This is a genomic window from Pseudomonas sp. RL_5y_Pfl2_73, from assembly GCF_963970515.1.
Lineage (GTDB): Bacteria > Pseudomonadota > Gammaproteobacteria > Pseudomonadales > Pseudomonadaceae > Aquipseudomonas.
Genome location: NZ_CAXAPD010000005.1, coordinates 113,080 through 228,422, shown reverse-complemented (window position 1 = coordinate 228,422; position 115,343 = coordinate 113,080). Strand labels below are relative to the sequence as shown.

Genomic DNA, 115,343 nt, shown 5'->3' with positions numbered 1-115,343 from the left:
AAGTCGTCGACGAAGCGATAAAGCAGCTCGTAGGCGGTATGGAAATCCAGTTGCTGCCCATCACTGGGCGCCGTTTCCTGGAACAACGCCCGCAGCCTTCGCACCTGGGCCGGCAGCTCGGCCTTGTACTCGGCCAGCGCCGCCGCCAGACGGGCCGCATCGGCGTCGATCAGGGTGCGACCACTGAAACCGTCCAGCAGTTCGGCCAACGTCTGCAAACCCGGCTTGATGGCATTGACCACATGATCCGCCGCACTGCTGCGCAAGCGCTCAAGCAACTGGTGCAAAGCGTTAAAGCGGGTGGTGATGCCCATGAACTCGCTGTTCAAGCGACTGAGCCGACCGTTGCGCCGACGCATGTGCGGGTCTTCGAACACGGTTACGCTGCGCAGGCTTTCCAGGCCCACCGCCTCGGCGATGAAGCCCACGTTGCGCGCTTCGAATGCCTCCCGCTGGCTGCGCCCACGCAGGCCATCAGTGACAAACAGGGCAAATACCCCAAAGCGCTGGTACAACGCATTGCGCATGGCTGCACTGGCGGTTTGCGGCAGGATCGCGGCGCTGACCAGGGTGGCGCAGAGGATCCCCAGGGAAATCTCCAGCACCCGCCAGACCGCCGCCATGAACGCGCCTTCCGGATGGGCCAGGGCCGGCAGGCCGATCATCGCCGCGGTGTAGCCGGCCAGCACAAAACCATAGGCCCGGAAGTTGCGATAACGCGCCGCCCCTGCTGAACAGAGACCAACCCAGACCGCCAGGCAAGCGAGGAACGGCTCGGTGTTCTGGGCAAACAAGGCGATCAACGCCACCATCACCGCCGAGCCGGCCAGAGTGCCAACAAAGCGGTAGAAACTCTTGGCGAACACCTGGCCGCTCTGGGGCTGCATGACGATGAACACGGTGATCATGGCCGTGCGTGGTTGCGGCAACTCCAGGCGCATTGCCAGCCACAAGGTCAGGAATGCGGCAAACAGAACCTTGAAGATGTAGACCCAGGTCACCCCGTCGCTGCGGGCCCAGTCGAAGAAACCACGGCGCCATTGGAGACGGTACAGCCAAAGTAAAGACGTCAAGGAAGGCATACCCCGCATCGTGGTGAGGGAACTTGCTCCCGCTTGGGTTGTGCCTTGTCGCAGCTGTGTAGGCGCTGCCAAAGGCTGCGATCTTTTGATCTTTTCGCTTGGGACTCAGGTGCCTGAGGAAAGATCGCAGCCTCGTTGCACTCGGCAGCTCCTACAGGGTCCAACCCGCCACCCAGCGCCGTCACCAGGTCGGCATGGGCACTCAAGCGCGCCGCCTGCACTTGCTGTTGCACCTGTTGTTGCTTGAACAACAGGCTTTGGGCGTTGAGCACGTTGAGGTAATCGGTGAGCCCGCGCTGGAACGCTACCATTGCAATGTCGTAGGTCCGCTGGGCGACGGCCACCGATTCGGCGGCGAAGACCTGCTGCTTGTCCATGGATTGACGGCGGATCAACTGATCGGAAATCCCCTTGAGGGCGTTCACCAGTGTCTGATTGTAGTGCGCCACAGCGATGTCATAACCGGCCGCCACCTCGCCCAACTGCGAACGCAAGCGCCCGCCATCGAAGATCGGCAACGTGATCGCCGGCCCGACGTTGTAGGTGAGCTTCTTACCCGTCAAGAACTCCAGCGCCCCACCGCCGGTGGCCATGTAGCCGAGGCTCCCCACCAGGTCGACGTTGGGATAAAAACCGGCCCGGGCCACCTCGATGCTCCGGGCCTGGGCCGCCACCTGCCAACGCCCGGCAACCACATCCGGACGCTGGCCGAGCAGTTCGGCGGGCAAGGCCGACGGCAGCTTCAAGGGCGCGCCGAGGGCCAGGGTCGGGCGTTGCAATTGCGCCCCCACCCCCGGCCCCTTGCCGGCCAGGGCCGCCAACTGATTGCGGCTCAAGGCGATGGCTTCGTCCAGAGCGTCGAATTGACGATGGGTCTCGGGCAGCGGTGCCTGGGCCTGGCTGACGTCGAAATGAGTGCCGATGCCGCCGTCCAGGCGCCTCTGCGCAAGGTCGAGAATCTGCTCTTGTTGGTGGAGGGTCGCGGCGACGATATCGCGCTGGGCGTAGTGCAATGAAAACTGGATGTAGGCGCGCACAATGTTGCTTTGCAGTTCCAGTTGCGCCTGACGCGCCTCAGCGACACTGACATGGGCCAGGTCAACCGCCCGTTCGCTGGCATTGCGCTCGCGGCCCCACAGGTCCAGGGCGTAGCTCAAGCCCAGGGCGGCGTTGTTGTCCCAGGTTGTGGTGTCGGCCAACTCACCCGGACCATAGAACTGATCGGTGGGCCAGTGATGGCGCTTAAGGGTCGCCTCGCCATTGATCTGCAGCGACTCGGCGGCCTCGGCAATACCGGCCATGGCCTTGGCCTGGCGCACCCGCGCGGCGGCCATGGCCAGGCTCGGGCTGTCCTGCATGGCCAGGTCGACCCAGCGATCCAACTGCCGATCGCCGTAGGCTTGCCACCACTGGCGGGTGGGCCAGTGGGCGTCGCGAACCGCCTCGCGGATGGCTGCATCGGTAGCCAGTTGGTTGGCTGGCAATACCTGGTTTTGCGGCCCTATCCCGCCGGTCCCGATGCAACCGCTAATGGTTAATGTCAGAACCCAAACACTGAGAGTCTTCAGCTCTCTGCTGATGCAACGCGGCACTTGCGCAAAATTCCTGAGATGGGGGGCATGAAGCGATCATGAGAATGCATGCCTGGTAACACACCTGTGGGAGCAAGCTCGGCTCCCACAAAGGCTCGCTCCCACAGGAATCAGTGACCCAGGATTGGCGGCAATTCTAGGCATCGCCCTCCCCGGCGATAAGCCGACCTTTCTGTGAATCTTTGTTACCGTTAACGCGATAATCCATTAGTCGGGTCCCGCTGCTCTGTAACTTCGTGTCACAATTTGCCACCTCCCAAGAGAGCCCTCCATGGACACCTTGCAAAACATGCGCGCGTTCAGTTGTGTTGCCGAAGCGGGCAGTTTCACCGCCGCCGCCGCGCAACTGGACACCACGACGGCCAACGTGTCGCGTGCGGTTTCCAACCTGGAAGCCCATCTGCAAACCCGCTTGCTCAACCGCACCACTCGCCGCATTGCCCTGACCGAAGCGGGTAAACGCTATTTGTTGCGTTGCGAGCAGATCCTGGCTTATGTCGAAGAAGCGGAAGCCGAGGCCAGCGACGCCCATGCGCGACCGGCCGGGCAGTTGAAGGTCCATACGATGACCGGCATCGGCCAACATTTCGTGATCGACGCCATCGCCCGTTACCGCAAGACGCATCCGGATGTGACCTTCGACCTGACCCTGGCCAACCGGGTGCCGGACATCCTGAACGAGGGCTACGACGTCTCCATCGTGCTCGCCAGCGAGTTACCGGATTCGGGCTTCGTCTCCCAGCGCCTGGGGATCACCTACAGCATCGTCTGCGCCTCGCCCGCCTACGTGAAAACCAGCGGCTGCCCACAACAACCCGGCGACCTGCTCAACCACGCCTGCCTGCGCCTGGTCAGCCCGGTCATTGCGCTGGAAAAATGGGTGTTCGACGGCCCGGAAGGCCAGGAGATGGTCACCATCAACAGTTCGCCGTTCCTGGTGAATTCCGCCGATGCGATGAAAACCGCGATCACCAGCGGCATGGGCGTGGGGATATTGCCGGTGTACGCGGCCATCGAAGGCTTACGCAACGGCACGCTGGTACGGGTCATGCCCAGCTACCGCTCCCAGGAACTGAACCTCTATGCCATCTACCCGTCGCGCCAATACCTGGATGCGAAGATCAAGACCTGGGTCGAGTACCTGCGAGGCTCGTTGCCGGAAATCCTCGCAGCACAGCAGTCTGAGCTGGCGGCTTACGAATTGAGTGGAAGCCTGGCGGGCGCACGGGTCGCGAACTGAAGTCGCCCCCGTGCGTGAAGGATGATTTCAGCGCTTACCCATCGAACGACGCGTGCCGGGAGGCGCGGCGCCCGGGGTTTTGGTGTGGCCATTCTTCGCGCCGTTCTTGTACCACGGCTGCTGGCTGGCGCCCTTGGCCGCAGCCAGTTCACCGGGTTTGAACGGGAATTTGAAGGCAGGGATCGCCGCTTTGACGTCCTCGTTGCTGGAAACATCGCTGTCGGACAAGTCGGCCTGTTCGCCGCCAGGGAATTCGTCTGCAGGCGAAGGTGTCGGGGAAGTCATGTAAGGCTCCGGGTCATGCATGCAAGTCGGGCCCGAAGGGCGAGCCGCGAAAGGCGGCAGTATACCTGCCCGATATCACCGCGCGCAGGGCAGTTTCATCTGGCACAACCATTCATCTGACAGCAAGCCAGGACAAAACTGACAAGCCTGTCAGTTAGCCGTCCCCCACCCTGGCAAACCGATTGCCGGCGAACACCTGCCGCGACTATTCGAGTGCATCTATCGCGTCGAGACCTTGCGCAGCAACAGTGGCGCCAACACGTTCGGGATCCGCTTGCCAGCCTGAGGCAGCCACAAGGTGGCGTCTTTTCCTGCATTGAATGCCGGGCGAAAGCCAACCGGATCAAAATCAACAGATCGCAGCCTTCACCAGCCCCTCCCAGTTATTGCGCAAACACTGATTGCCCACCCTCACCGATCCAAGCACAATCAGCAAAAGGCCAGCATCTGCTTCATTGCCGGTTTGCAATCCTTTGGGAAGGATCCCAGCCACATGACAACGTAGACATCGGCCCCATGAGCGCGCGCAGTGCAACACCCGGCAACACCCCGCCTTCGATACATTCAGAACGGGTACTCGTACTGGCCAGTTCGCTGGTTGTCATCGCCATCCTGAGCATCGTGACCTTCCTACTGATTCGCGAACATGGCGCCGCACAACAGGCAGCGACACGTGCGGCGACCAATATCGTGCAACTGATTAACACCGATGTGCTGCGTAACGTGGAGCTCTACGATCTGTCGCTGCAAGGTTTGGTCGGCGCCGCCAAACGCGAAGACCTGAAAGACGTATCGCCGGCGATTCGCCATCTGGCGCTGTTCGACCGCGCCACCACCGCCCCCTACAAAGGCGACATCCTGCTGCTGGACAAAGGCGGCGATGTGATCGCTGATTCCGCCTCGATCACGCCGCGTAAAGACAACTATGCCGATCGGGAGTATTTCCAGTCCCATATCCAAGATACAAACCCGGGCATGATGGTCAGCCGCCCGTTCCGCTCCAGAAGTCACGCGCAGGACTGGCGCATCAGTTTCAGCTATCGATTGAGCAACGAACGGGGTGAGTTCATGGGCGTGGCCGAGGCCGCAATGCGCCTCAACTACTTCAACCAACTGTTCAAGAGTCTGAACATCGGTCATGACGGTACGGTCAACCTGGTCAGCCGAGACGGTATTCTCCTGGCTCAAGAGCCCCCTTTGGCCGAAGACATGACAGGCAAGGACTTCAGTCACCGACCGAATTTCATGCGGATCCTGCGCGAAGGCAATGGCAGTTTTACCAGCGTTTCTGGCCAGGATCAGACGCCGCGCCTGTACACTTTTTCCCAGGTGGGCAACTTGCCCTTGATCGTCGTGGTGGCGCTCTCCTCTCAAGAGGTGTTCGCCTCATGGCAACGCACGGCATTGCTGGTCAGCGGTGCCACCGGTGCGCTGTGCATCGGTTTGCTCTGGCTCACCTGGCTGCTGCGCTGCGAATTGCGACGCCGCTACAGAGCTGAACGGAAATTGGCCCAACTGGCGTCGGTCGACGCCCTCACCGGCCTGGCCAATCGACGAACGCTGGACGAAACGTTGCAACAGGAATGGCTGCGCGCCCAACGTTCGGGCCAACCCTTGTCTGTGTTGATGATCGATGCCGATCATTTCAAGGCGTTCAATGATCGCCATGGTCATCAACAGGGTGACGAGGCCCTGAGGGCCTTGGCGCAGTTGATCGGCCAGCATGTGCGACGCCCCGCCGACCTGGCAGCGCGCTATGGCGGTGAAGAGTTCTCGGTGGTGCTGCCGGAGACCACCACCGCCGGTGCGTTCGCCATGGCCCAGAACATTCGTGACGCGGTTGAACAACTGCCACCGATGATCAAGGGGGGAGCCCCCATGACGGTGAGTATTGGCATCGCTACTTGGCTGAACGGGCCGTATGGCGAACTCCCGCAACTTTTACTCGCCGCGGACAAGGCCCTGTACCAGGCTAAGGCCAGTGGGCGAAATCGTGTGGTTTGCGCGATGTGACGCTCCCCTGTGGCTGTAGGGCGCTTAATTGGGGTGTATATCCGTTCTTTGGTAACGGCCACTTAGGGTTCCGCCCTGACGGCGGGTCACTTTCGAAAAGCCGGAATGCCGGCCCAGGCGAAAGTAACCAAAACGCCTCTGCCCCACCACCCGGTGCCTCGCCTAGGCTCGGCATGCCTGACGCTCCAGATCAAAAGCTTAACCGAGGCGCCGTAAGGGCGGAACCCTAAGCCGTCGCTACCGAATTAACGGATATACACAAGAAAGCACCCATAAAAAAAGGCCACCCAAAGGCAGCCTTCAAAAACTAGAGAGGTTTTTTGCTTACACGGCCGCAACAGGGCGCATGTAAGAGATTGGTGCGGTGCTGGCGTCTTCGAACGTCACGACTTCCCAAGCATCTTTCTGCTCAATCAACTTGCGCAGCAGCTGGTTGTTCAGTGCATGGCCGGACTTGAAGCCCTTGAACTCACCAATCAGGCTATTGCCCAGCAGGTAGAGGTCACCGATTGCATCAAGGATCTTGTGTTTGACGAATTCGTCTTCATAGCGAAGGCCGTCTTCGTTCAATACACCATCGGAATCGACCACGATCGCGTTTTCAACGCTGCCGCCGAGTGCGAGGTTGTGCTTGCGCAGGTACTCGATGTCACTCATGAAACCAAAGGTACGGGCGCGGCTGACTTCTTTTACGAACGAAGTGCTGGAAAAATCCACGCTTGCACTCTGGGTGCGGTCACGGAAAACCGGGTGATCGAAGTCGATCTCGAAGCTCACCTTGAATCCTTCGAAAGGGACGAAAGTGGCGCGCTTATCGCCGTCTTCCACTGTCACTTCCCGCAAGATACGGATGAACTTCTTGGCTGCGTCCTGCTCTTCCAGGCCAGCCGATTGAATCAGGAATACGAAGGGTCCGGCACTGCCATCCATGATTGGGACTTCGGACGCGGAGAGCTCGACGTAGGCGTTATCGATGCCCAGGCCAGCCATGGCCGAGAGCAAATGCTCCACCGTGTCCACTTTGGTGTCACCGTTGACCAGAGTGGTCGACATAGTGGTTTCACCAACGTTTTCCGCGCGAGCAGGAATCTGCACCACAGGGTCGAGGTCGGCACGACAAAACACGATGCCGGTATCGACAGGCGCGGGCTTGAGGGTCAGGTAGACCTTCTCGCCGGAGTGCAAACCGACACCTGTGGCACGGATAATATTCTTCAGGGTGCGTTGTTTAATCATGGCATGGGCCGCTTCAGCGCAAATTGCGAACTGGTATCAACAAAGGCTGGCGATGATAGCAGACCAGACCTTTGCTGAACACCAATCACCCGTATCCCCCTGATACATTTCATCAATCGGCCTGACGACGCAGGAATGCCGGGATGTCCAGGTAATCCAGATCGTCTTGCGGATTCATCTTCGCGGCAGCCGCAGCACCGGCCTGGGCCTGGTTGCGCATGACGGTCGGACGGTCCAGGTCACGGTAGTTCACCGCAGGCTGCTCCTGACGAACGGGGGCTTGCTGCTGTGGCTGGGAGGCCATGGCGGTCTGGACGGTGTTATCGATCACCTTCATCGGTTTCTCGATTTTCGCGCCCAGGCCAGTGGCAACCACGGTCACGTGCAGCTCGTCACGCATGTCCGGATCGATCACGGTGCCGACCTTGACCATCGCGTGGTCGGAAGCGAACGCCTCGATGATGCTACCCACGTCGGAGTACTCGCCCAGGGACAAGTCGGGACCGGCGGTGATGTTCACCAGGATACCGCGGGCACCCTGCAGGTTGACGTCTTCGAGCAACGGGTTGCGGATAGCCGCTTCGGTGGCTTCGCGCGCACGGTTCGGACCGCTGGCGCAGCCAGTGCCCATCATCGCCATGCCCATTTCGGACATCACAGTGCGTACGTCGGCGAAGTCGACGTTGATCATGCCTGGACGCTTGATGATGTCGGAGATACCGCGAACGGCACCGGCCAGTACGTCATCGGCCTTGGCGAAAGCCGACAGCAGGCTTGCGTCTTTACCCAGGATGGTCAGCAGCTTCTCGTTAGGAATGGTGATCAACGAGTCGACGCTTTCGCTCAGCGCGCGGATGCCTTCGTCGGCGATCTGCATGCGCTTGCGGCCTTCAAACGGGAACGGACGGGTCACCACCGCAACGGTGAGGATGCCCATTTCCTTGGCCACTTCGGCAATGATCGGGGCGGCACCGGTACCGGTACCACCGCCCATGCCAGTGGTGATGAACACCATGTTGGTGCCGGCCAGGACTTCGGCGATGCGCTCGCGGTCTTCCAGGGCAGCCTGACGGCCAACCTCAGGATTCGCGCCGGCACCCAGGCCCTTGGTCACGCCGGTACCCAGTTGCAGGATGGTCCGCGCGCCGATGTTTTTCAGCGCTTGAGCATCAGTGTTGGCGCAAATGAATTCGACGCCTTCGATGTTGCTCTTGACCATGTGGTTGACAGCGTTGCCGCCGCCACCGCCGACACCGATTACTTTGATAACCGGGCTAGCGGGGATGTTGTCTACGAGTTCGAACATTTTCCCTCTCCTTTCATTCTCTAGTTTTTTCGCCTACTGCGTTTGCTGCGTCTTCCTGCGCCAAGCCTGAAACCTGCCGCTTGAAGCTTTGAAACTGTTTAAAAGTTGCCTTTGACCCAAGCCTTGAGCTGCTCGAACAGCGGAGCCTTCGGCTCGTCGCTGCTGTAGCTGTCGCGGCTGCCGATGCCCGAAAACGAAATCCCGTCGGACTGTTTCTGCAAGCCGTACATCAACAGGCCCACGCCAGTGGAATAGATCGGGTTGCGGACCACGTCATCCAGGCCCTTGACGCCATGGGGCACGCCCAGGCGCACCGGCATGTGGAAAATTTCTTCGGCCAGCTCGACCGCGCCTTCCATCTTCGACGTACCGCCGGTCAGCACAATGCCGGCCGGGATCAGGTCTTCGTAGCCACTGCGACGCAGTTCGGCCTGGATCAGCGTGAACAGCTCGTCATAACGCGGCTCGACCACTTCGGCCAGGGCCTGGCGCGACAGTTCGCGCGGTGGACGGTCGCCGACGCTTGGCACCTTGATGGTTTCGCCGGCACCGGCCAGCTTCGCCAGGGCGCAGGCGTAACGGATCTTGATTTCCTCGGCGTACTGGGTCGGGGTGCGCAACGCCATGGCGATGTCGTTGGTCACCTGGTCGCCGGCAATCGGAATCACCGCCGTGTGGCGAATGGCGCCTTCGGTGAAGATCGCGATGTCTGTAGTGCCGCCGCCGATGTCCACCAGGCACACGCCCAGTTCTTTCTCGTCGTCGGTCAGCACCGAGTAGGCCGAGGCCAGTTGCTCGAGGATGATGTCGTCGATTTCCAGGCCGCAGCGACGTACGCATTTCTCGATGTTCTGCGCAGCGTTCACCGCACAGGTCACCACGTGGACCTTGGCTTCCAGACGCACGCCGGACATGCCCAGGGGCTCACGCACGCCTTCCTGGTTATCGATCACGTAATCCTGCGGCAGGGTGTGCAGTACACGCTGGTCCGCCGGGATCGCCACGGCCTGGGCCGCGTCGAGTACGCGCTCAAGGTCGGCGGAACTGACCTCGCGATCACGAATTGCCACGATGCCGTGGGAGTTCAGGCTGCGGATGTGATTGCCCGCCACGCCGACGAACGCCGAGTGGATCCGGCAACCGGCCATCAGTTGCGCCTCTTCGATGGCGCGCTGGATCGATTGCACGGTGGACTCGATGTTCACCACCACGCCTTTTTTCAAGCCGCGGGACGGGTGTGTACCGATCCCGACGATGACCAGCGTGCCGTCGTCCGCGACTTCGCCTACCAGCGCCACCACCTTGGAAGTGCCGATATCAAGACCGACGATCATTTTCCCGCTTTGCACGTTTGCCATGGGTCCTGCCTCTTCTTAATTCTTCGCGACGGCGGGTTCGGCCGTCGTGGGCGCTACAGGTTCCCGCCAGCCAACAGCCAGGCCGTTGGCGTAGCGCAGATCGATGCGCGCAATGTTCGTAATCTGTTCTTTGAGCGTCTTGTCATAAATGGCGATAAAACGGCGCATCTTTTCCACCTGGTTCCCGCGCCCGAGCAACAGCTCGATGCCCGGCCCCGAGCTGCCCGCGCCAGTGGTCAGGAACCAACTGCCGCGCTCACGCAACTCCAGGCGTGCGATGGAGAAGCCCAGTGGCCGCAACATCTGGCTCAACACCTGGTATTGCTGCATCACTTGCTGCTGGGCCCGCTGTGGGCCGAACAGTTGTGGCAAATGTTCGTAGTTGGCCAGTTCCCGCGGCGTAAACGCCTGGCCCTGGTTGTTCAACAACGATTCGTCGCCCCAACGGGCCACCGGCAATTGTTCTTCCAGGCGGATCGACACCTGGTCAGGCCACACCCGCCGAACTTCGGCGTGGGCGATCCAAGGCATCTGCTCCAGTTCCTTGCGCATGCCCGCCAGGTCGATGGTGAAGAAACTCGACGCGACGAAGGGAGCGATCCGCTGCTGCACGGCCTGCTGGCTGATGTAGCTCAGGTCGCCCTGGACGTTGATCCGGGCGATTGGGCGGTCGGCATAAGGCAGCAACCGTTGCGCGCCTTCATACGTACCGAACCCCAACGCCACCAGCAGCACCGGCCAGAACAAGCTCTTGAGAAAGCCAAAATTGGCTTTCGGCAAGCGCGCCGACATCGGCTCTTTGGCCACCATTCGGCTGGCACCCCGCGGCACCGGCTTGCGACCGGGTGCGGATGGCTGATGACGAAGCGATGCGCCTTGCATGGCTTAACCTCTTGGCTCTTGATGGCCAACACTGGCGGCCAGGATCGACAGCACCAGTTGCTGGAAATCCAGACCGGCGGCGCGAGCCGCCATCGGCACCAGGCTGTGGTCGGTCATGCCAGGCGCGGTGTTGACTTCCAGGAACCAGAACTGCCCATCGGCGTCCTGCATCACGTCCGCCCTGCCCCAACCGGCGATACCCAGCGCCTCACAGGCCTTGCCCGTGAGTTCCATCAGTTCTTTTTCCTTGGCGGCGTCCAGCCCGCAGGGAATGCGGTACTGGGTATCGTTGGCGACGTACTTGGCGTCGTAGTCGTAGAACGTGTGGGGCGTACCCAGCGCAATCGGAGGCAACACCTGGTCACGCAGGGTGGCGATGGTGAACTCGGGACCGGTGATCCATTGCTCGACCAACACTTGCGAATCGTAGGAGCTGGCGTCTTTCCATGCCGTGGTCAACTCAGGCAGCGAATTCACTTTCGCCATGCCGATACTTGAACCTTCATGGGCCGGTTTGACGATCAAAGGGAAGCCCAGTTCCGTGGCCGCCGAAATACAATCGGCCTCGGACGCCAGCACGGCGTGACGCGGCGTCGGAATGCCGAGGCTGTGCCAGACCTGCTTGGTGCGCAGCTTGTCCATCGCCAGGGCGCAAGCCAGGATGCCGCTGCCGGTGTAGGGAATGCCCAGGCACTCGAGCAGGCCTTGCATGCTGCCGTCTTCGCCGCCACGACCGTGAAGAATGATGAACGCGCGATCGATCTTTTCGCTCAGCAGGCGCTGCAGGAAGTCGTCGCCCACGTCGATGCCGAATGCGTCGACACCGGCGCCTTGCAGGGCTTGCAGCACGGCGTTGCCGGACTTGAGGGACACCTCGCGCTCGGCGCTCTTGCCGCCGAACAGCACGGCAACGCGGCCGAAGGCTTTCGGATCAAGGGTCGAGACCAGGTTGGCGTAGGCAGCAATCATTTCAGTTTCCCCTCGCTGGCAGCCACGATTGCCCCGGCGAATAACGGACTGTTCAACAGTTTCGGGGCCAGGCCACCGATGTCACCGGCACCCTGGCACAGCAGGATGTCGCCGGCGCGCAGCAGCGGCTTGACCAGCGGCGCGAGGTCCACGCCGCGTTCGATGTAGATCGGGTCCAACTGCCCGCGCTGGCGAATGCTGTGGCACAGCTGGCGGCTGTCGGCCCCCGGGATCGGCTCTTCACCGGCCGGGTAGACTTCCATCAACAGCAACACATTGGCGTCGGCCAATACTTGGACGAAATCGTCGTACAGGTCGCGGGTGCGGCTGTAGCGGTGCGGCTGGTAGACCATCACCAGGCGGCGCTCAGGCCAGCCACCGCGCACGGCCTTGATCACCGCCGCGACTTCGGTCGGGTGGTGACCGTAGTCATCCACCAGCATCACGTTGCCGCCGTCCACCGGCAGTTCGCCGTAGACCTGGAAACGTCGGCCCACGCCCTGGAACCCGGACAGGCCTTGGACGATGGCTTCGTCGCTGACGCCTTCGTCAGTGGCGATGCAGATGGTGGCCAAGGCGTTCAGCACGTTGTGGTTGCCGGGCATGTTCACCGACACATCCAACGGCTCGCGATCAGGGCGCAGCACGGTGAAGAACGTCTGCATGCCCTGCTGGCGCACATTGATGGCGCGCACGTCGGCCTCTTCGCCAAACCCGTAGGTCACCGTCGGGCGCTTGATCAGTGGCAGGATCTCGCGCACCACTGGGTCGTCCAGGCACACCACCGCCAAACCGTAGAACGGCAGGTTGTGCAGGAACTCGACGAAGGTTTTCTTCAGTTTGTTGAAGTCACCGTCGTAGGTCGCCATGTGGTCGGCGTCGATGTTGGTAACCACGGCCACCAGCGGTTGCAGGTGCAGGAAACTCGCATCGCTTTCGTCGGCTTCGGCGATCAGGTAGCGGCTGGTGCCCAGTTGGGCATTGGTGCCCGCGGCATTCAGCCGACCGCCGATCACGAAGGTCGGGTCCAGGCCACCGGCCGCGAACACCGAGGCGATCAGGCTGGTGGTGGTGGTCTTGCCGTGGGTACCGGCGACGGCGATGCCGTGGCGATAGCGCATCAGCTCGGCCAGCATCTCGGCCCGTGGTACCACGGGGATGCGGCGTTCCAGGGCGGTGGCGACTTCCGGGTTGGAGGTGTTCACGGCGCTGGAAACCACCAGCACGTCGGCATTGGCGGCGTTCTCGGCACGGTGGCCAATAAATATCTGCGCGCCGAAGGACTCCAGGCGCTCGGTGACCGGGGAGGCCTTCAGGTCGGAACCCGAAACCTGGTACCCCAGGTTCAGCAGCACCTCGGCGATCCCGCACATGCCCACGCCGCCGATACCGACGAAGTGGATGCGGCGGATACGGCGCATTTCCGGTTGCGGCATGGCTTTGCGATTCTCAACCATGGGCCACCTCCAGGCAGGTATCGACCACTTGGGTCGTGGCATCGGGTTTGGCCAGGCGGCGTGCGGCACGGGCCATGTCTTCAAGTCGTTGCGGCTGCATCAAAACCTCTGTCAGGCGGGCGGCAAGATCCGCGGCGCCAGTCGTTCTTTGCGGCATCAGGAAGGCAGCGCCTTCACGGGCCAAATAGTCGGCGTTACGGGTCTGGTGATCGTCGATGGCGTGGGGCAAAGGCACCAGCATCGAGGGCAGACCGGCGGCAGCCAGTTCACTGATGGTCAGCGCGCCTGCGCGGCAGACCACCAGGTCGGCCCAGCCATAGGCTTGGGCCATGTCTTTGATGAAAGGCTGCACTTGCGCCTCGACGCCGACGGCGCGGTAGCGCTCGGCGGTCACTTCATCGTGGTTTTTGCCGGCTTGGTGAAACACTTCCGGGCGCAGTTCGGGGGCGACCTGCGACAGGGCGTCGGGCAGCAATTTGTTCAACGGTTCTGCCCCCAGGCTTCCGCCCAGGACCAGCAAACGTGCCTTGCGTCCAGCCAGGGCTGGGCGCGGCGTATCGAAAAACAGCTCGGTACGCACCGGATTACCGGTGGTGCGGCGGCTGCCCGACAGGGTAAAGGTGTCGGGAAAGGCTTCACAGACCCGGGCGGCCAACGGCACCAGTAACCGATTGGCGGTACCGGCCACGGCGTTCTGCTCATGGACGATCACCGGCACACCGGCCAGTTTTGCCGCAACGCCGCCAGGACCGGTCACATAACCGCCAAACCCCACTACGCACACCGGCCGCAACCGACGGATGATCGCCCGCGCCTGCCAGACCGACTTGAGCAGCATCAACGGCGCCTTGAGCAACGACAACTTGCCCTTGCCCCGCAGGCCGCTGGCGTCGATTCGGTGCAGTTCGAGGCCGGCGCCGGGCACCAGTTCGTTCTCGATACCCCGAGGCGTTCCCAGCCAGTGCACGGTGTAGCCGCGCGCCTGGAACTCCCGGGCACAGGCCAACGCCGGGAATACGTGCCCGCCGGTACCGCCCGCCATGATCAGTACGTTAGCGCCCATGAGTCGGCTCCTCGGCAAAGTCGCTCTCTTGAAACTCCATCTCTTCGCTGCCCAGGTGGGTTCGACTCTCCCATTCGATGCGCAGCAACAGGCCCAGACAGGCACAGCAGATCACCAGGGAGCTGCCGCCATAACTGAGGAACGGCAGCGTCAGGCCTTTGGTCGGCAGCAGGCCGACGTTCACGCCGATGTTGATCAGGAACTGGCCGATCCACAGGAATGACAGGCCATACGCCACATACGCGGCAAAAAACTGCTTGGCCTTCTCGGCCCACAAGCCGATGTACATGCCGCGCACGCAGACGAACACGAACAGGGCAAGGGTGCACAAGGAACCCACCACACCCAGCTCTTCGGCCAGGACCGAGAACACGAAGTCGGTGTGGGCTTCCGGCAGGTAGAACTGTTTCTGCACGCTGTTGCCCAGGCCCACGCCCAGCCATTCGCCGCGACCGAAGGCGATCAGCGCCTGGGTCAATTGATAGCCGGAACCGAACTGGTCGGCCCACGGATCGGTAAAGGTGATCAGGCGCGCCATCCGATACGGTTGCGCCTGTACCAGCACCGTCACGGCCCCCACCGCTAGCGCGACCATCAGGGTGAAACGGAACAGCCCGACGCCCCCCAGGAACAACATGGCCGCCGCCGCCCCCATCATCACCACCGTGGCGCCGAAGTCCGGCTCCATCAGCAGCAGGCCCGCCATCGGCAGCAACACGATGAACGGCTTGAAGAACCCCATCCAGCTCTCGCGCACTTCTTTCTGGCGACGCACCAGGTAACCGGCAAGGTAGATCACCACGAAGACCTTGGCGATCTCCGAAGGCTGTACGTTGAAGAAGCTGAAGCCGATCCAGCGCATCGAGCCGTTGACCTCGCGGCCAATCCCCGGCAACAGCACCATCACCAACAGGCCAAAGGCACCGAGCAGCATCAGCCAGCCCAGGCGTTGCCAGGTGGCGATGGGCACCATCATGGTGACGATGCACGCGCCCACGCCAATCACCAGGTAAATCAGGTGGCGAATCATGTGATAAAGCGTGTTGCCCGACTGCACCGCCGCCACTTCCGACGACGCGGACGTGATCATCACCAGGCCCAGGCCCAGCAAGGCCAGGCAACCGACGAGCATCGGAAAGTCCAGGTCGATGCCACGCCCAGTGATCAACGGCGACGGGTACGGCTTGATGATGCTCAGCAGGTTCATGCCAAGTCCTCCGCAGCCTGGGCGAACAACTGCCCACGCTCTTCGTAGTTCTTGAACATGTCGAAACTGGCGCAGGCCGGTGACAACAGCACCGCATCGCCCGGGTGCGCGAGGGCGCGGCATTGCTGCACCGCTTCGTCCAGCGAGCCGACGCGAACCTGCGGCACGGCGTCGCCGAGCGCCTGGGCGATCAATTCGCGGTCGCGGCCCATCAGCACCACGGCACGGCAGTTGGCCGCCACCGGGTCGCGCAGGTCCTTGAAGTCGGCGCCCTTGCCGTCGCCGCCGGCGATCAGCACGAGCTTGCCGTCGATGTCCGCGCCCAGCCCTTCGATGGCCGCCAGTGCGGCACCGACGTTGGTGGCCTTGGAGTCGTTGTACCAAGCCACACCGTTCAGGTCGCGCACCCACTGGCAGCGGTGCTCAAGACCGGCGAAGGCGCGCAGGGCCGAGAGCATGGCGTCGAACGGCAGGCCGACCCCATGCCCCAAGGCCAACGCGGCCAGGGCATTGGCCTGGTTGTGAGCGCCACGAATCTTCAGCTCGCGCACCGGCATCAGGTTCTGGAACTCGAAGGCCAGGTATTTCTCGCCATTCTCTTCGCGCAACCCGAAACCTTTGAAATCCGGAACGCCCAGGCCGAAGGACCAGCACGGCATACCGTCGCCCAACAATGGACGGGTCAGGGCGTCCTGGCGGTTGAACACCACTTGCCGAGCGCCACGGAAGATCCGGTGCTTGGCCAGGTGATAAGCCGGCAGGCCGCTGTAGCGGTCCATGTGGTCTTCGCTGATGTTGAGCACGGTCGCCACTTCGGCACCCAGGTGGTCGGTGGTTTCCAGCTGGAAACTCGACAGCTCCATCACGTACAGCTCGACGTCGTCACTGAGCAGGTCCAGCGCCGGGGTGCCGAGGTTGCCGCCCACGGCGACGCGCTTGCCGGCCGCCGCGGCCATTTCGCCGACCAGGGTGGTGACGGTGCTCTTGGCATTGGAACCGCTGATGGCGACGATCGGCGCCTTGGCATTACGCGCGAACAGCTCGATGTCGCCGGACAATTTCACGCCACGGGCAGCGGCCGCCTGCAGGGCCGGAGTCGCCAGGGCCAGGCCGGGGCTCACGTAGAGCTCGTCGGCGCGGCACAGGAATTCGACGTCCAGCTCGCCACAACGCACGTCCACCTGCGGATAGTCACGGCGCAGCGTGGCCAGCTCAGGTGGATTTTCCCGCGTATCAGCCACGGCAAACGACACACCCCGGTTCGCCAGGAAGCGAACCAGGGACATGCCGCTCTTGCCGAGGCCGACAACGATGCGGAAGTGGTCAGAAGCGATCAGGGACACTCGTTCTACCTCAGCTTCAGGGTGGCAAGGCCGACCAGGACCAGAATCACGGTGATGATCCAGAAACGGACGATCACTCGTGGCTCGGGCCAGCCCTTGAGTTCAAAGTGGTGATGGATCGGCGCCATGCGAAATACCCGGCGGCCGGTCAATTTAAAGGACGCAACCTGAATGACGACCGACAGGGTCTCCATCACGAACACACCGCCCATGATGAACAGGACGATTTCCTGACGAACGATGACGGCGATGGTGCCCAGGGCCGCGCCCAGCGCCAGCGCGCCAACGTCGCCCATGAAGACTTGCGCCGGGTAGGTGTTGAACCACAGGAAGCCCAGGCCGGCACCGATCAGCGCACCGCAGAACACGATCAACTCGCCCGCCCCCGGCACATAGGGGATCAGCAGGTATTCGGCGAACTTCACGTTACCCGACAGGTAGCAGAAGATCCCCAGGGCACCGCCGACCATGACCGTGGGCATGATCGCCAGGCCATCGAGACCGTCGGTGAGGTTGACCGCGTTGCTCGAACCGACGATCACCAGGTAGGTCAGCACGATGAAACCTGCGCCCAGCGGGATGCTGTAGTCCTTGAGCATCGGCAGGATCAGGGTGGTCTCCACCGGAGAAGCAGCGGTCATATAGAGGAAGATCGCCGCGCCGAGGCCGAACACCGACTGCCAGAAATACTTCCAGCGGCTTGGCAGCCCACGGGAGTTCTTCTCGATGACCTTGCGGTAGTCGTCGACCCAGCCGATGGCGCCGAAGAACAAGGTTACCAGCAGCACGACCCAGACATACCGGTTCGCCAGGTCGGCCCAGAGCAAAGTGCTGATGCCGATGGACGAGAGGATCAGCGCGCCGCCCATGGTCGGGGTGCCGGATTTGGACAGGTGCGATTGCGGGCCGTCGTTACGGACCGACTGGCCGATTTGCAGGCTCTGCAGGGTGCGGATCATCCACGGGCCCAGGAACAGCGACAACGACAGCGCGGTCAGCACCCCCAGGATCCCGCGCAGGGTCAGGTACTGGAAGACCGCGAAGCCTTTGTGGAACTGTTGCAGGTACTCCGCTAGCAGCAGCAGCATCAATGTTTCTCCGTGGAGGCGCCGCACAGCGCCGCGACGATGTTTTCCATCGCTGCGCTGCGTGAGCCCTTGATCAATAAGGTGGTGTTCGGGTCCTGCTCGGCGCCCAAGGCCTGGATCAGTTCAGCCTGAGTGGTGAAATGCCGTGCGTGTTCGCCAAACGCGGCGACCGCATGGGCCATCATCGGACCGACCGCATACAGCGCGTCGACCTTGCCGCGCGCATAGGCACCGACGTCGTGATGCCCCTGTTGCGCCCAATCGCCCAGTTCACCGATGTCCCCCAGCACCAATACGGTGCGACCGGTGAAACCGGTGAGGATATCCACGGCCGCGCACATGGACGACGGGTTGGCGTTATAGGTGTCGTCGATCACGCGCATGCCGTTGCTGGCCAGTTGCGCGACGGAGCGCCCCTTGACCGGCTGCACGGCGTTCAACCCGGCGACAATGCCCGGCAGCGACACGCCCAGCGCATGGGCGGCAGCCGCTGCGGCCAGGGCGTTGGCAACGTTATGAATGCCGAGCAGGTTCAATTGCACCCGCTCAGCGCCATCCGGGCTGTGCAGGTTGAAGGCCGGGCAACCGCGAGCATCGCGGCCCAGGTCGCTGGCGTAGAAATTCGCGGCGAGGTTGTTCAGGGCAAAGGTCAGCACCTTGCGCCCACCCGCCCGGGTCTTCCAGATTTCGAAAGCCTTGTCGTCGAGGTTCAGCACGGCGACGCCATCGGCATCCAGCCCCTCGATGATTTCGCCTTTGGCCTCGACGATTTTTTCCGGTCCGCCGAACTCGCCGACGTGGGCGGTCCCGGCATTATTAAGCACCGCCACGTGGGGCTTGGTCATGCCCACGGTATAGGCAATCTCGCCGAGCCGCGAAGCGCCCAGCTCGATCACGGCGCCACTGTGCTCCGGCGCCAGTTCCAGCAAGGTCAGTGGCACGCCGAGGTCGTTGTTCAGGTTGCCACGGGTCGCCAACACGGGACCGCGGGTGCGCAGGATGCTGGCAAGCATTTCCTTGACCGTGGTCTTGCCGCTGGAGCCGGTGATGGCCGCGACCGGGTTGCCATACGCCGCGCGGTTCAGCGCACCGAGCTGGCCCAGAGCCTGGCGGGTATCGTTGACGAGCAATTGCGGCAGCGTACTGTTGGTCACTTCGCGCTCGACCAGTGCCGCGACCGCACCTTTGCCCGCCACTTCGTTCAAGTAATCGTGACCATCGAAGCGCGGCCCAGCCAGGGCGACGAACAATTGCCCCGACGCGATCGCCCGGCTGTCGATGCTGACGCCGTTGAAGGTGGCGTCCGCGGCAATGAGGCGCGCATTCAGGGCGCTGGTCAGTTCGCTGAGCTTCAGGGCTTTAAGCATGGGCCACCTCCCACGCGGTCAGGGCGTGATCGGCTTCCACAAGATCAGAGAAAGCATGGCGTTCGCCGTTGATTTCCTGATAATCCTCGTGGCCCTTGCCAGCCAGGACGATGACATCGTCCGCCGAGGCGCTGGCGATCAACTGGGCGATGGCCAGGCCGCGACCCTCCACGAAGGTGACGTTATCCGCGGCGGCAAAACCGGCGCGGATGTCGTCGAAGATCCGCAACGGGTCTTCGCTGCGTGGGTTGTCGTCGGTGACCAGCACGCCGTCAGCCAAGCGCTCGACCACTTCGGCCATCAGCGGGCGCTTACCGCGATCGCGATCGCCACCGCAGCCGAACAGGCACAGCAACTTGCCCTTGGCGTGAGGACGCAGGGCCGTGAGAACTTTTTCCAACGCGTCGGGGGTATGGGCGTAATCGACCACCACCAGCGGTTGAGTACCGCCACCCAGGCGCTGCATGCGACCGGCCGGGCCCTCGAGCTTCGGCAAGACCTTGAGAATTTCGTCCAGCGCGTAGTCCAGGCCGAGCAAGGCGCCGATGGCCGCCAATACGTTGCTCAGGTTGAAACGGCCGAGCAAGGTGCTGCGCAAATGGTGCTCGCCCTGGGGCGTGACCAGCGTGGCGCGCACGCCTTCGTCATTGAATTGCGCCAGGCGTACATAAAGGTAGGCGCTGGCATCTTCCAGGCTGTAGGTGATCAACCGGGACTCGCGCTTTTCGGCAGCCAGTTGCCGACCGAATTCGTCATCGAGGTTGATGACCCGGCACTTCAGGTCATTCCAGGCAAACAGCTTAGCCTTGGCTTCACCATAGGCCTGCATCGTGCCGTGGTAATCCAGGTGGTCTCGGGACAGGTTGGTCAACACCGCGACATCGAACGCCAGCGCGGTCACACGGCCCTGGTCCAAACCGTGGGAAGAGACTTCCATCGCAACGGCCTTGGCACCGGCCTTCTTCAGGTCCGCCAGGGTCGCTTGCACGGCAATCGGGTTCGGCGTGGTGTGCAGGCCACTTTCCAGTGCGCCATGGAAGCCGTTGCCCAAGGTGCCGACAATGCCGCAATGCTGGCCGAGCAGGTCGAGGGCCTGGGCCACCAGTTGGGTCACGCTGGTCTTGCCGTTGGTGCCGGTCACGCCCACCAGGTTCAGGTGACGGCTCGGCTCTGCGTAGAAACGCCCGGCGATGTCCGACAACTGCGCCGCCAGCCCCTTGACCGGAATCAGTGGAATGTCGGTGATCGGCAGCACGGTCGCGCCTTGCACTTCATAAGCCACGGCAGCCGCGCCACGTTTCAGGGCATCGGCAATATGGTCGCGACCATCGACACGGGCACCCGGCACCGCCAGGAACAAGTCCCCGGCGCGTACATTGCGGCTGTCCAGGGCCAATTCACGAATCAGCAGATCGTGACCGGCGTGGGCAAAGATCTTGTTCAGGCTCAGGGACATCAGCCACGCCCTCCTTCGGCTTTCAAGGGAACGACCGGTGCGGTATTGGCCTGCTGGGTCGGCGGCAGGTTATCCGGGGTAATGTTCATCAGGCGCAAGGTCCCGGACATCACTTTGCTGAACACCGGCGCCGAGACCAGGCCACCGAAGTAGCCAGCCTTGCTCGGTTCGTCGATGACCACGACGATGGCGTAGCGCGGGTCGCTCATCGGGCCGAAGCCGGCAAACAGCGAACGGTAGGAGTTCTCGGCGTAGCCCTTGATGCCCACGGAGACTTTACGGGCCGTACCCGATTTGCCTGCCACGTGATAGGCCGGGACCTGGGCGCGATAGACACCACGCGGCGCCTCGATCACCTGCTGCAGCATGCCCTGCATGGTCTTGGCGACGCTCTCCGGGATCACCTGGGTAGTCTGCGGCGCCTTGTCGGCCTTGATCAGGGTCAGCGGTGCCATCCGCCCATTGTTCGCCAGCGCGGAAAACGCGTGGACCAACTGGATCGCTGTCACGGAAACACCGTAGCCGTAGGACAACGTGGCGGTTTCAGCCTTGCGCCAATCGCGGTAGTTCGGGAGGTTGCCGACACGCTCGCCCGGGAAGCCCAGGCCGGTGTCCTGGCCGAGGCCAATTTTCTGGGCCAGGTGATAAATCGTCTCGCCGCCGATATCGAAGGCGATCTTGCTCATACCGACGTTACTGGAGTTGATCAGGATGCCGGTCAGGTCGAGTACCGGGCCTTCAGTCCTGGACACGTCGCGGATGGTGTACTTGCCGATCTGTAGGGTACCCGGGTACACCTCGACCGTGTCGCTCGGTTTCCAGCGCCCGGTTTCCAGGGCGGCGGCCATCGACACCGCTTTCATGGTCGAGCCCGGTTCGAACACGTCGATCATCGCGCGGTTGCGCATCATCGCCGGTTGCAGGTTGCGACGGTTGTTCGGGTTGTAGGTCGGCTGGTTGACCATCGCCAGGATCTCGCCAGTCTTCACGTCCAAGATCACCAGGCTGCCGGCCTTGGCACCGTTCTCGACGATGGCGTTGCGCAACTCACGGTTGGCCAGATATTGCAGGCGCAGGTCAATGGACAACGCCAAGGGCTTTCCGGCCTTGGCGTTTTTGGTGACTTGGACATCCTTGATCAGCCTGCCGCGCCGATCCTTGATGACCTGGCGCTTGCCGGGAATCCCGGCGAGCCATTCGTCATAGGCCAGTTCGACACCCTCCCGCCCTCGGTCATCAATGTCGGTAAACCCGACCATGTGGGCGGTGACTTCACCGGCCGGGTAAAACCGCCGGAACTCTTCGATGCCGTAGACACCGGGGATTTTCAAGTCGAGCACACTCTGGCCTTGCTCGGGCGTCAACCCGCGCACCAGGTAGATGAATTCTTTGTTGGCCTGGGCTTCGAGGCGCTCAGCCAGGGCCTTGGGATCCTGTCCAAGCGCCGCCGCCAGTGCGGGCCATTTTTCCTTGGCCGACTGCATTTCCTTGGGGTTCGCCCACAAGGTGGTCACCGGAGTGCTCACGGCCAGGGGTTCGCCATTGCGGTCGGTGATCAGACCACGGTGCGCCGGGATCGGAATATGTCGCACGCTACGGGCGTCACCCTGCTCCTTGAGGAAGGCACGGTCGACGACCTGCAGGTCGATGATGCGCCAGGAAATGGCCGCCACCATGATCCCGAGCAAGCCCAGGACCAGGCGAAACCGCCACGGGAACAGCGCCCCTTCGAGTTTCATCATGGCGTCACCATCTGCACTTCGGCAGCGCCAGGGATACGCATTTTCAGTTGTTCGGTGGCCAAGACTTCGATGCGGCTATGGGCAGTCCAGGTGCTCTGTTCCAGGATCAGCCGGCCCCACTCGGCCTGCGCCTTATCGCGCACGCTCAGTTCGCTGTAGAGGGTATTGAGCAACTGCCGATTCCAATGCGCGCTGTAGGACACGGCGATGGCCGACACGAGCACGCCGACAAACAGCAGCAGCATGAAAAAGCTGCCGCCAGGCAAAGGCTTGGCGAAGAGCCTGCTCACCGCAACTTCTCCGCAACACGCATGACCGCGCTACGGGCGCGCGGGTTGGCCTTGAGTTCAGCCTCGGAGGCGAACTGCGCCTTGCCATGGACCTTGATTTTTGGCACGAAGGCTTCGAAACGCACCGGCAGGTTGCGCGGTAGGTTATCGGCTTCGCCCTTGGTGAGTTTGCGCATGAACAGCTTGACGATGCGGTCTTCCAAGGAATGGAAGCTGATCACCACCAGCCGACCGCCGATCTCCAGCGCTTCAAGCGCCGCTTCGAGACCGACTTCCAGATCGCCCAGCTCGTTATTGACGTGGATGCGCAAGCCCTGGAAAGCCCGGGTCGCCGGATTCTTGCCTTTCTCCCAAGCCGGATTGGCAACCTTCAGCACCTCGGCCAGATCGCCGGTGCGCTCGAATGGCTTGATGTCGCGCCGCTCGACCACGGCACGGGCCATGCGGCCGGAGAAACGCTCTTCACCGTATTCCTTGAAGACACGGGCGATTTCTTCCACCGAGGCAGTGTTGACGAATTCGGCGGCGCTGATCCCACGGGACGGGTCCATGCGCATGTCCAGCGGGCCGTCATTGAGGAAACTGAAGCCGCGCTCCGGGTCGTCCAGTTGTGGCGAAGACACGCCCAGGTCGAGCAACACGCCACTGACCTTGCCGGCCAGGCCACGCTCGGCGACTTCCGAAGCCAGCTCGGCAAAGCTGCGCTGCACAATGACAAAGCGGCCGTCTTCGGCCGCCAGCGCTTGCCCGGTGGCAATCGCTTGAGGATCCTTGTCGAACCCCAGCAACCGGCCACCCGGACCGAGCTTGCTGAGAATCAACCGGCTGTGTCCGCCACGCCCGAATGTGCCGTCCAGATAGCAGCCATCAGGACGTACGGCGAGAGCCTCGACGGCTTCGTCAAGCAGTACGGTGATGTGGTTAAAGCCGCTTTCAATAGTCACAGGATCAAATCACGCAGTTCATCAGGCATGGCGCCCGGTTGTTGAATAGCAGCGAGGTCAGCGGCAGAAACCGCATTCCAGGCATCTTCGTCCCACAGCTGGAACTTGTTCAGTTGGCCCACCAGCATCGCGCGCTTGTCCAGCTTGGCGTACTCGCGCAGGCGCGGTGGCACCAGGAAACGACCACTGCCATCGAGCTCGAGGTCGACGGCATTACCGATCAGCAAGCGTTGTAAGCGGCGATTTTCTTCACGCAACGAAGGCAGTGCGCGCAGTTTGGTTTCGATGATTTCCCACTCATCAAGAGGGTAAACGCACAAACATGGGTCAACGGCGTCGATCGTGACGATTAACTGCCCCGAACTTCGCGAAACGAGCTCGTCACGATACCGGCTGGGCATGGCGAGCCGCCCTTTTGCATCGAGACTGATAGCGTTAGCTCCGCGAAACACGTCTGCGTTTCTCCACTTTTTGGCGTTTTACCTTCAAAAAAACCCACTTCATGCCACTTTCCGCCACTTGCGCACACTATAGGAATGCGCCCACCGCACCGTCAAGGCGCGCAATGAAGGAAAAGCCTTATAGATCGGAGATTTAGGAGCGTTTCAGGAGGGGCAACAAGAATTTGACGTAGGAAATTTCACCAAAAACTCAAGCAGTACAGGGGGCTGCGCACACAAGTTAAAGTGATTTGTTAAGAGTAAGATTTTTTTGGTATTAGGAACTGCGTCTGCCAGTGATTCCGGCAGGGAGGGAAAAGGTGGAGAGTCGATCTGTAAGCCGGGTTCTGTCTTGAACAGTCATTCGTCTACGATGGCCATCACTGGACATCTTTAGCAACCTACCCGGTCCCAGCGCGGGCCACGCCTTGGGACCCTATTTGGTCTTGCTCCAAGTGGGGTTTACCTAGCCACGAACTGTTGCCAGCCGTGCGGTGCGCTCTTACCGCACCTTTTCACCCTTACCGGCGCCGAAGCGCTTAGGCGGTTATTTTCTGTGGCACTTTCCGTAGGCTCACGCCTCCCAGGCATTACCTGGCACTTCGCCCTATGGAGCCCGGACTTTCCTCCCCCCCCTAATTTTCATAGAGGGCAGCGACTGTCCGATCGACTCTCCGCCGCGAAGGTTAACGGTAGAGCGCTTGAAGAACAAGCGCTAAAAGCCATGGGCCAGCCCCGTGTCCCGGTTTCACGGGCCTTTCTGTTTTTCCAGCGCAACTTGATACAGCACGTTCTTGCGCTCGCCAGTGATCTGCGCAGCAAGGGCAGCGGCGCGCTTGAGGGGCATTTCCTCGAGCAGCAGGTTCAGGACGCGCATCGCCTCGCTGCTGACAGCGTCTTCACTTTCCGGTGCTGTCCAACCCGCCACTAGCACGACACATTCGCCGCGCTGCTGGTTGCTGTCGCCTTCGACAAACGCCCGCAGCTCCGCCAACGGCAACCCCTTGAGAGTTTCGAAGGTCTTGGTCAACTCACGAGCCAACAACGCCGGGCGCTCCGCGCCGAACACCAACTCCATATCTTGCAGGCACTCAAGGATGCGGTGCGGCGCTTCATAAAAGATCAGCGTGCGCGGCTCTTCCTTTATGGCCTCCAGGCGCGCTCGCCGCCCCACCGCCTTGGCCGGCAGAAAACCTTCGAAGATGAAACGGTCCGACGGCAAGCCTGCCGCCGACAGTGCCGCGATCAATGCACAAGCGCCCGGCACCGGCACCACACTGATACCGGCCGCCCGGGCCTGACGCACCAGATGATAGCCAGGGTCGGAAATCAGCGGCGTACCGGCATCGGAAATCAGCGCGACGTTATCGCCCGCCAGCAGCCGGGTAATGAAACGACTGCCTTCATCCCGCTCATTGTGTTCATGACAGGCCGCCAACGGCGTGGAAATGCCGAAATGCTGCAGCAGACGCAGGGAGTGGCGCGTGTCTTCAGCTGCGATCAGCGCAACCTCTTGCAGGATTTTCAGCGCCCGGGCACTGATATCGTCCAGGTTGCCGATGGGCGTCGCCACCACGTAAAGCGAGCCGGCAGCGGAATTCAAAGCACCTGGAGCAGTCAAGACACACACCTCATGATCGGTAAAAACCGCCATTGTAGCGTGTAGCGGCCGCCTCGGCTGCTTAGGTAGGAGCTGACGAGCAAAGCGAGACTGCGATCTTTCCCCAGATACTTGAATCCCAAGCGAAAGATCAAAAGATCGCAGGCTGCGCCGCTCCCACAGAGGCCAACGGGCACTTGCCACAACGCCACAAGGACTCAATACCCGCTCTTTATGTGCTGCGTCGCGATCGCTGAACGACCTAAATTGACCGATTCACACCACTAACATCGCGCCCCGGCCAGCGCTTGGGTACAATTCGACGCTAATTTGATCTCGTATCAGGAACACTTACATGATCGCTTGCCTGCGGCTGCTCTCCGCCCTCTGCCTCGCTGCCCTCCTGGCGGCCTGCGCCAGCTCGCCCTCGTCCAGCCTTGGCGAACTTCCACGCACCCCGGATGCCAGTATCGAGCAATTGCTCGAACAGGCCACTCAAAGCAAAAATCCGGAAAAAGCCGCCCTGCTGCGCCTGAGCGCTGCCGACCTGGCCTACCGTCAGGGCAATGCCGGCCAGTCCGCACAGATCCTGCAACAAGTGCCGATGGAACAACTCAAGCCCGGTCAGCAGATTTTCGCCAGCACGCTGTCGGCTGAGCTGGCGATGACCCGCAACCAGCCCAAGGCGGCACTGACCGCCCTGAGCCACCCAAGCCTGCAACACCTGAGCGAAATGCCGGTGGAGCAGCAGGTCCGCACCGGTACCGTCCGGGCCCGCGCCCTGGAGGCCGACGGCCAGACCCTGGCCGCCGCCAAGGAACGTATTTTCATCGCGCCCCTGCTGGAAAATGACGCGGCGGCCAAAAACCACGAAGCAATCTGGTCGTTGATCGCCTCGCTGCCCACCGACCAGTTGCAGCCAAGCGCCAACGACGACCTAGGCGGCTGGCTGAGCCTGGCCCAGGCCGTCAAGATCGCTGGCACCCTGGAACAACAGCAGGCAGCCATCGACCACTGGCGCGAACAGAATCCACAACACCCCGCCGCCCTACAACTGCCGACACCCCTGGTCAAACTCAAGGAACTGGCGAGCCAGCCACTGAGCAAGATCGCCCTGCTGCTGCCACAGCACGGCCAGCTGACTGCGGTTGCCAAGGCCTTGCGTGAGGGTTTCATGGCCGCGCACTACCAGGCCCAGCAGGCCGGTCAGAAGCAACCAAGCATCCAGTTCTATGACAGCTCCGGCCTGACCTCCATGGACGAGTTCTATCGCAAGGCCCAGGCCGACGGCGTGCAACTGGTAGTCGGACCGCTGGAAAAACCACTGGTCAAGCAGATCAGCACCCACACGCAACTGCCGATCACCACCCTGGCGCTGAACTACAGCGAAGGCGAACAAGGGCCACCGCAACTGTTCCAGTTCGGCCTGGCAGCCGAGGATGAAGCCCGCGAAGTCTCCCGTCGCGCCCGCGCCGATGGCCTGCATCGCGCCGCCGTCATGGTACCCAAGGGTGGATGGGGCGATCGCGTCCTGAAAGCCTTTAGCCAGGACTGGCAGGCCAATGGCGGCACCATCATCGCAATCGAACGGATCGACCAGCCGGTGCAATTGGCCCAGCAGATCGCCGACATGTTCCAGCTGCGCAAGAGCGAAGCTCGCGCCAAGAGCCTGCAAAACACCGTCGGCACCACGGTCGCGGCCCAGCCGTCCCATCGCCAGGACATCGAATTCATCTTCCTGGCCTCGACGCCGCAACAGGCCCAGCAGATCAAGCCGACCCTGAACTTCCAGTACGCAGGCGATGTACCGGTCTACGCAACGTCTTCAGTGTTCAGCGCCAGCGGCGACCAGAACCAATACAGAGACATGGGCGGTATCCGTTTCTGCGAAACCCCTTGGCTGCTCGACGCCAATGACCCGCTGCGCAAGCAGGTCACCGCCCAGTGGCCCCAGGCAGGTGGCAGCCTGGGCCGGCTGTACGCGATGGGGCTAGACGCCTATCGCCTGGCGCCGCGTCTGGGTCAGCTCAAGACACTGCCAGACAGCCGCATCGAAGGCCTGTCGGGTAGCCTGGCAGTGTCTTCGACCCAGCGCGTACAGCGTCAACTGCCTTGGGCCGAGTTCGTCAACGGCCAGGTGCAGCGCCTGCCGGATACCCAGCGCTGATGCCCGACCGATCACGCCAACAAAGCGGACGGGATGCCGAGGGCCAGGCCCTCGCGCATCTCCAGCAACAAGGCCTGCGGCTGGTGGCGCAGAACTGGTTGTGCAAACGCGGCGAGCTTGATCTGGTCATGCTTGACGGCGATACAGTAGTATTCGTCGAGGTTCGCTACAGAAAAAATACTCAATGGGGTGGCGCGCTCGACAGCATTGACGAGCGCAAGCGCCAGAAGCTGGTCTTCGCCGCGCAGTATTTTCTGCACAGCGAGCCCCGCTGGGCCGATCATCCCTGCCGCTTCGACGTGGTTGCCATCGACAGCAACGCCGCCCAGTTGAACTGGCTGCAGAACGCCTTCGACAGTTGAGCGCCCATGCCGAGCCGGATGCCCTCACATAACTTTTTTGCTCTTTGCTTTGCGCGCCGCACATGTTTGTGCCGATAAGCCGCGCTACTTAAGGTCACACAGATGGACATGCAATCGCGAATTCGCCAGCTTTTTCAGGCCAGTATCGACACCAAGCAACAGGCGATGGACGTACTTGCACCGCACATCGAGCAAGCCAGCCAAGTGATGGTCAACGCCTTGCTCAACGAGGGCAAGATGCTTTCGTGTGGCAATGGCGGCTCGGCCGGCGACGCCCAGCACTTTTCCTCGGAACTGCTCAACCGCTTCGAACGCGAGCGCCCGAGCCTGCCAGCGATCGCCCTGACCACCGACAGCTCGACGATCACCTCGATTGCTAACGACTACAGCTACAACGAGATATTCTCAAAACAGATCCGCGCCCTGGGCCAACCCGGCGATGTACTGCTGGCGATTTCCACCAGCGGCAACTCAGCCAATATTATTCAAGCGATCCAGGCCGCACATGATCGCGAAATGATTGTCGTAGCATTGACCGGTCGTGACGGCGGCGGCATGGCGTCCCTGCTATTGCCAGAAGACGTCGAGATCCGCGTACCGGCCAATGTCACCGCACGCATCCAGGAAGTCCACCTGCTGGCGATCCACTGCCTTTGCGACTTGATCGACAGCCAACTGTTCGGGAGTGAAGAATGACCCCTAATCGCCTAGGCCTTCTGGCCCTGACCCTGTGCCTCGGCATCAGCGGCTGCACATCGGTGGTTAACGCCAGCCGGGAAAAGCCGATTGAAGATGACCGCGGCACCCGCACCTTCGGCAGCAAGATCGACGACTCCCTGATTGAAACCAAGGTAGGCGTGAACATCGCCAAGGCCGACCCGGACCTGGACAACAACTCGCACATCGTCGTCACCAGCTTCAACGGCGTCGTATTGCTGGCCGGCCAGACCCCACGCGCCGACCTCAAGGCCAAGGCCGAACAGGAAGCGAGCGCCGTGCAACGGGTCAAGACCGTGCACAACGAACTGCAGGTCCTGCAACCTTCCTCGCTGCTGGCACGCCAGAACGATGCCTGGTTGACCACCAAGATCAAGACCCAGATGCTCACCGACGCCAGTATTCCCGGCTCGCGTATCAAGGTTGTGACCGAGAATGGCATTGTCTATTTGCTGGGGTTGTTGACCAAAAAAGAGGCTGCGCAGGCGACCAACTTGGTGCAGGGTGTGTCCGGGGTGCAGAAAATCGTCAAGTTGTTTGAGTATATTGACTGATATAAATGCAGGTACAAGAACGGCGCTTTTTCCTGGAAAGGAAGGCGCCGTTTTTTTATCGCTTCGCTTCGTTTTGGTTGGCTGGTGTGTATATCCGTTGCTGCGGTAACGGATATACACACCAACCATGACACAAAAAAAATGCCCACATCTCACGATACGGGCATTTTCTTAACCAAGTCACCAAGCTTTCAAACAGCCTGTATCTGGCACATGTCTACCTACTTCACCACTTTCAAACTCGGCCGACCGCTAGGACGCGGTGGCTCGTCATCCGGTGGCGGCAAGTCATCATCCGGCTCGAACGCTTCCTCGCCATCGAGCGGCGCTTCCAGCTCAAACACCATGCCTTGGCCATTCTCCCGAGCATAAATCCCCAGGATCGCAGCAATAGGCACGTACAAAGTGTGCGGCACGCCACCGAAGCGCCCTTCGAAGCTGACGGCATCGTTATCCATATGCAAGTGACGCACAGCGGCTGGCGACACGTTCAAGACAATTTGCCCGTCATTGGCAAAACCCTGCGGCACCTGCACCGACGGAAACTCGGCGTTGACCAGCATGTGCGGGGTGCAATCGTTGTCCACAATCCACTCGTAGAGCGCGCGGACCAGATAAGGTCGACTGGAGTTCATAGCGGCTCCCTAAGCCTTAGCGCATGTCACGTTCGACACCAGACAGACTCGCCTGGAATGCCTCACGCGCGAATTGGCGCTCCATATAATCAAGCAGCGGCTTGGCAGGCCGCGGCAGTTCGATACCCAGAATCGGCAAACGCCAGAGTATGGGCAATAGGCAGCAATCCACCAGACTTTGTTCCTCACTGAGGAAAAACGGCTTGTCGACGAACAGCGGCGATACGCCGGTCAGGCTTTCACGCAGCTCCTTGCGCGCCACGACCCGCGCCGGCTCCTTGGTCCGGGAATCCAGGATCAGGTCCACCAACCCGCACCAGTCACGCTGGATGCGATGGATCAGCAAACGGCTGTTGGCACGCGCGACAGGGTACACCGGCAGTAAAGGCGGATGCGGATAACGCTCATCCAGATATTCCATCACCACGGTCGACTCCCACAAAGCCAGGTCACGATCGACCAGTGTGGGCAGGCTGCCGTAAGGGTTCACCTCGATCAGCTTCGGCGGCTGACGGCCCGCTTCGACGTAAATGATCTCGGCGCTGACACCCTTCTCTGCCAGTACGATGCGTACCCGGTGGGAATAGTGGTCAGCGGGGTCGGAGTAACAGGCCAACCGATTGGTCACGCCCATGGCGATCCTCCTCGCTTGTTGAAATTATCGAAAAACGGAAAAACGAGCGCGCCCAGAGGGCGTCTCCCGTAACACCTGGCAGGCCAGGCTCGTTACATGTCTAGAGACGCCCTTGGGCGCGCACGATTAACAGCAATGGCTTACAGCTTTATCAATGCACGTCTTTCCAGTATTCACGCTTGAGCAGGTAAGCGAATACGAAGAAGAACGCCAGGTACAGCAATACATAGGTACCGATGCGCTGATGCTCCAGCTTCACCGGGTTGGCCGAGTAGGCCAGGAAGGTCACCAGGTTCTTGACCTTCTCGTCGAACTGCTCCGGCGTCAGGCTGCCAGTGTTCGGCACAATGGTCAGCTGATCGCAGGCTTCATGAGTCAAAGCGGTGCCAGTCAGCGGATCGAATTGCTTTTTGCCGTCCTCGACGATCTGAACCTGTTTGCAGCCTACCACCTGGCGACCCTGAAGGCCGACCAGTACGTTAGGCATGCCGACGCTCGGGAAGACCTTGTTGTTCACGCCCCATGGACGTGCAGGATCTTCGTAGAACGAACGCAGGTAACCATAGAGCCAGTCCGTCCCACGCACACGAGCGACCAGGGTCAGGTCCGGCGGCGCGGCACCGAACCAGGTCTTGGCGTCCGCAGGTTGCATGCCGATCTCCATGTGATCACCGATTTTGGCACCCGTGAATATCAGATGGCTCTGCATGAGATCTGCGGGGATATCCAAATCTTTGGCTACGCGCTCATAGCGCTGGAACTTCGCGCTGTGACAGCCCATGCAATAGTTGGCAAATGTACGCGCACCATCTTGCAAGGCGACCTTATCAGCGACGTCAATTTCAACCTTTTCAAGCTCAGGCTCAAGCGTGTTGGCAAAAGAGACAGCAGGAAGCACAGCCAGAATCAAAACTGCAAATAACTTTTTCATCAGCCAGTCACCCTTTCCGGAACCGGTTTGGTCTTCTCGAGCCTGGTGTAGAACGGCATCAGAATGAAATAGGCGAAATACAGGAACGTGCAGACCTGCGAGAGCAGCGTACGCCCCGGCGTCGGCGCCAGTACCCCGAGCACACCCAGGATCACGAACGAGATGCAAAATACCCAGAGCCAGATCTTGCTCAGCCAGCCTTTGTAGCGCATCGACTTGACGGGGCTGCGATCCAGCCACGGCAGGACGAACAGCACGGCGATGGCTGCGCCCATGGCAATAACGCCCATCAGCTTGTCCGGAATTGCCCGAAGGATCGCGTAGAACGGCGTGAAATACCAAACTGGAGCAATATGCGCAGGCGTCTTGAACGCGTTCGCCTGCTCGAAGTTCGGCTTCTCGAGGAAATAACCACCCATTTCCGGGAAGAAGAACACGATGGAGCAGAAGATGAACAGGAAGACCACTACGCCGACGATATCTTTCACGGTGTAGTACGGATGGAAAGCGATGCCATCCAGCGGTACGCCGTTCTCGTCCTTGTGCTTCTTGATGTCCACGCCATCCGGGTTGTTCGAACCGACTTCGTGCAAGGCCAGGATGTGCAACACCACCAGGCCGAGGATCACGATCGGCAAGGCGACCACGTGCAGGGCGAAGAAGCGGTTCAGGGTAATGCCCGAGATCAGGTAGTCACCACGGATCCACTGGGTCAGGTCGTCACCGATGACCGGGATCGCACCGAACAGCGAGATGATCACCTGGGCCCCCCAGTAGGACATCTGGCCCCACGGCAGCAGGTAGCCCATGAAGGCCTCGGCCATCAGCGCCAGGTAGATCAGCATGCCGAAGACCCACACCAGCTCACGAGGCTTCTGGTACGAACCGTAGAGCAGGCCACGGAACATGTGCAGGTAGACCACGATGAAGAACGCCGAAGCGCCGGTGGAGTGCAGCAGACGCAGGATCGAGCCGTACTCGACGTCGCGCATGATGTATTCGACGGAAGCAAACGCTTCTTCCGCCGACGGGGTGTAGCTCATGGTCAACCAGACACCGGTAACGATCTGGTTGACCAGAACGAGCAGCGCCAGGGAGCCAAAGAAATAGAAGAAGTTGAAGTTCTTCGGAGCGTAATACTTGCTGAGATGGTCTTCCCACATTTTGGTCGCGGGAAAGCGCGCATCAACCCAATCCATGAATTTGCTCATCACGCTTTCTCCGTATCGACGCCGATGACAATGATGTCGTCGGTCTCATAGGAATGCGGGGGAACTGGCAGGTTCAGAGGTGCAGGCTGCGACTTGTAGACGCGACCAGCCAGGTCATAGTGGGAGCCGTGGCAAGGGCAGAAATAACCACCGACCCAGTCCTTGCCCAGATCGGCAGGCGCCACCTCAGGACGGAACGTTGGCGAGCAACCCAGGTGCGTACAAATTCCGATCAGCAGCAGGACTTCCGGCTTGATCGAACGCGTTTCAGGATTGACGTATTCCGGTTGGACCGAGTTCTTGGAGGACGGGTCGGACAACTGACCCTCGATCTTTTTCAGATTCCCCAGGATTTCCTCTGTACGGCGGACGATGAACACCGGCTGGCCGCGCCACTCAGCAATCATCTGCTGGCCTGGCTCGATCTTGCTGACATTCACTTTCACCGGTGCACCTGCGGCTTTCGCCTTGGCACTGGGAAACCATGACCCCACGAACGGGACCGCAGCCCCCACCGCTCCTGCAGCACCCACCACGGATGTGGCTGCTACCAGGAAGCGACGCCGGCCTGCATTCACGCCGTCATTGCTCATTCAGTCCTCTCCCATCAGCTTTGTGGCCTGTTAGATCAGGCGTCTACTAAGTAAAAATCTGAACTTATAAAAATTTTGCCGAATGGTAATGAAAAGCCCCAATTCTGACAAGGTAATTACCATGCGGCCAAACCGCCAAGCCTTGTAGTATAGGGGCTCTGCGAATGTGGCAAGTTGTCACAGAGCAATTCTTTTGCCCATAAAAAAACGCCCAGCTCCGTGAGGAACTGGGCGCCTTTTGAAAGCGGAAGCGAAATTAACGCTTCGAGTACTGCGGACGCTTACGCGCTTTACGCAGACCGACTTTCTTACGCTCAACTTCGCGAGCATCGCGAGTTACGAAGCCGGCTTTGCGCAGAGCACCACGCAGAGTCTCGTCGTAATCCATCAGGGCGCGAGTGATGCCGTGGCGGATTGCGCCAGCTTGACCACTTACACCACCACCGATAACAGTGACGTAGATGTCGAATTTTTCGACGGTCTCGGTCAGTTCCAGCGGCTGACGAACTACCATGCGGGCAGTTTCGCGGCCGAAGAAGTTATCCAGGGAGCGGTTGTTGATGGAGATGTTACCAGTGCCCGGACGCAGGAAAACGCGTGCGGTTGCAGTCTTGCGACGGCCAGTGCCGTAATTTTGAGTCGCCGACATAATGAACTATTCCGTTAAAACTTCAGTTCTTGGGGCTGCTGAGCAGTATGAGGGTGAGCAGCGCCCGCATAAACCTTCAGCTTACGATACATGTCGCGACCCAGAGGGTTCTTAGGCAGCATGCCTTTAACCGCGGTCTCGATCACGCGCTCAGGGGCTTTGGCGATCAGCTTTTCAAAGTTGATCGACTTGATGCCACCAGGAAAACCGGAGTGGGAGTAGTACATTTTGTCAGTGGTTTTAGCGCCAGTAACACGTACTTGCTCAGCGTTGATCACAACGATGTAGTCACCGGTGTCAACGTGAGGGGTGTACTCAGGCTTGTGCTTGCCACGCAGACGGCTCGCGATTTCGGTGGCCAGACGACCCAGGGTCTGACCAGCAGCGTCGACGACAAACCAGTCGCGCTTTACTGTTTCCGGTTTAGCAGTAAAAGTTTTCATTCTTTATAGCCTCAGGGGCCGCCCTGTAAATTAGACGGCGGATCTTACTGAATAGTGCGTACTTTGACAAGTCAAAGGCAGCCGGATACAGACGCTTTCGGGGGCTCGGGTCGGCGCGTCCGTTCAACGGCAAGATTCTTCGGCGGCGGCGCATCACTTCCACTGCAGAAAGAGGTGCGCAATTATGCAGATTGCGAAAAATATTTCAACCTGCTTTTATGATTGTTTTGCCCAAGGAGCTCCCGATGGACTATCGCCCGCTAGGCCGTACCGATCTGAACGTGAGTGCCCTGTGCCTCGGAACCATGACCTGGGGTGAGCAGAACAGCGAGGCCGAGGCCTTCGCCCAGATCGAACGCGCCAAGGCTGCCGGCATCAATTTCATCGACACCGCCGAGATGTACCCGGTGCCACCCAAGGCCGAAACCTACGCCACCACTGAGCGCTACATCGGCAATTATTTCAAAAGCCGTGGCGACCGTGCCGACTGGATCCTGGCGAGCAAGATCGCCGGCCCCGGCAACACCATCGACTACATCCGCGACAAGAACCTCAAGCACAACCGCCGCCACATCGTCGAAGCCGTGGACGCCAGCCTCAAGCGCCTGCAGACCGACTGGATCGATCTTTACCAACTGCATTGGCCGGAGCGCAGCACCAACTTCTTTGGTCAACTGGGCTACCAGCACAAGGCCGACGAAACGTTCACCCCACTGGAAGAAACCCTCGAAGCCCTGGACGAGCAGGTCCGCGCCGGCAAGATCCGCCATATCGGCCTGTCCAACGAAACGCCGTGGGGCACCATGAAATTCCTCGCCCTGGCCGAGGCCCGTGGCTGGCCGCGGGCGGTGTCGATCCAGAACCCGTACAACCTGCTCAACCGCAGCTTCGAGATCGGCCTGTCGGAAATCGCCATTCGCGAGCAATGCGGCTTGCTGGCTTATTCACCACTGGCGTTTGGCTTCCTGTCAGGTAAATACGAAAACGGCGCACGGCCAGCCAAGGGCCGCCTGACGCTATACAGCCGCTTCATGCGCTACTTCAATCCACAATCGGAAGCGGCGTGCAGCCGCTATGTGGCCCTGGCCCGCGAACATGGCCTGGACCCGGCGCAAATGGCCCTGGCGTTCGTCACCCGGCAGCCGTTCGTGACCAGTAACATCATTGGCGCCACCACGCTGGAGCAACTGGACAGCAACATCGCCAGTGTCGAGCTGAAACTGTCGGATGAAGTGCTGGCGGGGATCGAGGCGATTCACAAGGATCAGCCGAACCCGGCGCCGTGATCCATAGGCCTCATCGCGAGCAGGCTCGCTCCCACATTGGATTGATGACTGACCACTCATTTGTGATCGACATACAACCCCTGTGGGAGCGAGCCTGCTCGCGATAGCGGCCTAACAGTCACTACGACATCAAAGCGAACGCGCAATAATCTCCTTCATGATCTCATTGGTCCCGGCATAGATCCGCTGCACCCGCGCATCCGCCCACGCCCGGGCAATCGGGTACTCCCACATGAAGCCGTAGCCGCCATGCAACTGCACGCACTCGTCGAGCACCTTGCATTGCAGGTCGGTGCCCCAATACTTGGCCATCGCCGCCGTCGGCACGTCCAACTTGCCTTGCAAGTGCAACTCCAGGCAGCGATCGACGAAGACCCGGCCAACCTGGATTTCGGTGGCCATTTCCGCGAGCTTGAAACGGGTGTTCTGGAAGTCCGCGATGGATTTGCCGAACGCCTTGCGCTCGCGCGTGTAGTCCAGGGTCCATTGCAGCGCCGCTTCGGCCGATGCCAGGCCGCCTATGGCGACGGTCAGGCGCTCCTGGGGGAGCTCCTGCATCAGATAAGCGAAGCCCATTCCGGCCTGCCCGAGCAGGTTCTCCTTCGGCACGCGGACATCCTGGAAGAACAATTGCGACGTGTCCTGGGCCTTCATGCCGACTTTTTCCAGGCGCTTGCCCTTCTCAAAGCCCGGCGTACCCGCCTCCACCAGGAACAGGCTAGTGCCCTTGGCGCCGGCCTTCGGATCGGTCTTGGCGACCACGATCACTAGGTCTGCCAGGAAGCCATTGGTGATGAAGGTCTTCGAGCCGTTGATGACATATTCATCACCGTCCAGCACCGCCGTGGTCTTCACCCCTTGCAGGTCGGAACCGGCGCCCGGCTCGGTCATGGCGATGGCCGTGACCATTTCGCCAGACACCAGCTTCGGCAGGTACTTATGTTTCAGCGCTTCGCTACCGTAATGCAGGATGTACGGTGCAACGATGTCGGAGTGCAGCGAAAAACCGATCCCTGTCAGCCCCAGGCGCCCGATCTCCTCAATCACCACCGTGCTGTAGAGGAAGTCGGCATCCAGCCCTCCATAGGCTTCTGGAAGGTGCGAACACAACATGCCCGCCTCCCCGGCTTTATTCCAGAGCTGGCGATCGACATGCCCCTGTTTTTCCCACTGACTGTGGTACGGCACGGCTTCTTTTTCGAGGAGGGTTCGTACGCTGTCGCGAAACAGTTCGTGCTCGGGACTGAACAGTGTTCTTGGGATCATGGCGCACCTTTGGTTATTGTTAGGCGTGGTTATCCGACAGAGCCTAAGCCTGTGGGGTATGACAGGACACTGGACACATCCGACAAAAAATAAGACGATCCAGCCGTCTGTTGACCACTTTCCCCTATAAAAATAAAGATGAATTATGTCTATGCACGCCTCCACGCCCTTGCGGCGCGTCAGCATCCTGGCAATCGACCGGGTCTTCGCCTCCACCCTCATGCAAGCCAAGGATTTTTTCCACCTGGCCAGCCTGCGCTATGGCAAACAACTGGGCCACGGCCTGACGCCGGCGTTTGAAACCCGACTGGTCAGCCCCGATGGCAAACCGGTGAACAGCTTCAGCGATGTGATCATGCCGGTGGACGGTGGCCTGGAAAACACCGACGTCATCATCCTGCCGGCCTTCTGGGATGATTTCGCCACCCTCTGCCAACGTTATCCCCAGGTCTTGCCCTGGCTGCGCGAACAACACGCGCGCGGTGCAGTACTCTGCGGCGAAGCCACCGGGGTGTTCTGGCTGGCGGAGGCCGGGCTGCTCGACGGTAAGGAAGCCACCACCTACTGGCGTTTCTTCAATGCTTTCAAGGAACGCTTCCCCCAGGTATACCTGAACCAGGACAAGCACCTGACCGACGCCGACAACCTGTTTTGCGCCGGCGGCACGACCTCAGCCTGCGACCTCTACATTTACCTCATCGAACGCTTCTGTGGCGCCAACGTCGCCCAGGCTGTGGCGCGGGATATCCTGTATGAGGTGCAACGCAGCTATTCGCCTGGGCGGATCGGCTTCGGCGGGCAGAAACTGCACCAGGACGTGATCATCCTGCAGATCCAGCAATGGCTCGAAGAGCACTTCGCCGATAAATTCCGCTTCGAGGATGTTGCCCGGGAACATGGCATGAGCATCCGCAACTTCATGCGCCGCTTCCAGACCGCCACGGGTGACAAACCACTGCATTACCTGCAGCGGATGCGGATCGAGACCGCCAAGGGCCTGCTCTCCGGCAGCCGCAAGAGCATCAAGACCATCAGCTACGAAGTCGGCTACGACGACGCGAGCTTTTTCGCCCGGCTGTTCCGGCAACATACCGACCTGTCGCCGAACCAGTATCGGCAGCAGTTTCAGCAGGCGGCGTAGCCCGAGGGCTTGGCAACGACCCACTGTGGGAGCGAGCCAGTTCGCTCCCACTTTCGAGCATGTGCGGCGCACGGCCAGCCTTTCTTGCATATTCCTACATAAGAAACGGAATGCAGAGCGTCCGAGGGCGGGATTGGTCGGGTGGACTCGACGGGTGACCCGTTCGCCTCGCCCTACCTGCATAGCGAAGCGGTTTTTGACTCCAAGGGCCTGATTTTCGACAGTCCCCGCTACATCGGGCTCGCCGCATTGGACGAGTGCCTGCTATTCATGAAAACCGATGAAACCCGAAAGTCTTTCTACGAACACTGCCGCGAAAGAAACGATGGTTTGCTCACGGATTCATCCGTAACAAAACTGGTAAAACTGACCAACCAAAAGACGCGCGTCCACTACAACTGGAAATACAGCCAACCTGAACAGACCCAGCACCGTTTTGAGGATTTCGACTCGGTCATCATGACACTGCCCTCGTGGCTGATCGAAACGCGTATCGCGCTTGAAAACTGCACCCCGCAAATGCTGCCCTTCGAGACAATCAATGCCTATAAAACAGCCCATTGGGAGACCAGTTGCAAAGTCTTTGCACCATTAAAAAAATCATTCCTTTCGAAAAACAGCAAAATTCCGCAGGCCATCGTCACCGACAGCTTCATTCACGACGTCTACACCTACCGCTACAACGACAGTTACAGCTATGACTGCATTCTCCTGAGCTACACGTGGGAAGACGACGCAACCAAGCTCGCCTCCTTCACCGATAAGGAGCTGGTAACCAAGTGCGCCAAAGAGCTGGATCGAATACTCATGAAATGCACCAATGTCCGCGAGAGAATCTCTCCCTACATCGGGCTCGATCGAGCCGTGGTCCAACGGTGGATGACCGATAAAAATGCGTTGGGTTGTGCAAAGCTATACCGACCTGGCACCTACTACGATGCCGTGGGCCTGATGAAGTACAACAGGGATTTCGGACATCATTCAGGCCTGTACTTTTCTGGCGAGTCATTTTCAGTGGATGCGGGCTGGACAGAGCCTTGCTTTCGAGGCGCCGTCGACGCAGTCATTCATATCTGCAACAAAACCGCCGCGATATTCAATGGTGGTTTTTCCATGAGCGACTATCCGCACTACAGAACCGCGCCCTGACGCAACTCTGCCCTTGGAGCCATGCACGACGAGCACTGGCTCCGCCTTCATTTCCTCCTGCCAAGGGCTCCTCACATTCATCTTGGGAAATGCCCTACAGCCTAAAAGGAAACGGCTGACTTACGCTCCGCGCCCGTTTCACCTCTTATGAACACGCCATTAAACAGCGTGAATAACAATAAAAAGAGGTTTACGAAAATGAACGAGCCAACCAGTCCTGTTCGTGTAGCGGTTGTGCAATTCGCCCCCCCAGGTCGGTATAAAAAATCGTGAAGAGAATCTGCACCGCGGCCTTGCGCTGGCCCTGGGCGCGGTAAACGGTGGAGCGAACCTCATCGTCCTGCCCGAACTATCAAACACCGGCTATTTCTTCAGCAACCGGCAGGATGCGTTCGAACACTCAGAATCAATCCCCGGCGGGCAGAGTGTGCAGGCCTGGATGGACTTCGCCCGTCAACACAAGGTTTACCTGGTGGCCGGTTTGACGGAACGCGAGGGCATGCACCTCTTCAACACTGGCGTTCTGGTAGGGCCTGACGGTTTTATCGGCAAGTATCGAAAAGCACACTTATGGAACCTGGAAAAACTTTGGTTCACGCCAGGCGATCTGGGTTTTCCAGTATTCGAAACGCCAATAGGCCGCATTGGGTTGTTGATCTGCTGGGACATCTGGTTCCCGGAAGTACCGAGAATTCTCAGCCAGCAAGGCGCGGACATCATTTGCAGCCTGAACAACTGGGTCTGGACACCACCGCCCCTATTCGATGACGCCGGCAAATGCATGGCGTCGTACCTGACGATGACAGCCGCGCACGTGAACAACGTATTTATCGCAGCGGCAAGCCGCATAGGGGAAGAGAGAGGTGTTCGTTATCTGGGCTGTTCGTTGATAGCAGGCACCAACGGCTGGCCGATCAGCGCCGTAGCCTCCGCTGACCAACAAGAAGTTCTTTTTGCCGATATTGACCTGACCAGTTCCCGTAGCGCTGCCATCTGGAACAATTTGAATGACCTGCACCGAGATCGTCGAGCCGATCTTTACGATCAAATGCTCGGTTATACCCAGCACCCTTGTCTGCCGCGCTGATAAGGGAGCGAATCAATGGAAACTACAAGCGAAAAGCTCGACCAACGCCAGCATACCGCCAGATCACCGCTGGATATCGCCATCATCCTGTTAATGCTCGGCGCGATAGCGCTGGTGATCTGGCTTTCGTTCACGAACCGCGCCTCCTGGCCCGCCCACTGGCCAGACTACAGCCACATGGTATCCAACTTGCCGCAGCCAAGTGCTTGGCTACGCTGGGTGTTGGGGGATATCAGCGAGGTCGCGTTCTACAAACATGAGTTTGCCTCTATCGGACTGCTCGCCGGAGCATATCTCGCGTACCGGGCCAATCGGACAGGAAAAGCCTGGCAAGGCTTTTCCATCTGCTATGGCAGCGGTCTTTGGCCGTGGCTCGTCACCAGTTCGTTGCTTGGGCTCTTGCTGAGTAACCTTCTGTGGGGTTGGACCGTGACAGCCACAGCTTGGCAGCCCACGTTTGCAGCGTTCGTTTCATTACCCGCGGCGATGGTGCTGATGTTCGGCGGCGGCTGGAAGGTGGCGGTCAATGGCGCAATCATGGGCGCCTTGCTGGTCACCCCTGCGTGTTTGTTGATCGTCAACTACGTCTGCAATCCACTGGGATTGCCGGTCGTGATCGGCAATGTCTCCGGAATGGCGGTGGCCAGCGTCATTGCGTTTCTGCTGTGTCGCCACTTGCCGAGCCTGATGCAGTCGCAAGCGAGCGGAAAAGCATCCGAACCGCAACCGCTGCCCACTACAGCCAAGGCGCCAGACTACGGTATCGTCTGGAGTTTGCGCCGGGTCTTGGCAGACTTTTCCGAAGCGCCGTTCTTCGGTAATGAATGGGCCAGCCTCGGACTGATACTGGGCGCGTTGCTGGCTTACACCTTAAGCCCGATGAGCCCGGTCTACGGCTCGGGCTTGCTGCCCCAATTGATCGGCGCACAAGCACTGACGTCGGCACTGGGCGTGATGATCTGGCGTCGCCAGTGGATGCTGCGCGGATGGTATCCCACCTACATTCCGTTGGTATCTGTCGTACCTGCGGCGATTTTGACCTACGGCGGCAGTTGGCTGGTGATTGGGTCAAGTGCTTTGCTGGGTGCATTGATTGCGCCGCCGCTGGCGTGCGCAATTGCCAAACGGTTACCCGCCGACATGCACGCTTTCATCGCCAATGTCCTGTCCATGGCTATCAGTACCCTTCTTATCATTCCGTTTATCGGATTTCTGATAACCCACTGACCCCATCATCCTATGGCTGTATTGCGACCTTGAGGCGGGTACAGCCATTTCTCATTACAAAAGTGAGGTATTACATGGACCTACCCAAGCTGGCCATCGCGTCACTCGGCGGTACCGTGAGCATGCAGGCCCGGGCCGCCGGAGAAGGAATAGTCCCGACCATCAGTGGCGCAACCCTGCTGGCTTCGGTACCGGAGTTGACGACGCAGGCACATGTCACCGTCGAAACACTGGGAATGTTGCCCAGCGCATCATTGGATTTCGAGTTTTTATTGAGCGTTCTCTGCTGGGCGAATTATCAAATCGAGCAAGGTGCCGTGGGGATTGTCATCACTCAAGGCACGGATACGCTGGAAGAAACTGCGACATTTTTCGATCTGCTATGGGACCACGACGAACCATTGGTCCTGACCGGCGCAATGCGCTCGGCAACCCAGGCAGGCGCCGACGGGCCGGGGAATCTTTTGGATGCCTGCCGGGTTGGCTTGGCCAAGAGCAGCCGGCAGCGTGGTGTTCAAGTGGTCATGAACGGGCAGATTCATTCGGCGCAGGCTGTTCGCAAAACCGATTCGATGGCATTACAGGCTTTTTCTTCACCGATCATGGGCCCGACCGGTCTGTTATTGGAAGGCAACGTTCACTACCTACGTCCGACGCTGCAACGCAACGTCTTGCCGTTACCGAAGCAAACGACACAAAAAGTTGCCTTGCTACAAGCATCACTGTCCGCCGACACCCTGTTGTTGGAAAACATTCTCACGCTGGGCTACGACGGGTTAGTCATCGCCGGTTTCGGTGCAGGACACCTTTCTGAAACCTGGACTGCGCCGGTTGATGCCATTGCCAAAAAAATCCCAGTCATTATTGCAACTCGCTGCGGATCAGGATCCACGGCTCGTTCAACTTACGGGTTCAAGGGGGGCGAGATGGATTTGATTCGCCGAGGCGCATCAATGGCTGGCTTTACCTGTCCACGCAAAGCCAGGATTCTCTTGTGGCTACTGATTGGTTGCCAGCGACAGAATGATTTGGCTCGCTATCTGAAAGAGGGCATCCAGTTTCAGTAGCCTTGAGACTTACCTGAGTCGTTGTAGCGAGAGGGGCTGCTGCCCAGCTCGGCGGGAGCCAGCTCCCGCGCTACCGGTTCTTTACTTGCCTTGAATGAACAGCATCGCTGCAATCGCTGGGCCTGTATTTACGTATTCCCTACGGCTTATGCGCCCGTGCCAGGAATTCGTGGGACTGCATCTCCAGCAAGCGACTCAAGGTCCGCTGGAATTCGAAGGTCAGGCGACCGCCGGTGTAGAGGTCCTTGAGTTCGACTTCGGCCGAAATGATCAGCTTCACGTTACGGTCGTAGAACTCGTCGACCATGTTGATGAAGCGACGGGCGATGTCGTCGGTGGTGACGCTCATCTGCTCGACATTGCTCAGCAGCACGGCGTGGAAAATCTTGCCCAGTTCGATGTAGTCGTTCTGGCTGCGGGGGCCGTCGCACAGTTCGCGGAAGTCGAACCAGGCCACGTCATCGCAAGTGCGCACGGCGCGGATTTCGCGATTTTCGATGACCAATACATCATTTTCCACGGCCTGGGTGCATTCCGGCGTCAGGGCGCGGAAGCTCTTGCGCAGGCTCTCTTGGGCAGCGGCATCCAGCGGAAAGTGGAACAGTTCCGCTTGTTCGAGGTGACGCAGGCGGTAGTCGACGCCGCTGTCGACGTTGACGATTTCAGTGTGTTCCTTGATCAGCGCGATGGCCGGCAGGAAACGCGCCCGCTGCAGGCCGTCCTTGTACAGGCCGTCCGGCACGATGTTCGAGGTCGCGACGAGGGTCACGCCGTTCTTGAACAGCTCTTCCATCAAGGTGCCGAGGATCATGGCGTCGGTGATGTCGGAAACGAAGAACTCATCGAAGCAAATCACTCGGGTCTCGTCGGAAAACCGCTTGGCGATGATGGTCAGCGGGTTCTTCTCGCCGCCCAGGGTCTTCATTTCCTCGTGCACGCGCTTCATGAAGCGGTGAAAGTGCGTCCGTGTCTTCTCCTTGAACGGCAACGCTTCGAAGAAGGTGTCCACCAGGTAGGTCTTGCCACGGCCCACGCCGCCCCAGAAATACAGGCCCTTGACCGGAGCCTGGTCTTTTTTTCCGAACAGTTTGCCCAACAGGCCGGGCTTGTTGTTCGCCGCCGCGACCAGGTCGTCGTACAGGCGCTGCAAATGCCGCACCGCCGTTTCCTGGGCTGCGTCGTGGAAGAACTCCGGGCGTTTCAGATCAGCTTGATATCGTTCTAGGGGCGTCATATTCGTTAGCAAGGCAACAAAAACGGGCCGTCACTGTAGCGATGGCCCAGAGGAATGGCAATCGGCCCGTATTCGGGCCGATGGTCGAGTGATGCGCCGGGATCAGTCCTGGGCAGGCGTCAAGGCAACGCGCAACGCATCGACGGCGGCATCCCGGGCGGCGCTGTCAGCAAAGGCTGGGCTATTGGCCACGCACTCGCCGTCGAGCCAGACGCTGAAACCCAGGTCGGCGCTTCGCACATCCAGCGGCTGGCCGGCCTGCAGTTGTTTGGTGACCTGGCCGGCAGCCTTGCCATCGGCAAAGTTGCGCGACAGCAACAGTTGCTCGCCGTCGGCGGCCAGCAGTCGGAAGCGGAAACTGCCGTCGTCTTCGCGGAAACTGACGAAGCGGGCAGCCTTGGTGGCTTTCTTCTTGGTGCTGGCGGTCACCTGAACCTGACTGACAAACGAGCGCAGGCCAACGGCCTCGCGCAGTTCGGTGAGGAACGGCGTAGCCACGGCCCGGGCTTTTTTTGCGCCCAGTTGCAGGATGTCTTCCAGGTCCGATGGACGCTCGATGAACTGGTGATAACGCTCGCGCGATTCACCCAATTCGCTGTCGAGCAACTGGAACAGACGGTTCTTGGCTTCGCCCCAACCCAGGCCTTGCAGCAGTTCGCTGCGAAACTCCGCGGACTGTTCGGCAGTGGCGAAGGCCTGAAACAGGGTGAACAGGTGCGAATTGTCCGCATCCTTGGCTTCGCCCGGGGCGCGCGAGTCGGTGACGATCCGCGAGATCGCCTCCTTCATCTCCTTGGCGCTGCTGAACAAAGGGATGGTGTTGTCGTAGCTTTTGGACATCTTGCGGCCATCGAGGCCCGGCAGCGTGGCGACGCTTTCTTCGATCAGCGCCTCGGGCATGGTGAAGAACTCCTTGCCCTGGCCGAACAGGTGGTTGAAGCGCTGGCCGATGTCGCGGGCCATCTCCACGTGCTGGATCTGGTCGCGACCGACCGGCACCTTGTGGGCGTTGAACATCAGAATGTCGGCGGCCATCAACACCGGGTAGCTGTACAGGCCCATGGTGATGCCGGCGTCCGGGTCTTCGCCGGCCTCGACGTTCTTGTCCACCGACGCCTTATAGGCGTGGGCGCGGTTGAGCAGGCCCTTGGCGGCGACGCAGGTCAGCAGCCAGGTCAGCTCCGGGATCTCGGGAATATCGGACTGGCGATAGAACGTCACGCGGTCCACGTCCAGGCCGCCGGCCAGCCACGTGGCGGCGATTTCCAGGCGCGAACGCTGGATACGCAGCGGGTCATCGCACTTGATCAGGGCGTGATAGTCGGCCAGGAAGTAGAACGAATCGGCGTTGTTCTCGCGACTGGCGAGGATCGCCGGACGGATGGCGCCGGCATAGTTGCCCAGATGCGGGGTGCCGGTGGTGGTGATGCCGGTCAGGATACGGGTACGCGTCGTCATGGGTTATCGCTTGTCAGACTGCTGTCAATTCGAGAGGCGAGGCAGGATCAGATCCTTGAGATCGGTCAGCTTGCCATGAAAAAAGTGTCCGCATTCTGCCACTTTCAGCAGCTCATGGGGGCGTTGGAGCGTGTCGGACCATTCGTAAACCAGCTGCGGATCGACCACTTCGTCGGTTTCCGGCTGAATCACGGTCAACTCCCCCTTCGTGGGCAAGGGCGACTGCTCGTCCAGACGCATCACCGCCGGGGCCACCATGAACAGGTGCTTGACCGCCTGACCCTGGGCTTCCAGACGCCCGCCCAGGCTGGCGGCGACGAAGCCGCCGAAGGAAAAACCGAACAGGGTCAGGGGCAATTGCGGGTATTTTTCACGCAACCATTGGGCGACAGCCTGGGCATCGTCCACTTCGCCGGTGCCCATGTCATGAGTGCCAGCACTGGCACCCACGCCACGATAATTGAAACGCAACGTAACCAGGCCAGCATCGCGGGCGGTGCGTTGCAGGGTCGAGATCACTTTGTTGAGCATGGTCCCGCCCTGCACCGGGTTCGGGTGGCAAATCAACGCCAGGCCACGGGGAGCCTCGCTGTCCAGGTACAAGGCTTCCAGTTGGCCCACCGGGCCATCGATGACTACAGGGGTTTCGCGCATAAGCAAGGGAAAGAACTCCGTGACCTCGAATAGGGTCGACTCGTCTAGCTAAAGTCTGTGCCTGGCATGATTGCGATGTTCTTCGCGGTATACAGCGCAGGTCCGAGCCGTTAACGTAAAGCAAAGCCGTTTATAGAGGAAGGACTCGTGGAACACTCGCTCTTAGTTTGGTTGTTGCCGACTCTTGCCCTGGTTGCCGGTGTCGCCATTGGATTCCTGCTTGCCCGACTGCTGCCCAACGCGGTGCCCAACAGCACGCAACGTCAGCTGGACGACATCCAGGAACGTTTCGACAGTTATCAGAATGAAGTGGTCACTCACTTCAACAGCACCGCATCCCTGGTGAAAAAACTCACCCAGAGCTACCAGGAAGTCCAGGATCATTTGTCCGAGGGTGCCAATCGCCTAGCCCTGGACGAGCAGACTCGCCAACGCCTGCTGGCTGCCCTGCACGCCGATTCGACGCAGGTTCCACGGGAACGCCTGACCCCGCCAAAGGATCAGGAACCGCCCCGGGACTACGCCCCCAAGACCCCGAATTCGCCCGGCATGCTCGATGAGCATTACGGTTTGAAGAAGTAATCGCCAAGCAACACCCCAAAAGCCCGCCCGATCACATGATCGGGCGGGCTTTTTATTGGCTCAAGAAAATCCCCCCTGTGGGAGCGAGCCTGCTCGCGATGAGGCCGGCACATCCAATATCACCGATTCAGGCAGACCGCTATCGCGAGCAGGCTCGCTCCCACATTTAAAGCGGGCTTAAGCCAACACTTCACCTGCCACCTGATCGATAGCACCTTTGGTGATGTCGACAATCAGGTCCGCATCCTCGCGGGTCAGGATCAGTGGCGGGGCGAAGCCCAGGATGTCGCCGTGGGGCATGGCGCGGGCGATCATGCCGCGTTCCAGGCAGGCGGCCGAGACCTTCGGGCCGACTTTGAGTGCCGAGTCGAACGCCGTGCGCTGTTCAAGGTCGGCCATGAACTCCACCGCCGCCAGCATGCCGTCACCGCGCACCTCGCCCACCAGCGGATGCCCCTCAAGGGTTTCACGCAGGCGACGATTCAGGTAGCCGCCAACATCCTCGGCGTTGGCCGTGAGGTTTTCCCGCTCAAGGATGTCGAGGTTCGCCAGTGCCGCCGCCGCGCAAATCGGATGCCCGGAATAGGTCCAGCCATGGCCCATGGCCCCTTCGGTCTGGGAGGCTTTTTCAATCACGCTCCAGACCTTTTCGCCGATAATCACCGCCGACAAGGGGGCATAGGCACTGGTCAGGCCTTTGGCTGTGGTGATCAGGTCCGGCTTCATGCCGTAGCGCTGGCTGCCCATCTTCGAACCCAGGCGACCGAATGCGCAGACCACTTCATCGGCAATCAGCAGCACGTCGTATTTTTTCAGCACGGCCTGGATCGCATCCCAATAACCGGCGGGCGGAACGATGATGCCCCCGGTGCCCATCAGCGGTTCACCAATGAACGCCGCCACGGTATCCGGGCCTTCGGCGAGGATCATTTTTTCCAGCTCATCGGTGCAATAGCGCACGAAGGCCGCCTCGTCCATGCCCGCCGGGGCCTTGCGATACCAGTGTGGGCACACGGTGTGCTTGACCCCTTCGACCGGCAGGTCGAAATGTTGGTGGAAGGTCGCAAGCCCCGTCAGACTACCGGTCAAGATGCCCGAGCCATGGTAACCACGGTCACGTGAAATGATTTTCTTCTTCAGCGGCCGGCCCAGCACATTGTTGTAGTAGCGCACCAGTTTGACCTGGGTTTCATTGGCGTCGGAGCCGGACAAACCGTAATAGACCTTCTTCATCCCTTCCGGCGCCCAGTCCATGATGCGACTGGACAGCTCGATGATCGCCTCGCTCGAATGGCCGACGTAGGTATGGTAGTAGGCCAGTTCCTTGGCCTGCTTATAGATGGCATCGGCCACCTCGGTGCGGCCGTAACCGATGTTCACGCAGTAGAGGCCGGCAAAGGCATCGATGAACTCACGGCCTTCATGGTCGCGAATGCGAATGCCTGACGCACTCTTGATGATCCGTCCCTTGAGCGCGCCGCTGGCGTGATCGTGAGCGTGGGTCGAGGGGTGCATGAAATGCGCACGGTCTTGTTCGAACAGCATGTTGAGTTCTTGGCTCATGCGGACTCTCCTGGGAACTGGCCTTGATGGTGCAGGCAAAAATATTTGGTTTCGACAAAGGGCTCGAAGCCCTCGCTGCCACCCTCGCGACCAAGGCCCGAGGCTTTCATGCCACCGAAGGGAATCGGGTGGCCGGTGAACTTGACGCCATTGACCGCGACCATGGCGTGGTCGAGACGGCGGATCAGCGGATAAATGAGGTCCAGGCGGTTGGAACAAATATAGGCCGCCAGACCATACTCGGTGTCGTTGGCCATTTCGATGGCTTCGTCCAAGGTGTCGAATGGCATCACCCCGGCAATGGGCGCGAAGTTTTCTTCACGGTAGATGCGCATCTGCGGCGTGACGTCGGCCAGCACCGTGGGCTGATAAAACAACCCGCCCAAGGCATGGGCCTCACCGCCCACCAGGCGTTGAGCGCCAAGGGCCAGCGCATCGGCGACGCGGTCAGCGGTCGCATCGAATGCCGCTTGATGCATCAACGGCCCGATCTCCACCTCCTGTTCCTGTTGATCGACCATGGCCGGCCCGACGCGCAAGGCGCGCACCGCGGCAGCAAAACGACTGAGGAATGCCTGGTACACCGGACGCTGCACCATGATTCGGTTAGCCGCACAGCAGTCCTGCCCCGAGGTCTGGAACTTCGCCTCCACGGCGACTTTCACCGCCAAGGCCAGGTCGGCATCGGCGCAGACAATAAATGGCGCGTTACCGCCCAGTTCCAGCGCGACTTTCTTCACGTCCTGGGCTGCCGCCTGCAACACCAGCTTGCCCACCCGCGTCGAGCCCGTGAAGCTCACCGAGCGTACGCGACGATCCTTGACCAGGGTTTCCATGGCCATTTGCGGCTCGCCCAATACCACGTTGAACACCCCGGCAGGAAAGCCTGCCTCCTCGGCCAGTTGCGCCAGCGCCAAGGCCGAGTAAGGCGTTTCGTGGGCCGGCTTGATCACCACGGTGCAACCGGCGGCCAGGGCAGCGGCGGCCTTGCGGGTGATCATCGCCGAAGGGAAATTCCACGGCGTGAGCAGTGCACAGACGCCTACCGGTTCCTTGATTGTCCCCAAGTGCGCACTGGGGATATGGCTGGGGATGTTCTGACCGTACAACCGCCAGGCTTCCTCGGCGAACCACGGGATGAAGCTGGCGGCGTAGGCGATTTCGCCACGAGACTCGGCTAGCGGCTTGCCCTGCTCCAGGCTGAGAATGTGCGCAAGGTCTTCGCTGTGTTCGACGATCAGTGCCGCCCAGCGCCGTAGTAGTGCGCCCCGGGTCTCCAGGCTCTGCTCACGCCACGCCGGGAATGCGCGATGCGCCGCGTCCACCGCCGCGACGATCTGCGGCTGATCCAGCATCGGCACATGGCCGATGACGGTGCGGGTGGCCGGGTTGTGGACGGCCACACTGTGGCCGCTGTCACTGTGGACCCAATGGCCGTCGATGTAGCAAAGCGCTTTGAACAGCAGCGGATGTTGGAAAGGCATGACGTTCACTCCAGAGCGTGTGCGTGAGTCCATGCTAGGGCAGCGGCGCTTGGGTAATTGAGGGTTTAGCGTGGGGCAAACCCTGGGTTTTTTCTGAATCGAGGGCGGTAAACCGTGTTTTCTGCGGTGCTCAGGACAGCTCGGCCAACGCCGCCGGTAAGGCCCCGGCGGTCTTGATGGTCTTGGTCACGATGTAGGTGAAGTAGCGTTCGATGCCGAGGTCTTCGAGCAGCAATTGGTCGACGAAACGCTGATAGGCATCGACGTCCGGCGCCTGGATCATCGCCAGGTAATCCACACCGCCGCCAGTGGCGTAACAGAACGCCACTTCTGGCGCGCCGATCATGCGCAGCTCGAAACGGCGCATGTCCTGGGCGGTGTGCCGGGCCAGGGTGATCTCCACCAGCACCTGCTGACGCTTGAACACCGCGCCCCAATCGATCTGCGCCCGGTAGCCGATGATCAGGCCCGCCGCTTCCAGCTTGCGCACCCGCTCCCAGGCCGGGGTCACCGACAGGTTGATGGCCTCGGCCAGGCTCGACTTGGTAATCCGCCCATCCTCGGCGAGGATCTGCAGGATCTTGAGGTCGTAGCGATCGAGCTTGTGCATGGGACGTGGGCTCTCCAGACAATTCAGAAGACATCACACCGATTAGTGGCGAGGGAGCTTGCTCCTGCTGGGCCTGTAGGAGCTGTGTAGGAGCTGTCGAGTGCAACGAGGCTGCGATCTCTCGACAAAGATCAAAAGATCGCAGCCTTCGGCAGCTCCTACAACGCAGCCGAGCGCGAGCAAGCTCCCTCGCCACAGGGTGGTGTGTCAGTTGAGGTGTATCAAGCCAACACATCCGCAATCACCGCCAAGGTATCGCCACACTGCACCAACCCGGGAACGTGCCGGGCCGCCAACAGACCGCTGCGGGCGGCGCGGTACTGGACCGGGGCAACGCCGCTGCGGGTGGCGTCGTAGATACGCGCCACCACCTCGCCCCGGGTCACGTGTTCCCCCAGGTCGCGGCACATTTCCAGCAAGCCGTCGTGTTCGCTGGCGATGAAACAACTGGCGTCCGGCATGTCGAGCATCAGCGAGGGCTGCAACTCGATCGTGCCCCGCAGGATGTCGGCGTGGATCAACAGGTTGCGCACCCCACGCTCGGCAATCGCCACGCTGCGGGCGGTCGACGAACCGCCGCCGCCCAACTCGGTGGTGACGAACACCTTGCCTTGGGACTCGGCCGCCGTGTCGTACATCGCCCCGGCGTCCAGCTCCAGCATGCGCATGCAATACGGCGCGTTGAACGCCAGCATCCCGGCCTCGCAGCGCGCTTGCTGCTGTTTGTCCGGCAATACATGGCAGGCGGCAAACGGCAGGAAATCCAGGGTCCGCCCGCCGGAATGAATGTCCAGGACAATGTCGGCCAAGGGCAGCAGGGTGCGATTGAAATAGTCGGCGATTTTTTCGGTGACGGTGCCGTCCGGCCTGCCGGGAAAACTGCGGTTCAGATTGCCCTTGTCGATGGGCGACGTCCGGCGCCCGGCGTGAAAAGCCGGGGTGTTCATGAACGGCACGATGATCACCCGCCCGCTCACGTCTTCAGCCGTCAGTTGCTGCGCCAGTTTGCTCAACGCCACCGGGCCTTCGTATTCATCGCCGTGGTTGCCACCGCTGAGCAAGGCCGTCGGGCCGCTGCCGCGCTGGATGACAGTGATGGGAATCATCACTGCGCCCCAGGCCGAATCGTCCCGCGAATATGGCAACTTGAGAAAGCCGTGCTGCACGCCCTCGCGGGTGAAGTCGACCGTGGCGCTGATGGGATTATTAGGCAGATCGGGCATGGCTCAATCCTTCACGAACAATTGACGAGGCACGTTGCACAGCGTCTCGACGCCGGTCTCGGTGATCAGGATGCTTTCGGTGATCTCCAGGCCCCAATCGTCCATCCATAGCCCCGGCATGAAATGGAAGGTCATGCCCGGTTGCAACACGCTGTTGTCACCGGGGCGCAAGCTCATGGTGCGCTCGCCCCAATCCGGCGGATAACTGATCCCGATGGGGTAGCCACAACGGCTGTCCTTGTGGATGCCAAATTTCTCCAGCACCTTGAAAAACGCTATGGCGATATCGCCGGTGGTGTTGCCCGGTTTGGCTGCGTCCAGGCCGGCGGCGATGCCCTCGACCACGGCCTTTTCGCCGTCGAGGAAATGTTGCGGCGGCTTGCCCAGGTAAATGGTGCGCGACAGCGGGCAGTGGTAACGCTTGTAGCAACCGGCAATTTCAAAGAAGGTGCCGGCGCCCTTCTCGAAGGGTGAATCGTCCCAGGTCAGGTGCGGCGCGCTGGCGTCGGCACCGGTGGGCAACAGCGGCACGATGGCCGGGTAGTCGCCGCCATGGCCATCGGCACCAAGGATGCCGCTGCTATAGATCTCAGCCACCAATTCGTTCTTGCGCATGCCCGGTTCAATCCGCTCTAGGATCCGGCTGTGCATGCTCTCGACGATGCGTGCGGCGATGCGCATGTAGGCGATTTCCTGGGGTGACTTGACGGCCCGCTGCCAGTTCACCAGGCCCACCGCATCCACCAGTTTTGCCTGGGGCAAATGCTGTTGCAGCGACAGGTGCGCGGCGGCGCTGAAGTAATAGTTGTCCATCTCCACGCCGATGGTCAGCGCGCTCCAGCCACGGGCAATGATCACCTCGCGGGACAGGTAGTCCATGGGGTGGCGCTCACGGGACTGCACGTAGATGTCCGGGTAGCCGACGATATTATCGGCCTGCATGAACACCGTGCGCTTTGCACCATTGGCATCCTGGCCTCGACCGAACCACACGGGCTCGCCCTCCAGCGCCAGCAGCACACACTGGTGCACATAGAACGACCACCCGTCATAGCCGGTGAGCCAAGCCATGTTCGACGGATCGGTGACCAGCAGCAGCTCCAGGCCCTGGGCCTGCATGGCCGCGCGAACCTTCGCCAGGCGTTGGGTGTATTCCTCCCGCTGGAACGGAAGATTGACGACGATCTCAGACATCCACCTGCCCTCTGTTCAATGACTCATGAGAAAAATGATCTAGCGGCCGAACGCAAAACCCTTGCCCGCCACCCGCGCCCGCTCGAACGCCAGGTTGGCGATGGCGGTGTCCTGGGCGCCGGTGCCGGTCAGGTCGCAAAGCGTCACTTGCGCGGCATCGGAACGCCCCAGCTGCTGCCCCGACAACACCCGCCCCAGCTCCATCAACGACAGGTCATCGCGAACGGTGCCGGCCACCAAGGCATGGTGCAGCTCGCCGAGCACGCGGGTCTGGCTCAGGCGATCGGCGACATAGCAGTCGACGGCCGCCAGGGCTTGCGGGGAAACTTCATTCTTGTGTTCGGCGTCCGAGCCCATTGCTGTGATGTGCAGGCCGGGATGCAAATGACGGGCTTGGATCAACGGCTCGCGACTGGGTGTGCAGGTGATGGCGATGTCCACGCCTTCCAGGGCGTCGTCAATGGACGCGCATGGCGTGACGGCAAGCCCGGTGTCACGCGCCAGTTCCTGACTGAACACCTTGGCCTTTTGCCCATCGCGCGCCCAAACCCGCACCTCGTCGATGGGCCGCACCAGGCGCAGCGCCTGAAGCTGCAACGCTGCCTGCTCGCCGGCACCGATCAGCGCGACGCTGCGGCTCTGCTTGCGAGACAGGCAACGCGCCGCCACCGCCCCGGCTGCCGCGGTGCGCACGGCGGTGAGGTAACCGTTGTCCAGCAGCAGGGCCTCCAGCAGGCCGGTGCGCGCCGAGAGCAGCATCATCATGCCGTTGAGGCTGGACAGGCCGAGCTTGGGGTTGTCGAAAAAACCCGGGCTGACCTTGATGGCGAAGCGTTCCAGGCCCGGCAGGTAAGCGGTCTTCACATCCACTTCACCGTTGTGCTCGGGAATGTCCAGCCGCAGGATCGGCGGCATCGCCACGGCGGCGGTGGCCAGCAGTACGAAGGCCTGTTCGATGGCGTCGATGCTGGCCAGGTCGAGGGCCACGCAACTGCGCAGGTCGACTTCGCTCAAGAGGGTGACTTCACTCATGACAGGCTCCGTTTGGGGTTATCAGGCGTTGGCGCCAGCAATCACGCGGGCATGGTGTTCGGTGTCGACGTTGCGCCCGCTGACCACCAGTACAATCGGGCCGCGCACCTCGATCAGGCCCTCGAGCAACGCCGCGATGCCCACCACGGCAGCGCCTTCGAGCACCAGGCGTTCGTGGTGATAGGCGTGGCGGATGGCATTGGCGATAGAGGCTTCCGAGAGCAGATGGACGTCATCGCTCAGTTGCCGGGTCATGGCGAAGGTGCAGCGGTTGTCCAGGCCGATGCCGCCACCGAGGGAGTCGGCCAGCGTCGGCAGTTCTTCGATGTCCACGGGCTGCCCGGCGGCGAGGCTGGCGTGCATCGCGGCACCGCGGGCCATGCTGATGCCGTGGACTTGAATCGCGGGGTTCGCACTTTTGAGGGCCAGGGCAACACCGGCGAACAGACCGCCACCGGACAGCGGCACCAGTACCTGGGCCACATCCGGTTGCTGCTCGAGGATCTCCAGGCCGAGGGTGCCCTGCCCGGCGATGATCGCCGGGTGATCAAAGGGCGGCACAAAGGTCGCGCCTTGCGCCCGAGCGATGCGCTCGGCCTCGCGCTGGGCATCGTCCTGGGACTGGCCGACGATGCACACCTCGGCGCCTAGGTCGCGGATCGCCTGCACTTTGTTGGCCGGCACCAAGCTCGACAGGCAGACAATCGCCTTGACGCCCTGTTGCGAAGCGGCATGGGCCAGTGCCCGACCATGATTGCCGGTCGACGCCGTGACCACGCCCAGGGCCTTTTGCTCGGCGCTGAGCTGCGCCACCGCATTGCTTGCCCCACGCAACTTGAAGCTGCCGGTGATTTGCAGGGCCTCAAGCTTGAGGTACACCGCCACGCCCATCAATCGCGACAAGCTCGGGGAATATTCCATGGGCGTGCGCCGCACCAGCGACTCGATGCGCTGGCGAGCGCGGTAGATATCCTGAAGCTGCAACACTGCCATGACTGCGTCCCGAGCGGATGTGTTGGACGCAGTCTAAGAGGGCTCAATTGTGGTGATGAATGTACTAGGGCAATTTAGTTTGCGTTCATTGCCGGTTGAAAGAGGTGAACAAAACCTATGAAGGGTTCCCTCCCCTCTGGCGAGGGAGCTTGCTCGCGCTGGGCGCGTTGTAGGAACTGTCGAGCGAAGCGAGGCTGCGATCTTTCCCTTGGCAATTGAATCGAGAGCGAAAGATCAAAATCAAAGGATCGCAGCCTTCGGCAGCTCCTACAGAGTCCCATTGGGAGCAAGCTCTCAAAAATCATGAATCTGCGGGTACTGGTTGAATATCTCGCGCATGCCGATCAGCGCATGACGCATTTCTTCGTCGCTGCATTCGGCGCCTACGCAGACCCGCACCGCGCGGGGCCTGGGGGTGCCGCGTACGGTGAAAGGGTCGGGAGATGTGACGGCAATGTGCTTGTGCCGCAGCGCCCGCACCAGACTGTCCACTTCCCAATGGGACGGGATGCCAACCCAGGCATTCAAGGCATGAGGGTGCTGGCCCAGCAGATGCTCGCCCATGTACTCGGTGACCATCGCCTGGCGCCCGGCCAGCAGCTGACGTTGCAATTGCACCAGCGACTCGGCGCGGCCATCGCAAATCCAGCGGGTGGCGATCTCCGAGACCATGGGCGTTGCCATCCAACTGTTGACCCGCAGGATGCTCTCGGTGCGCAGGGCCAGGCGCTTGGGCACCACCAGATAACCGGTGCGCAAGCCCGTGAGTACCGACTTGGTCATGCTCGTGCAGTAGAACGACAGCTCCGGTAGGTAATGGCTGATGGGCGGCGCCCGACGTTCGTCCAGCAGCGGGCCATACACATCGTCTTCGATAATGTGCACACCGAAGCGCCGGGCAATCTCGGCGATTTCCCGGCGGCGGGCGTCGGGCATCAGGCTGATGGTGGGGTTGTTCAGGTTCGGCGTACACACCAGCGCCGTGATGCGCTCGTTGCTGCACATGTCTTCGAAATGTTCGGGGTCAATGCCATAGCGGTCCATCTCCAGGCCCTTGAGGGTGAAGCCCAGCACTTGGGAATTGCCGATCACGCCGTGGTCGGTCAAGCCTTCGCAGAGCACCACATCGTCGGGGCCTGCCAGCGAAGCGATAGCCAGGAAAATCCCATGGGCCGCGCCGTTGGTGATCAGCACATCGTTACGGTCGACTTTCAGCCCTTGCCGGCCGATCCACTGCGCCGCCGCTTCGCGATGGGATTCGAAACCGGCGATGGGGCGAAACGCATGAATCCACGGCTGATCCTCTTCCGTGCTCAGCGCCGCGCAGGTGTCACGCCAGGCCTGGTCATGCTCAAGGGTGTGCAGAATGCGGGTGATGGAAAAATCCACCAGCGCCCGCTCAGGACTGTCGAGAATGTACGTCGCCACCCGGTCGCTCATGCGCCGCGAGACGAAACTGCCACGCCCGACCTCACAGCGCACCAGTCCCTGGCGCTCTAACTCCTTATAGGCGTTGGTGACGGTCTGCACGCTGATACCCATGGCGTCGGCCACTTGCCGTTGTGGCGGCAGGCGCTGGTCATTGGCCAGGGTGCCCTGTTCGATATCGTCGGCAATGGCCTGCACCAGAATCTTGTACTTGGATTCACCACTGCGGACGAGGTCCAAGGCTGACTTCCACTTATCCATAACAGCTGCAACCGGCGTGTGTAGGGGTGCGCACAGCATTGCGCGAGCATCGCGGCAAAGCAATTGTCCTAGTGCAATACAATCGATGCCGGGGCTTTTGTATGCTCGAACCAAGGTCGTCACCCAGGCGGGCTCATCGCCCTGACAAAAAGCCGGATCGACCTGTACCGGCGCTGCTCCCGATTCCAGGCCACGCCCGGATCAGCCGCTGTACGCTTTGCTCTTGTAACACTGCCTCCTACCACAGAGCCGTCCAACGACGGATCCACAAGAAACAGGAGATTTTATCGATGAGCAATTTTCTTCCCCGCACCTGTGCGCCCCTGCGTCGGCTCTTGCTGACCTGTGCCGTACTCGGCCTGGCCGGTAGCGTTCAAGCGGCCACCCTGGATACCGTCAAAAGCAACAGCAGCATCCGGATCGGCTACGCCAACGAAACCCCATTTGCCTATACCGAAACCGACGGCACCGTCACCGGTGAATCCCCGGAGATCGCCAAGATCATCTTCGCCAAGATGGGCATCAAGCAGGTCAATGGCGTGCTCACCGAATGGGGCTCGTTGATCCCAGGCCTGCGGGCCGGCCGTTTCGATGTCATCGCCGCCGGCATGTACATTACCCCGGCGCGCTGCAAGCAAGTGTTGTTCACCGATCCGCAGTACCAGCTACCCGATGCCTTGCTCGTGGCCAAGGGCAACCCGAAAAAACTCCACAGCTATGAAGACGTCGCCAAGCAACCGGATGTGAGACTGGCAATCATGGCCGGCACGGTGAACCTGGCTTATGCCCGCGATTCCGGGGTCAAGGACGAGCAGATCCTCCAGGTCCCCGACACCACCGCGCAATTGCAAGCCGTGCGTGCCGGGCGCGCGGACGCTGCCGTCGGCACCCAACTGACCATGAAAGGGCTGGCCAGCAAGGGCGGCGACAAGGTCGAGGCGATGACCGAGTTCAAGGACGACCCCTCCCACATCGGTTACGGCGCCCTGGCCTTCCGCCCCGAAGACAAAGACTTGCGCGATGCGGTCAATGCCGAGCTGAAGAAGTGGCTGGGCTCCGAAGAGCATCTCAAGACGGTTGCGCCATTCGGGTTCGACAAATCCAACGTGACCCGCAAGACCGCGGCCGAGCTCTGCGCTCAGTAGTCGCCAAAAACTGGCGTGCCGAAACAGGCATGACGCGCGGTGCGTGATGCCTGTTCCCTGCTTCACCGGACATTGGGTTGAACCATGGGCGAATTACTTCCGTTATTGATACAGGGGGCCTGGGTCACGCTCCAGGTGACCTTCTTCGGCTCGCTGCTGGCCATCGTCACGGCGGTGTTGGCAGCCCTCGGGCGACTCTCGCCGTGGCGAACGCTACGCTGGTTTTCCATCACCTACATCGAAGTGTTCCGTGGCACCTCGCTGCTGGTGCAATTGTTCTGGCTGTTCTTCGTATTGCCTCTGCCCCCCTTCAACGTTGAGTTGAGCCCTTACGCCGTGGCCATCGTCGGCTTGGGCCTGCACATCGGTGCCTACGGCGCCGAGGTCATGCGCGGCGCCATCAGCTCGGTGGCCAAAGGGCAATACGAAGCCTGCACGGCGCTGAATTTCAGCGGTTTCAAGCGTTTCAAACGGATCATCCTGCCCCAGGCTCTGCTGGCGGCGATTCCACCGGGCACCAACCTGTTGATCGAGCTGCTGAAGAACACCTCGCTGGTGTCGCTGATCACCTTGTCGGACCTGAGTTTCCGGGCGCGGCAGTTGGATCAGGCGACCTTCCAGACCCTGGAGATCTTCAGCCTGGCCCTGGTGATGTATTTCATCCTCGCCCAGGCCATCAACTTCGGCATGCGCCACGTCGAACGACGGCTGAGCCGGGGCCGGATGCGTGGAGGTCTGTCATGACGCTGTTCGACTGGTCCTACGCCGCACAAATCCTGCCGGACCTTCTGCGGGCATCGCTCAACACCGTGGGCATTACCCTGATCGGCTTCCTGATCGCGATTGTCCTGGGGCTGTTCCTGGCGATTGGCCGGCGCAGTCGCAAATTCTGGCTGTCGTGGCCAGCCACGGTGGTGATCGAGTTCATCCGCAGCACGCCGTTGCTGATCCAGGTGTATTTCCTCTACTACGTGCTGCCCAACTACGGCTTGAGCCTGACGGCCATGCAAGTCGGCATCCTCGGCATCGGCCTGCACTACGCCTGCTACATCGCCGAGGTCTATCGCAGTGGTTTGGACGCGGTGCCGCGGGCGCAGTGGGAAGCGGTGACGGCGCTGAACATCGCGCCGTACGACGCCTACCGCAACATCATCCTGCCCCAGGCGCTGCGACCAATCGTGCCGCCCCTGGGCAACTACCTGGTGGCCATGCTCAAGGATACGCCGGTGCTGTCGGCGATCACCGTGGTGGAAATCATGCAGCAGGCCAAGAACATCGGCTCCGAGCATTTCCGCTACCTGGAACCAATCACAATGGTCGGCCTGTTCTTCCTCGCTTTGAGCCTCGCCTTGGCTTATCTGGTACGGCGCCTTGAAACGCGCATGGAGCTACGCTAATGACTTTACCCCTGTCCTCGCCCACCGATTTGTCCCGGCGCAGCACACTGGCGTCGCAGCAGGAGGCCCCGGCCATGCAAGACCCAACAACGTCCCGGCCGATCGTGAGTTTCCAGGACGTAACCAAAAGCTATGGCAGCTTCACGGTGCTCGACCATCTGAACCTGGATGTCGCGCCCGGTGAAAAGGTCGCGATCATCGGCCCCAGCGGCTCGGGCAAGTCCACGCTGCTGCGGGTGCTGATGACCCTGGAAGGCATCGACCAGGGTCAGATCCGCATCGAAGATGACTCCCTGACCCACATGCCCAACCGCAACGGCGTGTTGGTGCCGGCCAACGACCGACACATCCGCCGGGTGCGCGGCAAGATCGGCATGGTGTTCCAGAGCTTCAACCTGTTCCCCCACATGACCGCGCTGCAAAACGTCATCGAGGCGCCGGTGCAGGTACTGGGCATGAACCCGAAAGAAGCCCGGGAGCGCGCCGCCGACCTGTTGGAGCTGGTGGGGCTGGGCAGCAAGCTCGACCATTACCCATCGCAGTTGTCCGGCGGCCAGCAACAACGGGTGGCGATTGCCCGGGCCCTGGCGATGCGGCCCAAGGTGATGCTGTTTGACGAAGTGACCTCAGCGCTCGATCCGGAGCTGTGCGGAGAGGTGCTGAATGTGATCCGCAAGCTGGGTGCCGAGCACAACCTGACCATGCTGATGGTGACGCACCAGATGGGGTTTGCGCGGGAATTCGCTGATCGGGTGTGTTTCTTCTACAAAGGGCAAATCCATGAGCAAGGCACCCCGGCGCAGATCTTCGAAAACCCGCAGCAGGAGCGTACGTGTGCGTTCTTGAGTGCGGTGAAAGAGGCAAACTAACCCTACCCACTGGCGAGAACCCTGGTGTGGCGAGGGGATTTAGCGAAACGTCGCACCGCCCCGCTGGGCTGCAAAGCAGCCCTCAAAGCCAGACATCCAGTGTGTCTTCTTGATTTCCTATAAGAAAATTGGGGGATCCTCAGGGTCTGTCTCCGTTTCCCCCGACGCAGAAGGTGCGACATTGAAGGTGCGTGTGTTTGAATATAGCGGGCTGCCGCCGTTGGAAGATCTAACGTAGAGTCGATGCTCGCCCGAACCAAAGCTTGTGATAACGCCCCATGCACCGTCCGATGAAACACTGATCGTTACTCTGTAAGCCAGGTTGTCATACAAATCGACTGAAGTGGCAACGCTCGCTCGCCCCCAAAGCGATACCATCGGAAATTCGGTGATGCCGTTCTCCTGAATTTCTCTACCGAGATAGTCTTTGATACTCATAAAAGTTAGAGGATTTTTGACGGTATAAGTCCGCGGCGGGAAGTCCGTAGCCTGCGTCTCATCAGTAATCTGACCGAAGGCAACCTTGAACTCCACCGTTAGCGTGCTGCCGTCGCCCAGCTCCAGCAAGTACTTGGAGATCTTGGACATCCTGTAATAACCCTGGATCAGCCAGATCTCGCTGACCTTTGGGCCCGGCGGTATCCAGATATTGTGGTTGTGCTCAGCCCCATCGGCCTTATAGCCTTTCAAGCGCATCCACAAGTGCTGGCCGATCGCGATATGCGGCCAGTTGTCGACCTGTATCTCGACATTATCCAACACGTTTTTAATATACAGTTCATCAGCGTTGCCGTTATCCGCAGCCAGAAGAATACGCGGCCGGCTTGGCATCAGCGCACTGTTAGCCAACGTGCCTACAGTCAGCAACAACCCAGAGGACTGCGGCTTCACTCCACTGGTACGCTTGACGATGTAGGTGACCGTCACCGATCTGCCAAGGTTATAGGCGATCACCGACACCGGGATGTCGATCTTCTTGTTGCCGGGCAGCGTTTGCACAGCCGTAGTGTGGGTTCCGCCCCCGGCCGCACCGGTCCACATCACACTGACCTGATCGCCGGATTGGATACCGTAGTCAGGAATCTCCACCGTCAGGTTGTCCTTGGCCGCCATCGGATTCAATTGCTGGCTGGGCGCATTGCCCGTGGCCTGTTCGACACTGGGAGCACGCGCGTCAAATGCCGCGCGAATGGTGTAGGTGCGCAATGGGAAAGGAGTGGCCTGAGCGTCATCCACACTTTTATTAAAAGAAGCCTTGAACTCCAACTTTAATTGGCTGCCGTCGCGCAGCCCCTGCAGTTCGCTGTAGGCAATAGTCACTTCGCCGAACCCTTGCCTATACCACTCCATGTCCACCCAACTACTGCCACCGCGCCGTAGCTGCTTATCGTAAGCTGAATTATTGGCATCCGTGCCCTCCAACCGTAACCAAATACGCTGCCCATGTGCGATATGCGGCCAGCTATCAATGCGAATGGTGGCATCGCCCGACAAACTGCCGACATCCAATTCGCCGCTCTGATTGGCCTCGAGGATGCGCGGTTTACTCGGCATCAGCGCGCTCTCAGCCAACGTGGCCACAGCCAGCGTCAAGGCAGCGGATGGTGGCTTCACTCCACTGCTACGCTTGACGATGTAGGTGACCGTCACCGATCTGCCAAGGTTATAGGCGATCACCGACACCGGGATGTCGATCTTCTTGTTGCCGGGCAGCGTTTGCACAGCCGTAGTGTGGGTTCCGCCCCCGGCCGCACCGGTCCACATCACACTGACCTGATCGCCGGATTGGATACCGTAGTCAGGAATCTCCACCGTCAGGTTGTCCTTGGCCGCCATCGGATTCAATTGCTGGCTGGGCGCATTGCCCGTGGCCTGTTCGACACTGGGAGCACGCGCGTCAAATGCCGCGCGAATGGTGTAGGTGCGCAATGGGAAAGGAGTGGCCTGAGCGTCATCCACACTTTTATTAAAAGAAGCCTTGAACTCCAACTTTAATTGGCTGCCGTCGCGCAGCCCCTGCAGTTCGCTGTAGGCAATAGTCACTTCGCCGAACCCTTGCCTATACCACTCCATGTCCACCCAACTACTGCCACCGCGCCGTAGCTGCTTATCGTAAGCTGAATTATTGGCATCCGTGCCCTCCAACCGTAACCAAATACGCTGCCCATGTGCGATATGCGGCCAGCTATCAATGCGAATGGTGGCATCGCCCGACAAACTGCCGACATCCAATTCGCCGCTCTGATTGGCCTCGAGGATGCGCGGTTTACTCGGCATCAGCGCATTCTCCAGCAAGGCGCTCACATTCAACGTGAGCGAATCCGGTGCCGGCAGCGACGTGCTACCACGCGTCACCGTATAGGTAACCGTCACCGGCTTGCCCAGGGCGTAGGCGATCAACCCCACCGGCAGTTCGATCGTCTTCTGCCCGACGGTTCCCACCTCAACCGGTACCGTACTGTGTGATCCCTCCTCCGGGCTACCCGTCGCACCGGTCCAGGTGACGCTGATCTGGTCGGTGCTCCGCATGTCATCGTAGTGCGGCACTACCGCCGTCAGATTGGCCACCGCCGCAAGCGGATCGAGCTGAGTGCCATCCGCCTCGGCGATTGTCAAGGCAGGCAAACGGTTGGTAGTTCCCGTCCAGGTCGGCGATTGTTTGAAGCGAATGCAGTCGAGGCTCAGGGTAAAGTCACCAATACCGTCGCTTGACGTCGTAACTGTCCAAGTGAGGCCATCCTCGACCAGCGTTCGAGCCTGCGTCGGCTCAACTTGCAGCCTTGACTGATCGACGGTGAGCGTCAGGTCCTCACCCGTCAACACACTGTCGGAGCTGGGTTTGAGCTTCAGTTCGTAAGACTGGCCGGGCAGTATCAGCCAAGGATCGTCGGGCGAAATCTCCTCTCCGTCGACACTCAGTTCGAACTGTGCCCATTTACGGGTAGGGATGGTCTTGATGTCGAAGACTTGCGCATGCCTATCGGCCTCGGACTTGTAAGGGCTGTCAATGGTCGCGACCAACTGGGCATCGCCAGTGGGTTGGTAGACATAGGCAGACCAACCATCAGGCCGAGTGGGAATGGTGGTCAGTAGCTCGTCATCATGACGCCATTGCACGTCGATACCAGGCTCAATCTCATCGGAAACGGTGTAACGAACCTTGACATGAAGATCGATGGTCTCGTCTTCCGCCACGCTTGGCCAGAAGTCCCGCAGGATGTGCCTGACGATATCAAGCTTGTAGGGCCCGACGATGCAGGCCAACGTTTCATGGGGCGGGGCGTGATAGACACTTTCAAAGCGCAGGGTGGCAGTTTTGCCATCAACGCTGGCATCGCCAGCATCACCATCGTTACGAATTTCCCAGCCCGTGGCGATAGGCTGGGCATCATCATCGTCGTCAGGTTCGGTCGGCGTCACTTGCAGCCAGGCCTGCCCGGCCTCGTCCTGATTGGTGAAGGACGCGTAGGCGCTGGTGCCTTTATAAACCCCGCCGCCGGCCCAGCCGCAGTCTTCAGCCACCGGCAAGTCAAGGTGATGCGTCCCTCCCCCCCGGCAGATCGGCATATAGGCACGGCCGTCTTTTTCCACCCAATAGCGTGCGCTGACGCCATCCAATTCGGGCATGGGTTGATCGGTGGTCAGTTGCAACGGTTTAAGGTGCAGGAATAACGACACACCGAAGGCCACTTCGGGAGCGACATCCGATCCTTGGGCCTTGCCGGAAAAATGCAACTCACCACGACCACCCGGCCAACCAGGCTCTTGGGCGACAGGCTGGTCGTTTTCTGGCCCGCTCGTGATATCGACATCAGGGCTGGATGGATCGAACAGTCCGGATTGAAAGGCCAGGACAGCTTTTGGCTGGTTGTTCTCGTTGTTCAGAACGATCGTTTCGTCGCAGGTCAACCAGTCTCGTGGCTGCTCCACGCCTTCTCTCATGTTGCTCGTGTGCAACTCGTATTCCCAGTAATGCGCCCTGGCGTTGAAGTACGCCCGCACTTTAGGATTTTCGCTCAACCGTTGTGTCGGTTGATAAAGAAACCTGACTTGATACCCGTCCTCTGCCGTCAGGTTAAGGTCGACTGGCAGATCGAATTCGATCGAGGCCTCCGCCGCGCCATAGAGATAGACAAAACGGCGTTGGATGTCGGGGCTCATTACATAGACGAGATCGGCACCGTCGTCGTTCCCGGGTGCGCGCCTCGTCCATTGCGAAGGCCAAGTACTCGTGAGTAAATCGCCTGCTTCTCCCAGCAAGTTGCGCTCGATTTTTTTCTGCACGCTCATGTCCACGCTCCCTGACAGGTTGTGTTACGTCAGTTCGGTGACTACAGGCCAAGCTTGAACGAGGTTTATGGACGCCTCGTCCTACTGGCGAAACACCGTCTCTTTTAAAAGCTCTGTGATGGTCTCGGCAAAGTCTTTGCCGCCATCGTGGGCGGTGTATTCCACTTCGACGATGATGTCGGTCAACGACTCCAGAATCTCTGTTTGCTTGTCGGAGTCGGGGTGTGGAAAGGCGATTTGCCACGAAGCGATCGCGCCGGTTCGTTCGAAGGACGCATAACGGTCTTCGTCGAAAGCGAAACGTGAGCCGATGCCGTCATCGTCCAGTCCGTCGGAAACGGCGATTTGCGGCTGGGCGCGCAGGTTATAGCGCACATAAGTGGTATCGGCGTCAGCATGCGCCGGATCATAGAGATGCTGGGCACCACCAGGGTCGGGTTTGATCAGCAGCTTGCTGGAGAGTTGCGTGAGCGTCATGCACGCCGTCTCGTAGGGACCGAACAGCGCCGGCAGGGTGATCGACACGCGACGAATCTGGCGCAAATAATGGCCGGGATAATCGCTGTCGTAGCACCGGCTATCAAGGGTGAAATCCAATTTCCCGGTAACCTTGAGCGTCTCGAATGTATCTGGCCAGGCATCCCCGAAATAGTCGCGCAACGATACCAACTTCCTTATCGTCAAGCGCCGTTCATAGCGATGTAAAAAAGCTGACTCCATGCGCAGCAGACCCAGCGTCAGCGATTCGCCAGCAGTAAAACCATGATGGCTGTCGACCCATGCACCGGGCAGGATGAAGTGGCTTTCATAATCGCCAATTTCGTACTGCCAGCAGGCCTGCGCCGACAAACACAGGGCGGTCACCGCATCGTAGGTCTGGAAATACAACGTGGCCATTTTGCTCTGCATCCAGCGGTAGAGCGATGCCCGGGAGGTGCGGGTCTGGGTGAGGAAGGTATACATCTCCTTGGCCTGTTCGATGGCCCGAGCTTGCTGATTGACCGAGACCGTCGATGCCTGGATCTGGATCTGCTGGGCTTGCACTTGTTTTCCCAGTGCCTCGAGTTCGGCAATCGCCGCCTTATGCTGGAATTCCCACTCTTCGCGCAGGCGCCGTTGTGAACCGTAGCGCTCATGGAGGTTGGCCCAGAACGATTCACTTTGACTGTAAGCGCTCGTCGCTGCGGCAGTAGCGTGTGCCGGGGCACTCCACTTGATGCCGCCGGCCGCCATCCCAAGAATGTTGACGGCAAAATCCAATGCGTGTCCGAAGCTGGTGGTGGACCCCGTAGCCACGGCGCCTTTTCTTGCACGCTTTAGATTCTCGGCCGCCTCGATTTCCTCCTTATTCAAACCCTTCTCGACCAATCCATGAAAATAGCTTTTTCGCTCACCTACCATCAGTTGGGAAGCCTTGAGAGCCTCAAGCGTGACTTCGGCATGGCGCAACAATTCGGTTTGCAGTTCGCGACTGAAATCGCTCATCTCGATGAGATGTTCCTGTTGCAACGTTTCCTGGTCGCAGCGATCCGCCTGCTCAGTATATTGCCGAAGCTGGTCACCAAACCTGCACAGGGTCTGCACCGCTTGCTGCGCGCGAGGCAAGATGGCCATGAAGCGATAAGGCGGAACGATCGGTGGCGTCAGGATGTCCCGCAGGTTGAAGCCACCGCCACCGGCCTGGGCCCGCATCAGGTCCTTGGGATTGATGGGTGTGTCGTAAAGCGGCAAGTCGATGGGCTTGCCGTCGAGGGTCAGGTAATGCCGCAGGTTGTGCAATCGTGCCTTCAGGACGTCCCAGACATCCAGCAGGTCGCGATTGATTTCCGCGCGAAAATCCGGGTGATCCACCAGGGGCGCCAACAGACCATGGCCGGATGTCGGCGGCAGATTGATCAGTGTATCGACCGACAGCGATTGAATGAGCGCGTCGAAACACTCAAGGTTGCGCGCGCCTTCCAGTTCACCGAGGGACTTTGGTGTCCAGTTGGATGCCCCGCGCACATCAGGCGCCGGCCCCATCATGCGCGCGGCCTTCAGATAGAGCATTTTGGCTTCGGTCAAACTGTCGCGTGTCAGCTGCCGATAGAGCCAGTCCCCCCATTCGATCAGGGTCTCGACATAATCGCGAAAAATCCGTTTACGGTAATGAATTGGGTTGCTGTAGGCGATGGCATCCGGATCGGCGGGCGATGCCACTTCGAAACTTGGATCGCCCTCCATCAGCAATGGCCGCGAGCGCCAGTAGGGGGTGGTTTCTGTACGTCCCGGATTGATCTTGGCGGACGGATCGAAGAGATAATACAACCATCCCAGCGCATCCTCGAAACTCATTTCGCGGCGCAGCCGCACCGCTACCAAATGCGGGAGATGGAAGAATATTTCCCAGAAATAACGCCCGTTCGCGCCATGGAAGTCTAAAAACTCCGGTTTATCCGAGCCCGGACGCGGCGGCTCTTCGGTGTGCTGGCTGTCCCAGGAAAGCAGATTGCCAATGGAAAGCCCCGCCCGCTCCACCAGCTCGCGACCGAACGAGGTGTTCAAGCGGATGGATTGGACGGCGTTTACCTCTCCGAACTCAGCACCAAAATCGAGAAACTGACTGGCCTGACCCTGAGCACTCTCGGGCCCTAAGACGATTTTTGACCCGTCGAGCGGCGGGGCATTGAGTGTAATCTCGTACTCTTGATAGCCCCCGCTCCAAGTACCGTCTTTATATTCCCCCAACCCGACGGCAACGATTTGCGGATTGCTATTCAACGCAAGCCAGTTTAAGTGCAACGCGGCCCCATTGAATGTAAACGACTGAAGATCCCCCGCGGGCGCTTTGCCCTCGCCTACCCAGATGGGCAGGGAGAGAGGACCTACTGATCCGGTTCCACGGTTTGAAAACTGGCCATTGATTATAAAATCCGAGTTGTTATCGCTGGTGACTCTCAACCAGGTTCCATGGTTGGCATATTGGGCGTCTGGCAGGTTTGCCATGTGCCGAAAGATACTCCTATAAGTACCATCGCTATTAAAAGCCGGTATAGCCAAGGAGGCTGTAGCACTCCCCCCCCCAACCGTCGCGGTCTCCCCTGCCACACCCTGCTCATCTAAAAATTCGACCCGTGCAGGCGCCGTGAAGTTACCCGAGGAAAAGTCAAAGACTATGTTGTAGTATTGGTCACGGCGAAGATTACAGAAAGACCCAGTCATAGAAATATCAATAAAAGAATGCGGCTGCGAGATAATATATTTATAAACGCGCGTGCGAAAATTTGATATCCGCTTCTCAGAAAGCCTATGAAAACTCCCGACTGTTATCAAAAGAGAAGATCCAGCGACGTTTATTGCCCGTAGGTAGAGGTAATTCGTATATCCCGGCTCGCCCCCGGGGTTCTTGACTTGAATGGATTCTACTCCCCACCTGTTGTAGTTTCTTTCGCCACCCAGCTGCGGCAGGCGTCGTTGGAGATAAGACGTCCCCTGACCCTGAGCCGGCCCCTCCGGCCAATATTGCTGGAACAACTCATCAATGTGCGCCTGTTCGGCTTGCGCGAGGTCGATGCGGTTCAGCAATTCATCCCATGCGTAATAGCATCTGGTGCGCTCCCCATCGGCGGTTGACAGCTCCACGCCAAGCACCATCTGCGCCGCTTCTTTGGTAATCCCGCTTTCACTGGTGATTGCCAGAAGCTTATTGTTTCCTTCTGTCGCACGTGCGCGCCGATGGCGCTGATCGGGCTGCGGGCTTTCGCGCTTGAGCATGACCGTGTCAACGACAAACGGCGGGCTCCAGCCGCCGCTCAGGTTGCGATAAGAAAAGCGAATATCAAACTGGTCCCAATTGAGCCCTTCAGCCTCGCCAATATCATTCAAGGATGATCTGCTCACCCAGAAGACGAAAAGCCGGCTGCCAAAAAAAGTCAGGCGCACACTCACGGCATCGCCTATCGCGGCCTCGCTGGGTTCCCACTCACTCCAGGCGCTGGGCGGAATCCGTGTCTGCCCCTCACCGCGAACGATGCCAGCCTTGCGCCAGTAATATTTGTTATCGACGGGCTTGCGCCCGAGGAAATAATAGTCCGCTTGATAAACAGTTGAATCGGACAGCACAAAAGGCCCATCAATGTACCCGCTGAGCACCTGGATATCGGCGATTTCTTCGAATTGCTCGAGATAATTGAGCACGGACGATTGTGCACGCTCGGTATTGAGACGTCCTTGCGCAAGGCCCCCTTCCAACTCTTCATAAAAGCGCGTTTTGACAATGCGCAATTGCGGATCGATATAGTTTTCCGGATAACTTTTCAATTTCTCGACGCCCGCCCAAATCGCATAACGGCTTTCCCACTGACGCCAGGTTTCCACTTCCCGCTCATCGAACTGTTGTCCGAAACCCGGCTCGTCGCCGGAATAAATGCCGTGGATATAGCGCTGCAAGCTGGCGATCATCTCGCCCACGGCGGATGTTTTCGGCGCCGTGTCGACATGGTGGTCGAACAGGTGATAGGCATTGAGGTCATCGGCTGCGGCCAGCACATGGGTATCGCCGTCTCGGGCCGCCACGGCGCCTAAGTAACATTCAAGAAGTGCCTCCTGGCGCTGCTTGTTCAAGGCTTCAAGTTTCGTCGTGAGATCCTTCATGACCGCGCCTCTGGGATTTCATACCTGATGGCTGATTCGCTGCTCCAATCCTGGGATCACCGCAGGGGGCATCGATGTGCGTGTGAATGGGTAAGGGCCCGTTCAGGATCCCGGTCGGCGGGATGACTGGCCATCCCATTGGATTTTCGTGCGCAGGATCCGGCTATAACGGGTGCCTTGCAGCGCCGCCCCGATCGAAAAGACCGCCCTGGGATCGGGCAGTTGTCGGCAGTCGATTTGCCAAGTCAAGCTGCCCCCCTCAGGAAGCTGGCGCATCTGCAAAAAGCTCGGGGTCGCCACCAACCCTTGGCCGACCGGATTGACCCCACTCCAGGTCAGGGCGATCTTGCGATCTGCCCTATCACTGGCGTCGGACGTATCCACCAGGGTCAGGGTGTAGCGCTGGCCGACGACGAAGGTCAGCGAATCCGACTCGGCTTCGGTCGCCTTCTGATCTACCCGCGTCAAGGTGAATTGCCAATTCGGCTCGGCAAGGACTTTTATCGTGAAGCTGACCACCGGCCCCTCAAATGCATCGAGTGTTGCCGTAAGCGCATATTCGCCAGCTCGATCGATCGGCACGGCAAAAACCGCCATGCCTTCGGAATCGGTCCGCGTCTCTTTCGGTCCATCGACATCGTCCATCATCCATTGCACGGGATACTCGCCAACCCCCTCAAACCTCGCAGGGGTGCCCGGCTCGACCTCGGCTTCCACCCGCACCCGCATATGCATCACCTCACCCGCCTGGGCAATCACCAGCACATTGGCTGGGGACGCCGCGGCAAGCCTGGGCACGGGGAGAATGACCATGGCCTGTTCAAACGAGTCCTCTCGGTCGTCCTGTCTGCTTGGAGGCAAGAGGCTCGCGCGAACGGTCATGGCGCCTTCCTTGAGCTGCGACGCGGGCAGCTCGAAAACTGCGTATCCATCAGAATCTGAAACAGCCACTTCCTCCGGTGTGTACTCTGACCCATCAGCGAACTGCACGTGCCAATCGATTTGTGCTTCCGACTTGCCCGCTCCGCTCAGCGAGAGAACGCGGCAGGCGATTGTTACGTCCTGGCCGAGCACATTCGGCCCCTTGAAGCGCAACCTGTAGAAGTTCTTATCAATATAGGGCGCATCGATGAAGCGAAACGTGGCAAAACCTTGGAGGGTCAGCCCCGCACCGAGGGTGGCCTGGACCGTCGTTATCCCCTCCTCGTTGCTGAACAGCTGGGCGCGGGCGACACCGCTTGCATCGGCAATCGTCGTATCCTTCTTGAACTGACCGGCGCCTTCGACAACGTTCCAACGTACACGCCGATTACGTCCCCGGTTGCCAAAACCGTCGTACACCGTGGCGGACAATTCGAAGGACTCACGGCGACCGGCGAGTTTTGGCGCGCCGTCCACTTCGGGCCTGGGCTGGCGCAAGCCTAGCGTTTCCTCGTCGCAGTCGATTGTCACCGTAGGCATGGCAATACGCTGATCAAGTCCGATGATCGCAAAAACCGTTGCAATGCCCATCTCCGAAGCCGACGTCAATGTGACATTCACCCCCCCATCGAAATCGGTGTGGGACATATCCGAGTCCAAGACGCCTGGGCCTGTCAGGGCCCAACGCACACGAACGTTGACCAGCGGTTTTCCGCTCAAGTCCCGCACCAGCAGGCGATACCTTGCCTGTGCTTTTACCGGCGCTAACTCCAGCGCGTTGGCCACCAGGCGCGTCCGGTCGACCGACGTCTCGCTCGTTGTCGCCTGGCCAACCTCGGGGGCGTTGCCGGAACCGCCCGATTGAAGCCGACCGGCGTAGAGGCTACCGAGCGCATATTGCACGGCGTTGCGATAATCTTCGGTATTGGCGGACACCGGCAGTCCGCCAAGTTCATGCAGGGCCAGAATGCTTAGCTCGCTCGTGCGGGCCATCTCCAGCATGCGGATCAAACCATTGAATTGACTTAGCTGTGTAAGCACTCCCGACGGCGCAATGAAACGTACCGCTTCAAGCACCTCACGCGCGCTGAGGCCCAGCATCTCCGCGACCTTGACGGCGGCCGCATCCTGCATCAGCCGCGCGTAATCTTCGCTCTCGATGAAAAGATCAGGGTCAAACGCCTGTGGATCGTTGACCAAGGACAAGTAATCCATCAGTGCCGAAGGGGACGCCTGCATACGAGATGCGACATCACGGTAGGTTTGAAGGTGGTATAGCGTGGCGAGCGTGATCGCCCCGCTGTCATCCAAGCCTGGCCGAAATCCAAATAAATCGGGCGCGTCAGTCCAACCTTCCACCTGCCGCTTGTTTGCCGCATGACGACTCAGGAACTCGCCATCCAATTCGAACTGACGGGCGATATCAGCCAAACGACGCAAGTTCCCCAGTTTCTGGAGCATAACGTCAACATTGCTCCAGTTTTCCAGGTCGTCTTCCTCGCCCATGAAGGCCGGGGCCCTGGGCAAGACGGCGGCGCGCAAACGTCGTGCAACCGGATCGGAGCGACTCAACCGCTGCAAAGCCATCGCGAGCAAGGACGCTGCGGGGGTTACCACGCCATCCGTCTCCCACACCCAGCGCAAAATGTCGTAAACGCTCTGGTCGGCCCAATCCATAAGAGGCAGCACGAGATCGGACGATATCGCCAGGTATGTGGCGAGATGCTCTTCGACCAGAGCGCGCTGCGAAGCCCGCATCCGCAGGATGACCGCCGTCACGGACTCCACCACCATATCTTTCAGGGTGTCCGACTCACCCCGGTCCTCCCGGATCAAATCCTCTTTTGAGGCGAGCCTTTCCACCACATCGGCCACAATGTTGCGAATGCTGAGCGCATAGTCCGTATCCGAGCCCGAGACACCGTCAAGCACAATGCCCTGTGCATCGACAACGTCCGTAAGGGCTGAAACCCAGTCGATGCCAACCTTGGTGTCCATGTTATCCAGCGTCGGAGGAACACCTGCTTGCCCCAGGACCTCATTGGTAATACGCAGGCCTTCCAAACTCGTATGCAAGCTGACGACCAATTGCCGCTCGCTATCACTGGCCACGGGGACGGTCGTATTTGAGCGCAACACTCGCACAAGCCAGGCCAGATCGATGCCTTTGTCCCGGCACCAACGCACGCATTCGACAACAGCCATCAACGCGGCGGTAAAGTCCGTCGCGCCCAGCGAAGGCAGTGCATCGATCGATGGTACGCCAGCAATCTGCTTCAGAATCGGCCCGGTCTGGCCGAGCGTCTGCACGAGCCCGATCAAGACCGTCGGAGGAACTTGCAGGTACCGAGCGATGCTGGCAATGCGATAAAAAGAAGACAAGATTTCCAGATTACGGGTGAGTTGCGGCGGGTCGTAGGCACTGGCGACAACCCGAGCCATGTAAGTGTACTCGGACGTATCCAAGCCAAGGCTGGCACAAATCGCCTGGACGGTTTCCCGCCCGCGTTCATCCATGTTGTCTTCTACCCGCGCGCTGAACGGCGAATTGTCGAGAATCAAGGGCCTCCCCAAAAGCCCGTGATTGACAAAGATACGGTCGTACTGGGGAAGCATTTCTCCGGCGCCAAAAATCGATACCTTGTCGAGCCAAGCGGCAAAATCCTCGGCAGTCACGCCATAACGCGTGCGCATCTCACAAAAAATCCCGAGCACCTTCAGGGTATTGCGGGTGATTTGTGGCATTCCGGTTTTCTTCTCGGCGCGATGGGCCGCGACGATCAGTTGATCCATCTCTCGAAAAGAGGTGCCAAGCCATCGGCTGAGCCGCATAAGCCGGTGGATCCGATCCGCGTGCTCATTCGTCAGGTTCTCAAGCTGAACCGGTGGATTGACTGGGACAGTTTCCATGTCCTCTTGCAGATTGAAGCGCTGCGTTTCATCCGTTGCCCGCAGCTCAATGGCAGGGGACCTCGCACTATTGATATAGACCGCTCCAAAATCCTGTGGACCGGGCTCCTGCAGGGTAACGGTCGATGGCAACACATGCGCGGACAACATCGGCGCCTGTTCCCCCACCGCGAACAATCCTGGCAGTGCTTCGCGCGTCGCCCCGGTACGCGTGCAAAATTCCGCACTGTCTTCCAAAGATGACTTGGAATAAACCCGATAGGTCGTCCAGTAAAAGTCCGCTATTTGCGCTTCGTTTGTTGGATTGGCGCCGTTGAATGGCGCCTCCAGGAGAAGTTCCCGACGCGCCGGGCCGATCGGCAGACTCAGGAGAAACGTATCGTCGCCGCGGTCGGTCTGCATGCCGGGCAAGGCAAAGTAATGAAAATCCGGATCGGTGGCACGCGCCAGTTCACCAAAAGCTGAAACCGACTGGTCAAAAAGCGACAAGATCACTTCAAGCTGCTCGACCCAATGCTCGTACGGCATGCTAAGCGGATAACGTGCACTCGCAAGTAGCCTATCCGCCTCAACGGCATCGGACTCCGATGATCGCCCCGCGTTGAGCAGCGATGCTTCCAAGATCTTCGTCGACAGCGACAGCACCGAACATTCCCGTGTCATCGCCGCCGAATCAAGCCGCTGGGCGGCGATATCCGGCCGCCGAACCTCTAGACGGTACCGATTATCCTCGCCTCCCGCTTGCTCCAGCGAGAGCGCTTTTTTGTACAGACTGACCAGATAAGCGACTGGCGAGGTTCGTGCTTCGATGGCGTTCGGGCGGGCCATGTTTGACCAGTCCTCGTCGAACTCCATGTCATAGCGCGCCCCATCCGTGAGCGAAGCAAAACCCCGATGCACATCGTAAGTCAGGCTATCGGCTCCACGAAGTTCGCGCTCGCGGTATTGGCGCACAATCCATATTGCCGCGCTCATCGCGCGCTCGTGCAACTCTTGCGCCGGCCCGCTGCGCAGCCCCTGAGCAATCCATCGCTCAGGGCGCCCGCGCGCAAGTTCAAGAATAGAACCTGCCTGCGCGACAATGGCATTGATGGTTTCGCTTCCTGACGGATTCAATAGCGCAGCCATGGTTGTCGTCAGCGGCGCCCGGGACGCTGAGGGGTCAGGATTCGAAGGCAAAAGACGGTCGGATGGCATCAGCTTCTCCAAAGTTTTGGAGCGCCCTGCGGGCGTCGCTCCCGATTAATTTCGGGGACACGTACCATTTCGGTATGTGGGGTAATCAAACTCCAGACTTTGGGCAATGGCTACTGTCAGGACTTACAGGTCGCAGCGGACTTTAGATAAGCGGTTGAAGTGGATCTGTTCATCGCCAGGCCTGCCAGTTCCTGACTGGGGCCGGCTTGGAATTGCTCCTGCACAGAGCACAGAGCACCGAGTCAACGACTCGCCGGTTTTGGACGGTGTTATTTACACCAGCCTGGTGCCTACCTACGCTTCGCCCTATGCCAAACGAAATAAACCTCCGTCGCCGTTTTCTTATTCCATTAACAACTAGGCAACTGTCAATCCTGACAGTAGATGGGCACGCCGATTCGCGCCAAATTGAGCACCTGCACACGCGCTCGGAGCCCGGCGATGGACCAGCAGGAAAGTTTGAGCATCACGCCACCTTCCCTGCCCAAGGGCGGCGGTGCCATCCAGAGCATCGGCAAAGGCTGGGGTGGCGTCGGTGCCACCGGCAAGGCGTCCTTCGACTTGCCCCTGCCGATTTCTCCTGGGCGCGGCTATGCCCCCACCCTGCAACTCGGTTACGGCAGCAGCGTCGGTAACAGCCTGTTCGGGATCGGTTGGGTGCTGTCCCTGGGCTGCGTGGCACGACGGACCAGCAAGGGGGTTCCGGATTACACCGACGACGATGTCATATTGGGCCCCGATGGCACGGTCTGGATGCCGGAGCGCAACAGCGCCGGAGAAATCATTCGCACGACAGTGAGCACCTATCGAGACCTGGCGTTGGGCACCGACTATCAGGTAGCCCGTTACTTTCCGCGTATCGAAGGTGCTTTCGACCGTATCGAACATTGGCGCTCAGCGGATGACTACCCGGGGTTCTGGCTGATTCACGGGGCAGACGGCAGCTTGCAGCTGTACGGTTTCAACCCTTCGTCACGTAGCACCGACCTGGAAGACGCCCTACGCGTCGGCGAATGGCTGCTGGAAGAAACCATGAACGCCCACGGTGAACATGTCCTCTATGAGTATGCCGGCGAAGATCATGCCGGCATGCTCACCGATACACCACGCGACTTCCGCGCCCAGTGCTACCTGAGCCGGGTGCGCTATGGCAATGCCGAGGCGAATGCCCACCTCTTTCATTGGGTGCCAGAACAGTTGGCTCAGGCGCAATGGCACTTCGACCTGATCTTCGATTACGGCGAGCGCAGCACCGGACTCGAGGAAATCCCCACCTACGATCCAATCCGTGCGTGGCCGGTGCGCAGCGATCCTTTCGCGACCTACGGCTACGGCTTCCTGCTGGGTAACCTGCGGCTGTGTCGGCAAGTGCTGATGTTCCACAACTTCGAGGAACTGGGCAGCGACCCACTGTTGGTACAACGCCTGCTGTTCGACTATCAGGCCACCGAGCTGGGCTACAACTTGCTATCCGCCGCGCACCAACAAGGCTATGACGAACAAGGGCAAATCGAATCGCGACCGCCAGTGGCGTTCAACTATTCGCCGTTCCAGACCGACGACGCCCAGTATCAACAGTTCGAGGCCATGCCCGGCCTCAACGACGGCCAGCAATACCAGTTGGTCGACCTGTATGGCGAGGGTGTTCCAGGCGTGCTTTATCGCAGTGACAAGGCCTGGTACTACCGCGAGCCGCTCCGGGCCCAACCGGCGCGAACGACCGATGAGGTGGTCTACGACGAGTGGCAACGACTGGACGCGATCCCCGTGATGGACAGCCGCAAACCGGTTCGCCAGTCATTGATGGACCTCACCGGCGATGGCCGTCTGGATTGGGTCATGGCACACCCCGGCGTGAGCGGCTTCTTTACCCTCAACCCGGATCGCAGCTGGTCGAATTTCGTTACCTCTGCGGCCTTCCCCCGGGAGTTCTTTCATCCTCAAAGCCAACTGGCCGACCTGGTGGGCGGCGGCCTGTCCGACCTGGCGCTGATCGGGCCACGCAGCGTGCGGGTGTATGCCAATCGCCGCAAAGGCCGTTTCGCCAAGGGCCTGGATGTGCCACATCGCATCGAAGCCGCACCTAAGGATCGCCTGCCTTTATTGAGCCAGGCACAGACCGAACTGGTGGCGTTCAGCGACGTATTGGGCACAGGTCAGCAGCATCTGGTGCGCATCCGCCACAACGAAATTGTCTGTTGGCCCAACCGCGGCCATGGCCGTTTCGACCCAGGCTTTCGGCTAGGTTGCTTGCCTTACACTTACAAGTCTTTCGATGCCTCACGAATCTTGCTGGCCGACCTGGACGGCTCCGGTGCCGCTGACCTGATCTACCTCACCAGCGACCATGCCGAGATCTACATGAACCGCACCGGCATGGGCTTTGAAACCCACGCGCAGATTTTGCCCTGGCCGACGGGCGTGCGTTACGACCGGTTATGCCAAGTGAGCGCCGCCGACTTGCAGGGGCTGGGTTGTTCGAGCCTGGTGCTGACCGTTCCACATATGAAGCCACGGCACTGGCGCTGCGATTTTGTCGAGGCCAAACCGTATCTGCTGCACCGGACAAACAACAATATGGGCGCCATCGGCGAAGTGTTCTACCGCAGCTCGGCCCAGGAATGGCTGGATGAGAAACAGGAACTGCGGGTAACGAACACGGAAATTGCCAGCTATGTACCGTTTCCGATGCCGCTGGTATCACGGCAAACCCAGCTGGATGAAATCACCGGCAACCAGTTGACCCAACGTTTCGAGTATCGCCAAGGCTTTTATGACGGCCAGGAGCGCGAGTTTCGTGGCTTTGGCCTGGTGTTGCAAAATGACAGCGAAATCGCTGGTGACGAACAGCGACAGGCCGGTTTTACCGCGCCGGTGCTGCGCAAGAGTTGGTTCCATACCGGTCGTACCCCCGATCTACCGGGCCTGGATTACGACGCCTCGGACAGCGCCGCGCAGCCCCTAGGCAGGGCATTGCTGCTGGCACCGAAAGACGACCTGCCGGACGAAATCATCAGCAACGCTGACGACGATACCGGGCACGACATGGCCTACGCCCTGGCCGGCATGCCGCTGCGGGTCGAGGTATTCGGTCTGGACGCCGACGACCCATGGCAGGCCCGTCCCTACTCGGTACAGCAATCGCGCTTTGCCGTGCGTTTATGGGAAGGACGCGGCGATTACCAACCCTATTGCCGAATGCAACCACTGGAACTGGAATCGATTGCCTATACCTACGAGCGCCTACCGGACGACCCGCTGTGCCACCACCGTATCAGCCTGGCCTGGGATCGTTATGGCGGGCTGATCCATGAAGTAACCGTCGCCTATGCCCGGCGCAGGAACATCAATGATGAGCCGCCGTTCGATGAAGACCATGAACAAACCTGGTGGCGTGCCTCCCACGATGATGCGCAGAGCGACTACTACCTGAGCGAAAGCCGCGCCCAGTTCCTTCATCTGGACGACGATCCGCAAGCCTGGCGTCTGGGCCTGCCCTATCGGTCCCGAGGCAATGCGCTGGTGTTGCCGAAGGCAATGTTGGGGCCCGAGGATATTTCCCATGAGGCGATGTTCGATCGTCTCAATGCACCGCCCGGCGAACATTTCCAACGGCAACTGGCGCACCTGTCCGAGCAGCGGTACCAACAGGGAGGCCAGACCCTGCCGACGGGAGAAGCCAGTTTCGAGGCTTTGGCCGACTACCTTGAGTCCGCCGAATTGGATGAAGCGGCCTTACAGGCCTATGCATCAGTGCTCAGCCCCGAGGAACTGGATGCCAGTCTGCCCCAACTTGGTTATCACCCCATGGCCGCCCAGCTGCCGGCAGAACCGGACAAGGTATTGTGGTCGATCCGCAAGGGCTTCATGACCTATGCCGGACTGGAAGGTTTCTATCGCGTCATCAGCAGCCGAGCCACCCAAAGCCAGGGGCCAACGGACATCGGCTTCGATCCTTATTATTGCCTGCCCCTCAGTGTCACCACGGCCGACGGCTGCAGCACCCACGTGGTCGATACGGACTATCGCTTCCTGCTGCCGCGTCGCATCGTCGATCCGAACCAGAACATCCAAGAGGCCCGTTATGACGGTTTCGGCGAACTGTCGGCCAGCAGTTTCCACGGGACCGAGCGCGGCGAAAACGTAGGTTTCGACCCACTGGACGAGCACCAACCGTTTACCCGGTCTCCCACCGAAGCCATTGCCAATCCGGAGGCCGCCTTGCAAGGCGCCGCCAGCGCCTGCTTTCGCGACCCCTTCAGTTGGATGCGCGAGGGTGAACCGGTCCACGCGGCGACTCTGCAAGCCGACCGCTACCCGCAGCTCCCGGACAACCCCGAACGCAAGATTCGTATCGCCGTACAGTGCTGGGACGGCTTTGGCCGCGTCCTGCAAAGCAAGCAAAAGGTCGAGCCGGGAAACGCCTACCAGATCGCGGACGACGGCACCCTCGTCCTGGACGGCGACGACCAGCCCGTCACCGCGCCGGCCGCCGAGCGCTGGCGAGTCAGTGAACGGGTCGAATACAACAACAAGGGCCTGGCGGTACGCGTCTATCGACCGTATTTCGCCGACGGCCATCGCTACATCAAGGACGAATCGTTCCGCCGTTTCGGGCATTGCGACCAGCAATTCTACGATCCGCTCGGGCGGCCTACGTTGACCGTGACGGCCATGGGGTATTGGCGGCGTCAGCGGTATCTGGGGTGGTATGGGATTTCGGAGGATGAGAACGATACGTTGGAAGAGTCCTCATTGGGGAATCCATCGAGTCTATTAGCTTCCTAGTTGAAGGTTAAAAGAGGTTTGAGCATGTCGAGGTTTACCGCCAGCATTCACGTCCACACACCTACCTTGGCCGTAGTGGATCCTCGCGGGCTCGATGTACGTTCAGTTGCTTACTACCGCTCCATCGAAACGGCGGCCCCCGAAGAACGAATCAACCGCAGCGCTCACGACGCAATCGGGCGCCTGGTCAAACAGTGGGATCCCAGGCTGTGGGCACTCAGTTCAAAAACCGCACCCGCCAATTCATCCAACCACTATTCGTTATCCGGCAAAGTACTGGGTTCGCTCAGCGTCGACGCCGGCGAACGTATCAGCCTGTTCGGCGACGGCGATCAGCTTGTTCAAAGCTGGGACAGCCGCGAGACTCAGCGGCGGATTGACTATGACGACCTGCTACGCCCGCTGGCCGTTTTTGAACAGGGCAAAGGCGAAGTCGCTCGCTGCACCGAGCGTTATGCATACGCCAACGCCAATGACGATTTCGCCGCCCACAACCAATGCGGGCAATTGATTCGACACGACGATCCAGCGGGCAGCCAAACCCTGGACGAATATGCCCTGACGGGCGGCGTCCTCAAGCAAACCCAGCGATTCCTGCGAGCGCTGGAACCACCGGATTGGCCATTTGGGTTGCCGGAGCGCGACGAACTCTTGGAACCCGTGGCGCAATCGGCAACCAGCGCGACGCGCTTCAACTCGCTGGGCGATGTGCTGGAGCAGATCGATGCCAAAGGCAATCGGCAACTGTTCGATTACACCGTCGATGGCCAGTTGTTCGCCAGCCATCTGCAACTGAGCGGTCAGGCCACGCCTCAAACGCTGGTCAGCGCCCTCGCCTACAACCCCTACGGCCAAGTCGAACAGGAAACCGCAGGTAACGGCGTAATCAGCACACTGAATTACCGTGCCGAGGACGGACGCCTGCTGCGATTACACGCCGCCCGCAATGCCGACGAACCGCTGCAGGATCTTCGCTACGCCTACGACCCGGTGGGCAATGTGCTGAGCATCGAAGACGCTGCCCTGCCGGTTCGCTATTTCGCCAACCAGCGGGTTGAACCGATCAACCGTTATGACTACGACAGCCTTTATCAACTGATCAGGGCCACCGGCTGGGAGGCTGGCAGTGCCAACCGAGGGCCGCAATTCAACCGCTTCGACGATCCGGGCGCCGTCGCCAACTATGAGCAAACGTATCACTACGACGCGGGCGGTAATTTGCTAGAACTGATCCATGTCGGCCCGCAAAGCCACAGCCGCAAACTGACGGCGGCGCGCTACAGCAACCGCTGTCTCCCGGAACGGAACGGCCCGCCACCGACCGAAGACGAGATAGCCGCCGCATTTGACGGCAACGGCAACTTACTGGAGTTGCAACCGGGACAAGCGATGGCTTGGGATCTGCGCAATCAGTTGCGCGAGGTGCGGCCGGTTGAACGTGAAGGTTCCGAGGATGATCGCGAGCTGTATTTATACGGCAGCGATGGAATGCGACGGCGCAAAGTCCGCTCGATCCAAACCAATGCCCGCTCGCTGACTTCGGAAGTTCGTTATTTGCCGGACCTGGAAATTCGTACTCACGCAGGCAAGGGCGAAGTGTTGCAAGTGATCTGCGTACAGGCCGGACGCCGCGCGATGCAGGTACTACATTGGGAAAGGGTACCACCTGCCGGTATTTCCAACGATCAGTACCGCTACAACCTGACCGACCATCTGGGTTCCAGCAGCCTGGAATTGGATAGCGAGGCCGAGATAATCAGCCAGGAAACCTATCACCCATTCGGCGGCACGGCCTGGTTTGCCGGGCGCAGTGAAGTGGAAGCGAGTTACAAGACGGTGCGTTATTCAGCGAAAGAGCGGGATGCGACGGGGCTCTATTATTATGGGTTCAGGTATTACGCGGTGTGGTTGCAGCGGTGGGTTAATCCGGATCCGGCTGGTGGTGTGGATGGGCTGAACTTATTTTGTTTTATCTCGAACGCACCGATGAACTTTGTAGATGCACAGGGCCTTATAAAATTTCCAGCGGAGCTCATTACTTCTAACTCCGTCGGGCGCCTGCTTAATCAAGAACGATATGCCGAAGCCCTTGCTACCGCTCGTATTGAATCTACATCCGACGCATCAATAATCAATGCATGGGTTCATTCACTTATACCTCAGGTCGATCTGACATCGATGACTGTGCTCCAGTCTCGGGGTAACAATTCAATTTACCAAGCTGACTCCGATGTACAGGGAATACAATTTCTTGTTAAAAAAATGCAATCACCAAAAGAATCACAGAGTGAGGCTTTTGCTTATGAAGTAAGCGAGCGACTCGGCTTTCATTTCGTACCGCCAACTCAAGCGAAGGCGAAGTCAATGATCCAGCAGAGAGTTACGAACACCAGCACAAACACCAAAGAGCGACATGCATTACCCGAAAGAGCAAAACTCTTTTACTACTTGATCAATGAATTCGATGACAATTCTGGCAACCAGCTTTGGGATACCCAAGGAAACATCTATCTCATTGATCACGAATCAGCTTTTTCCGAAAAGAAAAATGCCACCTACAACTTGAACAACATTGAGCTTTCAGAAGTCTTTAACACCGAAACCTGGGAGAAGTTCAACAACACAACCATAAAAGACTGGAAAAATTTGTTAGCTGAAAAATTCTCTACACTTTCAAAATTGGAAACCAAAGCTTTCCTGGGTCGAATTACCGAGACACGCGCAGCAGTACAACAAAAAATTGACCATGACGTGTTTAGTTTCGGAACAAAACGCGGATATTTACAACGTTTTTTCCAAAGTAACGCTGCCTGATGGCAAGAGCAATGAAGATGTGAGCGCATAGCGCTAGTTCCCTGTCATAGCTGCTTTGAAGAAGAGACGACACTGGATGTTCAGTGCCCCTCGGCGATGGCGATCAGCTTGTTCAGGCTTGGGACAGCCGCGAGACTCAGCGGCGGATTTACTATGACGACCTGCTACGCCCGCTGGCTGTTTTCGAACAAGGCAAAGGCGAAGCCGCTCGCTGCACCGAGCGTTATGCCGATGCCGATGCCGATGATGATTTCGCGGCCCACAACCAATGCGGGCAATTGATCCGACACGACGATCCGGCAGGCACCCAGACCTTGGACGAATATGCCCTGACGGGTGGCGTCCTCGAGCAAACCCAGCGATTCCTGCAAGCGCTGAAATCACCGAATTGGCCACCCTCGTCAATGAAAGAGCTGCAAGGAAAACAAGCGTGACACCAGGACTAGATGAAGTGTCTAGTCCTGAAATAGGTTTACACCTTTTTCACCTACAGCCCATCGATCAAGGATACTGCTGATAAGTCTGGCCCTACTGCTGCGGTGCCTGGTACTGCTGCCCCGGAATCGCCTTGAGGTTGACCTCGACCCGACGGTTCTGTGCACGGCCATTGACGTCGGCGTTGCTCGCCACCGGGTTGTCCGGGCCGGCACCGCGGGCCGTCAGATTGGCGCCGCTGACACCCTGGGACGTCAGGTAGGTCGCCACGCTCTGGGCACGGCGCTGGGACAGGTCCATGTTGTGCTGGCGGCTGCCGGTGCTGTCGGTGTAGCCGACGATTTCGATCTGGTTCTGGTTGAACTCCCTGAGGGAGTTGGCCAGGTTGTTCAGCGGTTGGTAGAAGCTGGACGCGATGTTCGCCGAGTCGGTGGCGAAGGTGATGTTGCCCGGCATGATCAGTTTGATTTGGTCGCCCTGGCGCTGCACTTCAACGCCGGTATTGGCCATGCTGGCGCGCAGTTTCTTTTCCTGCTGGTCGGCGTAGTAGCCGTAGCCGGCCGCGGAAGCCCCCACCACCGCTGCACCGATCAACGCACCCTTACCGCGGTTATCGTGACTGATGGCCGCACCGGCCAACGCCCCAGCCAGTGCACCGAGTCCGCCGTACTTGGCGGTTTTACTCATGCCCGACGAATCGGTAGAGGCCTGGCCCTGGTTATCGTAGGGGTTAGGCGACGCACAGCCGGACAACAGGGCCACGGCAGTTGCGACAACGATCAAGCGACGCGAGGTGAACATGAAGATGCTCCTGGTTTTTCAGTCTGAATGCCAAAGTGTAGGCGATCGACTCTGGCAGGCGTTGGAACGCGGTAATCGTTAAAAATTCCGTCGCGCTGCGTCGCGCTTCGCCCGGCTGACCGATAAAAAAACCGTCGTCCGGGCGAACGCCCCCTCAACTCTGCGCCAGACAGCGGCTGACACCCCGGACAATCATCTCCACTTCCCGCCCATCGATCGTCAACGGCGGCAGCAGGCGGATGGTCTGGCCCCGGGTGATATTGATCAGCAGACCGTGGTCCTGGGCGGCGCGAAGGGCCAAGTCGCGGACCGGTTGCTTGAGTTCGATGCCAATCATCAACCCCTGGCCGCGAATCGCCAAGACATTCGGGTTGTCCGCCAACTCGGTGCGCAGCCGACTCAACAACTGTTCGCCCTGGTGCCTGGCGTTGTCCACCAGCGCTTGTTGCTCAATGATGTCCAGCACCGTGCAGCCGACCCGACAGGCCAGCGGATTACCGCCAAAGGTACTGCCATGACTGCCTGGGGTAAACAGCTCGGCAGCCTTACCCCGTGCCAGGCAGGCCCCAATGGGCACGCCGTTGCCCAGGCCTTTGGCGAGGGTCATGACGTCCGGCACGATGCCCTCGTGCTGGAACGCGAACCATTGGCCGGTACGACCGATGCCCGTCTGGATCTCGTCGAGCATCAACAGCCACGCGCGCCGGCTGCACAGCTGCCGCAAGGCCTTGAGGTAACCCGCTGGGGCGAGCTGCACACCGCTCTCGCCCTGGATCGGTTCCACCAATACCGCGACGATGCGCTCGGCATGAGCCTGCCGGATCGCTTCCAGCGCGGCCAGATCGCCGAACGGCACCTTGATGAAATCCCCCGGCAATCGGTTGTAGCCCAGCCGCACGGACGGGCCGTCACTGGCGGACATTGTGCCCAAGGTGCGTCCATGGAAGGCATTGTCCATGACGACCACCAATGGCTGCTCAATGCCCTTGTGCCAGCCATAGAGGCGCGCCAGTTTCAGCGCGGTTTCGTTGGCCTCGGCGCCCGAGTTGTTGAAAAACGCCCGATCCAGCCCAGACAGTTGGGTGAGCTTTTGCGCCAGGCGTTGTTGCCAATCGATGCTGTACAGGTTGGACGTGTGCAACAGCAGGCCGGCCTGCTCGCTGATGGCGGCCACCAGCCGAGGGTGGGAGTGGCCGACATTGGTCACCGCCACGCCCGCCACCGCATCGAGGTACTCGCGGCCGTCCTGGTCCCACAAGCGCGTACCCAAGCCATGGGTGAAACTCAGCGCCAGAGGTTGGTAAGTGGTCATCAGGCAGGCAGCGGTCATGGCATCAAGCTCCATTGGGTTGGTTTTTTCCAGTATGGTTAGCCACCAAGGCTGGATAAACGCCGCTTTACTTCAATCATTTAAAAGCTGAGCTTGATAATGGATTTATTCCAGGCAATGACTGTTTACGTGAAGGTGGTAGAAACCGGAAGCCTGACGGCGGCGGCCCAGGCGTGCGAAATGTCCACCACCATGGTGGGCAATCATCTTCGTGCACTGGAGCAACGTCTCGGCGTGCGCCTGATCAACCGTACAACCCGGCGCCAGCGCCTGACCGAGTTCGGCTCGACCTACTATCAGCGTTGCCTGGAAGTGCTGGGGCTGGTGGCCGATTCCGAACGCTTGGCCGAACAGACCCAGGGCGAGCCCACCGGCACCCTGCGCATCACCGCGCCGCTGACCTTCGGCTCCGAACGCCTCGCGCCGGCGCTGGCCGAATTCAGCCGGCGCTTCGCCCAGGTCAAGCTCGACGTGGTGCTGACCAACCAGCGGCTGGACCTGCTCGAACATGGATTCGACGTCGCCATCCGACTCGGCAATCCCGACCCGAAACTGATTGCCCGTCCGTTGGTGGACTACACCCTGACCATCTGCGCCGCCCCTGCTTACCTGGCCCGGCGAGGCACGCCGGAAAAACCCGTCGACCTGCAACAGCACGATTGCCTGTCGTTCGCCTATTTGGCAGGAGATGACTGGCGCTTCGCCCAGGATCTCTGGCCGATCAACGGCCCGGAAGGCGAGATCAAGGTCCCGGTAAACGGACCGATGCTGATCAACAGCTCCTCGGGCCTGCATCGCGCCGCCCTGGCCGGGATGGGCGTGGTGATGCTGCCCGATGCGCTCGTGGCCCAGGACCTGAAGGATGGTCACCTGGTGGCGTTGTTGCAGGACTACCAGTTGCCCCATCGCCCGATGAGCCTGATGTACGCGCAGGATCGCTACCGTTTGCCGAAGCTGCGCAGTTTTGTCGAGTTTGCGCTGGAGAAATGGGGCAAACCCCAAACACCAGCCGAATGATGACGGGCGCCCCCCCCGCTAGTGACCCCGCCCCCCATCAGCTACTCTTCCTCCTTGGGCGAGCATTTTGATATCAAGGCGGATTGAGGAAACGACGATGGGAGATGCCTCGAACATCGACATGCTGCGGTTCGACCTGTCCGATCTGGACGAAGGCGTACTGCACACCATCCTGGAACTGGTCAGCGATGGCATCTGGGACTGGAATGCCAACACCGGCTTCGTCTACCGCAACCCTGGCTGGTACACGATGCTTGGCTACCTGCCTCACTCGCTGGAAAACACCGTGCTGACCTGGGAGAGCGTCATCCACCCGGATGACTATCCACGGGTCATGGCGTTGTTCGACGACCACCTGGAACAACGATCCCACAGATACCAGGCCGAGTACCGTTGCCGCACGCGCGACGGGGGCTACATCTGGATTGAGGATCGCGGCCATGTGATCGCCCGTAACCCCGACGGCACGGTGGCGCGCATGATCGGCGCCCATCGCAGCGTCGATGACAAGAAGCGCCTGTTCGAGCAACTGGAACGACGCAACAAATCTCTGGAAGCCGTGATCGAAGAACGTACCCGCGAACTGTCCCGGGTCAACCATCAGTTGCAGATCCAGCTGGACGAAAACCGCAGGCTTGCCGAAACCGACGCCCTGACCCGGGTCGCCAACCGTTATCGTCTGGACCAGGCGCTGCCGCTGGCCTGTGAGCGCGCGCAGCGTTTTCGCGAGCCATTGTCACTGATCGCCATGGACGTCGACGATTTCAAGGACATCAATGATCGCTACGGCCACGCCTTCGGCGATGCGGCGCTGGTGCAAGTGGTGCAGAGCGTCAAGCGCTGCGAGCGCGACGGCGATTTGCTGGTGCGCTGGGGCGGTGACGAATTCATCATGATCCTGCCCAGCACCACCCTGGCCAACGCTCGCCTGCTGGCCGAGAGTATTCGTCGAGGCTTGTCCGACCTGCTGCCGGTGGGCGACTTCCAGATCACCATGAGCTTTGGCGTGGTGCAGCGATTCGAGGATGAACAGAAGACGGCATTGCTGCACCGGGCGGACCAGGCGCTGTATCGCTCCAAAATGTCGGGCAAGAATGTGATTTGTGAATGAGCTCCGACCGTGACAACACCGCCCGCGTCCAATAGATTAGGCGACCGGAAAAAAGCTCAATGCCTTTCTCGCCTCATCCCGCTAACAGAAGTAGTGAAATTTCAATGTCCGATTCCAACACCGCTGAATCCGTAGTCACCCTGTCGTCCAAAGCGGAATACGAAAACTCCATCAATCTTTCACAGCATCTGCCCCAGGCCAAAACCATCAGCGAAATGGTCCTTGATGCGTTCCAGTCGAACCGCGAAAGCGACCAGATCCGCGAACTGCGCAATGCCATCCGCCAGGCTCACGATGCGTTCGACGACGACAAAGCCTACGAACTGATGGGCCAGCTCAAACAACTCAAGGACGCCGAAGCCGCCGATTTCGCAGCCCTGGAAGACCTGAGCAGCCGCTTCCCGATCAGCCGTATCCTCTCCAGCTACAAGGATGACCCGTCGTTTCAGGAAGTGGTCTATGGCCTGGCCCTGAAAGTGCTGAACCAGACCCACCAAGCCATCAGCAACCCGAGCGGCAGCAAGGGCAAGGCCTCGCGGGCCAAGAAGGAAGCCGAAGTGTTTGTCATCAGCAAGGATGGCATCAGCGTCACCCTGCCCCTGCGCACACCACGCTCCAAGCCGAACGTTGACCGCCAGGCCTTCGAGTTCCTGGGTTTCAACTTCGTAGGCGAAGGCGACGAAGCCGAGCTGGAAAGCGAAACCTTCCTGGACAATGACGGCACCGAACAACCGGCCACCCGCAAAGGCATCGTCGCCGCGTTGCAACAGCAGAAAGCCTTCGACGGCTACAGCATCGCCCAGCAATAAGCCCACGTTGAGTTTCCCCTTGTGGGAGCCCGAAGTAATACCCAAGAAAAAGCCCCGCACTTCTCTCGAAGGCGGGGCTTTTTTTACAGCGTCTGAAGCTTAAGGCGCGTAAGTCAGCAGCAGCTCACTCGGCACTTTGAAGTCCAGGGACATCATGACGCTCAGGGCGGTAATGGTGAAGATCGAAAACACGAACAACTTGCGTGCCCAGACCCTGTCATCCACCGCCTTGTAGCCGGTCCAGGCCATGTACAGCCAGTACATGCCCATGGCAGCGGCGACGGCGAGGTAGCTCATGCCGGCATAGCCGCTGAAGGTCAGCATCAAGGTCGCCACGAGGAAGGCCAGGATGTAGAGCAGGATGTGCTTCTTGGCCACGCGGATGCCGCGCTTGACCGGCAGCACCGGAATCGAGGCCGCCAGGTAGTCGTTGAAACGGAAGATCGCGATGGCATAGGAATGCGGCATCTGCCACAGGCTGAACATCACCAGCAGCGTCAGCGCCGCCATGTCGAAGCGGTTGCTCACCGCTACGTAGCCGATCACTGGCGGCATCGCCCCCGACAGGCTGCCCACCAGCGTGCCGTGGACCGACTTGCGCTTGAGGTACAGGCTGTAGAGGCCGACGTAGATGACAAAACCGATCACCGCGAACAACGCCGCCAACGGGTTGGCCACCCAGTACAGCAGCGCCACGCCGGCCACGCCCAGCACCGTGGCGAATGCCAGGGCCAGTTGCACCGGAATCAGGCCCTGGACCAGCGCCCGATTCTTGGTGCGTTCCATCTTGATATCGATGTCACGGTCGATGCAATTGTTGAACACGCAACCGGACGCCACCACCAGGGAAGTGCCGATCATCGCCGCCAGGAAGATGGCCAGATCGACATGCCCTTTCGAGGCCAGGAAAAACCCGCCTGCCACAGAAAGCACGTTACCGAAAATGATCCCCGGTTTGGTGATTTGGATAAAGTGCTTCAGGGACATCCGGACTTTCCTCAGTGCGCCATCATGTTGGTGTGGATGCTGAACATGATCCACAACGACAGGCCAACCAGCAGGACAATCACGATCGCGGCAAAGACAAATGCGACCACGTTGTTACGTTGGGCGGCGGAGCGGTCCAGGTGCAGGAAGTACACCAGGTGCACCAGTACCTGGACCACGGCGAAGATCAGGATGATCCACAGGGTCAGGCTCTTGGGCAGCGACGGGTACATCACCAGGCCGAACGGGATGACGGTCAGGATCACCGACAGGATGAAGCCGATGGCGTAGGACTTGACGCTGCCGTGGCCGGCGTCATGGCCATCATGGGAATGTGCGTTAGCCATTTACAGGGTCCCCATCAGATAAACAACGGTGAATACGCAGATCCACACCACGTCCAGGAAGTGCCAGAACAGGCTCAGGCAGCTCAGGCGCGTCTTGTTGGTGGCAGTCAGGCCGTTTTTATGGACCTGGTACATCATGATCGCCATCCAGATCAGGCCGCTGGTCACGTGCAGGCCGTGGGTGCCGACCAGGGTGAAGAACCCGGACAGGAAGCCGCTGCGGCTTGGACCGTAGCCTTCGGCGATCAGGATATGGAACTCGTTGATCTCCATGGCGATAAAGCCGGCGCCCAGCAGGAAGGTCATGGCCAACCAGCCCAGCACCTGGGTTTTCTTGCCCTTGAACAACGCCAGCATGGCGAAGCCGTAGGTGATCGAGCTGAACAGCAGCAGCGCGGTTTCGCCCAGTACGTACGGCAGTTCAAAGATGTCGTGGCCCGACGGGCCACCGGCAACGTTGTTTACCAGCACCGCGTACACCGCGAAGATCGACGCAAACAGAATGCAGTCGGTCATCAGGTAGAGCCAGAAACCGAATACGGTCATCTCGCCCGAGTCGTGGTGATGGTCATCGTGCCCATGGTCATGACCATGGGCGTGTCCAACAGTGGTCACTAAATTCGACATGGTTTAAGCCTGTTCCAACGAGGTTTCAACACGGGTGGCGGTGGCGGGGACTTTCCCGGCCGCTACTAGGCGCTTGTGCTGCTCGGCTTCGATGCGCTCGATGACATCCACCGGCACCATGTAACCCTGATCGTCACGGGCGGCATGGATAGTGAAGTACACGACAGTGCCAACCAGGCTGGCGATGGCCAGCCACCAGATGTGCCAGATCATTGCGAAACCGAACACGGTCAGCAGCGCGCCCATGACCACACCGGTAGCGGTGTTGTTGGGCATGTGGATCGGCTCGTACTTGGCCGGAGCCTGGTACGCAGTGCCGGCTTCCTTGGCTTCGGTGAACGGGTCGATGACGTCTGCTTTGGGCAGCACCGCGAAGTTGTAGAACGGCGGTGGCGAAGAGGTCGACCATTCCAGGGTATGGGCATTCCACGGGTCGCCGTGTTCGCATATGTTCTCTGGCTTGTTGCGATCGCGCACGCTGACGTACAACTGGATCAGCTGGCAGGCGATACCAACAGCGATCATCACCGCACCGAACATGGCGACGTACAGGTACGGCACCCACTCAGGGTTGGTGGTGGCGTTCAAGCGACGGGTCATGCCCATGAAGCCCAGTGCATAGAGCGGCATGAACGCGACGAAGAAGCCCGAGATCCAGAACCAGAACGCTGCCTTGCCCCAACCTTCGTGCAGCTTGAAGCCGAACGCTTTCGGGAAGTAGAAGGCGAAACCGGCGATGTAGCCAAACACCGCACCGCCGATGATCACGTTGTGGAAGTGTGCGATCACGAACAGGCTGTTGTGCAACACGAAGTCAGCACCTGGAATGGCCAGCAGTACGCCGGTCATGCCGCCGATGGCGAAGGTCACCATGAAGCCCAGGGTCCACAGCACGTGGCTGGTGAAACGCAGGCGGCCCTGGTAGATGGTGAACAGCCAGTTGAACAGCTTCACACCCGTCGGGATCGAGATCAGCATGGTCGCCAGGCCGAAGAAGGCGTTGACGCTGGCACCCGAGCCCATGGTGAAGAAGTGGTGCAGCCAGACCATGAAGCCCAGCACCGAGATCGCGCCGCTGGCGTAGATCATCGAGTGGTGGCCGAACAGTTTCTTGCCGGAGAAGGTCGAGATGACTTCGGAGAAAATCCCGAACGCCGGCAGGATCAGGATGTACACCTCGGGGTGACCCCAGGCCCAGAACAGGTTGACGTACATCATCGGATTTCCACCCAGTTCATTGGTGAAAATGTGGAAATCCATGTAACGGTCAAGCGTCAGCAGGGCCAGGGTAGCGGTCAGGATCGGGAACGAAGCGACGATCAGGACGTTGGCCCAGGTGCAGGTCCAGGTGAAGATCGGCATGTCCATCAGCTTCATGCCCGGGGTACGCATTTTCAGCACGGTGGCGAGGAAGTTGACCCCCGTCAGCGTTGTCCCCAATCCAGATAGCTGTAGCGCCCAGATGTAGTAGTCCATGCCCACGCCCGGACTGTATTGCAGACCCGACAGCGGTGGATAGGCAACCCAGCCGGTCTTGGCGAATTCGCCAACGCCCAGGGACAGGTTGATCAGCACCACGCCGGACACCAGCAGCCAGAAGCTCAGGGAGTTCAGGAACGGATAGGCAACGTCACGCGCGCCGATCTGCAGCGGCACTGCAAGGTTCATCAGGCCGGTGAAGAATGGCATCGCCATGAAGATGATCATGATCACACCGTGGGCGGTGAAGATCTGGTCATAGTGTTCAGGCGGCAGGTAGCCAGGCGAACCCTCGGTGGCCATGGCCAGCTGGGTACGCATCATGATGGCGTCGGCAAAACCGCGCAGCAGCATGACCATGGCGACGATGATGTACATCACGCCGATTTTCTTGTGGTCGACCGACGTCAGCCATTCGGTCCACAGGTAGGTCCACTTCTTGAAGTAAGTGATCCCCGCGAACAGCGTCAGACCACCGAGCGCGATGATGGCGAGGGTCACCATGACAATCGGCTCGTGGAACGGGATCGCTTCCCAACTTAATTTACCAAACATCGTTTACTCCTCTGCCCCGGCAGCTGAATGCGAACTCATGTCCATCCCTTCCATGTTGTGGGCCACTTCCTTTTCGCTCTTCTCGTGGTGCATCGGCTTGCCCGGATTCATCCCTTCATACTTGTCGATGATGGTCTGGAACAGGTTTGGCGTAACCGACGAGTAGAGTTCGACTGGGTTGTTCTGGCTCGGTTTGGAAAGGGCTTCGTATTCAGCTTTTTCAAGCTGTTTAGGTGCCTTCTTCACATCGTTGACCCAGGTGTCGAAATCTTCCTGGGTCGTGGCGATTGCTTTGAACTTCATGCCGGTAAAACCCGCGCCGCTGTAGTTGGCGGAGATACCGTCGAGTTCGGCATTCTGGTTGGCGATCAGGTGCAGCTTGGTCTGCATGCCCGCCATCGCGTAGATCTGGCCGCCCAGGCCCGGGATGAAGAACGAGTTCATCACGGTGTCGGAAGTGACCTTGAAGTTGATCGGCGTATGCGCCGGGAACACGATCTTGTTGACCGTCGCAATGCCTTGTTCCGGATAGATGAACAGCCACTTCCAGTCCATGGAGACCACTTCAATGGTGATCGGCTTGACGTCGGAATCCAGCGGACGATACGGGTCCAGGGCGTGGGTCGACTTGTAGGTGATGTAACCCAGGGCAATGATGATCAGCACCGGAATGGTCCACACCGCCACTTCGATCTTGGTCGAATGCGACCACTTCGGCGTGTAGGTAGCCTGGGTATTGGTTGCGCGGTACTTCCAGGCGAACAGGAAGGTCATGACGATGACCGGCACAACGACCAGCAACATCAGCAGCGTAGCGGTGATGATCAGGTTTCGTTCATCCAGGCCGACCTGGCCCTTGGGATCGAGCAAGGTCATGTTGCAGCCTCCCAGCAGCAACGTGCCGAGCAGCGGCAACAAGCCTAGTAATCGGGGGTACCTGTTTTTACTCATCTCACGACCTCTAAAGCAGCTTGCGCAATGCAGTTGGGTTTTGATCGCCAACACTTCACCCTGCCAAGGGTTGGCATTTTCTTGGATTGAATAAGGGCTGCCCGTCAAACGTCAGCGGCTGTTCGACACATCCTGGGCCAGCAGTGAGTTCTTATTCGTTGGTCAAAGGCCTAGTTCAAGCCCAATTCCATTTGGTGCGGGTAGTTGGAGGCACCGACACCTGGGGTCGCATGGGGCGCTGGCGCCCTTCGACCACTCTCGTGCTCAAGCTTGAGCCGGGTCGGAAATTCGGTGCGGGCGATTGTAGTGAGGTGAGGCGCTGTAGACCATGTCTCATCTCGAAATAATTTTTATCCAATCCGGCAACAATCTTTCGCAGATATTGCAACAAGCCAGCATGTTATCGAAATTAATTCTCAACAAGAACCCCAAAAAACGTAAGGCTACTATGCCCGATTTAGACAGCTCGAGAGGATCACGAAGAGGTTATTTGCTCGGCAAGCGCCCAGTTTTCGGGGGCTCTGGCGCCCGACGCCTCGCTGTTAAAAATGCCTGCTGCAGCCGATACACATTTTGCGAAACCAGGCAGCTTTTTGTTATAGGAAGGAGCTTTTAATCGCCCTCGCAAAGGCTGAGCGCCTCAAGATATGTGACAACATGTCGCACATTGTCGCAGGCTATTCTTGCCTCGGATCAAGGACGGTCCGGCTCAAGAGTGAAACGCAAAACGCCCCGGCTCTCCAGAAGAGAAACCGGGGCGTTTCATGACGGTGCCTCAGCGAATCTGTTTGCGGTTACGTGACACCAGCAACGGCACCAGCACCACCGTCAAGACGAAGGCCACCAGCGCCCACTGCGCCAGGGACAGACCCAGGATCGGTGGGTAGGGGGTGGAGCAAAAGCCATCGACCTGGAACCCCAACGGAAATATCTTCGCCAACGGCAGGTCATCGACTATCGGTTGCAACACGTCGATGCCGCAACTGACCGCGGGGAAGAACTGGGTGTAGACGTGATGCCCTGCCACACCAGCACCGACCAGGGCGCTGAGCACCACCAGGCCTTCGAAGATCGTCAGGCTGCCGCGGGTGCGCATGGCCGCACCGATGAAGGCGAAGATCGCGATCAACAACAGCGCATAGCGTTGCAAGATACACAGCGGGCACGGCGCCTCACCGAGGGCCACTTGCATGTACAGCGCGCCGCCGATCAGCGCCAGGCAGATCAGCCCCAGCAGCACCAGATAGCGCCGCTCACGGCCTAACCGCATCATTTCCTCACTCATTGCGTTTCCCTTTGTCTGCATGGATCGACGCGCGGCACGGCGACACTCGGGCGCGCGCTCGGATGCCCAAAGTCTACACGCAGACCATGACAGTGAACGAGCAGCGGGCGTCGACATTGAAAGGGAAATAGACCGCTAGAAGGTTAAGCGCCGATTAATTCTGGCAGGTGGACAGGGATGAACCTGCCGCCGCCTTCGCGAGCAAGCCCGCTCCCACACTGGAATCGGTGGTGAACACACATTTTGTGTCTGACGCAGATCCAATGTGTGAGGCTTGCTCGCGAAAGCGGTGGGTCAGTTTGCATTGGGGCTGAATGTGTCGACGTCTTCGCGATGAAGCCAACCCGGTTTCCCGGGTTGGCAGCGACCTTATTCCAGCGCCGCCGCCGGCCCGAAGAACTCGTAACGGCTCTGCTGGTCCGGCACGCCCAAAGCCTTGAGGTGGCGCTTGACCGCGCCCATGAACCCCTTCGGCCCGAGGAAATAGGCGTCCAGGTCACGTTGCTGTGGCAGCCATTGCGCCAGTTGCTCCTGGCTCAACAGCCCCACCTTGTCGGCCGCCGGGCTCAAGCCGTCGTCTTCGTCGTAGCAGTAAAAGCGCTTGAGCTGTGGATGCCGATTGGCCAGGTCGTCGATCCAGTCGCGGAACGCATGGGCACGGCCGTTGCGCGCGCAGTGAATGAAATGCACCGGCCGCTCGGTTTGCAGCGCCGCCTGCAACATGGCCAGGGTCGGGGTGATGCCGACGCCACCACTGATCAGCACCAGCGGCTTGTCGCTGGCAGTCAGGTAGAAATCCCCGGACGGCGGGAACAACTGGATGCGGCTGCCAACGTCAAAATGATGATGCAGGTGATTGGACACGCGCCCGCCCGGTTCGCGCTTGACGCTGATGCGGTATTGACCGTTGTCCGCCAGGGCCGACAGTGAATAGTTACGGCGCACTTCCTCGCCATCGAGCATGAGCGTCATGCCGATGTACTGGCCCGGCTCGGCCAGCAGAATCGGCCCCTTGTCCGCCGGTTCAAAGTAAAACGAGGTGATCTCCGAGCTTTCCTGCACTTTGGCCGCCAGGATGAATTCACGCTCGCCACGCCAGCCACCCGGCGCCTCGGCCTTCTTGTCGTACATGCCCGCTTCGGCGCCGATCAGGATATCGGCCAACTGGTTGTAGGCTGCGCCCCACGCCGCAATCACTTCGGGCGTGGCGATCTCTGCGCCCAGCACTTCGGCGATTGCCCGCAGCAGGCACGAACCGACAATCGGGTAATGTTCCGGCAGGATCTGCAGGGCAACGTGCTTGTTGACGATCTTCGCCACCAGGTCACCCAATTGATCGAGTTGGTCAATGTGCCGCGCATACATCAACACACCGTTGGCCAAGGCCCGCGGTTGATCGCCACTGGCCTGGTGAGCCTGGTTGAACAATGGGCGCACCTGAGGGTATTCGGACAGCATCATGCGATAGAAGTGAGTGATCAGCGCCTCCCCCCCGCTTTCAAGCAACGGAACGGTGGAGCGAATGATGGCGCGTTCTTCTCGACTGAGCATAGGGTGACTCCTGGCGTATGACCGATAACAGCTAGGCAAGCCTTATCAGTTTCCATGCCACAATTTTTTTCCTTAAATATCATCAAGTTAAAAACACAATAGTCATAAAGACACGGTCCGTTTTATAGTCATCAAGACTACATGGAGTCATTATGACCGCAACCGCCCTGCTGACCTCCCTGCTGCCACTGGTGGCCGATCTGTCCCGCGAACTGCCTGAAGGCGAACGTTATCGTCGCCTGCTCGGCACTTTGCGAACCCTGCTGCCCTGCGATGCAGCAGCGTTGTTGCGCCTGGACGGCGACTGCCTGGTGCCACTCGCCGTGGATGGCCTGAGCACCGATACACTAGGCCGGCGATTCCGGGTCAGTGAGCACCCGCGCTTCGAAGTGCTGCTGGCCAACCCACAGCCCACCCGCTTCGCCGCCGACAGCGGCCTGCCGGATCCGTACGATGGGCTGGTCGAGGGGCTCGCCGAGCATCTGGAAGTTCACGACTGCATGGGCTGCCCGCTGTTCGTCGACGAACGGCCCTGGGGCCTGCTGACCCTGGATTCGCTGGACCCGGAGCGCTTCGAGCCCATCGACCTCAGTGCCTTGCAAGCCTTCGCCAGCCTCGCCGCCGCCACGGTCAGCGCCGCCGAGCGCATCGAGCGCCTGGCCTTGAAGGCCGAGGATGAGCACCGCCGCGCCGAGGTCTATCGCCAGGCCAGCGACCAACAATCTCGCGACATGGTTGGCCAGAGCAAAGTCCACAAGCGCTTGGTGGAAGAGATTGCACTGGTGGGCGGCAGCGACCTGACAGTACTGATCACCGGCGAAACCGGTGTGGGCAAGGAACTGGTCGCCCGGGCCATCCATGCCGCGTCAAAACGCGCCGAGCAGCCACTCATCAGCCTCAACTGTGCCGCCCTGCCCGATACGCTGGTGGAAAGTGAACTCTTCGGCCATGTACGGGGCGCCTTCACTGGGGCCACGAACGATCGGCGCGGCAAGTTCGAACTGGCCGACGGCGGCACCCTGTTCCTCGACGAAGTGGGTGAATTGTCCCTGACCGTCCAGGCCAAGTTGCTGCGAGTACTGCAAAGCGGTCAACTGCAACGCCTGGGCTCGGACAAAGAACACCGGGTCGATGTGCGCCTGATCGCAGCCACCAATCGCGACCTTGCCGAAGAAGTGCGCAACGGTCGTTATCGGGCCGATGTCTACCATCGCTTGAGTGTGTATCCGCTGCTGGTGCCGGCGCTGCGTGACCGCGGACGGGACGTGCTGCTGCTCAGCGGTTTTTTCCTGGAACACAATCGCTCGCGCATGGGCCTGGGCAGCCTGCGCATGACCAGCGACGCCCAGGCCGCACTGCTGGCCTACGACTGGCCGGGCAATGTGCGCGAACTGGAACACCTGATCGGCCGTAGCGCCTTGAAGGCCTTGGGTCGGTGCCCGGTGCGACCGAAAATCCTCAGCCTCAGCGCCCAGGACCTGGATTTGCCCCAAGCGCCTGTGGATAACCCCGCACCTTCGTCCATCAGCCCAGCACCGACGGCGGAGGGCGTAACGGGGGACTTGCGCGAAGCGCTGGACACGTTCCAACGCAAGCTGATCGCAGCCTGCCTGGAGCGTCACCAACACAACTGGGCCAGCGCCGCCCGGGAGCTGGGCTTGGACCGAGCCAACCTGGGGCGGATGGCCCGACGGTTGGGGCTGAAATAGAAACCTGTGGGTTGGGGCACTCAAAGGAGATTGACCGGGTGAATTGGGTTGCCGATGGCTTTCGCCCTAAAGCCTGTCCCCGACGAGTCGATAACCCAATATCAAAAGCTGTTTTGGCGATCGGTATGCTCGCCCCACCTTTTTCCACAGAAGGTTTTTATGTCCTCCAACAAAGGCCGCGCAGATTCACTTTCGCTTCTGCTGTTTACCTTGCGCAGCGGCAAGCTGATGGCAATCAACCTGCTCAAGGTCAGTGAAATCATTCCCTGCCCAACGTTGACCAAGCTGCCGGAGTCGCATCCGCACGTCAAAGGCATCGCCACCCTGCGCGGGGCATCGTTGTCGGTGATCGACCTGAGCCGTGCCATTGGCGAGCGCCCGCTGGAGGATCCGGACGGTGGCTGCCTGATCGTCACTGACGTCAGCCGCTCCAAACAGGGCTTGCATGTGCAAGCGGTGAGCAAGATCGTGCATTGCCTGACCACCGACATCAAACCACCGCCCTACGGCTCCGGCGGTGTGCGTTCGTACATCACCGGCGTGACCTCGGTGGACGGCACGCTGGTGCAGGTACTGGACATCGAAAAGGTCATCCACGGCATCGCACCGGCACAGATCGAAACCGCGCCGACCGAACTGAACATGGAAGACGCCGAGGTACTGGGCAACGCACGGATCCTGGTGGTCGACGACAGCCAGGTCGCGCTACAGCAATCGGTGCACACCCTGCGCAACCTCGGCCTGCAATGCCACACCGCACGCAGCGCCAAGGAAGCCATCGAATGCCTGCTGGACCTGCAAGGCACGGCCGAACAGATCAACCTGATCGTCTCGGACATCGAGATGTCGGAGATGGACGGGTACGCCCTCACCCGGACCCTGCGCGAAACACCGGACTTCGCCCACCTCTACGTGTTGCTGCACACCTCGCTGGACAGCGCCATGAACAGCGAAAAAGCCCGACTGGCCGGCGCCAACGGCGTGCTCACCAAGTTCTCCTCACCAGAACTGACCAAATGCCTGATCACAGCGGCCAAAGCCGTTGCCGAGCAAGGACGCTGAGCCATATCGGTTGATCGCTTCGGCGCTTCAGCGCGGGAGCGATCATCGTCCGACAACCTCAGGCATACTCTTGTCCTGGCTTCCCAGAACAAGGCTCCCTGATGAAAATCCGCATACTGACTCTCCTCGGCCTCACCGTCCTGGCCTCCCAGGCCCATGCCTCAAGCCCGGACGCCTGGACCGCCCACGACAAAGCCGTGCTGGCCAGTTGCATCAAGGCCAGCGGCTTGAAGCGTGCTGAGCCGGTGGGTAGCGCCGCTCAGTTCGACGACCGAGTCGGCTACACCGCGCTATTGCTGCAAGGCCAATACCCACAGAAACACATGAAAGAGGCGATCGGCACCGAGTTGTGCCTCTACCGCAAGAAAACCAAAACCGCCTACGTGACCGAGTGGGACTCGATCCGCCCGGCCGCTACCGACCGGTGAGTGGCGCATAATTTGCTTCGCACGGTCCATCACGGCGTTTTTCTGTCGCCGTCCCCAGCTTTCTGTGACCGGGCACTCAATGAACACAACGTTTTCCTGTGTAGGGTGCGGCAAATGCTGCACCGATCACCATGTTCCCCTGACCCTCGACGAGGCCCGGATGTGGGCGGACGACGGCGGCCAGGTGATTGTCCTGGTAGAAGCCTTCCTGCCCAACGGCCTCGGCCTGCCGGCGGCGCAGCGCGAGCATGCCGAGCGCCGTTCGGCGGTGGTCCACAGCGGCAGCACCGAGGCCCTTGTCGCAATCACTTTTGCCGCCTACAACGTCGGCCGTTGCCGGAACCTTGACGAAGAAAATCTGTGCCGTATCTATGAGCGCCGCCCCTTGGTGTGCCGCATCTATCCGATGGAAATCAACCCGCACATTCCCCTCAATATCGCCATCAAGGAATGCCCTCCAGAGTCGTGGGAAACCGGGCCGCAACTGATACTCGGCGGTGAACTGGTCGACCAGGAACTGGTCCGGTTGATCGAACGCTCACGCCAGGCCGACCGTGAAGAGATCGCCATCAAGGACCGCATCTGCGCCGCCCTGGGCATCCGCACCACCGCGCTCAAGGGCGACGGGTTCACCGCGTACCTGCCACAGATGAACGCATTCGTGGCCGCCCTCGATCAGGTACGCCTGCAACCTGCGCAACAGCACGCCAGTGAATGGCAGTTCCATCTGTCTGGCGATGATGTGGCCAGCCAGGTATTGGCCTGCGGCGCGCGGGTCGTCACAGAAGCGCCGGTCAATTACGCCTTTATTTCCCTGCGGGCGGCGTAGATATCCAAAAGATGAAGTAGAGCCCCTGTGGGAGCGAGCCTGCTCGCGATAGCGATCTATCAGCCTCTTCTATGTGACTGATGTAACGCCATCGCGAGCAGGCTCGCACACAAGGGATTTGCAGCGCTCAGTCGCTTTCCCCTCTCGCCCAACCCTGGCCAGGAATGTTAGCGTGCTTGGTATCTTCTCCCCCGATGAGCCTTGCACGATGAAAAAAACCGTACTTGCCTTCAGCCGTATCACGCCCAAGATGGTCGAGCGCCTGCAACAGGACTTCGACGTGATCGTGCCGAGCCCGTCCAGGGGCGATATCAACGCACAGTTCAACGAAGCCCTGCCCCACGCCCACGGGCTGATCGGGGTCGGTCGCAAGCTCGGGCGCGAGCAACTGCAAAGCGCTGCGAACCTGCAAGTGGTGTCCAGTGTGTCGGTGGGTTACGACAACTATGACCTGGCCTACTTCAATGAGCGCGGGATCATGCTCACCAACACCCCCGACGTACTCACCGAAAGCACCGCCGACCTGGCCTTCGCCCTGCTGATGAGCAGCGCCAGGCGCGTGGCAGAATTGGACGCCTGGACCAAGGCTGGCCAATGGCAGGCGACGGTCGGCCCGCAACTGTTCGGCAGCGATGTACATGGCAAGACGCTGGGTATCGTCGGCATGGGCAACATCGGCGCGGCCATTGCCCGGCGTGGCCGGCTGGGGTTCAACATGCCGGTCCTCTACAGCGGCAACAGCCGCAAGACTGAACTGGAAAACCAATTGGGCGCACAATTTCGCGAACTGGACACGTTGCTGGCCGAAGCGGACTTCGTCTGCCTCGTCGTGCCATTGAGCGAGAAGACCCGCCATCTGATCGGCCAGCGTGAACTGGGCCTGATGAAACCGAGCGCCATCCTGGTCAACATTTCCCGTGGCCCGGTGGTGGATGAACCGGCACTGATCGAAGCCCTGCAGAACAATCGCATCCGCGGTGCCGGGCTAGATGTCTACGAGAAAGAACCGCTGGTCCAATCGCCGCTGTTCCAACTGAAAAACGCCGTCACCCTGCCCCATATCGGCTCGGCCACCCACGAAACCCGTGCCGCCATGGCCGATCTTGCTGTGGATAACCTGCGCAGCGCATTGCTGGGCGAGCGACCGCAGAACCTGGTCAACCCGCAAGTCTGGAAGTAAACCCTTAGGCCGGTCCGCCTCAGCGGGCCGGCCAACACGGTCATTTCAACGTGCGCCCAAGGCGGCCTTCATGGGCTGTGGCCGGGGTTTGCGAAACACCAGCACGTTACCCAGCATCACCAACACCAGCCCCACCAATGCCGGCGCCGTCCACTGGTAGCCCTCGGCAAACGCCGACACGTTCAACGCCACCACCGGGAACAACACGGTGCAATACGCCGCCCGCTCCGGCCCCATGCGCCCCACCAGCGTCAGATAGGCCGTAAAGCCGATCACCGAACCCGGGATCACCAGGTACAACAGCGAGCCAATGTAGCGCGTGTTCCATTCCATATCGAACGGGATGCCTTTGAATGCACACCACACCGCCAGCATCGCCGCGCCATAAGCCATGCCCCAGGCATTGGTGGTCAACGGCTTGAGGCCGGCCTTCTGTTGCAGGCTCGACAGCATGTTGCCTGCCGAGAAACACAAGGTGCCCAGCAACGCCAGCGCCAAGCCAAGCAAGGTTTGCGGGCTGGCACTATGGCCGGCCAGTTCCGGCCAGAACAGCAGCGCCAGCCCCAGCAGCCCCAGGGCGCCCCCCAACAGCACGTTACGGGCAATCCGCTGACCGAAGAACACGCGGGCATTGAGGGCGTTCCAGAGCGTGGCGGTGGAAAACACCACAGCGACCAACCCACTGGGAATCCACTGGCTGGCGGTCAGGAAGCACATGAAATTGATACAGAACAGACACAGGCCCTGGGCAACGCAAATCAAATGACCGCGCCGATTCATCACCTGCAAGCGCCGGCTGAGCAAGAGCATCGCAAACAGAATCAGGGCCGCAACGCCGAAGCGATAGACAATCGACACGGGGATGGCGACGACGCCCAACTGCAGTTTCAGGGCAATCCAGGTGGTGCCCCAGATGAGCACGGTAAGCAGGTACAACGAGAGGTTCATGGTAGCGGCTCCTGACAATGACGCTCAGTGTCCCGCGGCCATTGACCCGGCGCTTGCGTAAACTTGCGGTTTTGTCGACAGACAAGGCTGGCATGGATCGACCGACAGGGTAGGATGCAAGCGTTGGAGAACCGATCATGTCCACACTGCAAACCCTGCAAGTCTTTCAAGCCCTCAACAGCTCGCCCAATGCTCGTCTGGAGCACAGCGCCGAGCTCGGGGACGGCTTGGCGGCCGCTTTGTGGAGCAATCACCACGACGCCCAGGACTACGAGGCGCCGACCCACCACACGTTGTCATGCTACATCGCTGGCGGCACCGGTACGTTTCGCCGCGAACGGCCCGACACCACGGGGGGACCGGACAAACTCTGCATCCTGCCGGCCGGGCATGAGTCAGCCTGGGTCATCAACGGCGAGATTCGCCTCGCCCACCTGTATTTCAGCGCTGAACAATTTGCCCTGGGGTGCGTCACGCTGCTGGACTGCGAGCCCCGGCAGGTGCAGTTGCACGAGGAGACATTCCTCGACGACCCGCGACAGGCACAGCGTTTTCGCCAGTTGATCGCGCTGAACTGGGACGAACCCGGTGAGCGCCTACTGACCACCAGCCTGGCCCATGAATTGCTCAATCACCTGCTGCTCAGCCAGGTGGGCCAGCGTCAGGGGCTTCGCCTCAAAGGTGGCCTGGCCGCTCATCAGCGGCGGTTGCTGGTGGATTACGTCGACAGTCACTTGGCCGATGCCATCAGCCTCGGACAATTGGCCGCGCTGTGTGCGTTGTCCGAATACCACTTCGCGCGGATGTTCCGCGAAAGCTTCGGGCTGCCTCCTCATCAATATGTACTGGCTAGACGCTTGACCTGCGCGCGGCACTTGCTGCGCACCACCTCGCAACCGCTGGGCGACGTGGCACTGGCCTGCGGATTTGCCAGCGCCAGCCACTTCACCAATCGTTTCCGCCAAGCCCTGGGGGCGACGCCAGGGGAGTATCGGCAGGCGTTTTTGCGCTAGCGAACGGTACTGTCCCCCAAATCCCCCTGTGGGGCTTGCTCGCGACGGCGTCATTACATTCAACCACTTTCAGGCTGACCCACCGCTTTCGCGAGCAAGCCCGCTCCCACAGGAGAATGCGATCAATGCAGGTGGGCTTGCTTGCCACACTGGACCGATAAAAACAAAACGGGCCTGCGATTGCAGGCCCGTTTTTCAGTCGCAAGTGAAACGAACGAGGTTTCAGCCGTGAAGCGCGGCCCGTTCGTTTTCCAGGAATTCCTCTTCCAGCATCGCATCGGCCAACGCTACGGATTCAGTCGACGTCGAAGCGACGGCGCGCTTGTCGCGCAGTTTGCCGAACAAATGCTCCAGGGAATTTTCAAGTTTGGTGGCCGCGCCTTCGATCGCCAGTTCCAGCGATTCGGCCCTATGCGTCACGGAAATGGGCTGATGGCCCTTCGGCCGCGCTTCAAGCTGGCAACGCAGATCATGGGGACCTGGCTTGTCGCCGTTCTCATCCCGCAGATGAACCTCGACCCGTGTCAGGTCCTCTTCATAACGTTCGAGCGTGCTTTCGATGGTAGTACGTACCCACTCCTCCAGTCGGATGCTGCTTTGAATATGGTTATCGCTGTTGACTTGGATTTGCATAGTTCATCCCTTATTTCAGCTAGCTCGCCGGGGGCCATCGACGTTGATGCAACGGCCCCTTGAATACAGAGTCGGGCTGGCGGAAGAACAATTCAAGCCCTAAAAAAAGATAAATATTCATATGCAAATAAAGCCAGACAACGGACAAAAGCGCTGTTAATGTCGGGAGTTTACCCGTCCTGTCACCCCCACCGCCAATCACCTCCCCTCTTGCACCGTCAGCGAACATCGGCAGGTTATTGCCCCGAAACGGGCAGCGGCCCATGGCCGCATTCCAGAGCGTTCGGCGCCCAGCCTTCGTGATCATTGTCCGACAGTTTTTCCGGCATGCCGCTTGCTAACTCCCTGTAGGGGCTGGCGCAGGCTGCGATTTCTGATCTTGAGGCCTGCCTGGCCCCGCAGTCTTGAGATGAACACGATCATGGAATGGCCGATGGTCCGGTGTTGCGAACTAATCCCGATCACGGCCGGTCAACAACTGCACGTTCAATCAGGCGGTGACGCATCATGGACAACCCTTTTCAGATCATTACCGACGCCTTTGCGCCGCATTATCAAATCAACCTGAGCATCCAGGGCCTGGACGGCAGCATCATGCTGACCCTGTCCAATAGTGGGCGCATCGTCGCCAAACGCATGATCAGCACCCAGCAGCGCAACGACCCGGAGCGACTCAAACGCCTGGTGCAAAGCATTCAATTCGGTATTGCCATCGAGCAAGGCCACAGCGCCGTGGCCATCCTCGAAGCCATGACCGGCGGGAACAGCATCAAGCTGCCACCACCGCACACACAGGGACCGGCGCCCTCTGCCGCCGGGATCTAGATTTCTCCTTTCTCCACCTCGGCATGCTCGCTGGAACCCGCGCCAACCTTGCGGTGAGGGTGCTCGATCTTAACCGAGGGGAACTGCGACGAAGCGTAGCGCACCACCAGGATCGAAAACGCCAGCAGCAGGATGCCACCGCACAAGTAGATGATCCCCAGGTCTGGCGGGCTGTGATGGGAAACGTTGGAAATCAGCAGTCGCGTCAGCGCCGTGATCGCCACGTAGATCAGAAATCGCACCGGCATGTGGTTGGTCTTGAAGTAGATCCCGACCATCGCCCCCAATTCCAGGTAGATGAACAGCAGCAAAATGTCATCGATCTTGATGTGTCCCGCTTCGATCATCTGCAAAAATTCCATTACCGCCGCCCAGGCGGTCACCGCACCGATGGCGAACAGGGCCAGGTAATGGAAGGTCTCGACAAACAGGTTGCCCAGGGACTCGGCCAGTTGATGGACGTTCTGGCGCAGGTTCTCGGCCCAGTTGATTTTCACGATGTGGTTTCCTTAGGTCGGCTCGACCGGATGATGCGGGTTGGACGTGACGGTTGTTCTGCATGCAGAAAAAAGGCCAGCGCCTGAGGGTGAGATAGCGATAGGCCGGTATCTGGCACTTTTATGATATTCATGCCGCCTTATCGAGAGCACGCGCTACCCCCACACAAGCTTTGCTCTCACAGACCGAAACCGGTCTACATTAAAAAGCCACTATCCAAAGCAACAGGATTGGCTTATCCTTTTGCCTGTATATAAATACAGTAGTCACAAAGACAACCAATGTGAAGGCATGTGAGGTGGTGAATGGCCGTCGAAGTGGTATACCGCAGCAGCCGAGATCTGGAGCGCTTGTTCATGGATAAAGCCGAAGCTGACCGTCATGACAAAATGCTGGAACTCGCCGAATTGCTGGCAGAGGTGTTGCAAAAAGCCGTTCCATCGCTGAGCGAACAACAGGTCGAGGAAGCCGGGATCTACATGGCGAAGAATCGTGATGTGTTCGCCAAGGCGTTCAAGAGCCAGCCGGACGCCTTGTCCGAACTGCTCAATCCGTCGGACGGATGACCAAAAAGATCGCAGCCTTCGGCAGCGCCTACACCGCGTAGGAGCTGCCGAAGGCTGCGATCTTTTTAGTAATAACGGCGCGGGTCTGAATCGATCAGGCTGGCCAACTTGGTCAGGGCGAAACGCAGTTCGTCCTGGCTGGTAGGGGACATCAACACCAGCCGTACGCACCGGGTGGTCCCTGAGCGCTCAGCCTGGAACTGGGTGCCGCTGAGCACCAATACGCCGTTGGCCCGGGCAAGCATGGTGAACTCATCGCTGGTCCAAGGCTCCGGCAACGTCAACCAGACATGATAGGAATATGGCTGGGTCTTGAGCTCGAAATTGGCAAAGATTTCCCGGGCGATCGCTTGTCGCCCCGCCGCCTCGTTGCGCTGGATGCGAATCAGTTTCTTGTCCAGGCCTTCGGTAATCACATTGCTGGCCAACTGCGCGGTCAATGGCGACGGCATCCAGACACTGCTGCGCACCATCGAGGTCAGGCGCGACAGCAGTTTCGGCGGGCTGTAGATATAACCGACACGAAGCGCCGGCATGACCGATTTCGACAGACTGGTCAGGTACACCGAACGGTCCGGCGCAAAGGCCGACAGTGGCTTGATCGACGGATCGGTGGCCAGGAAGCCATAGATGTCATCGTCCAGGATAATGAAGTCGAACTCCTCGGCAAGCGCGGCGATCTGGGCCCGACGTTTCTGCGACATGATCGCCGCCGTCGGGTTCTGGCAGGTCGCCACGCAGACCAGCATCGCCGGCTTATCTCTCAGGCACAGTTCGCGCAATGCTTCGGGAATGATGCCTTCGTCATCCATTGGCACGCCACGCAGGCGACGCTCAAGGCCGTGGGCCAGAGAAATGATGCCCGGGTAGCAAAGCGCTTCGCAGAGCACCAGGTCACCGGCGTTGGTCAGGGCACTCATCGCGACCATCAAGCCATGCTGGGCCCCTGCGGTAATCACCACTTGCTGCCATTGCGCGTCGGGCAATGAATGACGCAACCATTGCGCCCCTGCTTCGCGATGCGCCGGGTGACCGCCATCCGGCGCGTAATCCAGTGCGCGAGCGAAATCGGTGCTCTTGGCCATGCCCACCAGCGCGCCACGCAACCAGTACTCCAAGGTTTCGCTGTAGGGCTTGATGATCGAAAGATCGAGCAGTTCGGATTGCCCCAGGTTCAGCGGCGCGGCAGCACTGTTGCTGGCCGGCAGTTCCAGCTGTTTCTGGTTGAGCACGTAGGTACCACGCCCCACTTCCCCCTGCACCAACCGACGCCGATGAGCCTCGCTATAGGCCCGGCTAATGGTGCCCGGCGTGACATTCAAGGTGGTGGCCAGCTCCCGCAAGGTCGGCAGGCGATCGCCCTCGTTCAGCACGCCGTTGTTGATATCGCGCGCCAACGCATCGGCAATCGACAAATACATCGGTTGGCTGAACTCGCTTAGCTGGGGAACCCACATGAATGATCACTGCCCATCGTAGAAATGATGAATATCCGAGCATATCACATGGAGGTTAGGCAACTAATAATTCGACACAATCAAGCATTTTAATTGATTGATGCGATTATTGAATCGTTTCCAAATACGATGCGAAAAAAATTTTACAACAAAGAATTTTTATATAAATCAAATATTTAATGATAAAAAATCGTAAAAACGACCCGTCATCGCAGGAAAATATCTCGTAACAATCCCGCTCCCTATTGAATCAACTCAATTCATTCAAATACACTGATTCCGAATCGAAGCAATCGACTCAATCATTCACTGCGCGCTCCTGTCGCGCCAAGTCGAGACATCATGGACTCATTCAGAAAGGATCTATCCCTGTCGGCGGTCATCGCGGGCTTCATCGCCGTGATCATTTCCTACGCCGGCCCGCTCATCATCGTGTTCCAGGCAGCCAAGGAAGCGCACCTGCCCAACGACGTGGTGTCTTCATGGATCTGGGCCATTTCCATCGGCAGCGGGATTACCGGCCTGCTACTGAGCTGGCGCCTGCGTGTTCCGGTCATCACCGCGTGGTCGACACCGGGAGCAGCGTTACTGGTGTCGATGCTGCCCACCGTGACCCTGCCCCAGGCCATCGGTGCCTATGTGGTGGCGTCAGTGATCATCGCGCTGGTCGGTCTGTCCGGTGCGTTCGACAAACTGATGAGCCGCCTGCCCAAGGCCATTGCCGCCGCCATGCTCGCCGGGATCCTGTTCCGCTTTGGTGCCGAACTGTTCACGTCGATCAAACTGCAGCCAGCACTGGTGTTGGCGATGATCGCGGCGTACCTGGTCTTCAAGCGCTTTTCGCCACGCTACGCAATCCTGTCGGTGCTGATCATCGGTTGCGCAGTGGCCGCCTCGTTCGGTGAACTCAACAGCACCTCGATCACCATCGCCGTGGCCCAGCCGGTCTTCATCGCCCCTGAATGGAGCTGGCACGCAATCATCAACATCGGCCTGCCGCTGGCGCTGGTGACCTTGACCGGCCAGTACGTGCCAGGCATGGCCGTGTTGCGCACCTCAGGCTACAACACGCCGGCACGCTCGATCATTTCGGTCACTGCGATTGGCTCCATCCTGATGGCCCCGTTCGGTTCCCACGGTTTGAACCTGGCGGCCATTACCGCAGCGATCTGCACCGGCCGCGAAGCCCACGAGGACCGCGACAAACGCTACATGGCCGGGATCGCCTGCGGGGTGTTCTACATTCTGATGGGTACCTTTGGCGCCACCCTGGCCTCGGTGTTCTCCGCACTGCCGAAAGAACTGATCGCATCCCTCGCCGGCCTCGCCTTGTTTGGCGCAATCAGTGCCGGGCTGACCGGTGCCATGGCTGACGAGAAACAACGCGAAGCGGCACTGATCACCTTCCTGGTAACGGCTTCGGGCATGAGTTTCCTCGGCCTGGCCGCCGCGTTCTGGGGCTTGATCTTCGGTCTCGTGGCGCACTTCGTGCTGACCTACACCCGCGAACGCAAAGCCGTCGTTATCGCCGAGGGCAGCCGACCATGACCGCTCGTTACGACTTCATTGTGGTCGGTGGCGGCATCGCCGGCGTGTCTGGCGCCTATGAATTGGCCGCCCATGGCAGCGTCTGCCTGCTCGAACAGGAACAGCAACTGGCCTATCACACCACCGGGCGTTCAGCCGCCATTTCGATGGAAAGCTACGGCAACCAACAGATCCGCTCACTGACCTGCGCGTCCCGGCGCTTTTTCGAGAATCCACCCGAGGGCCTGGCCGAGCATCCGCTATGGGCGCCCCGGGGCGCGCTGATCGTGGCCCAGTCGGCACGGGTGGACAAACTCAAAGCGCGTTTCAGCGCCGTCTTGGGCCAAGTGCCCACGGCCCAGTTGCTCGACGACAAGCAAGTACAGGAGCTGGTCCCCTACCTCGCCGAAGGCGCCTGGAGCGCCGGGATCTACGAGCCCAGCGCCTTCGACCTGGATGTGCACGGCATTCACGGCGCCTACCTCGGTGGGCTGCGGGCCCGCGGCGGCGTGATCAAGCGTGAGACCGAAGTGCTGCGTGGCGAATATCGCGACGGGCACTGGCGCTTGCACACCCAGGACGGCCAGCAATTGCAAGCAGCCATCGTGGTCAACGCCGCCGGTGCCTGGGCCGATGAATTCGCCGTGCGCTGCGGCGTGCCCAAGGTCGGTGTCCGACCGTTGCGGCGCACCGTGCTGGCGGTCGACCCACAATGCGACGTGCACCACACCCCCTATCTGGGCACGGTGGATGAGGACATTTTCATCAAGCCTGAAGCCGGTCGGCTGATCGTTTCCCCCTGCGATGAAAGCCCTTCGTTGCCCTGTGACGCACTGCCGGAAGAGCTTGACCTGGCCATCACCATGGATCGCCTGCAAAACACCACGCGCCTGCGCCCACGCTCGATCATCAATAAATGGGCGGGCCTGCGAACCTTCGTCGCCGACCGCTCGCCGGTACTCGGCCAGGACCCGCAGCAAGAGAGCTTTATCTGGCTCGCCGCCCTCGGCGGCTACGGCATTCAGGCCGCACCCGCCATTGCACGCTTGTGCAGCCACGCGGCGCTGGGCATCGCCATGCCGGACGACCTGGCGGCGCTGCAACTCAACTACCAGCATTTTTCCCCGGCTCGTTGCCGTGACGAGGAATTTTCCAGCCTGGCCGTCAAGCAGGTTGCCGATTTGCACTAACCCCCATCCACTTAACAAGGAACGTCACCATGCAAACCACCGCTCAAATCCAATCCGCCGCCAAACCTTTCCTGGGCGAAGAGAACGTGATTTTCACCGACAAGGCGCCACTGCCGCTGGGTACCTATTCCCAGGGCATCAAGGTCAGCCACGGGCAGACCATCTACCTGTCGGCGCAGACTCCGGTTTCGGCGCTGAACAACGAAGTGCTGGCCAAGGATTTCGAAGGCCAATTGCGCCAGACCCTCGACAACCTGGTGCAAATGGCCGAAGCGGCAGGTGGCACCCTGGCGAACGTGGTTAAGGTCACGGCGTTCATCACTGACTTGAGTGAGTTCCCGACCCTCAACCGCGTCATGGAAGAGTACTTCACCAAGCCCTACCCAGCCCGCACCACCGCCGGCGCCAGTGCACTGGCACGCAACACCCTGGTTGCCATCGACGCCATCATGGTGATCTGAAACACCTTCCGCCAGCGGAGTGCCCGTCGGTCCGGTGAGCTGGACCGACGTTGGCAAGGAAAGCACCAGCACAGCGTACTTTCAGAGGGTGACCATGAAAAATTCGTACAGAGAGTATGTATTGCAGTGCCTGGTTTGCGATCGAAGCTACCAGCCCCATGAGGTCAGCTACTACTGCCCTCATTGCAAAATCGATGGCGCCCTGGACGCGCTTTACGATTACCCCACACTCAAGCGCGAATGGTCCCGAGACAGCCTGGCCCGTGACCACATCCGTGGCATGTGGCGCTATGACCGCTTGATGCCGTTGAGCTCGACGCAGTTCATTCCACCGTTACTGGTGGGCAATACGCCGCTGTACTCGCGCCCGGAACTGCTCGGCAAAGGTGCCCGGATCAAAGTCTTCGTAAAAGACGAATCGCGGCAACCGACCGGGTCGTTGAAGGATCGCGCCAGCGCCCTGGCGGTGGCCCACGCCATGCAATCCGGTGCGCGCACCGTGGCGGTGGCCAGCACTGGCAATGCCGCTTCGGCATTGGCTGGGATGAGCGCCAGCCTGGGCTTGCACAACGTCATTTACCTGCCCAGGAGCGCACCCCGCGAAAAGCTCGCGCAGATGCAGGGCTATGGCGCCGAGATCGTGCTGGTCGACGGGCAATATGACGAAGCCTTCGAGCAATGTCTCAACGCCTGCGAAGAGCACGGCTGGTACAACCGCACCACCGGGATCAACTCGTACATGAGCGAAGGCAAGAAAACCGTGGCCTTCGAGATGTGCGAACAACTTAATTGGCAAGTGCCGGACCTGGTGTTTGTGCCCGTCGGCAATGGCTGCATCCTGGGCTCGGTCTACAAAGGCTTTTTCGACTTGCTGCAATTGGGCTGGATCGAACGCATCCCACGCCTGATCGGCGTGCAGGCCGAGCACAGCAACTTCATGTACCGCGCCTGGGGCAACGACCGCTCGATGCAGAAAACCGAACGCCGTCCCCCCACCAGCCTGGCCAGCAGCATCAATGTGGCACTGCCGCGTGATCGCCTCAAGGCCATGCGTGCGGTCACTGCCAGCGGCGGTGAGTTCATCTGTGTCAGCGACCCGAGCATTGTCGCCGCCGCCTCGAGACTGGCCGCCAGCACCGGCGTGTTCCCAGAAGCCGGTGCCGCCAGCGCCTTCGCCGGTCTGCTCAAGTACGCCGAAACACACCCCGACACGCCGCAAACCGCCGTGATCCTGATCACCGGCAGCGGTTTGAAAGACACCTCCATTTTTCTATCCGACTCGACCAAAAACCAGCCACGGGTGTTGCCGCATCACGTGACTGCGCCGCTGGCCGAGGCGCTTATCTAAGGAATCACACCATGAGCCTGCAAAATTTCGACCCCACCATTGCCCGCCTGATCGACCGCGAGCGCAACCGCCAGGAAACCCACCTGGAGCTGATCGCTTCGGAAAACTATGTCAGCGAAGAAGTGCTCCAGGCCCAGGGTTCCGTGCTCACCAACAAATACGCCGAAGGCTATCCGGGCAAGCGTTACTATGGCGGCTGCAAGGTCGTTGATGAAATCGAGAACCTGGCCATCGAACGCGCTCGCAAGCTGTTCAACTGCGAATACGTCAACGTGCAGCCGCACTCCGGCTCCCAGGCCAACCAGGCGGTTTTCCTGGCAGTACTTGAACCCGGCGACACCATCCTGGGCATGTCCCTGGCCCATGGCGGCCACCTGACCCACGGCGCCTCGGTGAACTTTTCCGGCAAGATCTACCGGGCATTCTCCTATGGCCTGGACACAGAAACCGAAACCCTCGATTACGAAGAAATGGAAGCCCTGGCCAGAGAACACCGGCCAAAGATGATCATCGCCGGGGCCTCGGCCTATTCGCGGACCATCGACTTCCAGCGCTTTCGCACAATCTGCGATGAAATCGGCGCCTACCTGATGGTGGACATGGCGCACTACGCCGGGCTGATCGCTGCCGGCGTGTACCCGTCGCCGGTGGGGATTGCCGACTTCATCACCTCCACCACCCACAAGACCTTGCGCGGCCCGCGCGGCGGTCTGATCCTGGCCAAGGCGCAATATGGCGCCCTGCTCGACAAGACGATTTTCCCGGTGTACCAGGGCGGCCCGCTGATGCACGTCATCGCCGCCAAGGCCGTGGCGTTCAACGAAGCCTTGGGCGATGGGTTCAAGCATTACCAGCAGCGGGTGATCGACAACGCCCGCGTCATGGCCGACGTCCTGACCCGACGCGGCTTGCGGGTGGTGTCCGGCGGTACCGACTGCCACATGTTCCTGCTCGATCTGCGCTCGATGAACATCACCGGCAAAGACGCCGAAGCGCTGCTGGAAAGTGCCCATATCACCTTGAACAAAAACGCGATCCCCAATGATCCGCAAAAACCGGCCATCACCAGCGGCATTCGCATCGGCACGCCAGCACTGACCACACGCGGCTTTGGCGAAGCGGAATGTGCCGAAGTGGCGAACTTGATCGCCGACCTGCTGGAACAGCCGGACAACGCAGCACGCCTGGACAACACCCGGCGCCGAGTGATGCATTTGTGCGAATGCTTTCCGGTGTACCTGTTGAGGTAGGCAGCGGCACACTGTAGGAGCTGGTGAAGGCTGCGATCTTTTGATCTTTTGATCTTTTGATCTTTTGATCTTTTGATCTTTTGATCTTTCGATCTTTCGCTTGAGACTCAAGCGTCAGGGGAAAGATCGCAGCCTCGTTGCACTCGACAGCTCCTACACAGCTTCTGCGCAGCCCGGCAGGGGCAAGCTTTGGGCACTGTTTGATTTTCAGCGGTACAACAAACGCTCCGCCAGCTCATCTGCCACCCGGGCCGGTGAGCGCTTCTCCGCCTGGGCGTGGGCGAAAACTTCCGTGAGCCGGGCACCGATCTTCGACAAATGCGCGGTGATCGTCGACAGTTCTTCGCCGCGATGCTTCAGCGCAACGTAGATCAGGCCACCAGAGTTGATCACATAGTCCGGCGCATAGAGAATTCCACGCCTTTCCAACTGATCGGCCACCTGCAGATTGCTCAACTGATTATGGGCCGAGCCAGCAACGGCCGAGCAGCGCAGTTGCGCCACGCTTTGGCTGTTGAGTACCCCACCCAGCCCGCAAGGAGCAAGGATGTCGCAGGGGGTGCTGAGCAACGCGTCGTTGGCGATCGGGTGGGCGCCCAGTTGCTCCATGGCCAATTGCACCTTGCCAGAGTCGATGTCGCTGACCAGCAACTCGGCACCCGCCGCGTGCAGTTGTTCGGCCAGGGCATAACCGACATTGCCCAGGCCCTGGATCGCCACCCGCAGGCTTTCGAGGTTATCGCTGCCAAGGCGGGCCATGGCGGTGGCACGGATGCCGGCAAAGACCCCCATTGCTGCGTGGGGCGCGGGGTCTCCCGAGGCGGTGGTGCTGGTGACATGGCGAGTCTGCTGGGCGATGCAATCCATGTCGGCCACTGACGTGCCGCTGTCGATGGCCGTGATATAGCGACCGTCCAACTGCTCGATACAGCGACCAAAGGCTTCGAACAACGCAGCCCGACTCTCGACATGGGCCGGGCGCATGATCACCGCCACCCCGCCACCCACGGGCAAACCCGCCAGCGCCGCCTTGTAGCTCATGCCTTGGGCCAGGCGCACAGCATCGACCACGGCACTTTCGTCGTCGGGGTAGGCAAGATAACGACAGCCCCCCAGGGCAGGCCCCGGACGACTGCAATGAATGGCAATCACCGCCTTCAACCCGGTTGCCGGGTCTACGCTTAGGTGCAGCGATTCAAGGCGGGAGCTTTGCATGAGAGCAAACATCGAAAGGCTCCCGAATCACTTTTGTTTGTTTCGCCAGTATAGGCGCGCAGTCGAAATTTGCTGGAGCACGCAGGAATAAGTGACCGGGGTGGTCAGTCTTTTTCGGCATAACCTGTTACAGCCTCAGTCCGAGACTGGACGAAAATCCATGGCAGGGCTAAAACGGGAGCATAGCCCGGAGAGTTTGATGAAACCGCGCCAAGCCTTTTTTGATTGTCTGCACCGCTCACCACCGGCGCTGTTCGAAGCGGCGCTGTGGATCGCTGCCGAACATGATCGCGACGTCGACGTCCCGGCCTTGCTGAAGGATTTCAAGGAGCTGCAACAGCGAGTCAGCCATGGCCTGCCGATGCTGCCTGTCAGCGAACTGGGCCAACCCTTGCTGCGACGGCTCAATGACTTGGGCTTCGCCCAGGACGACTTCACGCCTCTGCGGCCACGTGCGGCGTTGTTGGACAAAGTCCTGGCACGCAAACGCGGGCAGCCCCTGGCCCTCGGGCTGATTGCCCTGGAACTGGCCCGAGGCTTGGAAATTCCGATGGTCGGTGTCAATTTCCCCGGGCATTTCCTGTTGAAGGTACCCGGCGCCGATCACCTGCTCGATCCGTGCGGCGGCCGCCGGTTGTACCCCAATGACTGCCGGGACCTGCTACAGCGCCAATACGGCGCGAACATACCGCTCAAGGCTGAGCACCTGCTCAACACCGAACCGATGCAGATGCTGCAGCGTCTGTCACGCAACCTGCGTCAACTGCATCTGGCGAACGACGATTATATCGCAGCCCTGATCGACGCCGAACGGGTGCTGGAACTGGGTAACGCCAGCGCTGCCGACTACCTGGCCCGCGCCAGCCTGTATCAGCGACTCGATTGCCCCAACGCCGAACGCTTCGACCTGGAGCATGCCCTGATGCTCAGCGACGATCCGATCCAACGGATCCGGCTGACGGAGCGGCTGGGGCATTTGCCGCCGAATTCAATTGTGCATTGAGCGGTCGTGAGGCTGCACATTTTTGTCGACGATTGAATCGCCATGGCGAGCTTGCTCGCGATGAGGCAAGCCTCACCATCATTGTGCCTGCCCCATTGCGATCGTGAGCAGGCTCCCCACAGGGATAAGAGACCCGCCCTTATGGAGTATCCGGCTGATTCGCCGGGTGCGCCTGCTGGAACGCCGCCTGCCCAGCCGCCAATGCCGCCACGCGACGGACCCGCGGATACGCCAGCAACGAAATATTGAATCGCTCGGCGGCGTACACCTGCGGAATCAGGTACACGTCCGCCAGCCCCGGCACTGCACCGAAGCAATAGCCGTCGTCGCCAATCAACTGCTCCACCGCTGCCAATCCCTGGCTGATCCAATGCCCGATCCACTCCGTCACCTGCGTTTCATCGTGGCCCCACTGCCGCAGTTTGTTGAGCACGCTGACGTTGTGCAGGGGGTGAATATCGCAACCGATCAGCGCGGCGACGCCACGCTCATGGGCGCGCACCGCCAGGTCTTCGCTGAGCAGCGGCACCTGGGGATAGCGCTCCTCCAGGTATTCGATGATGGCGGGCGATTGCACCAACAACGCACCCTCATCAGTGCGCAACGCTGGCACCCGGCCCTGGGGATTGATCGCCTGGTAGGAGGGTTGGCGATGCTCGCCCCCCGCCGGTGCGATCAGGTTGACTGGCAGCGCCTGGTAATCCAGGCCTTTGAGCGCCAGCGCAATACGCACCCGATAGGACGAGGTGGAGCGATAGTAGGTATAGAGTTCCATGCCCTGCCCCTCAACGCGCCGGCAGGATCTTGCCCCGGCACTCGCCGAAGCCGATGGACGCCGAACCCTCGCGGCGGCAACGGGCCCGCAAGATGATTTCGTCACCGTCCTCGAGGAATCGACGCACTTCGCCAGACGCCAGTTCGATCGGTTTTTTACCGCCGTCGGTGATTTCCAGCAGGCTGCCGAATTGATGGTTTTCAGGGCCCGACAAGGTGCCCGAGCCGAACAGGTCGCCGGCCTGCAACAGGCAACCGTTGACGCTGTGGTGCGCAACCATCTGCGCCACGGTCCAGTACATGTATTGGGTGTTGCTCAGGGTCAGGCGCAGGGCCGGTAGGTTTTGCTCGCTCATGGCCTCGGTCAGCAACAGGACTTCCAGT

General features: G+C 60.0%; 93 protein-coding genes, 1 other RNA gene and 3 pseudogenes (2 of these 97 only partly in view). 37 read left to right on the top strand and 60 right to left on the bottom strand.

Annotated features, from left to right (window positions below; translation table 11 throughout):
• Both AACY42_RS07165 and AACY42_RS07160 read right to left on the bottom strand, forming a co-directional pair.
• Nucleotides 1-1,082, bottom strand: the start of a protein-coding gene (locus AACY42_RS07165) for an FUSC family protein (RefSeq protein WP_445261736.1). The gene continues 1,120 nt to the left of window position 1, outside the view; only the first 1,082 of its 2,202 coding nucleotides appear in the window; the start codon lies at nucleotides 1,080-1,082; the stop codon falls past the left edge of the window.
• Nucleotides 1,070-2,674, bottom strand: a complete 1,605-nt coding sequence (locus tag AACY42_RS07160; RefSeq protein ID WP_445261550.1) for an efflux transporter outer membrane subunit — start codon at nucleotides 2,672-2,674, stop codon at nucleotides 1,070-1,072. The genes AACY42_RS07165 and AACY42_RS07160 overlap by 13 nt, the downstream gene beginning before the upstream one ends.
• Before the next feature lie 271 nt (nucleotides 2,675-2,945).
• On the opposite strand from AACY42_RS07160, the gene AACY42_RS07155 reads away from it, so the two are divergent.
• Entirely contained in the window at nucleotides 2,946-3,914 is a 969-nt protein-coding gene (locus tag AACY42_RS07155) for a LysR family transcriptional regulator (protein WP_339478105.1), read from the top strand.
• Between the two features lie 27 nt (nucleotides 3,915-3,941).
• On the opposite strand, the gene AACY42_RS07150 is transcribed toward AACY42_RS07155, so the two are convergent.
• A complete protein-coding gene (locus AACY42_RS07150; RefSeq protein WP_339478103.1) occupies nucleotides 3,942-4,199 on the bottom strand; it encodes a hypothetical protein in 258 nt (85 codons plus the stop codon).
• 516 nt (nucleotides 4,200-4,715) lie between these two features.
• Here AACY42_RS07150 and AACY42_RS07145 point away from each other — a divergent pair.
• Nucleotides 4,716-6,212, top strand: a complete 1,497-nt coding sequence (locus tag AACY42_RS07145; protein WP_339478101.1) for a sensor domain-containing diguanylate cyclase — start codon at nucleotides 4,716-4,718, stop codon at nucleotides 6,210-6,212.
• A 324-nt stretch (nucleotides 6,213-6,536) separates the two neighbouring features.
• Here the strand turns inward: AACY42_RS07145 and lpxC are convergent, their stop codons facing one another.
• From lpxC to rsmI, 18 genes are all read right to left on the bottom strand, one after another.
• On the bottom strand, nucleotides 6,537-7,448 hold the full coding sequence (lpxC, locus tag AACY42_RS07140) for a UDP-3-O-acyl-N-acetylglucosamine deacetylase (protein WP_030139673.1): 912 nt from the start codon (nucleotides 7,446-7,448) through the stop codon (nucleotides 6,537-6,539).
• Nucleotides 7,449-7,560: 112 nt separating this feature from the next.
• Nucleotides 7,561-8,754: a cell division protein FtsZ gene (gene ftsZ, locus AACY42_RS07135; protein ID WP_339478098.1), complete on the bottom strand. Its 1,194-nt coding sequence runs from the start codon at nucleotides 8,752-8,754 to the stop codon at nucleotides 7,561-7,563.
• A 98-nt stretch (nucleotides 8,755-8,852) separates the two neighbouring features.
• On the bottom strand, nucleotides 8,853-10,112 hold the full coding sequence (ftsA, locus tag AACY42_RS07130) for a cell division protein FtsA (RefSeq protein WP_024618465.1): 1,260 nt from the start codon (nucleotides 10,110-10,112) through the stop codon (nucleotides 8,853-8,855).
• Nucleotides 10,113-10,127: 15 nt separating this feature from the next.
• Nucleotides 10,128-10,994: a cell division protein FtsQ/DivIB gene (locus AACY42_RS07125; protein ID WP_339478091.1), complete on the bottom strand. Its 867-nt coding sequence runs from the start codon at nucleotides 10,992-10,994 to the stop codon at nucleotides 10,128-10,130.
• Nucleotides 10,995-10,997: 3 nt separating this feature from the next.
• Nucleotides 10,998-11,963, bottom strand: coding sequence for a D-alanine--D-alanine ligase (locus AACY42_RS07120; protein ID WP_339478088.1), 966 nt, complete (start codon nucleotides 11,961-11,963; stop codon nucleotides 10,998-11,000).
• Nucleotides 11,960-13,420, bottom strand: coding sequence for a UDP-N-acetylmuramate--L-alanine ligase (murC, locus tag AACY42_RS07115; RefSeq protein ID WP_339478086.1), 1,461 nt, complete (start codon nucleotides 13,418-13,420; stop codon nucleotides 11,960-11,962). Before murC ends, AACY42_RS07120 begins: the two co-directional genes overlap by 4 nt.
• Nucleotides 13,413-14,483: an undecaprenyldiphospho-muramoylpentapeptide beta-N-acetylglucosaminyltransferase gene (gene murG, locus AACY42_RS07110; RefSeq protein ID WP_339478084.1), complete on the bottom strand. Its 1,071-nt coding sequence runs from the start codon at nucleotides 14,481-14,483 to the stop codon at nucleotides 13,413-13,415. The genes murC and murG overlap by 8 nt, the downstream gene beginning before the upstream one ends.
• Nucleotides 14,473-15,684, bottom strand: coding sequence for a putative lipid II flippase FtsW (gene ftsW, locus AACY42_RS07105; RefSeq protein ID WP_339478258.1), 1,212 nt, complete (start codon nucleotides 15,682-15,684; stop codon nucleotides 14,473-14,475). Before ftsW ends, murG begins: the two co-directional genes overlap by 11 nt.
• Nucleotides 15,685-15,686: 2 nt before the next feature.
• Nucleotides 15,687-17,033 (bottom strand): UDP-N-acetylmuramoyl-L-alanine--D-glutamate ligase, encoded by a 1,347-nt coding sequence (gene murD / locus AACY42_RS07100; protein ID WP_339478081.1) that lies wholly within the window; start codon nucleotides 17,031-17,033, stop codon nucleotides 15,687-15,689.
• 5 nt (nucleotides 17,034-17,038) lie between these two features.
• The gene (gene mraY / locus AACY42_RS07095) at nucleotides 17,039-18,121 is read right to left on the bottom strand and encodes a phospho-N-acetylmuramoyl-pentapeptide-transferase (protein WP_339478079.1); all 1,083 of its coding nucleotides are present in this window, start codon (nucleotides 18,119-18,121) and stop codon (nucleotides 17,039-17,041) included.
• The gene (locus AACY42_RS07090; protein WP_339478077.1) at nucleotides 18,121-19,488 is read right to left on the bottom strand and encodes a UDP-N-acetylmuramoyl-tripeptide--D-alanyl-D-alanine ligase; all 1,368 of its coding nucleotides are present in this window, start codon (nucleotides 19,486-19,488) and stop codon (nucleotides 18,121-18,123) included. The genes mraY and AACY42_RS07090 overlap by 1 nt, the downstream gene beginning before the upstream one ends.
• Nucleotides 19,481-20,944 carry a UDP-N-acetylmuramoyl-L-alanyl-D-glutamate--2,6-diaminopimelate ligase gene (locus tag AACY42_RS07085; protein ID WP_339478076.1) on the bottom strand — a complete coding sequence of 488 codons (1,464 nt, stop codon included), beginning with the start codon at nucleotides 20,942-20,944 and terminating at the stop codon, nucleotides 19,481-19,483. The genes AACY42_RS07090 and AACY42_RS07085 overlap by 8 nt, the downstream gene beginning before the upstream one ends.
• Nucleotides 20,944-22,683: a peptidoglycan D,D-transpeptidase FtsI family protein gene (locus AACY42_RS07080; RefSeq protein WP_339478255.1), complete on the bottom strand. Its 1,740-nt coding sequence runs from the start codon at nucleotides 22,681-22,683 to the stop codon at nucleotides 20,944-20,946. Before AACY42_RS07080 ends, AACY42_RS07085 begins: the two co-directional genes overlap by 1 nt.
• Nucleotides 22,683-22,976: a cell division protein FtsL gene (gene ftsL / locus AACY42_RS07075; protein WP_339478073.1), complete on the bottom strand. Its 294-nt coding sequence runs from the start codon at nucleotides 22,974-22,976 to the stop codon at nucleotides 22,683-22,685. Before ftsL ends, AACY42_RS07080 begins: the two co-directional genes overlap by 1 nt.
• Nucleotides 22,973-23,920, bottom strand: coding sequence for a 16S rRNA (cytosine(1402)-N(4))-methyltransferase RsmH (gene rsmH, locus AACY42_RS07070; protein WP_445261549.1), 948 nt, complete (start codon nucleotides 23,918-23,920; stop codon nucleotides 22,973-22,975). The genes ftsL and rsmH overlap by 4 nt, the downstream gene beginning before the upstream one ends.
• Nucleotides 23,917-24,372, bottom strand: a complete 456-nt coding sequence (gene mraZ / locus AACY42_RS07065) for a division/cell wall cluster transcriptional repressor MraZ (RefSeq protein ID WP_003205355.1) — start codon at nucleotides 24,370-24,372, stop codon at nucleotides 23,917-23,919. The genes rsmH and mraZ overlap by 4 nt, the downstream gene beginning before the upstream one ends.
• A 308-nt stretch (nucleotides 24,373-24,680) precedes the next feature.
• Nucleotides 24,681-25,034, bottom strand: an RNA gene (gene rnpB, locus AACY42_RS07060) — RNase P RNA component class A.
• A gap of 74 nt (nucleotides 25,035-25,108) precedes the next feature.
• A complete protein-coding gene (rsmI, locus tag AACY42_RS07055) occupies nucleotides 25,109-26,014 on the bottom strand; it encodes a 16S rRNA (cytidine(1402)-2'-O)-methyltransferase (protein WP_339478071.1) in 906 nt (301 codons plus the stop codon).
• Between the two features lie 301 nt (nucleotides 26,015-26,315).
• On the opposite strand from rsmI, the gene AACY42_RS07050 reads away from it, so the two are divergent.
• The 4 genes from AACY42_RS07050 to AACY42_RS07035 all read left to right on the top strand — a co-directional run bounded on the left by AACY42_RS07050 (nucleotide 26,316) and on the right by AACY42_RS07035 (nucleotide 29,760).
• A complete protein-coding gene (locus AACY42_RS07050; RefSeq protein ID WP_339478069.1) occupies nucleotides 26,316-28,127 on the top strand; it encodes a penicillin-binding protein activator in 1,812 nt (603 codons plus the stop codon).
• A complete protein-coding gene (locus AACY42_RS07045; protein ID WP_339478067.1) occupies nucleotides 28,127-28,489 on the top strand; it encodes a YraN family protein in 363 nt (120 codons plus the stop codon). Before AACY42_RS07050 ends, AACY42_RS07045 begins: the two co-directional genes overlap by 1 nt.
• A 102-nt stretch (nucleotides 28,490-28,591) precedes the next feature.
• On the top strand, nucleotides 28,592-29,185 hold the full coding sequence (locus tag AACY42_RS07040; protein WP_007904374.1) for a phosphoheptose isomerase: 594 nt from the start codon (nucleotides 28,592-28,594) through the stop codon (nucleotides 29,183-29,185).
• A complete protein-coding gene (locus tag AACY42_RS07035; protein ID WP_003178201.1) occupies nucleotides 29,182-29,760 on the top strand; it encodes a BON domain-containing protein in 579 nt (192 codons plus the stop codon). Before AACY42_RS07040 ends, AACY42_RS07035 begins: the two co-directional genes overlap by 4 nt.
• Nucleotides 29,761-29,981: 221 nt before the next feature.
• Here the strand turns inward: AACY42_RS07035 and AACY42_RS07030 are convergent, their stop codons facing one another.
• From AACY42_RS07030 to rplM, 7 genes are all read right to left on the bottom strand, one after another.
• The gene (locus AACY42_RS07030; protein ID WP_339478065.1) at nucleotides 29,982-30,395 is read right to left on the bottom strand and encodes a ClpXP protease specificity-enhancing factor; all 414 of its coding nucleotides are present in this window, start codon (nucleotides 30,393-30,395) and stop codon (nucleotides 29,982-29,984) included.
• Between the two features lie 16 nt (nucleotides 30,396-30,411).
• Nucleotides 30,412-31,029, bottom strand: coding sequence for a glutathione S-transferase N-terminal domain-containing protein (locus AACY42_RS07025; protein WP_003178195.1), 618 nt, complete (start codon nucleotides 31,027-31,029; stop codon nucleotides 30,412-30,414).
• Nucleotides 31,030-31,180: 151 nt separating this feature from the next.
• A complete protein-coding gene (locus tag AACY42_RS07020) occupies nucleotides 31,181-31,960 on the bottom strand; it encodes a cytochrome c1 (RefSeq protein WP_339478063.1) in 780 nt (259 codons plus the stop codon).
• A complete protein-coding gene (locus AACY42_RS07015; RefSeq protein WP_058545584.1) occupies nucleotides 31,960-33,171 on the bottom strand; it encodes a cytochrome b in 1,212 nt (403 codons plus the stop codon). Before AACY42_RS07015 ends, AACY42_RS07020 begins: the two co-directional genes overlap by 1 nt.
• Nucleotides 33,171-33,764, bottom strand: a complete 594-nt coding sequence (gene petA / locus AACY42_RS07010; RefSeq protein WP_003205363.1) for a ubiquinol-cytochrome c reductase iron-sulfur subunit — start codon at nucleotides 33,762-33,764, stop codon at nucleotides 33,171-33,173. The genes AACY42_RS07015 and petA overlap by 1 nt, the downstream gene beginning before the upstream one ends.
• A gap of 256 nt (nucleotides 33,765-34,020) precedes the next feature.
• A complete protein-coding gene (gene rpsI, locus AACY42_RS07005) occupies nucleotides 34,021-34,413 on the bottom strand; it encodes a 30S ribosomal protein S9 (RefSeq protein ID WP_003205364.1) in 393 nt (130 codons plus the stop codon).
• A gap of 14 nt (nucleotides 34,414-34,427) precedes the next feature.
• The gene (rplM, locus tag AACY42_RS07000) at nucleotides 34,428-34,856 is read right to left on the bottom strand and encodes a 50S ribosomal protein L13 (RefSeq protein ID WP_003205365.1); all 429 of its coding nucleotides are present in this window, start codon (nucleotides 34,854-34,856) and stop codon (nucleotides 34,428-34,430) included.
• Nucleotides 34,857-35,101: 245 nt separating this feature from the next.
• Here rplM and AACY42_RS06995 point away from each other — a divergent pair, with 245 nt between their 5' ends.
• Nucleotides 35,102-36,142, top strand: coding sequence for an NADP(H)-dependent aldo-keto reductase (locus AACY42_RS06995; protein ID WP_339478059.1), 1,041 nt, complete (start codon nucleotides 35,102-35,104; stop codon nucleotides 36,140-36,142).
• A 129-nt stretch (nucleotides 36,143-36,271) separates the two neighbouring features.
• Here the strand turns inward: AACY42_RS06995 and AACY42_RS06990 are convergent, their stop codons facing one another.
• Complete coding sequence (locus AACY42_RS06990; RefSeq protein WP_339478057.1) at nucleotides 36,272-37,408, bottom strand: acyl-CoA dehydrogenase family protein; 1,137 nt, start codon at nucleotides 37,406-37,408, stop codon at nucleotides 36,272-36,274.
• A 244-nt stretch (nucleotides 37,409-37,652) separates the two neighbouring features.
• Here AACY42_RS06990 and AACY42_RS06985 point away from each other — a divergent pair, with 244 nt between their 5' ends.
• From AACY42_RS06985 to AACY42_RS06965, 5 genes and pseudogenes are all read left to right on the top strand, one after another.
• Nucleotides 37,653-38,549, top strand: a complete 897-nt coding sequence (locus AACY42_RS06985) for a GlxA family transcriptional regulator (protein WP_339478251.1) — start codon at nucleotides 37,653-37,655, stop codon at nucleotides 38,547-38,549.
• Between the two features lie 141 nt (nucleotides 38,550-38,690).
• A complete protein-coding gene (locus AACY42_RS06980; protein WP_339478055.1) occupies nucleotides 38,691-39,698 on the top strand; it encodes an FAD-dependent oxidoreductase in 1,008 nt (335 codons plus the stop codon).
• 198 nt (nucleotides 39,699-39,896) lie between these two features.
• Nucleotides 39,897-40,785, top strand: a pseudogene (locus AACY42_RS06975) (nitrilase family protein).
• Between the two features lie 15 nt (nucleotides 40,786-40,800).
• The gene (locus AACY42_RS06970) at nucleotides 40,801-42,012 is read left to right on the top strand and encodes a hypothetical protein (RefSeq protein WP_339478053.1); all 1,212 of its coding nucleotides are present in this window, start codon (nucleotides 40,801-40,803) and stop codon (nucleotides 42,010-42,012) included.
• Between the two features lie 74 nt (nucleotides 42,013-42,086).
• Entirely contained in the window at nucleotides 42,087-43,079 is a 993-nt protein-coding gene (locus tag AACY42_RS06965) for an asparaginase (protein ID WP_339478051.1), read from the top strand.
• 12 nt (nucleotides 43,080-43,091) lie between these two features.
• Here the strand turns inward: AACY42_RS06965 and AACY42_RS28565 are convergent.
• The 4 genes and pseudogenes from AACY42_RS28565 to AACY42_RS06950 all read right to left on the bottom strand — a co-directional run.
• Nucleotides 43,092-43,177: pseudogene (locus AACY42_RS28565) on the bottom strand (hypothetical protein); the annotation flags it as partial.
• A 41-nt stretch (nucleotides 43,178-43,218) separates the two neighbouring features.
• On the bottom strand, nucleotides 43,219-44,313 hold the full coding sequence (gene zapE, locus AACY42_RS06960; protein WP_041476132.1) for a cell division protein ZapE: 1,095 nt from the start codon (nucleotides 44,311-44,313) through the stop codon (nucleotides 43,219-43,221).
• Nucleotides 44,314-44,415: 102 nt separating this feature from the next.
• Nucleotides 44,416-45,771 (bottom strand): tryptophan--tRNA ligase, encoded by a 1,356-nt coding sequence (locus AACY42_RS06955; protein ID WP_339478049.1) that lies wholly within the window; start codon nucleotides 45,769-45,771, stop codon nucleotides 44,416-44,418.
• A 24-nt stretch (nucleotides 45,772-45,795) separates the two neighbouring features.
• Nucleotides 45,796-46,425 carry an alpha/beta hydrolase gene (locus AACY42_RS06950; RefSeq protein WP_339478249.1) on the bottom strand — a complete coding sequence of 210 codons (630 nt, stop codon included), beginning with the start codon at nucleotides 46,423-46,425 and terminating at the stop codon, nucleotides 45,796-45,798.
• A gap of 147 nt (nucleotides 46,426-46,572) precedes the next feature.
• On the opposite strand from AACY42_RS06950, the gene AACY42_RS06945 reads away from it, so the two are divergent.
• The gene (locus tag AACY42_RS06945; RefSeq protein ID WP_339478047.1) at nucleotides 46,573-47,007 is read left to right on the top strand and encodes a YhcB family protein; all 435 of its coding nucleotides are present in this window, start codon (nucleotides 46,573-46,575) and stop codon (nucleotides 47,005-47,007) included.
• A gap of 177 nt (nucleotides 47,008-47,184) precedes the next feature.
• On the opposite strand, the gene AACY42_RS06940 is transcribed toward AACY42_RS06945, so the two are convergent.
• From AACY42_RS06940 to ehuR, 8 genes are all read right to left on the bottom strand, one after another.
• Nucleotides 47,185-48,570, bottom strand: a complete 1,386-nt coding sequence (locus AACY42_RS06940) for an aspartate aminotransferase family protein (protein WP_339478046.1) — start codon at nucleotides 48,568-48,570, stop codon at nucleotides 47,185-47,187.
• A complete protein-coding gene (locus AACY42_RS06935; RefSeq protein ID WP_339478043.1) occupies nucleotides 48,567-50,054 on the bottom strand; it encodes an NAD-dependent succinate-semialdehyde dehydrogenase in 1,488 nt (495 codons plus the stop codon). The genes AACY42_RS06940 and AACY42_RS06935 overlap by 4 nt, the downstream gene beginning before the upstream one ends.
• 130 nt (nucleotides 50,055-50,184) lie before the next feature.
• The gene (locus AACY42_RS06930; RefSeq protein WP_339478040.1) at nucleotides 50,185-50,664 is read right to left on the bottom strand and encodes an Lrp/AsnC family transcriptional regulator; all 480 of its coding nucleotides are present in this window, start codon (nucleotides 50,662-50,664) and stop codon (nucleotides 50,185-50,187) included.
• Nucleotides 50,665-50,885: 221 nt separating this feature from the next.
• Nucleotides 50,886-51,887, bottom strand: a complete 1,002-nt coding sequence (gene doeB, locus AACY42_RS06925) for a N(2)-acetyl-L-2,4-diaminobutanoate deacetylase DoeB (RefSeq protein WP_339478038.1) — start codon at nucleotides 51,885-51,887, stop codon at nucleotides 50,886-50,888.
• 3 nt (nucleotides 51,888-51,890) lie between these two features.
• Nucleotides 51,891-53,081 (bottom strand): ectoine hydrolase DoeA, encoded by a 1,191-nt coding sequence (gene doeA, locus AACY42_RS06920; RefSeq protein ID WP_339478035.1) that lies wholly within the window; start codon nucleotides 53,079-53,081, stop codon nucleotides 51,891-51,893.
• Between the two features lie 39 nt (nucleotides 53,082-53,120).
• Complete coding sequence (locus AACY42_RS06915; RefSeq protein WP_339478032.1) at nucleotides 53,121-54,113, bottom strand: cyclodeaminase; 993 nt, start codon at nucleotides 54,111-54,113, stop codon at nucleotides 53,121-53,123.
• A 21-nt stretch (nucleotides 54,114-54,134) separates the two neighbouring features.
• On the bottom strand, nucleotides 54,135-55,106 hold the full coding sequence (eutB, locus tag AACY42_RS06910) for a hydroxyectoine utilization dehydratase EutB (protein WP_339478029.1): 972 nt from the start codon (nucleotides 55,104-55,106) through the stop codon (nucleotides 54,135-54,137).
• 294 nt (nucleotides 55,107-55,400) lie between these two features.
• Entirely contained in the window at nucleotides 55,401-56,795 is a 1,395-nt protein-coding gene (gene ehuR, locus AACY42_RS06905; RefSeq protein ID WP_339478026.1) for a MocR-like ectoine utilization transcription factor EhuR, read from the bottom strand.
• 290 nt (nucleotides 56,796-57,085) lie between these two features.
• Between ehuR and ehuB the strand changes: the two genes are divergently transcribed.
• From ehuB to ehuA, 4 genes are all read left to right on the top strand, one after another.
• The gene (ehuB, locus tag AACY42_RS06900) at nucleotides 57,086-57,940 is read left to right on the top strand and encodes an ectoine/hydroxyectoine ABC transporter substrate-binding protein EhuB (RefSeq protein WP_339478025.1); all 855 of its coding nucleotides are present in this window, start codon (nucleotides 57,086-57,088) and stop codon (nucleotides 57,938-57,940) included.
• Between the two features lie 84 nt (nucleotides 57,941-58,024).
• The gene (gene ehuC / locus AACY42_RS06895; protein WP_339478023.1) at nucleotides 58,025-58,684 is read left to right on the top strand and encodes an ectoine/hydroxyectoine ABC transporter permease subunit EhuC; all 660 of its coding nucleotides are present in this window, start codon (nucleotides 58,025-58,027) and stop codon (nucleotides 58,682-58,684) included.
• Nucleotides 58,681-59,337: an ectoine/hydroxyectoine ABC transporter permease subunit EhuD gene (gene ehuD / locus AACY42_RS06890; protein WP_339478021.1), complete on the top strand. Its 657-nt coding sequence runs from the start codon at nucleotides 58,681-58,683 to the stop codon at nucleotides 59,335-59,337. Before ehuC ends, ehuD begins: the two co-directional genes overlap by 4 nt.
• Nucleotides 59,337-60,206, top strand: a complete 870-nt coding sequence (gene ehuA / locus AACY42_RS06885) for an ectoine/hydroxyectoine ABC transporter ATP-binding protein EhuA (protein ID WP_445261584.1) — start codon at nucleotides 59,337-59,339, stop codon at nucleotides 60,204-60,206. The genes ehuD and ehuA overlap by 1 nt, the downstream gene beginning before the upstream one ends.
• A gap of 117 nt (nucleotides 60,207-60,323) precedes the next feature.
• Here ehuA and AACY42_RS06880 read toward each other — a convergent pair whose 3' ends face one another.
• The 3 genes and pseudogenes from AACY42_RS06880 to AACY42_RS06870 all read right to left on the bottom strand — a co-directional run.
• Nucleotides 60,324-64,496 (bottom strand): hypothetical protein, encoded by a 4,173-nt coding sequence (locus AACY42_RS06880; protein WP_339478018.1) that lies wholly within the window; start codon nucleotides 64,494-64,496, stop codon nucleotides 60,324-60,326.
• A gap of 81 nt (nucleotides 64,497-64,577) precedes the next feature.
• Nucleotides 64,578-69,128 carry a Tc toxin subunit A-related protein gene (locus AACY42_RS06875; RefSeq protein ID WP_339478017.1) on the bottom strand — a complete coding sequence of 1,517 codons (4,551 nt, stop codon included), beginning with the start codon at nucleotides 69,126-69,128 and terminating at the stop codon, nucleotides 64,578-64,580.
• Nucleotides 69,129-70,301: 1,173 nt separating this feature from the next.
• Nucleotides 70,302-74,087: pseudogene (locus tag AACY42_RS06870) on the bottom strand (Tc toxin subunit A); the annotation flags it as partial.
• Nucleotides 74,088-74,597: 510 nt separating this feature from the next.
• Here AACY42_RS06870 and AACY42_RS06865 point away from each other — a divergent pair.
• The 3 genes from AACY42_RS06865 (at nucleotide 74,598) to AACY42_RS06855 (ending at nucleotide 82,192) form a co-directional block, all read left to right on the top strand.
• Nucleotides 74,598-78,944, top strand: coding sequence for a SpvB/TcaC N-terminal domain-containing protein (locus AACY42_RS06865; RefSeq protein ID WP_339478014.1), 4,347 nt, complete (start codon nucleotides 74,598-74,600; stop codon nucleotides 78,942-78,944).
• A gap of 24 nt (nucleotides 78,945-78,968) precedes the next feature.
• Nucleotides 78,969-81,758 (top strand): RHS repeat domain-containing protein, encoded by a 2,790-nt coding sequence (locus AACY42_RS06860; protein WP_339478011.1) that lies wholly within the window; start codon nucleotides 78,969-78,971, stop codon nucleotides 81,756-81,758.
• Between the two features lie 83 nt (nucleotides 81,759-81,841).
• Nucleotides 81,842-82,192: a hypothetical protein gene (locus AACY42_RS06855; RefSeq protein WP_339478008.1), complete on the top strand. Its 351-nt coding sequence runs from the start codon at nucleotides 81,842-81,844 to the stop codon at nucleotides 82,190-82,192.
• A 94-nt stretch (nucleotides 82,193-82,286) separates the two neighbouring features.
• Here the strand turns inward: AACY42_RS06855 and AACY42_RS06850 are convergent, their stop codons facing one another.
• Both AACY42_RS06850 and AACY42_RS06845 read right to left on the bottom strand, forming a co-directional pair.
• Complete coding sequence (locus AACY42_RS06850; RefSeq protein WP_339478006.1) at nucleotides 82,287-82,994, bottom strand: OmpA family protein; 708 nt, start codon at nucleotides 82,992-82,994, stop codon at nucleotides 82,287-82,289.
• 154 nt (nucleotides 82,995-83,148) lie between these two features.
• Complete coding sequence (locus AACY42_RS06845) at nucleotides 83,149-84,324, bottom strand: aspartate aminotransferase family protein (protein WP_339478004.1); 1,176 nt, start codon at nucleotides 84,322-84,324, stop codon at nucleotides 83,149-83,151.
• Nucleotides 84,325-84,423: 99 nt separating this feature from the next.
• Between AACY42_RS06845 and AACY42_RS06840 the strand changes: the two genes are divergently transcribed.
• The 3 genes from AACY42_RS06840 (at nucleotide 84,424) to AACY42_RS06830 (ending at nucleotide 87,261) form a co-directional block, all read left to right on the top strand.
• Nucleotides 84,424-85,341, top strand: a complete 918-nt coding sequence (locus AACY42_RS06840; protein ID WP_339478002.1) for a LysR family transcriptional regulator — start codon at nucleotides 84,424-84,426, stop codon at nucleotides 85,339-85,341.
• A 97-nt stretch (nucleotides 85,342-85,438) separates the two neighbouring features.
• On the top strand, nucleotides 85,439-86,452 hold the full coding sequence (locus AACY42_RS06835; RefSeq protein ID WP_339478000.1) for a sensor domain-containing diguanylate cyclase: 1,014 nt from the start codon (nucleotides 85,439-85,441) through the stop codon (nucleotides 86,450-86,452).
• A gap of 104 nt (nucleotides 86,453-86,556) precedes the next feature.
• Complete coding sequence (locus tag AACY42_RS06830) at nucleotides 86,557-87,261, top strand: hypothetical protein (protein ID WP_339477998.1); 705 nt, start codon at nucleotides 86,557-86,559, stop codon at nucleotides 87,259-87,261.
• 99 nt (nucleotides 87,262-87,360) lie between these two features.
• On the opposite strand, the gene cyoE is transcribed toward AACY42_RS06830, so the two are convergent.
• The 7 genes from cyoE to hmpA form a co-directional block, all read right to left on the bottom strand.
• Nucleotides 87,361-88,248 (bottom strand): heme o synthase, encoded by an 888-nt coding sequence (gene cyoE, locus AACY42_RS06825; protein WP_339477996.1) that lies wholly within the window; start codon nucleotides 88,246-88,248, stop codon nucleotides 87,361-87,363.
• 11 nt (nucleotides 88,249-88,259) lie between these two features.
• Nucleotides 88,260-88,595, bottom strand: a complete 336-nt coding sequence (cyoD, locus tag AACY42_RS06820; protein WP_014340102.1) for a cytochrome o ubiquinol oxidase subunit IV — start codon at nucleotides 88,593-88,595, stop codon at nucleotides 88,260-88,262.
• Nucleotides 88,596-89,222 (bottom strand): cytochrome o ubiquinol oxidase subunit III, encoded by a 627-nt coding sequence (locus AACY42_RS06815; protein WP_014340103.1) that lies wholly within the window; start codon nucleotides 89,220-89,222, stop codon nucleotides 88,596-88,598.
• Nucleotides 89,223-89,225: 3 nt separating this feature from the next.
• Nucleotides 89,226-91,256, bottom strand: coding sequence for a cytochrome o ubiquinol oxidase subunit I (cyoB, locus tag AACY42_RS06810; protein WP_339477991.1), 2,031 nt, complete (start codon nucleotides 91,254-91,256; stop codon nucleotides 89,226-89,228).
• Nucleotides 91,257-91,259: 3 nt separating this feature from the next.
• The gene (gene cyoA, locus AACY42_RS06805) at nucleotides 91,260-92,207 is read right to left on the bottom strand and encodes a ubiquinol oxidase subunit II (RefSeq protein ID WP_339477989.1); all 948 of its coding nucleotides are present in this window, start codon (nucleotides 92,205-92,207) and stop codon (nucleotides 91,260-91,262) included.
• Nucleotides 92,208-92,982: 775 nt separating this feature from the next.
• Complete coding sequence (locus tag AACY42_RS06800) at nucleotides 92,983-93,492, bottom strand: disulfide bond formation protein B (RefSeq protein ID WP_339477987.1); 510 nt, start codon at nucleotides 93,490-93,492, stop codon at nucleotides 92,983-92,985.
• 369 nt (nucleotides 93,493-93,861) lie between these two features.
• On the bottom strand, nucleotides 93,862-95,043 hold the full coding sequence (gene hmpA / locus AACY42_RS06795; protein ID WP_339477985.1) for an NO-inducible flavohemoprotein: 1,182 nt from the start codon (nucleotides 95,041-95,043) through the stop codon (nucleotides 93,862-93,864).
• Nucleotides 95,044-95,195: 152 nt separating this feature from the next.
• Between hmpA and norR the strand changes: the two genes are divergently transcribed.
• The 5 genes from norR (at nucleotide 95,196) to AACY42_RS06770 (ending at nucleotide 100,251) form a co-directional block, all read left to right on the top strand.
• Nucleotides 95,196-96,752, top strand: coding sequence for a nitric oxide reductase transcriptional regulator NorR (gene norR, locus AACY42_RS06790; RefSeq protein ID WP_339477984.1), 1,557 nt, complete (start codon nucleotides 95,196-95,198; stop codon nucleotides 96,750-96,752).
• Nucleotides 96,753-96,911: 159 nt separating this feature from the next.
• Nucleotides 96,912-97,814, top strand: coding sequence for a chemotaxis protein CheV (locus AACY42_RS06785; RefSeq protein ID WP_339477981.1), 903 nt, complete (start codon nucleotides 96,912-96,914; stop codon nucleotides 97,812-97,814).
• A 101-nt stretch (nucleotides 97,815-97,915) separates the two neighbouring features.
• Nucleotides 97,916-98,242 carry a hypothetical protein gene (locus tag AACY42_RS06780; RefSeq protein WP_339477979.1) on the top strand — a complete coding sequence of 109 codons (327 nt, stop codon included), beginning with the start codon at nucleotides 97,916-97,918 and terminating at the stop codon, nucleotides 98,240-98,242.
• 79 nt (nucleotides 98,243-98,321) lie between these two features.
• Complete coding sequence (locus AACY42_RS06775) at nucleotides 98,322-99,071, top strand: YkgJ family cysteine cluster protein (protein WP_339477977.1); 750 nt, start codon at nucleotides 98,322-98,324, stop codon at nucleotides 99,069-99,071.
• Between the two features lie 208 nt (nucleotides 99,072-99,279).
• Entirely contained in the window at nucleotides 99,280-100,251 is a 972-nt protein-coding gene (locus AACY42_RS06770; protein ID WP_339477974.1) for a 2-hydroxyacid dehydrogenase, read from the top strand.
• Between the two features lie 45 nt (nucleotides 100,252-100,296).
• On the opposite strand, the gene AACY42_RS06765 is transcribed toward AACY42_RS06770, so the two are convergent.
• Nucleotides 100,297-101,199, bottom strand: a complete 903-nt coding sequence (locus tag AACY42_RS06765) for a DMT family transporter (RefSeq protein ID WP_339477971.1) — start codon at nucleotides 101,197-101,199, stop codon at nucleotides 100,297-100,299.
• Nucleotides 101,200-101,336: 137 nt separating this feature from the next.
• Between AACY42_RS06765 and AACY42_RS06760 the strand changes: the two genes are divergently transcribed.
• Nucleotides 101,337-102,212 carry an AraC family transcriptional regulator gene (locus AACY42_RS06760; RefSeq protein ID WP_339477969.1) on the top strand — a complete coding sequence of 292 codons (876 nt, stop codon included), beginning with the start codon at nucleotides 101,337-101,339 and terminating at the stop codon, nucleotides 102,210-102,212.
• A gap of 222 nt (nucleotides 102,213-102,434) precedes the next feature.
• On the opposite strand, the gene AACY42_RS06755 is transcribed toward AACY42_RS06760, so the two are convergent.
• Nucleotides 102,435-102,845, bottom strand: a complete 411-nt coding sequence (locus AACY42_RS06755; protein WP_339477967.1) for an HPF/RaiA family ribosome-associated protein — start codon at nucleotides 102,843-102,845, stop codon at nucleotides 102,435-102,437.
• Nucleotides 102,846-103,352: 507 nt separating this feature from the next.
• Between AACY42_RS06755 and AACY42_RS06750 the strand changes: the two genes are divergently transcribed.
• A complete protein-coding gene (locus AACY42_RS06750; RefSeq protein WP_339477964.1) occupies nucleotides 103,353-103,670 on the top strand; it encodes a DUF3509 domain-containing protein in 318 nt (105 codons plus the stop codon).
• On the opposite strand, the gene AACY42_RS06745 is transcribed toward AACY42_RS06750, so the two are convergent.
• On the bottom strand, nucleotides 103,667-104,167 hold the full coding sequence (locus AACY42_RS06745) for a phosphate-starvation-inducible protein PsiE (RefSeq protein WP_047699631.1): 501 nt from the start codon (nucleotides 104,165-104,167) through the stop codon (nucleotides 103,667-103,669). The two genes, AACY42_RS06750 and AACY42_RS06745, sit on opposite strands and share 4 nt — an antisense overlap.
• Nucleotides 104,168-104,473: 306 nt before the next feature.
• Here AACY42_RS06745 and AACY42_RS06740 point away from each other — a divergent pair, with 306 nt between their 5' ends.
• Nucleotides 104,474-104,734, top strand: a complete 261-nt coding sequence (locus tag AACY42_RS06740; RefSeq protein ID WP_339477959.1) for a YebG family protein — start codon at nucleotides 104,474-104,476, stop codon at nucleotides 104,732-104,734.
• Nucleotides 104,735-104,799: 65 nt separating this feature from the next.
• Here the strand turns inward: AACY42_RS06740 and AACY42_RS06735 are convergent, their stop codons facing one another.
• Nucleotides 104,800-106,191 carry an aminotransferase-like domain-containing protein gene (locus AACY42_RS06735; protein ID WP_339477956.1) on the bottom strand — a complete coding sequence of 464 codons (1,392 nt, stop codon included), beginning with the start codon at nucleotides 106,189-106,191 and terminating at the stop codon, nucleotides 104,800-104,802.
• 342 nt (nucleotides 106,192-106,533) lie between these two features.
• Here AACY42_RS06735 and AACY42_RS06730 point away from each other — a divergent pair, with 342 nt between their 5' ends.
• The 5 genes from AACY42_RS06730 to glyA all read left to right on the top strand — a co-directional run bounded on the left by AACY42_RS06730 (nucleotide 106,534) and on the right by glyA (nucleotide 111,967).
• Nucleotides 106,534-107,739, top strand: a complete 1,206-nt coding sequence (locus tag AACY42_RS06730) for a benzoate/H(+) symporter BenE family transporter (RefSeq protein ID WP_339477953.1) — start codon at nucleotides 106,534-106,536, stop codon at nucleotides 107,737-107,739.
• Entirely contained in the window at nucleotides 107,736-108,908 is a 1,173-nt protein-coding gene (locus AACY42_RS06725; RefSeq protein ID WP_339477950.1) for an NAD(P)/FAD-dependent oxidoreductase, read from the top strand. Before AACY42_RS06730 ends, AACY42_RS06725 begins: the two co-directional genes overlap by 4 nt.
• Nucleotides 108,909-108,937: 29 nt before the next feature.
• On the top strand, nucleotides 108,938-109,369 hold the full coding sequence (locus AACY42_RS06720) for a Rid family detoxifying hydrolase (protein ID WP_207280984.1): 432 nt from the start codon (nucleotides 108,938-108,940) through the stop codon (nucleotides 109,367-109,369).
• Nucleotides 109,370-109,463: 94 nt separating this feature from the next.
• Nucleotides 109,464-110,717: a threonine synthase gene (gene thrC, locus AACY42_RS06715; RefSeq protein WP_339477940.1), complete on the top strand. Its 1,254-nt coding sequence runs from the start codon at nucleotides 109,464-109,466 to the stop codon at nucleotides 110,715-110,717.
• 11 nt (nucleotides 110,718-110,728) lie between these two features.
• Complete coding sequence (gene glyA / locus AACY42_RS06710) at nucleotides 110,729-111,967, top strand: serine hydroxymethyltransferase (protein WP_339477938.1); 1,239 nt, start codon at nucleotides 110,729-110,731, stop codon at nucleotides 111,965-111,967.
• Between the two features lie 207 nt (nucleotides 111,968-112,174).
• Here glyA and AACY42_RS06705 read toward each other — a convergent pair whose 3' ends face one another.
• Nucleotides 112,175-113,194 (bottom strand): Glu/Leu/Phe/Val dehydrogenase family protein, encoded by a 1,020-nt coding sequence (locus tag AACY42_RS06705; protein WP_339477934.1) that lies wholly within the window; start codon nucleotides 113,192-113,194, stop codon nucleotides 112,175-112,177.
• Between the two features lie 187 nt (nucleotides 113,195-113,381).
• Here AACY42_RS06705 and AACY42_RS06700 point away from each other — a divergent pair, with 187 nt between their 5' ends.
• Nucleotides 113,382-114,185 carry a SirB1 family protein gene (locus AACY42_RS06700; protein ID WP_339477931.1) on the top strand — a complete coding sequence of 268 codons (804 nt, stop codon included), beginning with the start codon at nucleotides 113,382-113,384 and terminating at the stop codon, nucleotides 114,183-114,185.
• A 139-nt stretch (nucleotides 114,186-114,324) separates the two neighbouring features.
• Here AACY42_RS06700 and maiA read toward each other — a convergent pair whose 3' ends face one another.
• Together maiA and fahA are read right to left on the bottom strand one after the other, a co-directional pair.
• A complete protein-coding gene (maiA, locus tag AACY42_RS06695; RefSeq protein WP_339477928.1) occupies nucleotides 114,325-114,960 on the bottom strand; it encodes a maleylacetoacetate isomerase in 636 nt (211 codons plus the stop codon).
• Nucleotides 114,961-114,970: 10 nt separating this feature from the next.
• Nucleotides 114,971-115,343: the 3' portion of a fumarylacetoacetase gene (gene fahA, locus AACY42_RS06690; RefSeq protein ID WP_339477925.1), read on the bottom strand. The gene runs 932 nt beyond the window's last position; the window shows 373 of its 1,305 coding nt (coding positions 933-1,305); its start codon lies beyond the right edge, outside the window; it ends in the stop codon at nucleotides 114,971-114,973.

Bases quoted from the DNA above. Each gene is read 5' to 3' on its own strand.
- AACY42_RS06760 (WP_339477969.1), top strand. From the start codon at position 101,337: ATGTCCACACTGCAAACCCTGCAAGTCTTTCAAGCCCTCAACAGCTCG.
- glyA (WP_339477938.1), top strand. From the start codon at position 110,729: ATGAGCCTGCAAAATTTCGACCCCACCATTGCCCGCCTGATCGACCGC.
- AACY42_RS07020 (WP_339478063.1), bottom strand. From the start codon at position 31,960: ATGAAAAAGTTATTTGCAGTTTTGATTCTGGCTGTGCTTCCTGCTGTC.
- cyoA (WP_339477989.1), bottom strand. From the start codon at position 92,207: ATGAGTAAAAACAGGTACCCCCGATTACTAGGCTTGTTGCCGCTGCTC.
- AACY42_RS06735 (WP_339477956.1), bottom strand. From the start codon at position 106,191: ATGTGGGTTCCCCAGCTAAGCGAGTTCAGCCAACCGATGTATTTGTCG.
- AACY42_RS07145 (WP_339478101.1), top strand. From the start codon at position 4,716: ATGAGCGCGCGCAGTGCAACACCCGGCAACACCCCGCCTTCGATACAT.
- murG (WP_339478084.1), bottom strand. From the start codon at position 14,483: ATGGGCGCTAACGTACTGATCATGGCGGGCGGTACCGGCGGGCACGTA.
- eutB (WP_339478029.1), bottom strand. From the start codon at position 55,106: ATGGCAGTGTTGCAGCTTCAGGATATCTACCGCGCTCGCCAGCGCATC.
- AACY42_RS07090 (WP_339478077.1), bottom strand. From the start codon at position 19,488: ATGCTTAAAGCCCTGAAGCTCAGCGAACTGACCAGCGCCCTGAATGCG.
- AACY42_RS07025 (WP_003178195.1), bottom strand. From the start codon at position 31,029: ATGGGCGTGACCAATCGGTTGGCCTGTTACTCCGACCCCGCTGACCAC.
- AACY42_RS06705 (WP_339477934.1), bottom strand. From the start codon at position 113,194: ATGTTTGCTCTCATGCAAAGCTCCCGCCTTGAATCGCTGCACCTAAGC.
- maiA (WP_339477928.1), bottom strand. From the start codon at position 114,960: ATGGAACTCTATACCTACTATCGCTCCACCTCGTCCTATCGGGTGCGT.
- AACY42_RS06775 (WP_339477977.1), top strand. From the start codon at position 98,322: ATGAACACAACGTTTTCCTGTGTAGGGTGCGGCAAATGCTGCACCGAT.
- AACY42_RS07035 (WP_003178201.1), top strand. From the start codon at position 29,182: ATGACCCCTAATCGCCTAGGCCTTCTGGCCCTGACCCTGTGCCTCGGC.
- AACY42_RS07015 (WP_058545584.1), bottom strand. From the start codon at position 33,171: ATGAGCAAATTCATGGATTGGGTTGATGCGCGCTTTCCCGCGACCAAA.
- AACY42_RS06950 (WP_339478249.1), bottom strand. From the start codon at position 46,425: ATGCGCGAAACCCCTGTAGTCATCGATGGCCCGGTGGGCCAACTGGAA.
- AACY42_RS06740 (WP_339477959.1), top strand. From the start codon at position 104,474: ATGGCCGTCGAAGTGGTATACCGCAGCAGCCGAGATCTGGAGCGCTTG.
- AACY42_RS06970 (WP_339478053.1), top strand. From the start codon at position 40,801: ATGGAAACTACAAGCGAAAAGCTCGACCAACGCCAGCATACCGCCAGA.
- zapE (WP_041476132.1), bottom strand. From the start codon at position 44,313: ATGACGCCCCTAGAACGATATCAAGCTGATCTGAAACGCCCGGAGTTC.
- AACY42_RS07155 (WP_339478105.1), top strand. From the start codon at position 2,946: ATGGACACCTTGCAAAACATGCGCGCGTTCAGTTGTGTTGCCGAAGCG.
- AACY42_RS07040 (WP_007904374.1), top strand. From the start codon at position 28,592: ATGGACATGCAATCGCGAATTCGCCAGCTTTTTCAGGCCAGTATCGAC.
- AACY42_RS06860 (WP_339478011.1), top strand. From the start codon at position 78,969: ATGTCGAGGTTTACCGCCAGCATTCACGTCCACACACCTACCTTGGCC.
- murC (WP_339478086.1), bottom strand. From the start codon at position 13,420: ATGGTTGAGAATCGCAAAGCCATGCCGCAACCGGAAATGCGCCGTATC.
- AACY42_RS06835 (WP_339478000.1), top strand. From the start codon at position 85,439: ATGGGAGATGCCTCGAACATCGACATGCTGCGGTTCGACCTGTCCGAT.
- AACY42_RS06770 (WP_339477974.1), top strand. From the start codon at position 99,280: ATGAAAAAAACCGTACTTGCCTTCAGCCGTATCACGCCCAAGATGGTC.
- AACY42_RS06990 (WP_339478057.1), bottom strand. From the start codon at position 37,408: ATGATCCCAAGAACACTGTTCAGTCCCGAGCACGAACTGTTTCGCGAC.
- rplM (WP_003205365.1), bottom strand. From the start codon at position 34,856: ATGAAAACTTTTACTGCTAAACCGGAAACAGTAAAGCGCGACTGGTTT.
- rsmI (WP_339478071.1), bottom strand. From the start codon at position 26,014: ATGGCGGTTTTTACCGATCATGAGGTGTGTGTCTTGACTGCTCCAGGT.
- AACY42_RS06830 (WP_339477998.1), top strand. From the start codon at position 86,557: ATGTCCGATTCCAACACCGCTGAATCCGTAGTCACCCTGTCGTCCAAA.
- AACY42_RS07080 (WP_339478255.1), bottom strand. From the start codon at position 22,683: ATGAAACTCGAAGGGGCGCTGTTCCCGTGGCGGTTTCGCCTGGTCCTG.
- ehuA (WP_445261584.1), top strand. From the start codon at position 59,337: ATGACTTTACCCCTGTCCTCGCCCACCGATTTGTCCCGGCGCAGCACA.
- AACY42_RS07050 (WP_339478069.1), top strand. From the start codon at position 26,316: ATGATCGCTTGCCTGCGGCTGCTCTCCGCCCTCTGCCTCGCTGCCCTC.
- hmpA (WP_339477985.1), bottom strand. From the start codon at position 95,043: ATGCTCAGTCGAGAAGAACGCGCCATCATTCGCTCCACCGTTCCGTTG.
- AACY42_RS06915 (WP_339478032.1), bottom strand. From the start codon at position 54,113: ATGAGTGAAGTCACCCTCTTGAGCGAAGTCGACCTGCGCAGTTGCGTG.
- rpsI (WP_003205364.1), bottom strand. From the start codon at position 34,413: ATGTCGGCGACTCAAAATTACGGCACTGGCCGTCGCAAGACTGCAACC.
- ehuC (WP_339478023.1), top strand. From the start codon at position 58,025: ATGGGCGAATTACTTCCGTTATTGATACAGGGGGCCTGGGTCACGCTC.
- cyoD (WP_014340102.1), bottom strand. From the start codon at position 88,595: ATGGCTAACGCACATTCCCATGATGGCCATGACGCCGGCCACGGCAGC.
- lpxC (WP_030139673.1), bottom strand. From the start codon at position 7,448: ATGATTAAACAACGCACCCTGAAGAATATTATCCGTGCCACAGGTGTC.
- ftsZ (WP_339478098.1), bottom strand. From the start codon at position 8,754: ATGTTCGAACTCGTAGACAACATCCCCGCTAGCCCGGTTATCAAAGTA.
- AACY42_RS07045 (WP_339478067.1), top strand. From the start codon at position 28,127: ATGCCCGACCGATCACGCCAACAAAGCGGACGGGATGCCGAGGGCCAG.
- ehuR (WP_339478026.1), bottom strand. From the start codon at position 56,795: ATGGATAAGTGGAAGTCAGCCTTGGACCTCGTCCGCAGTGGTGAATCC.
- ftsA (WP_024618465.1), bottom strand. From the start codon at position 10,112: ATGGCAAACGTGCAAAGCGGGAAAATGATCGTCGGTCTTGATATCGGC.
- petA (WP_003205363.1), bottom strand. From the start codon at position 33,764: ATGAGCAATGACGGCGTGAATGCAGGCCGGCGTCGCTTCCTGGTAGCA.
- AACY42_RS06785 (WP_339477981.1), top strand. From the start codon at position 96,912: ATGTCCTCCAACAAAGGCCGCGCAGATTCACTTTCGCTTCTGCTGTTT.
- AACY42_RS06750 (WP_339477964.1), top strand. From the start codon at position 103,353: ATGGACAACCCTTTTCAGATCATTACCGACGCCTTTGCGCCGCATTAT.
- doeB (WP_339478038.1), bottom strand. From the start codon at position 51,887: ATGCCCGATCTGCCTAATAATCCCATCAGCGCCACGGTCGACTTCACC.
- AACY42_RS06930 (WP_339478040.1), bottom strand. From the start codon at position 50,664: ATGCACAAGCTCGATCGCTACGACCTCAAGATCCTGCAGATCCTCGCC.
- AACY42_RS06955 (WP_339478049.1), bottom strand. From the start codon at position 45,771: ATGACGACGCGTACCCGTATCCTGACCGGCATCACCACCACCGGCACC.
- ehuB (WP_339478025.1), top strand. From the start codon at position 57,086: ATGAGCAATTTTCTTCCCCGCACCTGTGCGCCCCTGCGTCGGCTCTTG.
- AACY42_RS06880 (WP_339478018.1), bottom strand. From the start codon at position 64,496: ATGAGCGTGCAGAAAAAAATCGAGCGCAACTTGCTGGGAGAAGCAGGC.
- AACY42_RS06965 (WP_339478051.1), top strand. From the start codon at position 42,087: ATGGACCTACCCAAGCTGGCCATCGCGTCACTCGGCGGTACCGTGAGC.
- AACY42_RS06850 (WP_339478006.1), bottom strand. From the start codon at position 82,994: ATGTTCACCTCGCGTCGCTTGATCGTTGTCGCAACTGCCGTGGCCCTG.
- AACY42_RS06765 (WP_339477971.1), bottom strand. From the start codon at position 101,199: ATGAACCTCTCGTTGTACCTGCTTACCGTGCTCATCTGGGGCACCACC.
- doeA (WP_339478035.1), bottom strand. From the start codon at position 53,081: ATGTCTGAGATCGTCGTCAATCTTCCGTTCCAGCGGGAGGAATACACC.
- AACY42_RS06720 (WP_207280984.1), top strand. From the start codon at position 108,938: ATGCAAACCACCGCTCAAATCCAATCCGCCGCCAAACCTTTCCTGGGC.
- AACY42_RS07120 (WP_339478088.1), bottom strand. From the start codon at position 11,963: ATGATTGCTGCCTACGCCAACCTGGTCTCGACCCTTGATCCGAAAGCC.
- AACY42_RS06845 (WP_339478004.1), bottom strand. From the start codon at position 84,324: ATGACCGCTGCCTGCCTGATGACCACTTACCAACCTCTGGCGCTGAGT.
- AACY42_RS06935 (WP_339478043.1), bottom strand. From the start codon at position 50,054: ATGCCTTTCCAACATCCGCTGCTGTTCAAAGCGCTTTGCTACATCGAC.
- AACY42_RS06800 (WP_339477987.1), bottom strand. From the start codon at position 93,492: ATGAGTGAGGAAATGATGCGGTTAGGCCGTGAGCGGCGCTATCTGGTG.
- norR (WP_339477984.1), top strand. From the start codon at position 95,196: ATGACCGCAACCGCCCTGCTGACCTCCCTGCTGCCACTGGTGGCCGAT.
- AACY42_RS06940 (WP_339478046.1), bottom strand. From the start codon at position 48,570: ATGAGCCAAGAACTCAACATGCTGTTCGAACAAGACCGTGCGCATTTC.
- AACY42_RS06995 (WP_339478059.1), top strand. From the start codon at position 35,102: ATGGACTATCGCCCGCTAGGCCGTACCGATCTGAACGTGAGTGCCCTG.
- AACY42_RS07125 (WP_339478091.1), bottom strand. From the start codon at position 10,994: ATGCAAGGCGCATCGCTTCGTCATCAGCCATCCGCACCCGGTCGCAAG.
- AACY42_RS06875 (WP_339478017.1), bottom strand. From the start codon at position 69,128: ATGAAGGATCTCACGACGAAACTTGAAGCCTTGAACAAGCAGCGCCAG.
- AACY42_RS07085 (WP_339478076.1), bottom strand. From the start codon at position 20,944: ATGTCCCTGAGCCTGAACAAGATCTTTGCCCACGCCGGTCACGATCTG.
- AACY42_RS06755 (WP_339477967.1), bottom strand. From the start codon at position 102,845: ATGCAAATCCAAGTCAACAGCGATAACCATATTCAAAGCAGCATCCGA.
- AACY42_RS06730 (WP_339477953.1), top strand. From the start codon at position 106,534: ATGGACTCATTCAGAAAGGATCTATCCCTGTCGGCGGTCATCGCGGGC.
- AACY42_RS06780 (WP_339477979.1), top strand. From the start codon at position 97,916: ATGAAAATCCGCATACTGACTCTCCTCGGCCTCACCGTCCTGGCCTCC.
- AACY42_RS07150 (WP_339478103.1), bottom strand. From the start codon at position 4,199: ATGACTTCCCCGACACCTTCGCCTGCAGACGAATTCCCTGGCGGCGAA.
- mraY (WP_339478079.1), bottom strand. From the start codon at position 18,121: ATGCTGCTGCTGCTAGCGGAGTACCTGCAACAGTTCCACAAAGGCTTC.
- thrC (WP_339477940.1), top strand. From the start codon at position 109,464: ATGAAAAATTCGTACAGAGAGTATGTATTGCAGTGCCTGGTTTGCGAT.
- ehuD (WP_339478021.1), top strand. From the start codon at position 58,681: ATGACGCTGTTCGACTGGTCCTACGCCGCACAAATCCTGCCGGACCTT.
- AACY42_RS06700 (WP_339477931.1), top strand. From the start codon at position 113,382: ATGAAACCGCGCCAAGCCTTTTTTGATTGTCTGCACCGCTCACCACCG.
- cyoB (WP_339477991.1), bottom strand. From the start codon at position 91,256: ATGTTTGGTAAATTAAGTTGGGAAGCGATCCCGTTCCACGAGCCGATT.
- AACY42_RS06865 (WP_339478014.1), top strand. From the start codon at position 74,598: ATGGACCAGCAGGAAAGTTTGAGCATCACGCCACCTTCCCTGCCCAAG.
- cyoE (WP_339477996.1), bottom strand. From the start codon at position 88,248: ATGTCCCTGAAGCACTTTATCCAAATCACCAAACCGGGGATCATTTTC.
- AACY42_RS06725 (WP_339477950.1), top strand. From the start codon at position 107,736: ATGACCGCTCGTTACGACTTCATTGTGGTCGGTGGCGGCATCGCCGGC.
- AACY42_RS07030 (WP_339478065.1), bottom strand. From the start codon at position 30,395: ATGAACTCCAGTCGACCTTATCTGGTCCGCGCGCTCTACGAGTGGATT.
- AACY42_RS06815 (WP_014340103.1), bottom strand. From the start codon at position 89,222: ATGTCGAATTTAGTGACCACTGTTGGACACGCCCATGGTCATGACCAT.
- AACY42_RS06840 (WP_339478002.1), top strand. From the start codon at position 84,424: ATGGATTTATTCCAGGCAATGACTGTTTACGTGAAGGTGGTAGAAACC.